Origin of the sequence: Agrobacterium sp. 719_389, assembly GCF_900188475.1 — a bacterium.
Lineage (GTDB): Bacteria > Pseudomonadota > Alphaproteobacteria > Rhizobiales > Rhizobiaceae > Agrobacterium > Agrobacterium radiobacter.
This window is the reverse complement of the sequence record NZ_FYEM01000008.1, coordinates 1-113,508: the sequence shown is the minus strand read 5'-3', so window position 1 is coordinate 113,508 and position 113,508 is coordinate 1. Positions and strand designations below refer to the sequence as shown.

The 113,508-nt window shown below is 60.5% G+C and carries 108 protein-coding genes and 1 tRNA gene; 56 read left to right on the top strand and 53 right to left on the bottom strand.

The window, feature by feature from the left end:
• The first annotated feature begins 140 nt into the window (after positions 1-140).
• A complete protein-coding gene (locus tag CFB10_RS15765; protein WP_020011631.1) occupies positions 141-965 on the top strand; it encodes a class I SAM-dependent methyltransferase in 825 nt (274 codons plus the stop codon).
• Between the two features lie 166 nt (positions 966-1,131).
• Positions 1,132-2,034, top strand: a complete 903-nt coding sequence (gene rpoH / locus CFB10_RS15760; protein ID WP_003491840.1) for an RNA polymerase sigma factor RpoH — start codon at positions 1,132-1,134, stop codon at positions 2,032-2,034.
• Between the two features lie 453 nt (positions 2,035-2,487).
• Here the strand turns inward: rpoH and CFB10_RS15755 are convergent, their stop codons facing one another.
• Together CFB10_RS15755 and CFB10_RS15750 are read right to left on the bottom strand one after the other, a co-directional pair.
• Entirely contained in the window at positions 2,488-4,773 is a 2,286-nt protein-coding gene (locus CFB10_RS15755; protein WP_026363918.1) for a hypothetical protein, read from the bottom strand.
• A gap of 70 nt (positions 4,774-4,843) precedes the next feature.
• On the bottom strand, positions 4,844-6,142 hold the full coding sequence (locus CFB10_RS15750; RefSeq protein ID WP_020011634.1) for an adenylosuccinate synthase: 1,299 nt from the start codon (positions 6,140-6,142) through the stop codon (positions 4,844-4,846).
• A gap of 241 nt (positions 6,143-6,383) precedes the next feature.
• Here CFB10_RS15750 and CFB10_RS15745 point away from each other — a divergent pair, with 241 nt between their 5' ends.
• A complete protein-coding gene (locus CFB10_RS15745; RefSeq protein ID WP_026363919.1) occupies positions 6,384-7,271 on the top strand; it encodes a DMT family transporter in 888 nt (295 codons plus the stop codon).
• A gap of 92 nt (positions 7,272-7,363) precedes the next feature.
• On the opposite strand, the gene CFB10_RS15740 is transcribed toward CFB10_RS15745, so the two are convergent.
• Positions 7,364-7,897: a transglutaminase-like cysteine peptidase gene (locus CFB10_RS15740; protein ID WP_020011636.1), complete on the bottom strand. Its 534-nt coding sequence runs from the start codon at positions 7,895-7,897 to the stop codon at positions 7,364-7,366.
• A gap of 666 nt (positions 7,898-8,563) precedes the next feature.
• On the opposite strand from CFB10_RS15740, the gene CFB10_RS15730 reads away from it, so the two are divergent.
• The gene (locus CFB10_RS15730; RefSeq protein ID WP_020011637.1) at positions 8,564-9,148 is read left to right on the top strand and encodes a transglycosylase SLT domain-containing protein; all 585 of its coding nucleotides are present in this window, start codon (positions 8,564-8,566) and stop codon (positions 9,146-9,148) included.
• 127 nt (positions 9,149-9,275) lie between these two features.
• Here the strand turns inward: CFB10_RS15730 and CFB10_RS15725 are convergent, their stop codons facing one another.
• The 5 genes from CFB10_RS15725 to CFB10_RS15705 all read right to left on the bottom strand — a co-directional run bounded on the left by CFB10_RS15725 (position 9,276) and on the right by CFB10_RS15705 (position 13,517).
• The gene (locus CFB10_RS15725) at positions 9,276-9,890 is read right to left on the bottom strand and encodes an alpha/beta hydrolase (protein ID WP_020011638.1); all 615 of its coding nucleotides are present in this window, start codon (positions 9,888-9,890) and stop codon (positions 9,276-9,278) included.
• 243 nt (positions 9,891-10,133) lie between these two features.
• Positions 10,134-11,078, bottom strand: a complete 945-nt coding sequence (locus CFB10_RS15720; protein ID WP_020011639.1) for a VOC family protein — start codon at positions 11,076-11,078, stop codon at positions 10,134-10,136.
• Between the two features lie 163 nt (positions 11,079-11,241).
• Complete coding sequence (locus tag CFB10_RS15715; RefSeq protein WP_020011640.1) at positions 11,242-12,318, bottom strand: DUF2218 domain-containing protein; 1,077 nt, start codon at positions 12,316-12,318, stop codon at positions 11,242-11,244.
• 71 nt (positions 12,319-12,389) lie between these two features.
• A complete protein-coding gene (gene ung / locus CFB10_RS15710; RefSeq protein WP_026363920.1) occupies positions 12,390-13,103 on the bottom strand; it encodes a uracil-DNA glycosylase in 714 nt (237 codons plus the stop codon).
• Positions 13,104-13,121: 18 nt separating this feature from the next.
• Positions 13,122-13,517 (bottom strand): VOC family protein, encoded by a 396-nt coding sequence (locus tag CFB10_RS15705; protein WP_004429967.1) that lies wholly within the window; start codon positions 13,515-13,517, stop codon positions 13,122-13,124.
• Between the two features lie 252 nt (positions 13,518-13,769).
• On the opposite strand from CFB10_RS15705, the gene CFB10_RS15700 reads away from it, so the two are divergent.
• A complete protein-coding gene (locus tag CFB10_RS15700) occupies positions 13,770-14,126 on the top strand; it encodes a YbaN family protein (protein ID WP_026363921.1) in 357 nt (118 codons plus the stop codon).
• A gap of 16 nt (positions 14,127-14,142) precedes the next feature.
• On the opposite strand, the gene CFB10_RS15695 is transcribed toward CFB10_RS15700, so the two are convergent.
• Genes CFB10_RS15695 through CFB10_RS15685 form a run of 3 tightly spaced genes read right to left on the bottom strand, consistent with a single transcriptional unit; the run spans position 14,143 to position 16,900 of the window.
• Positions 14,143-14,925, bottom strand: a complete 783-nt coding sequence (locus tag CFB10_RS15695) for a heme ABC transporter ATP-binding protein (RefSeq protein ID WP_020011644.1) — start codon at positions 14,923-14,925, stop codon at positions 14,143-14,145.
• Entirely contained in the window at positions 14,922-16,010 is a 1,089-nt protein-coding gene (locus CFB10_RS15690; protein WP_020011645.1) for an iron ABC transporter permease, read from the bottom strand. Before CFB10_RS15690 ends, CFB10_RS15695 begins: the two co-directional genes overlap by 4 nt.
• Positions 16,007-16,900 carry a hemin ABC transporter substrate-binding protein gene (locus CFB10_RS15685; protein WP_026363922.1) on the bottom strand — a complete coding sequence of 298 codons (894 nt, stop codon included), beginning with the start codon at positions 16,898-16,900 and terminating at the stop codon, positions 16,007-16,009. Before CFB10_RS15685 ends, CFB10_RS15690 begins: the two co-directional genes overlap by 4 nt.
• 186 nt (positions 16,901-17,086) lie before the next feature.
• Here CFB10_RS15685 and CFB10_RS15680 point away from each other — a divergent pair, with 186 nt between their 5' ends.
• From CFB10_RS15680 to CFB10_RS15635, 9 genes are all read left to right on the top strand, one after another.
• Positions 17,087-17,434 carry an antibiotic biosynthesis monooxygenase gene (locus tag CFB10_RS15680; RefSeq protein ID WP_004429958.1) on the top strand — a complete coding sequence of 116 codons (348 nt, stop codon included), beginning with the start codon at positions 17,087-17,089 and terminating at the stop codon, positions 17,432-17,434.
• A 9-nt stretch (positions 17,435-17,443) separates the two neighbouring features.
• The gene (hutX, locus tag CFB10_RS15675; protein WP_020011647.1) at positions 17,444-17,968 is read left to right on the top strand and encodes a heme utilization cystosolic carrier protein HutX; all 525 of its coding nucleotides are present in this window, start codon (positions 17,444-17,446) and stop codon (positions 17,966-17,968) included.
• 184 nt (positions 17,969-18,152) lie between these two features.
• On the top strand, positions 18,153-18,542 hold the full coding sequence (locus CFB10_RS15670; RefSeq protein WP_244559874.1) for a hypothetical protein: 390 nt from the start codon (positions 18,153-18,155) through the stop codon (positions 18,540-18,542).
• 151 nt (positions 18,543-18,693) lie between these two features.
• Positions 18,694-19,233 carry a DUF2975 domain-containing protein gene (locus tag CFB10_RS15665; RefSeq protein WP_020011649.1) on the top strand — a complete coding sequence of 180 codons (540 nt, stop codon included), beginning with the start codon at positions 18,694-18,696 and terminating at the stop codon, positions 19,231-19,233.
• 9 nt (positions 19,234-19,242) lie between these two features.
• Positions 19,243-19,485, top strand: a complete 243-nt coding sequence (locus CFB10_RS15660) for a helix-turn-helix transcriptional regulator (RefSeq protein ID WP_020011650.1) — start codon at positions 19,243-19,245, stop codon at positions 19,483-19,485.
• A gap of 93 nt (positions 19,486-19,578) precedes the next feature.
• Positions 19,579-20,355 carry a YbaY family lipoprotein gene (locus tag CFB10_RS15655; RefSeq protein WP_020011651.1) on the top strand — a complete coding sequence of 259 codons (777 nt, stop codon included), beginning with the start codon at positions 19,579-19,581 and terminating at the stop codon, positions 20,353-20,355.
• A 206-nt stretch (positions 20,356-20,561) separates the two neighbouring features.
• Positions 20,562-21,446, top strand: coding sequence for a formyltetrahydrofolate deformylase (gene purU, locus CFB10_RS15645; RefSeq protein ID WP_020011653.1), 885 nt, complete (start codon positions 20,562-20,564; stop codon positions 21,444-21,446).
• A 45-nt stretch (positions 21,447-21,491) separates the two neighbouring features.
• Positions 21,492-21,788 carry a type II toxin-antitoxin system RelE/ParE family toxin gene (locus tag CFB10_RS15640; protein WP_020011654.1) on the top strand — a complete coding sequence of 99 codons (297 nt, stop codon included), beginning with the start codon at positions 21,492-21,494 and terminating at the stop codon, positions 21,786-21,788.
• Between the two features lie 4 nt (positions 21,789-21,792).
• The gene (locus CFB10_RS15635) at positions 21,793-22,098 is read left to right on the top strand and encodes an addiction module antidote protein (protein ID WP_026363923.1); all 306 of its coding nucleotides are present in this window, start codon (positions 21,793-21,795) and stop codon (positions 22,096-22,098) included.
• 13 nt (positions 22,099-22,111) lie between these two features.
• Here CFB10_RS15635 and CFB10_RS15630 read toward each other — a convergent pair whose 3' ends face one another.
• Positions 22,112-23,506: a sensor histidine kinase gene (locus tag CFB10_RS15630; protein ID WP_020011656.1), complete on the bottom strand. Its 1,395-nt coding sequence runs from the start codon at positions 23,504-23,506 to the stop codon at positions 22,112-22,114.
• Positions 23,503-24,183, bottom strand: a complete 681-nt coding sequence (locus CFB10_RS15625; RefSeq protein WP_010972345.1) for a response regulator transcription factor — start codon at positions 24,181-24,183, stop codon at positions 23,503-23,505. The genes CFB10_RS15630 and CFB10_RS15625 overlap by 4 nt, the downstream gene beginning before the upstream one ends.
• A gap of 51 nt (positions 24,184-24,234) precedes the next feature.
• On the opposite strand from CFB10_RS15625, the gene CFB10_RS15620 reads away from it, so the two are divergent.
• From CFB10_RS15620 to dps, 10 genes are all read left to right on the top strand, one after another.
• Positions 24,235-25,332 carry an extracellular solute-binding protein gene (locus CFB10_RS15620; protein ID WP_020011658.1) on the top strand — a complete coding sequence of 366 codons (1,098 nt, stop codon included), beginning with the start codon at positions 24,235-24,237 and terminating at the stop codon, positions 25,330-25,332.
• Positions 25,333-25,793: 461 nt separating this feature from the next.
• Positions 25,794-26,702, top strand: coding sequence for a tripartite tricarboxylate transporter substrate binding protein (locus CFB10_RS15610; protein ID WP_153463847.1), 909 nt, complete (start codon positions 25,794-25,796; stop codon positions 26,700-26,702).
• Positions 26,699-27,193 carry a tripartite tricarboxylate transporter TctB family protein gene (locus CFB10_RS15605; RefSeq protein ID WP_020011660.1) on the top strand — a complete coding sequence of 165 codons (495 nt, stop codon included), beginning with the start codon at positions 26,699-26,701 and terminating at the stop codon, positions 27,191-27,193. Before CFB10_RS15610 ends, CFB10_RS15605 begins: the two co-directional genes overlap by 4 nt.
• Before the next feature lie 107 nt (positions 27,194-27,300).
• Positions 27,301-28,818, top strand: coding sequence for a tripartite tricarboxylate transporter permease (locus CFB10_RS15600; protein WP_020011661.1), 1,518 nt, complete (start codon positions 27,301-27,303; stop codon positions 28,816-28,818).
• 129 nt (positions 28,819-28,947) lie between these two features.
• Positions 28,948-29,208 (top strand): hypothetical protein, encoded by a 261-nt coding sequence (locus tag CFB10_RS15595; protein ID WP_026363924.1) that lies wholly within the window; start codon positions 28,948-28,950, stop codon positions 29,206-29,208.
• Between the two features lie 317 nt (positions 29,209-29,525).
• A complete protein-coding gene (locus CFB10_RS15590; RefSeq protein ID WP_020011663.1) occupies positions 29,526-30,464 on the top strand; it encodes a siderophore ABC transporter substrate-binding protein in 939 nt (312 codons plus the stop codon).
• A 188-nt stretch (positions 30,465-30,652) separates the two neighbouring features.
• Entirely contained in the window at positions 30,653-31,618 is a 966-nt protein-coding gene (locus tag CFB10_RS15585) for an ABC transporter permease (RefSeq protein ID WP_020011664.1), read from the top strand.
• A complete protein-coding gene (locus CFB10_RS15580) occupies positions 31,611-32,579 on the top strand; it encodes an iron chelate uptake ABC transporter family permease subunit (protein WP_020011665.1) in 969 nt (322 codons plus the stop codon). Before CFB10_RS15585 ends, CFB10_RS15580 begins: the two co-directional genes overlap by 8 nt.
• On the top strand, positions 32,576-33,334 hold the full coding sequence (locus tag CFB10_RS15575) for an ABC transporter ATP-binding protein (protein WP_020011666.1): 759 nt from the start codon (positions 32,576-32,578) through the stop codon (positions 33,332-33,334). The genes CFB10_RS15580 and CFB10_RS15575 overlap by 4 nt, the downstream gene beginning before the upstream one ends.
• A 122-nt stretch (positions 33,335-33,456) precedes the next feature.
• Complete coding sequence (gene dps, locus CFB10_RS15570; protein WP_020011667.1) at positions 33,457-33,945, top strand: DNA starvation/stationary phase protection protein Dps; 489 nt, start codon at positions 33,457-33,459, stop codon at positions 33,943-33,945.
• A gap of 70 nt (positions 33,946-34,015) precedes the next feature.
• Here the strand turns inward: dps and CFB10_RS15565 are convergent, their stop codons facing one another.
• On the bottom strand, positions 34,016-34,237 hold the full coding sequence (locus CFB10_RS15565; RefSeq protein WP_004429892.1) for a hypothetical protein: 222 nt from the start codon (positions 34,235-34,237) through the stop codon (positions 34,016-34,018).
• A 368-nt stretch (positions 34,238-34,605) separates the two neighbouring features.
• Between CFB10_RS15565 and CFB10_RS15560 the strand changes: the two genes are divergently transcribed.
• Positions 34,606-34,680: transfer RNA gene (locus tag CFB10_RS15560), tRNA-Gly, on the top strand.
• A 143-nt stretch (positions 34,681-34,823) separates the two neighbouring features.
• Here CFB10_RS15560 and CFB10_RS15555 read toward each other — a convergent pair.
• Positions 34,824-35,657, bottom strand: coding sequence for an aldo/keto reductase (locus tag CFB10_RS15555; RefSeq protein ID WP_020011670.1), 834 nt, complete (start codon positions 35,655-35,657; stop codon positions 34,824-34,826).
• 62 nt (positions 35,658-35,719) lie between these two features.
• Positions 35,720-36,901 carry an MFS transporter gene (locus CFB10_RS15550; protein ID WP_026363925.1) on the bottom strand — a complete coding sequence of 394 codons (1,182 nt, stop codon included), beginning with the start codon at positions 36,899-36,901 and terminating at the stop codon, positions 35,720-35,722.
• A gap of 190 nt (positions 36,902-37,091) precedes the next feature.
• On the opposite strand from CFB10_RS15550, the gene CFB10_RS15545 reads away from it, so the two are divergent.
• Positions 37,092-37,991: a LysR family transcriptional regulator gene (locus CFB10_RS15545; protein ID WP_020011672.1), complete on the top strand. Its 900-nt coding sequence runs from the start codon at positions 37,092-37,094 to the stop codon at positions 37,989-37,991.
• A 25-nt stretch (positions 37,992-38,016) separates the two neighbouring features.
• Here CFB10_RS15545 and CFB10_RS15540 read toward each other — a convergent pair whose 3' ends face one another.
• Entirely contained in the window at positions 38,017-38,916 is a 900-nt protein-coding gene (locus CFB10_RS15540) for a LysR family transcriptional regulator (protein WP_020011673.1), read from the bottom strand.
• Positions 38,917-39,063: 147 nt separating this feature from the next.
• On the opposite strand from CFB10_RS15540, the gene CFB10_RS15535 reads away from it, so the two are divergent.
• From CFB10_RS15535 to CFB10_RS15520, 4 genes are all read left to right on the top strand, one after another.
• A complete protein-coding gene (locus CFB10_RS15535; protein ID WP_020011674.1) occupies positions 39,064-39,873 on the top strand; it encodes an alpha/beta hydrolase fold domain-containing protein in 810 nt (269 codons plus the stop codon).
• A gap of 55 nt (positions 39,874-39,928) precedes the next feature.
• Entirely contained in the window at positions 39,929-41,119 is a 1,191-nt protein-coding gene (locus CFB10_RS15530) for an efflux RND transporter periplasmic adaptor subunit (RefSeq protein ID WP_020011675.1), read from the top strand.
• A gap of 134 nt (positions 41,120-41,253) precedes the next feature.
• Positions 41,254-44,448 carry an efflux RND transporter permease subunit gene (locus CFB10_RS15525; RefSeq protein WP_020011676.1) on the top strand — a complete coding sequence of 1,065 codons (3,195 nt, stop codon included), beginning with the start codon at positions 41,254-41,256 and terminating at the stop codon, positions 44,446-44,448.
• A 290-nt stretch (positions 44,449-44,738) separates the two neighbouring features.
• Positions 44,739-44,942: a hypothetical protein gene (locus tag CFB10_RS15520; RefSeq protein WP_020011677.1), complete on the top strand. Its 204-nt coding sequence runs from the start codon at positions 44,739-44,741 to the stop codon at positions 44,940-44,942.
• Positions 44,943-44,992: 50 nt separating this feature from the next.
• Here the strand turns inward: CFB10_RS15520 and CFB10_RS15515 are convergent, their stop codons facing one another.
• Together CFB10_RS15515 and CFB10_RS15510 are read right to left on the bottom strand one after the other, a co-directional pair.
• A complete protein-coding gene (locus tag CFB10_RS15515; RefSeq protein ID WP_020011678.1) occupies positions 44,993-45,838 on the bottom strand; it encodes an endonuclease/exonuclease/phosphatase family protein in 846 nt (281 codons plus the stop codon).
• A 49-nt stretch (positions 45,839-45,887) separates the two neighbouring features.
• Positions 45,888-47,348 carry a phosphatidylserine/phosphatidylglycerophosphate/cardiolipin synthase family protein gene (locus CFB10_RS15510; protein ID WP_020011679.1) on the bottom strand — a complete coding sequence of 487 codons (1,461 nt, stop codon included), beginning with the start codon at positions 47,346-47,348 and terminating at the stop codon, positions 45,888-45,890.
• 224 nt (positions 47,349-47,572) lie between these two features.
• Between CFB10_RS15510 and pdxY the strand changes: the two genes are divergently transcribed.
• Both pdxY and CFB10_RS15500 read left to right on the top strand, forming a co-directional pair.
• Entirely contained in the window at positions 47,573-48,448 is an 876-nt protein-coding gene (gene pdxY / locus CFB10_RS15505; RefSeq protein ID WP_020011680.1) for a pyridoxal kinase PdxY, read from the top strand.
• 175 nt (positions 48,449-48,623) lie between these two features.
• Positions 48,624-49,265 (top strand): carbonic anhydrase, encoded by a 642-nt coding sequence (locus CFB10_RS15500; RefSeq protein ID WP_020011681.1) that lies wholly within the window; start codon positions 48,624-48,626, stop codon positions 49,263-49,265.
• A 188-nt stretch (positions 49,266-49,453) separates the two neighbouring features.
• Here CFB10_RS15500 and CFB10_RS15495 read toward each other — a convergent pair whose 3' ends face one another.
• The 3 genes from CFB10_RS15495 to CFB10_RS24055 all read right to left on the bottom strand — a co-directional run bounded on the left by CFB10_RS15495 (position 49,454) and on the right by CFB10_RS24055 (position 51,866).
• Positions 49,454-50,269, bottom strand: coding sequence for a lytic transglycosylase domain-containing protein (locus CFB10_RS15495; protein WP_003504041.1), 816 nt, complete (start codon positions 50,267-50,269; stop codon positions 49,454-49,456).
• A gap of 221 nt (positions 50,270-50,490) precedes the next feature.
• Positions 50,491-51,525: an aspartate-semialdehyde dehydrogenase gene (locus tag CFB10_RS15490; protein ID WP_020011683.1), complete on the bottom strand. Its 1,035-nt coding sequence runs from the start codon at positions 51,523-51,525 to the stop codon at positions 50,491-50,493.
• A 110-nt stretch (positions 51,526-51,635) separates the two neighbouring features.
• Positions 51,636-51,866, bottom strand: coding sequence for a hypothetical protein (locus tag CFB10_RS24055; protein WP_020011684.1), 231 nt, complete (start codon positions 51,864-51,866; stop codon positions 51,636-51,638).
• Positions 51,867-52,033: 167 nt separating this feature from the next.
• Between CFB10_RS24055 and CFB10_RS15480 the strand changes: the two genes are divergently transcribed.
• From CFB10_RS15480 to CFB10_RS15470, 3 genes are all read left to right on the top strand, one after another.
• The gene (locus tag CFB10_RS15480) at positions 52,034-53,917 is read left to right on the top strand and encodes an MFS transporter (protein ID WP_020011685.1); all 1,884 of its coding nucleotides are present in this window, start codon (positions 52,034-52,036) and stop codon (positions 53,915-53,917) included.
• A 197-nt stretch (positions 53,918-54,114) separates the two neighbouring features.
• Positions 54,115-55,686 (top strand): Re/Si-specific NAD(P)(+) transhydrogenase subunit alpha, encoded by a 1,572-nt coding sequence (locus CFB10_RS15475; protein WP_020011686.1) that lies wholly within the window; start codon positions 54,115-54,117, stop codon positions 55,684-55,686.
• Between the two features lie 19 nt (positions 55,687-55,705).
• Positions 55,706-57,151, top strand: coding sequence for an NAD(P)(+) transhydrogenase (Re/Si-specific) subunit beta (locus tag CFB10_RS15470; RefSeq protein ID WP_020011687.1), 1,446 nt, complete (start codon positions 55,706-55,708; stop codon positions 57,149-57,151).
• A 148-nt stretch (positions 57,152-57,299) separates the two neighbouring features.
• On the opposite strand, the gene rutF is transcribed toward CFB10_RS15470, so the two are convergent.
• The 7 genes from rutF to CFB10_RS15435 form a co-directional block, all read right to left on the bottom strand.
• Positions 57,300-57,824 (bottom strand): NADH-dependent FMN reductase RutF, encoded by a 525-nt coding sequence (gene rutF / locus CFB10_RS15465; RefSeq protein ID WP_026363926.1) that lies wholly within the window; start codon positions 57,822-57,824, stop codon positions 57,300-57,302.
• Positions 57,825-57,850: 26 nt separating this feature from the next.
• On the bottom strand, positions 57,851-58,441 hold the full coding sequence (locus CFB10_RS15460; RefSeq protein ID WP_020011689.1) for a malonic semialdehyde reductase: 591 nt from the start codon (positions 58,439-58,441) through the stop codon (positions 57,851-57,853).
• Between the two features lie 17 nt (positions 58,442-58,458).
• Positions 58,459-59,250 (bottom strand): pyrimidine utilization protein D, encoded by a 792-nt coding sequence (rutD, locus tag CFB10_RS15455; RefSeq protein WP_020011690.1) that lies wholly within the window; start codon positions 59,248-59,250, stop codon positions 58,459-58,461.
• Positions 59,251-59,264: 14 nt separating this feature from the next.
• The gene (gene rutC / locus CFB10_RS15450; protein ID WP_003492069.1) at positions 59,265-59,651 is read right to left on the bottom strand and encodes a pyrimidine utilization protein C; all 387 of its coding nucleotides are present in this window, start codon (positions 59,649-59,651) and stop codon (positions 59,265-59,267) included.
• A 27-nt stretch (positions 59,652-59,678) separates the two neighbouring features.
• A complete protein-coding gene (gene rutB / locus CFB10_RS15445; protein WP_003514094.1) occupies positions 59,679-60,419 on the bottom strand; it encodes a pyrimidine utilization protein B in 741 nt (246 codons plus the stop codon).
• Positions 60,416-61,507 (bottom strand): pyrimidine utilization protein A, encoded by a 1,092-nt coding sequence (gene rutA, locus CFB10_RS15440; protein ID WP_020011691.1) that lies wholly within the window; start codon positions 61,505-61,507, stop codon positions 60,416-60,418. Before rutA ends, rutB begins: the two co-directional genes overlap by 4 nt.
• 405 nt (positions 61,508-61,912) lie before the next feature.
• Positions 61,913-62,524, bottom strand: a complete 612-nt coding sequence (locus tag CFB10_RS15435; RefSeq protein ID WP_020011692.1) for a biliverdin-producing heme oxygenase — start codon at positions 62,522-62,524, stop codon at positions 61,913-61,915.
• A gap of 306 nt (positions 62,525-62,830) precedes the next feature.
• On the opposite strand from CFB10_RS15435, the gene CFB10_RS15430 reads away from it, so the two are divergent.
• From CFB10_RS15430 to CFB10_RS15390, 9 genes are all read left to right on the top strand, one after another.
• Positions 62,831-63,715: a dihydrodipicolinate synthase family protein gene (locus CFB10_RS15430; RefSeq protein ID WP_020011693.1), complete on the top strand. Its 885-nt coding sequence runs from the start codon at positions 62,831-62,833 to the stop codon at positions 63,713-63,715.
• A 21-nt stretch (positions 63,716-63,736) separates the two neighbouring features.
• The gene (locus CFB10_RS15425; RefSeq protein ID WP_020011694.1) at positions 63,737-64,393 is read left to right on the top strand and encodes a GntR family transcriptional regulator; all 657 of its coding nucleotides are present in this window, start codon (positions 63,737-63,739) and stop codon (positions 64,391-64,393) included.
• Between the two features lie 103 nt (positions 64,394-64,496).
• Positions 64,497-65,828: an ABC transporter substrate-binding protein gene (locus CFB10_RS15420; RefSeq protein WP_020011695.1), complete on the top strand. Its 1,332-nt coding sequence runs from the start codon at positions 64,497-64,499 to the stop codon at positions 65,826-65,828.
• Positions 65,828-66,766, top strand: a complete 939-nt coding sequence (locus CFB10_RS15415) for a carbohydrate ABC transporter permease (protein WP_020011696.1) — start codon at positions 65,828-65,830, stop codon at positions 66,764-66,766. The genes CFB10_RS15420 and CFB10_RS15415 overlap by 1 nt, the downstream gene beginning before the upstream one ends.
• 14 nt (positions 66,767-66,780) lie before the next feature.
• Positions 66,781-67,602: a carbohydrate ABC transporter permease gene (locus CFB10_RS15410; protein WP_026363927.1), complete on the top strand. Its 822-nt coding sequence runs from the start codon at positions 66,781-66,783 to the stop codon at positions 67,600-67,602.
• 29 nt (positions 67,603-67,631) lie between these two features.
• Complete coding sequence (locus CFB10_RS15405) at positions 67,632-68,690, top strand: ABC transporter ATP-binding protein (RefSeq protein ID WP_020011697.1); 1,059 nt, start codon at positions 67,632-67,634, stop codon at positions 68,688-68,690.
• 21 nt (positions 68,691-68,711) lie between these two features.
• Complete coding sequence (locus CFB10_RS15400; protein ID WP_020011698.1) at positions 68,712-69,674, top strand: sugar kinase; 963 nt, start codon at positions 68,712-68,714, stop codon at positions 69,672-69,674.
• 143 nt (positions 69,675-69,817) lie between these two features.
• Positions 69,818-70,876: a P1 family peptidase gene (locus CFB10_RS15395; protein WP_020011699.1), complete on the top strand. Its 1,059-nt coding sequence runs from the start codon at positions 69,818-69,820 to the stop codon at positions 70,874-70,876.
• Between the two features lie 20 nt (positions 70,877-70,896).
• Positions 70,897-71,763, top strand: a complete 867-nt coding sequence (locus CFB10_RS15390) for a D-amino-acid transaminase (protein ID WP_020011700.1) — start codon at positions 70,897-70,899, stop codon at positions 71,761-71,763.
• A gap of 65 nt (positions 71,764-71,828) precedes the next feature.
• On the opposite strand, the gene CFB10_RS15385 is transcribed toward CFB10_RS15390, so the two are convergent.
• From CFB10_RS15385 to CFB10_RS15355, 7 genes are all read right to left on the bottom strand, one after another.
• On the bottom strand, positions 71,829-72,725 hold the full coding sequence (locus tag CFB10_RS15385) for a LysR substrate-binding domain-containing protein (RefSeq protein ID WP_003503993.1): 897 nt from the start codon (positions 72,723-72,725) through the stop codon (positions 71,829-71,831).
• A 196-nt stretch (positions 72,726-72,921) separates the two neighbouring features.
• Complete coding sequence (locus tag CFB10_RS15380; protein ID WP_020011701.1) at positions 72,922-74,442, bottom strand: serine hydrolase; 1,521 nt, start codon at positions 74,440-74,442, stop codon at positions 72,922-72,924.
• A gap of 224 nt (positions 74,443-74,666) precedes the next feature.
• Positions 74,667-75,407, bottom strand: a complete 741-nt coding sequence (locus CFB10_RS15375; RefSeq protein ID WP_020011702.1) for an ABC transporter ATP-binding protein — start codon at positions 75,405-75,407, stop codon at positions 74,667-74,669.
• Positions 75,404-76,234 (bottom strand): ABC transporter ATP-binding protein, encoded by an 831-nt coding sequence (locus tag CFB10_RS15370; protein ID WP_020011703.1) that lies wholly within the window; start codon positions 76,232-76,234, stop codon positions 75,404-75,406. The genes CFB10_RS15375 and CFB10_RS15370 overlap by 4 nt, the downstream gene beginning before the upstream one ends.
• 3 nt (positions 76,235-76,237) lie before the next feature.
• Positions 76,238-77,140 (bottom strand): nickel transporter permease, encoded by a 903-nt coding sequence (gene nikC / locus CFB10_RS15365; RefSeq protein WP_020011704.1) that lies wholly within the window; start codon positions 77,138-77,140, stop codon positions 76,238-76,240.
• The gene (locus CFB10_RS15360) at positions 77,137-78,150 is read right to left on the bottom strand and encodes an ABC transporter permease (RefSeq protein ID WP_020011705.1); all 1,014 of its coding nucleotides are present in this window, start codon (positions 78,148-78,150) and stop codon (positions 77,137-77,139) included. Before CFB10_RS15360 ends, nikC begins: the two co-directional genes overlap by 4 nt.
• 2 nt (positions 78,151-78,152) lie before the next feature.
• The gene (locus tag CFB10_RS15355; RefSeq protein WP_020011706.1) at positions 78,153-79,748 is read right to left on the bottom strand and encodes an ABC transporter substrate-binding protein; all 1,596 of its coding nucleotides are present in this window, start codon (positions 79,746-79,748) and stop codon (positions 78,153-78,155) included.
• A gap of 234 nt (positions 79,749-79,982) precedes the next feature.
• Between CFB10_RS15355 and CFB10_RS15350 the strand changes: the two genes are divergently transcribed.
• Complete coding sequence (locus CFB10_RS15350) at positions 79,983-81,023, top strand: dipeptidase (protein ID WP_026363928.1); 1,041 nt, start codon at positions 79,983-79,985, stop codon at positions 81,021-81,023.
• 58 nt (positions 81,024-81,081) lie between these two features.
• On the opposite strand, the gene CFB10_RS15345 is transcribed toward CFB10_RS15350, so the two are convergent.
• On the bottom strand, positions 81,082-81,375 hold the full coding sequence (locus tag CFB10_RS15345) for a hypothetical protein (protein WP_020011708.1): 294 nt from the start codon (positions 81,373-81,375) through the stop codon (positions 81,082-81,084).
• A 274-nt stretch (positions 81,376-81,649) separates the two neighbouring features.
• On the opposite strand from CFB10_RS15345, the gene mprF reads away from it, so the two are divergent.
• The 3 genes from mprF (at position 81,650) to CFB10_RS15330 (ending at position 87,243) form a co-directional block, all read left to right on the top strand.
• A complete protein-coding gene (gene mprF, locus CFB10_RS15340) occupies positions 81,650-84,250 on the top strand; it encodes a bifunctional lysylphosphatidylglycerol flippase/synthetase MprF (protein WP_020011709.1) in 2,601 nt (866 codons plus the stop codon).
• A complete protein-coding gene (locus tag CFB10_RS15335) occupies positions 84,247-85,617 on the top strand; it encodes a virulence factor (RefSeq protein WP_020011710.1) in 1,371 nt (456 codons plus the stop codon). Before mprF ends, CFB10_RS15335 begins: the two co-directional genes overlap by 4 nt.
• Positions 85,618-85,914: 297 nt before the next feature.
• A complete protein-coding gene (locus CFB10_RS15330) occupies positions 85,915-87,243 on the top strand; it encodes a telomere resolvase (RefSeq protein WP_020011711.1) in 1,329 nt (442 codons plus the stop codon).
• A gap of 106 nt (positions 87,244-87,349) precedes the next feature.
• On the opposite strand, the gene CFB10_RS15325 is transcribed toward CFB10_RS15330, so the two are convergent.
• The 7 genes from CFB10_RS15325 to graD all read right to left on the bottom strand — a co-directional run bounded on the left by CFB10_RS15325 (position 87,350) and on the right by graD (position 94,029).
• Positions 87,350-88,636: an aromatic acid/H+ symport family MFS transporter gene (locus CFB10_RS15325; protein ID WP_020011712.1), complete on the bottom strand. Its 1,287-nt coding sequence runs from the start codon at positions 88,634-88,636 to the stop codon at positions 87,350-87,352.
• Positions 88,637-88,854: 218 nt separating this feature from the next.
• Complete coding sequence (locus tag CFB10_RS15320; protein WP_020011713.1) at positions 88,855-89,193, bottom strand: YciI family protein; 339 nt, start codon at positions 89,191-89,193, stop codon at positions 88,855-88,857.
• The gene (graB, locus tag CFB10_RS15315; RefSeq protein ID WP_020011714.1) at positions 89,190-90,077 is read right to left on the bottom strand and encodes a hydroxyquinol 1,2-dioxygenase; all 888 of its coding nucleotides are present in this window, start codon (positions 90,075-90,077) and stop codon (positions 89,190-89,192) included. Before graB ends, CFB10_RS15320 begins: the two co-directional genes overlap by 4 nt.
• A gap of 15 nt (positions 90,078-90,092) precedes the next feature.
• Entirely contained in the window at positions 90,093-91,148 is a 1,056-nt protein-coding gene (graC, locus tag CFB10_RS15310; RefSeq protein WP_020011715.1) for a maleylacetate reductase, read from the bottom strand.
• A gap of 3 nt (positions 91,149-91,151) precedes the next feature.
• Positions 91,152-92,135, bottom strand: a complete 984-nt coding sequence (gene tsdA / locus CFB10_RS15305) for a gamma-resorcylate decarboxylase (RefSeq protein WP_020011716.1) — start codon at positions 92,133-92,135, stop codon at positions 91,152-91,154.
• Positions 92,136-92,180: 45 nt separating this feature from the next.
• On the bottom strand, positions 92,181-93,410 hold the full coding sequence (graA, locus tag CFB10_RS15300) for an FADH(2)-dependent resorcinol hydroxylase oxygenase component (protein ID WP_020011717.1): 1,230 nt from the start codon (positions 93,408-93,410) through the stop codon (positions 92,181-92,183).
• A gap of 79 nt (positions 93,411-93,489) precedes the next feature.
• Positions 93,490-94,029 (bottom strand): FADH(2)-dependent resorcinol hydroxylase reductase component, encoded by a 540-nt coding sequence (graD, locus tag CFB10_RS15295; RefSeq protein WP_026363929.1) that lies wholly within the window; start codon positions 94,027-94,029, stop codon positions 93,490-93,492.
• A 205-nt stretch (positions 94,030-94,234) separates the two neighbouring features.
• On the opposite strand from graD, the gene CFB10_RS15290 reads away from it, so the two are divergent.
• Together CFB10_RS15290 and CFB10_RS15285 are read left to right on the top strand one after the other, a co-directional pair.
• Entirely contained in the window at positions 94,235-94,666 is a 432-nt protein-coding gene (locus CFB10_RS15290; RefSeq protein WP_003503954.1) for a MarR family winged helix-turn-helix transcriptional regulator, read from the top strand.
• 130 nt (positions 94,667-94,796) lie between these two features.
• Positions 94,797-95,186, top strand: a complete 390-nt coding sequence (locus CFB10_RS15285) for a hypothetical protein (protein ID WP_026363930.1) — start codon at positions 94,797-94,799, stop codon at positions 95,184-95,186.
• A 124-nt stretch (positions 95,187-95,310) separates the two neighbouring features.
• Here the strand turns inward: CFB10_RS15285 and CFB10_RS15280 are convergent, their stop codons facing one another.
• From CFB10_RS15280 to CFB10_RS15265, 4 genes are all read right to left on the bottom strand, one after another.
• Positions 95,311-95,940, bottom strand: coding sequence for an outer membrane protein (locus CFB10_RS15280; RefSeq protein WP_020011722.1), 630 nt, complete (start codon positions 95,938-95,940; stop codon positions 95,311-95,313).
• Positions 95,941-96,229: 289 nt separating this feature from the next.
• On the bottom strand, positions 96,230-97,627 hold the full coding sequence (locus CFB10_RS15275) for a HAMP domain-containing sensor histidine kinase (protein ID WP_020011723.1): 1,398 nt from the start codon (positions 97,625-97,627) through the stop codon (positions 96,230-96,232).
• A 35-nt stretch (positions 97,628-97,662) separates the two neighbouring features.
• Complete coding sequence (locus tag CFB10_RS15270; protein ID WP_026363931.1) at positions 97,663-98,337, bottom strand: response regulator transcription factor; 675 nt, start codon at positions 98,335-98,337, stop codon at positions 97,663-97,665.
• Between the two features lie 157 nt (positions 98,338-98,494).
• On the bottom strand, positions 98,495-99,127 hold the full coding sequence (locus CFB10_RS15265) for a TetR/AcrR family transcriptional regulator (protein WP_020011725.1): 633 nt from the start codon (positions 99,125-99,127) through the stop codon (positions 98,495-98,497).
• Positions 99,128-99,267: 140 nt separating this feature from the next.
• On the opposite strand from CFB10_RS15265, the gene CFB10_RS15260 reads away from it, so the two are divergent.
• On the top strand, positions 99,268-101,304 hold the full coding sequence (locus tag CFB10_RS15260; protein WP_020011726.1) for an NADH:flavin oxidoreductase: 2,037 nt from the start codon (positions 99,268-99,270) through the stop codon (positions 101,302-101,304).
• A 78-nt stretch (positions 101,305-101,382) separates the two neighbouring features.
• Here the strand turns inward: CFB10_RS15260 and CFB10_RS15255 are convergent, their stop codons facing one another.
• From CFB10_RS15255 to CFB10_RS15240, 4 genes are all read right to left on the bottom strand, one after another.
• The gene (locus CFB10_RS15255) at positions 101,383-102,444 is read right to left on the bottom strand and encodes an ABC transporter ATP-binding protein (RefSeq protein ID WP_020011727.1); all 1,062 of its coding nucleotides are present in this window, start codon (positions 102,442-102,444) and stop codon (positions 101,383-101,385) included.
• Complete coding sequence (locus CFB10_RS15250) at positions 102,441-104,672, bottom strand: iron ABC transporter permease (protein ID WP_020011728.1); 2,232 nt, start codon at positions 104,670-104,672, stop codon at positions 102,441-102,443. The genes CFB10_RS15255 and CFB10_RS15250 overlap by 4 nt, the downstream gene beginning before the upstream one ends.
• An 85-nt stretch (positions 104,673-104,757) precedes the next feature.
• Positions 104,758-105,783 carry an ABC transporter substrate-binding protein gene (locus CFB10_RS15245; RefSeq protein WP_020011729.1) on the bottom strand — a complete coding sequence of 342 codons (1,026 nt, stop codon included), beginning with the start codon at positions 105,781-105,783 and terminating at the stop codon, positions 104,758-104,760.
• Between the two features lie 112 nt (positions 105,784-105,895).
• The gene (locus tag CFB10_RS15240) at positions 105,896-106,888 is read right to left on the bottom strand and encodes an ABC transporter substrate-binding protein (RefSeq protein WP_020011730.1); all 993 of its coding nucleotides are present in this window, start codon (positions 106,886-106,888) and stop codon (positions 105,896-105,898) included.
• 240 nt (positions 106,889-107,128) lie between these two features.
• Between CFB10_RS15240 and CFB10_RS15235 the strand changes: the two genes are divergently transcribed.
• The gene (locus CFB10_RS15235; protein WP_020011731.1) at positions 107,129-107,869 is read left to right on the top strand and encodes a response regulator transcription factor; all 741 of its coding nucleotides are present in this window, start codon (positions 107,129-107,131) and stop codon (positions 107,867-107,869) included.
• Complete coding sequence (locus CFB10_RS15230; RefSeq protein WP_020011732.1) at positions 107,866-109,971, top strand: PAS domain-containing sensor histidine kinase; 2,106 nt, start codon at positions 107,866-107,868, stop codon at positions 109,969-109,971. Before CFB10_RS15235 ends, CFB10_RS15230 begins: the two co-directional genes overlap by 4 nt.
• Here the strand turns inward: CFB10_RS15230 and CFB10_RS15225 are convergent.
• Positions 109,968-111,302 (bottom strand): aspartate aminotransferase family protein, encoded by a 1,335-nt coding sequence (locus CFB10_RS15225; RefSeq protein WP_020011733.1) that lies wholly within the window; start codon positions 111,300-111,302, stop codon positions 109,968-109,970. The two genes, CFB10_RS15230 and CFB10_RS15225, sit on opposite strands and share 4 nt — an antisense overlap.
• Positions 111,303-111,403: 101 nt before the next feature.
• On the opposite strand from CFB10_RS15225, the gene CFB10_RS15220 reads away from it, so the two are divergent.
• The 3 genes from CFB10_RS15220 to CFB10_RS15205 all read left to right on the top strand — a co-directional run.
• On the top strand, positions 111,404-112,252 hold the full coding sequence (locus tag CFB10_RS15220; protein WP_034501328.1) for a LysR family transcriptional regulator: 849 nt from the start codon (positions 111,404-111,406) through the stop codon (positions 112,250-112,252).
• Between the two features lie 284 nt (positions 112,253-112,536).
• Positions 112,537-112,740: a cold-shock protein gene (locus CFB10_RS15215; RefSeq protein WP_020011735.1), complete on the top strand. Its 204-nt coding sequence runs from the start codon at positions 112,537-112,539 to the stop codon at positions 112,738-112,740.
• A 537-nt stretch (positions 112,741-113,277) separates the two neighbouring features.
• Positions 113,278-113,508 (top strand): transposase (locus CFB10_RS15205; RefSeq protein WP_141097705.1); only part of this gene is annotated, 231 nt, incomplete at its 3' end.

Sequence of the window (113,508 nt, the reverse complement as noted above, 5' to 3'; positions counted from 1 at the left end):
CGGCCCCGCAAAACTTGAAACCGCCGCCGTGAAAACCGTGGCCGCACAAGAGCTTGGCGACCACTGACGCCGCAGGAAACGCCGAACGTTCAATTCGCCTCCCTCGAACGGAACCGGCATGATGACGGGATCTCTCGTGAATGAATACCGAAGACCGCCGGTTTATATTTCAGGAATTGCGCAGCGTCGAAGGCTATATCGACCCGCCCGATGCGCTTGTCTTCAAGGCGCTGCTGCAGGCCCAGACGAAAAACGAACTCCATGGCGGCATGGCGGAAATCGGCGTTTATTATGGCCGCTCCTATTTCCTGCTGCGCAAGTTCGCTCAGCCGCAGGAAAAGGTGCTGGGCGTTGACCTGTTCGATCTCGACCCGCCCGAAGACGGCAGCCTCGACCAATATGAGCGCCTGATGGAAAACGGTCGCCGGCTGGGTTTTGCGATGGATGAGGAACTGATCATCAGGGGCGACAGCACCCGGCTCGCCCCCGCCGACATCACCGCGAAGATCGGCCCGGCCCGGTTCTTCAGCATCGATGGCGGCCACCATCTGCACCATGTGCTGGCGGATGCGAAACTGGCGATGGAGGTGACCGCGCCGCACGGCGTCATCGTATTTGACGATACCTTCAACCCCGCCTGGCCGGAGGTGACGGTGGGCGTCGCCGATTTCCTGCGCACCCATGGCCATAGCCTCGTCTGCTTCAGCATGACCAAATACAAGACCTATGTCTGCAGGCGGGAATTTCACGCGACCTATGCCGGCGCGATTGCCGCCGATCCCGATCTGCAGGCGCTTGCCCATGTCGAGACGCAATTCCTCGGCTCGAAGGTGGTTCGCCTTCATAATCCCATGCGCCGGCGGGTCATGTATGAGCTGATGGTGCGCTCCGGCCTTGGCGGTTTTTCGGAACGAATCTACCGTTCGAAAGTTAAACGGGTCAAAGAGGGTGTCGCCTCAACATAACGCATGTGTGAACGCAGCGTTCGCTTGAAACGCAGCGGGCGCGTACATATCTGTCACATGGGTTCGTGCGGGGTCGGTAACGACCCGCAGCTTACGGTGCGCCTCCGGCGGGTTAATCGCCGACCAAAGAGGGTGCCGTTCCAGACCATAGATAAGGGGGTGCTTTATGGCCCGCAATAGTTTGCCTACGATTACAGCCGGCGAAGCCGGTCTCAATAGATATCTCGACGAAATCCGTAAATTTCCGATGCTGGAGCCGCAGGAAGAATACATGCTTGGCAAGCGCTACGCCGAGCATGGTGACCGCGACGCCGCCCATAAGCTCGTCACCAGCCATCTGCGTCTCGTCGCCAAGATCGCCATGGGTTACCGCGGTTACGGCCTGCCGATCGGCGAAGTCGTGTCCGAAGGCAATGTCGGCCTGATGCAGGCGGTCAAGAAGTTCGATCCTGAACGCGGTTTCCGTCTTGCCACCTATGCCATGTGGTGGATCAAGGCCTCGATCCAGGAATATATCCTGCGCTCATGGTCGCTGGTGAAGATGGGCACGACGGCCAACCAAAAGCGTCTGTTCTTCAACCTGCGCCGTCTGAAGGGCCGCATCCAGGCGATCGACGACGGCGATCTGAAGCCGGAGCACGTCAAGGAAATCGCCACCAAGCTGCAGGTTTCCGAGGAAGAAGTCATCTCGATGAACCGCCGCCTGCATGGCGACGCGTCGCTGAATGCGCCGATCAAGGCGTCCGAGGGCGAATCCGGCCAATGGCAGGACTGGCTGGTGGATGACCATGAAAGCCAGGAAGCCGTGCTGATCGAGCAGGACGAACTGGAAACCCGCCGACGCATGCTGGCCAAGGCCATGGGCGTGCTGAACGACCGCGAACGCCGCATCTTCGAGGCCCGTCGCCTTGCCGAAGATCCGGTGACGCTGGAAGAACTCTCCTCCGAGTTCGACATCAGCCGCGAACGCGTGCGCCAGATCGAGGTTCGCGCCTTTGAGAAGGTGCAGGAAGCGGTGCAGAAGGAAGCGCTGGAAGCCGCGCGTGCGTTGCGCGTGGTTGACGCGTAAGACAGCGCGCTCTTGACGCCAATGCGCTGATCATGAATCATCCTCGGCCTTCGGCCGGGGATTTTTTGTTTGTAAAAGGCGGACGATGGGAAATGGTCTGCCTCTGAGACCCGCGATTGTGCTGGAGGAAAAGCGGTAGGGAAAGTATCCGCGCTCGGAGTATGCCGCTTACCCCTCCCCTTTGCCCTGCCGGGCATCTCCCCCACAAGGAGGGAGCTTGGCAAGACGCGCCTGCGTTGCGCTATCTCGACTGTCAAGGAAGGCGAAACCTTGCCGTGAGTCGATCTCCCCACCTGTGGGGGAGATGCCCGGCAGGGCAGAGGGGGGTAGCCGCACCCACCAACATCCCCAAAACCCATCACCCGACAAAGCAAAGACACCGCCGCAGCCATTCCATAAGCACGTCGCCCGTTGCCTTATAACAAAAGGGCGGCCTAAGCCGCCCTTAAATCATCACTGTCCGGTCGCCGGCGCTGCCGCCGCCCATTCGCTGAGCGCCTTGTCGAAGGCGGCGACGCCGTCATTGCCCTTTTGCAGGGTCAGCAGCGCACGCCGGCCATTACGATACGACACCGGAATGTCGATCCAGTTGCGGCTCTTCAGCAGCTCCAGATTGGTCTTCATCGCATCCGGGAAGTCGTTGAGCGCGATCATGTGGAAATCGTCGGTGATCTTGGCCGGAACCGCGATCAGCGCGTTGCCGCGATCCTGCTCGGTGCTCTTCATCGCAATGCGCTGGACGCTGTCGATAGCCCCGCCTTCAAAGCCGGGCGAAACCGAGAAGACGATCTCGATCAGATGGCTCGCCGGCAGCGACGGATCGGTATTGCGCTTGAAGGTGATGAGCGCGCTGAGGCCACGGCCGGGAACGGTGATCTGGCCCTGCACGGTCGGCGAAGGTTTGCCTTCGCCGTCACTTTCCTGCTGCAGCGACCAGGAAACGCTGCCCTGAATGGCGGTCGGCACCGTCTGGCCCAGCACTTCCTCGTAAAGGAACATGCGGTCGCCGGTCGCGGCAGTGGCAGGCTGCTGTGCCGGCGGCGTGCCGGCCGGCGCACCGGCATTATTGGCCGGAGCCTCGCCCGCAGGAGGCGGCGCGACATTCTGTTCATAGACCGACTGGCCTTCGGCCGTCACCGGCTGGCCGTTCGCACCGGCGGCAGGTCCCTCGTCACGCTCGGTGCCATCGGCCATAAGCCGCTGGGTGAACTTGGTGCCGGTGACAGAGCCGTCATCGCCATGGGTCGGCGTCTGATGGTTGGTCGGGGTTGTCGGCTGCTGCCCGGCGGCGGGCGACTGCTGGGTCGCCGGCGGTGTCGAGGTCTGCGCCTCGCCCGTGCCGTTCGAAGACGTCTGGCTGGCGCCGCCGTTCTGTGCGGAGCTGACCAGCCCGCCGACCATATCGTTCAGCGCATCGCGGTTCATCCACACGGCATAACCGCCGCCGGCAAGCAGCGCCACGCCGACAAGGGCCAGCACCAGCGAGGCATAATTGCGACGCGGCTTCTTCTTGACCATATAGGCTGGCGTCGCGGCGGCAGCGCCCACGCCATTCGTTTCGTCCGAGGCCTGACGGGTGGACGGCGACGCGCCGTCATAACCGATCAGCTCGTCCAGATCGTCCCAGGGTGTGCGTTCCTTATTGTCCTTTGCCGCGGCCTGATCACCGAAGGGATCGTTATCCGCGCGCGGCAGCGCCGGCGCGTCCTTGGCGGGAATGGCGATATCCGCATCCTGGAAATAGGACGAGAAATCCTCGACCACGGCTGCCTTTTTCGGGGCCTGCTCTTCCGTCTGGCGATGTTCGTCGAAATCGTGCCGGCCGCCAAAGGCGGGCGCGTGCTCCACGGCGGCAGGGCCCAAATGGTCGTCCGCCTCGCGACGCTCATCTTCTTCGTAAGGGGCCGGCTCGAAGCTTACTTCCGGTTCCTGATAATGCTGCGCGGCGTAACCGGCAACGAGCGGGCGTTCGTCGGTCTCGTTGCGAACCTCTTCATATTCCTCGGCGGCCGGACGCAGATCGTCATCCCGCGCTTCATCAAGCTTGCGCCAGTCGTCCTCATCCACCGGCTGCGCCCAATGGGAAGGAACGGAATCATCGGCGGGGCCGAGCGCCGTTTCAGGCTCGGGCTGTTGAGCCGGCTCTTCATCCGCCCGCGTGAAATAGGTGCCAACGGCCTCGTCGGAAACATGTGCCGGTGCCGGAGCGGCATGAACCGTTTCCGGCGCATCATAAAGCTCTTCCGGCTCGTGTTCGCCGTGGCGCTGCTCCTCGGCGGCAACGGCGTCAGCGTGCCGGGGCTCTTCCTCTTCGGCCGGTTCTTCGTAAACCGTCTCCGGTCGTGCAGGCTCGGCGGGTGCGGGCTCTTCATGGACCGGCTCGTGCCGTTCCTCTTCCCGCTCGGCCTGCTCCGCAGGTTCAGCGGCGCGGGCCTCGTCTGCGTCGGCAGCATCCTGCTGGTAATAGGATGCCGCCGTCTCTTCGGCTGCCGGGGAGACAGCGTCATCATCCTCAAGCGCGGGAAGCGCCTCGGCATATTCGCTGTCCACCTCGGCGATGGCGGCGTCCAGCTTGGCGATCTGCCGGCGCAACAATTCTTCCGGCGGACGTGGCTTCATATTCTCGAGTTGGCGCACAACCGCACTGCGCGCCTTGTCGTAAACCTTCGCCCGGTTTTCGGGAGTATTGTTCGCCAAGCCATCCACGGCCTTGCGAATGACTGCTACAAAATCCGCCATAAGCACTTTCTCGTCGTGACCGGCGACGTACCGGCCCGATATGGTTTATGAATCTAGATCGCCGAGGACATTAATCCTCAAACGGATCAGTCACAAGTATGGTGTCGTCACGCTCCGGACTTGTCGACAGAAGCGCGACAGGCGCCCCGATCAATTCCTCGACCTGACGGACATATTTGATTGCCTGAGCAGGCAAATCCGCCCATTTTCGGGCACCGACGGTAGATTCCTTCCAGCCTTCCAGCGTGACGTAAATCGGCTCGACGCGCGCCTGCGCGCCCTGGCTGGCCGGAAGATGGTCGATTTCCTGCCCGTCAAGCTTGTAGCCGACGCAGATTTTCAGCTCGTCGAGACCGTCGAGAACGTCAAGCTTGGTGAGCGCGATGCCGGTAATACCATTGGTGGCGACCGACTGGCGCACCAGCGCGGCATCGAACCAGCCGCAGCGGCGCTTGCGGCCGGTGACGGTGCCGAATTCATGACCCTTTTCGCCCAGGAACTGGCCGATCTCGTCATTCAGTTCGGTCGGGAACGGGCCTTCGCCAACACGGGTGGTGTAGGCCTTGGTGATGCCGAGAATATAACCCAGCGAACCCGGACCCATGCCTGAACCGGCGGCTGCCTGGCCGGCAACGGTGTTGGACGAGGTTACATAAGGATAGGTGCCGTGATCGATATCGAGCAGCGAGCCCTGCGCACCTTCAAACAGGATGCGCGCACCGGCGCGGCGCTTCTTGTCGAGCAGCAGCCAGACGGTTTCGCTGAACGGCAGGATGCGATCGGCAATCGAGCCCAGCTCCTCCATGATGGTTTCATGCGACACTTCAGCGGCACCGAAGCCGCGACGCAGCGCATTGTGATGCGTCAGGATGCGGTCGACCTTGGCCGAAAGCGCTTCCATGTCGGCGAGGTCCATGACGCGAATGGCGCGGCGACCGACCTTGTCTTCGTAAGCCGGGCCGATGCCGCGACGGGTGGTGCCGATCTTGGTGCCGCTGTTGGAGGCGGCGTCTTCGCGCATGCCGTCCAGCTCGCGGTGCAGCGAAAGAATGAGGGTGGCATTGTCGGCGATGCGCAGGTTTTCCGGCGTGACCTTCACGCCCTGCGCTTCCAGACGGCCGATTTCGGCGATCAGCGCATGCGGATCGACCACGACGCCATTGCCGATGACGGCGAGCTTTCCGGGACGCACGACGCCGGACGGCAGAAGCGAAAGCTTGTAGCTGACACCGTCGATGACAAGTGTATGGCCGGCATTATGGCCGCCCTGATACCGCACGACGACATCTGCCCGCTCGGACAGCCAGTCGACAATCTTGCCTTTGCCTTCGTCGCCCCATTGCGAGCCGACCACCACAACATTCGTCATTTCTTGCTTTCCTGCTCATGGCGCTTGCGCGCCCGATAACCCGATGGGAAACCCAAACCCGCGAATGTATACTGTGTTGTTTTACGGAAAGCGACCCTGTTTCTTATGGAGAATTTTGCTTTTTCCGTGACAAGGCGCGGATTTCCCGCATTATCTCGCCCCGTGGGGGCCAAGCGCGGGCGCAAGACCGCCATTCACCCCTTAGCCGTTTTCCCGCCCCGTGAAGAAGCGAAACATCAGCGTGCCCTCCAAAGCCTATATCGCCCTCATCATCGCCACGCTCTGCTGGGGCGGCAACACCGTTGCCGGCAAGCTGGCCGTCGGCCACATCAGCCCCATGGCCTTCACCTTCCTGCGCTGGGTCTTCGCCGTCGCCATCATCTTCGCCATTTCCGTGCCGCAGCTCATCAAGGACTGGCCGGTGGTGAAAAAACGCCTGCCCTATTTCCTCGTGCTCGGCAGCGTCGGTTATACCGCCTTCAACGTGTTTCTCTACACGGCCCTGCAGCACACCTCGGCCATCAACGCCGCCGTCATCCAGGCCGGCATTCCCATGGTCATCTTCGTCTTGAACTTCATCCTGTTCCGCACCCGCGTACTCTTCGGCCAGATCGCCGGCTTCTGCCTTACCGTATCAGGCGTGGCGCTTCTCGCCTCCCATGGCGATCCGATGTCGCTGCTGCAGCTGGAAATGAATGTCGGCGACGCCATCATGCTGCTCGCCGTGCTGGTCTATGCCATCTACACCGTCATCCTGCGCTGGAAACCGTCGGTCGACTGGCGCACGCTGATGGCCATTCCCGCCTTTTTTGCGCTCCTCACCTCCCTGCCGCTGATCTTCTGGGAAATCTCCCGCGACAGCGTCATCTGGCCGGATCAAAAGGGCTGGGTGCTGGTGGTCTATGCCGCCATTTTTGCGTCGCTCATCGCGCAGATTCTCTACATCAAGGGCGTGGAGCAGATCGGCGCCAACCGCGCCGGCCTGTTCATCAACCTCGTGCCCGTCTTCGGCACGCTGCTGTCCGTCTTCGTGCTCAGCGAAACCCTGCACACCTATCAGATCATGGCGCTCATCATGGCGCTGGCGGGCATTGCCGTGGCGGAACGAAAAAAATCGCCGGCTTCCTGAACCCATAAGGATCAGGAAAACCGGCGTAGTCTGGCAGGCATGAAAGAATGGAGCATCGGATCGAAAACTGTTTCCGATGCTCAAACGAAAGGTCAGAGCGCGGTTTCGCGCTCCACCGGAGAAAGGACGGCGTTGCCAAGGATGATATCGCCCTTGTCGGTGGTAACGATCAGCACTTTTTCGAGCGATCCGTCATTGTTCAGCGAAAAGGCAAGGCGCAGGGCGCTGGAAGACCAGCCGGCGCCGGCCAGAGCCGCGCGCTTGATCGCGGCGCAATCACCACAATCGCCAAGGCTCAACGACGGCGTTGCCGGAACATCGGCTGCAAAACCGGAAAAATAATCATCGAGAGCGCCCATGGTGGCGTTCACATCGCGGTTGACGCGCAGCAGTTCCTCGCGACGCTCGCCGGTCAGCGGCGCGGCTATGGTGGAAACGCATTGGCCGGCGGCAAGAACGCAGCCATTGAAACCACCCGGCGCGGAAATACCGATCTGGGTGACGGCGCTTTTCTCGACGGCGGCAAAACCACGGGCAAAACCGGCAGCACCAGCCGCATCGGCATGGGTGGACATGGAAGCAACGGCAATTCCGCAGATAGCGGCAGCAATAATCTTCTTCAGCATTTCATACCCCGTTTTGCGATCCGCCGGCTTGTGCCGGTCTCGATTTCTGTTTTGTGGAAGCGTCTCTTTCAAAGGCCGCTCCCCGTCTGTGATCCCACAATGGCACAGCACTGTTTTCAGCCGCTTTAAGCCGATTGCTACAATTTTATCGGTTTTCATTTTTGTACAGAGAACGCTTTTTTTCGAATATGCGCCGGTATCGTCGCCGCGAATTCCGGGGCAACGTCGGGAAGCAAGAAAGGGGCCGCATCGCTGCGGGGGTATCAAAGGGTATTGCAGGGTTTTGCAGACGATGCGGCCCCGGCTTCAAACATATGACCCGCCCGCCAAACCGGTTCCTGTTTGGAGGATGGGCATATGCCGGCCGCCTCAACCGTGACATCGGGAAATTCCCCGGTTTCGGCCGCCTGCCCCACCCATCCTGCGCCGCGCGCACGCCTGATGACCGGGATGGGCCAAGTATAGCCGGGCCGGCGGGACCGGGGACGCGCGGGGATAAACGCATCTTGAAAAAAGGCGCTCCGGAGGCGGTTTCGCCCCATCCCGGACACAGGAATTTTCAGCGGGTTAACGGCCGCCCGATCGGCGGCATTTGAATTAACCTTGTCTTAAAACCCGACGTTAATGGTTAGCAATTTAAGAATAGCGGAACGAAAGGGTTCCGTTATGCGTGGCGTATCTGCCGTTGTTTTCCTGATGCTCGTTCTCGCCGGTTGCGCCACCGCACCGTCGCAGGTGACCAATGCCTGTGCGATTTTCGAGCAGCGGAACGGCATCTTCAACAATTGGCGGCGCGACGCGAAAGCGGCCGAGCGGGAGTTCGGCGTGCCCGTGCCTGTCATGATGGCGACGATCTACACCGAATCCGCCTTCCGCCCCTATGCACGGCCGCCCCGCACCAAGCTTCTCGGCTTCATTCCGTGGAAACGCCAGTCGACGGCTTATGGTTACGCGCAGGCGCTTGACGGCACATGGAGTGTTTACCAGCGTGAAACCGGCCGCTGGTCGGCAAGCCGCACCGATTTCACCGACGCCATCCACTTCGTCGGCTGGTATCACGCAAAGAGCCGGCGCGAAAACGGCATTTCGCTGAACGACCCCTATAATCTCTACCTCGCTTATTATTCCGGCCATGGCGGTTATGCGAAGGGCAGCTGGCGCAACAATTCCGCGGTCCAGAAGGCCGCCCGCCGCTCCGCCAACATGGCGCTGCGTTACGAGGCGCAGTTGCAGCAATGCGGATATCGCTGAGGCTGGGGCGGGAATAGCCTGGTCTGCGGTTGATAGTGCCCAAACCTCTCCGCCGTCATCCTCGGGTCAAGCCCGCATGCGCCTGAGTTCCCCGCCTGAGAGAGAAAGCCGATAGTAGCGCCGCACTTTACGCCCCATAAGCCGCCAGAAAACCCCTGACCGCATCGATCTCGCCCGAGCGGATTTCATGCCCGCCCGGATGCCACACGGTTTCCACCGCACCACCCTGCGCCTTGAGGCTCTGTTCCAGCGCCTTCGTCAGCGGTACGGGGCAGATCGGATCGCGTTCACCGGCGGTGATCAGCACCCGGCGCGTGGCTTTGGCGGGAGAAATCTTCGGCTCGAACGGGATGAGCGGATGCATCAGCACCGCAGCGTCGAAAAGCTCGGGCTGTTCGATCAGCACATTGGCAAGAATATTCGCGCCATTGGAAAAACCGAGACCGATGACCGGCCCGGCCTGATAATGCTCCCGGTTCGCCTTGACGAAATCGGCGAGCTTTTCGGTTGCGCGCTGAAGGTCGGCCATGTCGTAGACGCCCTCGCCCGTGCGCCGGAAAAACCGCGCCGCACCGTGTTCGGAAACATCGCCGACCGGCGAGAGAATGGTGGCCTCAGGCAACAGGCGCGAGCCGAAATCGAAGAACTGGTTTTCATCACCGCCGGTGCCATGCAGTAAAACGAAAAGCGGTGCGCCCGCAACGCCGGCGCGGGATTTGTGGAAATAGCTGTCCTTGGTCATGGGAGAATCCTTTCTGAAAGGAGGAGGTTCAACGGCTTCCGCAAGGTCTCTTCGGCCAAGCAGAGCAGCCATGTGGAGCGAACGGACACGGCTTGTTTCTTCTCCCCGAGGGGGAGAAGTCCGCGGTAGCGGGATGAGGGGGCAAGGGTACGGTCTATCGTGAGCGTTGCCCCCTCATCCGACCCTTCGGGCCACCTTCTCCCCAAACGGGGAGAAGAAATACGTGGCAACACTATCGAGAGGTTAAACCGCCTTCTCATCACCCAGCGGTTCCAGATGCTCTTCCAGCACGGAGCGCAGGTGCGCATGCTGGGTGGGCAGCTTCAGCGCTTCGCCGAGATGGGCGGTGTCCTCGTCGCGGTCGAAACCGGGCTCGTTGGTGGCCACTTCGAACAGCACGCCGCCCGGGGTGCGGAAATAGATCGCCCAGAAATAATCGCGGTCAATGACAGGCGTCACCTGATAGCCGGTATCCATCAGCGCCTTGCGCACCTCCAGCTGCTTTTCGCGGTTTTCGACCGCAAAGGCGATGTGGTGCACGGACCCCGCACCCAGCCGCGCGCCAGAAATATTCGGCATGGTTTCGATGTCGATAAAGTCGGCACCGTTACCGCCGGGAATACCGAGGCGCAGAACGCCGTCCTGGCGATCCACTTCCTGATAACCCATGAATTTCAAAAGCTCGGCCGTCGCACCTTCATCGCGAAGTCGCAAGGAGGCGCCCTGAAAACCATGGATCGCCTGATCCGCGCCGACGCCGTTGCCGATCCACTGCGCACGATTGTCGTCCCTGACCTCGACCAGCGCAAAACCGTCTCCATCGGGCCCTGCGAAATGCAGGCGCTTGTTGCCAAAGGCTTCATCCGCCTTCAGGCCATCCACGCCGGCCTTGGAAAGACGGTCCTGCCAGTGGCCGAGCGACCCTTCCGGAACGGAAAACAGCGTCGTGCCGACCTCGCCGGTGCCGGGACGGCCGCGGGCGATATGCGGGAACGGGAAATAGGTCATGACGGAGCCGGGCGTGCCGACTTCATCACCATAATAGAGGTGATAAACGTCAGGCGCGTCGAAATTGACCGTCTTTTTCACCCGGCGCAGGCCGAGCGTATCGGTGAAAAAACTGTTGTTCTGGCGCGCGCTCGCCGCCATCGACGTGACGTGGTGCAGGCCCTTGATCTGGTTGAGCATGATAAACCCCTTCTTGCCTGGCGGGCCTCATGGTTGGGCCTGCCCTGTTCATGGCGTAAAGATGGGGCAACAGCCCTCTCAGGCATAGAGTGGACAACGGGAACGGATTGTTCCCGAATGGTGAACGATAGAACCGACTGTTCAACGAGCCCGATAGGGCAACTCAATGATCGTCGGCAACGCCCAGGCTCCAGTAGCCGACGGCGCGCAGCGACGCTTTCGGGAAAGAAATCTCGTCGGTGAGGAAGGATTTTGCCGCCCTCGCCTCGGATTTTTCGCAGGCGACAAAGACGTGCAGGCCGTCATGATCCGCGCTCCAGGCATGGTCGCGCAGCGCTTTTTCAATGAGGCCGGCGGTGCCAGAGGGCTTGCCGCGGCGATAAAGCCATGTCCACTCGACATTTGCCGCGCAGACGATTTCCTGCCGCTCGGCTTCGTCATCGATTTCGGCATAGACGCTCAGCTTTTTCCCGGCCGGCATTTCGGCCGCCATGCGCAGCATCACCGGCAGCGCCGTCTCGTCACCCGCAAAGACATAACGCTCAGCGTCCGGGCAAACACCGCTCGGGCCGATGATGCCAAGAACATTACCGGGTTTCGCCGTTGCGCCGAAGGTTGCGCCCGGCATGTGGTCGCCCTCATGCATGACGAAGTCGATATCGACTTCACCGCGCGCAATATCGCCGGAACGGATGGTGTAGACGCGCCGTGTCAGAAGATCATCGCCCGCCGGCCAGACAATCGCCCCGGTGGGCGCAAGATAGGGCCAGACCGGCGCACGGGCCTGATCCGGCACCAGAAGCAGGCGCACATGCATGCCCCCGGTCAGCAGCCTTTCGATGCCGCTTTCGACCGATACCACCAGCCGGCGCATATGCGGTGTCAGATTATAGGCGCGGGCGACCTTGCCGACGAAAAGATTGGGCAGTTCACGCTGCTCTGCGCCATGGCCGCTCCAGCGGAAATCCAGCCCCGTTTCACCGGTGAATTCGACGATATGCTCGGCCACCATCGCCTTTACAGACATCAATATATGTTCGGAAATGCAGCTGACCCTAGCGGCAAAACGGCCGCCTTCGGCGCTGAAGCTGCCATGGCCATATTCGGTCTTGAACCGCACCGTCGCACCTTCGCGTTCCATCTCCATATGCTCGGAAAAATGATCCTCGAAAGCATCAACGATCGACAGCGGATCGGACAGCGAGACGGAGGTTTCGGCAGACAGGAGAGACACGGGCATAATCCTTCACTTTGTAGTCCGGTTATCTTTAATCCCGACAACCGCAAAGCGTAAAGACATTTTATGAGTGTCTAGAGAAGGTTTTTGTCGCCGCCCGCCGTTTCCGGCAATTGCCAGTCGATCGGCTGGCGGCCATGGGAGACGAGAAAGGCGTTTGCCTTGGAAAAATGGCCATTGCCGAAAAAGCCGTTATGGGCCGAAAGCGGGGACGGGTGCGGCGAGCGCAGCACGAGGTGCTTGCGCTGGTCCACGAAGGCGGCCTTCTTCTGGGCATAGGAGCCCCAGAGCAGAAAGACGACATGGTCGCATTCATCGTTGACGGCGCGGATGACGGCGTCGGTGAATTTTTCCCAGCCCTGCCCCTGATGCGAGGCGGCGCGGGACTCTTCCACCGTCAGCACGCTGTTGAGCAGAAGCACGCCCTGTTTCGCCCAGCTTTCCAGAAAGCCGTGACCGACCGGGCGGATACCGAGATCGGCCTGCAATTCCTTGTAGATATTGACGAGCGAAGGCGGAATGCGCACGCCGGGCTGGACGGAAAAGCACAGCCCATGCGCCTGGCCAAGCCCGTGATAGGGATCCTGACCTAAAATGACGACCTTCACCTCATCGAGAGGCGTGAGATCGAGAGCGCGGAAATATTCCGCGCCCTTCGGGAAGATGCGCTTGCCGGCGGTCTTTTCGGCAAGCAGGAACTCTTTCAGCCTGAGCATGTAGGGGCTGGCGAATTCGCCGGAGAGAACGCGCTTCCAGCTGTCTTCGAGTTTGACGCCTGCCTCTGCCATGCCCGCCTCCATCAGAGCTTATTTGAACCGGTTGCCGCGCTGCAGCACTTCGATCTTGTAACCATCGGGATCGCAGATGAAAAAGTATTTTGCGAAAGGCTGGCCCTTATAATCGGCCTCGATGATCTTGCCGGGAGAAAGGCCCACCTCGATGAAGCGCTGGTGTTCAGCGTCCACATCGGCAACGCTGACGGCAAGGTGGCCGTAGCCGTCGCCCAGCGCATAGGGCACTTCGCGGCCACGGTTGACGGTCAGTTCCAGCTCGAAATCGCCCTCGGCATTGCTGAGATAGATCAGCGTGAAATTCTCGAACTCGGCGCGTTCCGCAATTTCAAGGCCGAAAGCCTGTTTGTAAAATTCCACCGAACGCTTTTCGTCCAGCACCCGGACCATCGAGTGGATCAGCTTGGCCATGGTGTTTTCCTTCTTCTTCCTGTTGACGGCCCGGTTATGCTCCGGGCATCGCGGCCCAAGGGGATAAAGACTGAGCGCCGCGCTTTCAACCCTAAAGGCGCTCTGCGACAGGACGTAGCGGCCAGATCACGGCAAATGTGATGGCAAAAACCCCTGGTTTTTCAGGTGCGGCCGGGACCTGCGGCAACGGGGCCGCATGGTTTTGGGCCCGCCGCTCTATCCTGAGTGATGAACTCATGATACCGGCTAGGCATGCGCCTCTTATACCTCTGTCTTGGCTGGCTGATGGTCGCGACCGGCATTGTCGGCGCGTTTCTTCCCGTTTTGCCCACCACGCCGTTCCTGCTTCTGGCGCTCTGGTGTTTTTCGCGTTCTTCGCCAAAACTCGAGGCGTGGCTGCTGGCCCACCCCAGATTCGGCCCTTCCCTGCGCCGGTGGCGCGAACGCGGCGCAATCGCCCGCAACGCCAAGATCGCGGCGCTTTCGGCCATGTCCGTCAGCTATGCCGCTTTCTGGTTCCTGAGCGAGCCGCCGCCGCTGCGGGCAGCCATCGTCGCCGCCGTCATGCTTGGCTCTGCGCTCTTCATCGCCACCCGCCCGGAAAGCTGAGGCGAAGGACAGGTCCTTAACGGTGCCGCGACTGCGGCAGCACGTAAGGAATATGCCGCGCCGGCAGCCGGCCGACGACGCCGCCAATGCCATAGACCCTGGCGATGGTCTCGTCGCTGATCGTTTCCAGCGAAGGACCGCTCGCCGTCACCCGGCCGCCATGCATGACGATAAGTTGATCGGCAAATTCCGCCGCAAGATTGAGATCGTGCAGGATGGCGAGCACCAACCCGCCGCCGCTTGCAAAGTCGCGCGCCGTTTCCAGCACGGCGATCTGGTGCCCGATATCGAGGCTGGCCGTCGGCTCGTCGAGAAAGAGCGCCCGCGCCTCACCATTTTCCAGCGGAAAAGGCACCTGCGCCAGCGCCCGGGCAAACTGCACCCGCTGCTGCTCGCCGCCTGAGAGCATGTTGTAGGAGCGCTGCTCAAAACCGCGCAGCCCGGCCTTGGCAAGCGCCCGGCGTGCCTGTTCTTCCGGCGTAGGAGACCCCTGCGCCACCGCTCCCATGCGCACGATTTCGAGCGCCGTGAAAGGAAACGCCAGCTGGGTGCTCTGCGGCAGCACGGCCCTGATACGGGCAAGCTGGACCGGCGTGAAGGCCGGCAGGTCGACCTCGTTATAGGTTACCGAACCGCTCTCGGCGCGCATCTCGCCCGAGAGAACCTTCATCAGCGTGGATTTGCCGGCGCCGTTGGGGCCGATGATGACATTGACCTTGCCGGGCTTCAGATCAACGCTGACCGTATCGAGCAGCCGGCGGCCGGAGCGGATGAGGGTGAGGTTTTCGGCCCGGATCATGACATGTTCCGCATGGAAAAGCCGCCGCGTCCCAAGAGCAGGAACAGGAAGACCGGCGCACCGATAAGCGCCGTGACGACGCCGATCGGCAGCTCCGCAGGCGCAGCCACCGTGCGGGCGAAACTGTCGGCCAGCAGCAAAAGCGCGGCCCCGCCAAGTGCCGACGCCGGCAGCAGGAAACGATGCGACGGGCCAATGGCGAGGCGAAGCAGATGCGGCACGACGATGCCGACGAAACCGATGGAACCGGCGGCCGCCACGCTTGCCCCGCAGGCGGCGGCAACGGCCAGAATGACGATCCGTTTCAGCCGCTGCACCGGAATGCCCATGTGAAAGGCGGCCGCATCCCCGAGGATCAGCGCATCGAGCCCGCGGGCAACGAAGGGAATGATGGCGAGAACGACGATGATGAAAGGCAGGGTCGCGAGCACCTTGGCGGGCGTGGCCCCGCCGAGCGAGCCGAGCGACCAGAAGGTGATGTCGCGCAGCGCCCGGTCATCCGCCACGAAAATCATCAGCCCGGTCAGCGCGCCGCTGATTGCCGCGACCGCAATGCCCGCCAGAATGAGCGTGGTGGTGGAGGTCGCGCCGTCCTTGGTGGCGATCAGGTAAAGCACCCAGGTGTTCAGCAGTCCGCCGAAGAATGCCATGATCGGCAGGAAATTCGGGCCGAAAAACACGGCCACCGTAGCAAGCGCGCCTTCCCCAAGAGATATGGCCGCAACCGCAAACAGCGCCGCACCCGAGGTGACTCCGACAATGCCGGGATCGGCCAGCGGATTGCGGAACAGGCCCTGCATCATCGCCCCTGAAACGGCAAGTCCCGCACCGATCAACATGCCGAGCGCGGTGCGCGGCAGGCGCACGGCCTCGAGAATGATCCTGTCGCGCGCATCAAGCTGATCCGCGCCGCCGGTAAGATAGGCGAAGAGTTCTGAAATGCCGACGCCCGTGGGTCCGCTGACCAGCGACACGCCGCAGGCAAACAGCAGGATGCCGACGAGGACGGCAAGGGTGACAACCCCCTGACGGGATCTGTCGCCGGCAACGCCGCCCTCGGTCGAACTCAAGACGGCAAGGCTCACGGCTTCACCACGTCAGGATAGAGCTTGTTTGCCAGCTCACGACCGGCGGCCGGCGTGCGCGGGCCGAAACCGATGAGATAAAGCCCATCCATGCTGATGAGAGCCTTGCTTGCGGCGGCAGGCGTGGACTGGAAGGCGGGAAGCGCGAAAGTCTCGTCCGCCTTGGCGGCGTGGTCGCCGCGCGCCATGGTCAGGACCACGTCGGGTGCTGCGGCAATGACCGCCTCGTCCGTCAGCGGCTTGTAACCCGTAATCTCCTGCGCCGCATTTATGCCGCCCGCCATTTCGATGATCGCCGCCGCTTCGGTATCCTTGCCCGCCGCCATGATGCGGCCGCCGGCGGCGGAAAGCACGAAGAGAACGCGCTTTCTGCCCTTTTCCGGGATGGCGGAGACATCCTTGGCGAGTGCATCGAGCCCGGCTCTGGTTTCTGCCGCCAGCGCCTTCGCCTTGTCCGAGAGACCCACGGCCGCGCCGACATCCTCGATCTTTTTGGGGATTGCGTCGCCGCTCGGCGGCGTGTCGACGGTGACGAAAGGCACAGCACTTGCCTTCAGGATGGCGATGACATCGGCCGGGCCGGAACCGTCTTCCGAAAGAATGAGATCCGGCTTCTGCGACAGGATGCCTTCCGACGACAGCGCCCGCATGTAACCGATGTCAGGCTTGGCGAGCGCATCGGCCGGATAGCTGCTGGTGCTGTCGCGGGCCACGATACGGTCTCCTGCACCCAACGCATAAAGGATTTCCGTCACCGTACCGCCCACCGCGACGATGCGTTTCGCCTCCGGATTACCCTTGTCCGAAGCCATGGCAGCCGGCGCGGCAAAAGTGATTGCGGCGGGCACGAGGGCGGCGAGAACGAAGGAACGAAGGCGGGAATTCAACATGGCGTTATCCTGAAACACGACCCGGCGCCGGTTTGCCCGCGCCACTAATCTTGAGTTATTTACACATGTTTATACACCGCGCAATCGATAAGTGGAGTAAATTTGTTCGCTTTGTCGTGAACCCCTTCCCAACCCCATCCGGGCCGGATATCCTGACTGAAACAGGAAACTTAAAGGGAGACTTTCATGTTTATCGCAATGAACCGCTTTCGTGTCGTGCCGGGTTATGAAGACACCTTCGAATCCATCTGGCGCGAGCGCAAATCGCATCTCAGCGAATTGCCGGGCTATATCGAATTTCACATGCTGAAAGGCCCGAAGGCGGACGACCATACGCTTTATGCCTCGCACACCGTCTGGGCCACCAAGGACGACTTCCTTGCCTGGACGAAATCCGAACAGTTCCGCGCCGCCCACGCCAAGGCCGGCGAAAACCGCGGCAAGGTGGAATATCTTTCCGGCCCGCATTTCGAAGGCTTCGACGTCATCATCCATGAAGACAAGAATGGCGAGCGCCGTTCGATTGCCGCCTGAGGCCGTCCGATGAGCATTGCAGCCCAGAAGACCGATGACGACAGGCGGGCCCGCGCCGCATCAGCCCTTGCCGAAAAGCCCGATGGCATCGTGGAGGCCATTGCCGCCAAGGCCGAAGTGACGCCTGCTGAAATTCTGGCGATTCTGCCTGAGGGTGCGGCCGTTTCCGCTGCCGCCGACCAATTCGACGCCATCTGGAACGAGATGCGCGGCTGGGGAGAAGTCCTGATGATCGTGCAGACCGGCGATATCGTGCTGGAAGTGCCCGGCCACCTGCCGGAAGGCACGGAAAGCCATGGCTGGTTCAACATCCATGGGGACAGCCCCATAGGCGGTCACATCAAGAAGGACAATTGCGCCGGGATCACCTTCGTCGATCGCGGTTTTCACGGTCGCCGCTCCTGTTCCGTCTGGTTCATGAACGCCGCCGGCGGCGCCATGTTCAAGATTTTCGTCCGCCGTGACGAGAACAAGGAACTGCTGGCCGGACAGCTTGCGAAGTTCGAAGCGCTGCGGGACGGTTTCCGCGGTTGAAAAGGCGCAGGGCTGCCACGGCAAAGTGGCAGCCTCTTCCGAGGTCGATTATCCACCGACGGAATGAAACTGCCTTAAAATAAATAATTGTCGTTTTACGATAAAAAATGTTGAAAAATCGATGTTCCTGATTGAGATTGGCCGCCGTCGGCCGATCCAGCCGTCATTTGAAAAAGGAACCTCGATGATGAAGAAATTATTCACCGCCGCCGTGGTGAGCGTGGTGCTGCAGGCCTGCCTTGTCTCACTCCCGGCGCAGGCAGCGGGCGGTCAGGACCCGGCCTCCGCGGAACGCACGCTCAGAATCGTTCTTGAGGAAGCACGCAGCGGCAGCCTCAACCTCTCGCGCTTCGAAGATGACATCGTCGCCGATGTCCGGGCCAATGCGGGCGCGGTTTCGGGTGAAATCAGACGCCGTGGCAAGGTGACGGCCATGCAATATCTCGGAAGACAGGCGACCGAGGCGGGTGATCTTCACAGATTCAAAGTCACCTTCGAAAAGGGCCAGATGCTCTGGTCGCTCATTCTCAACACGCGCGGCCAGATCGCCAATATCGACATGGAAGCCCCCTGACCCCCTTTTTCGTGTGCCGGTGGGATGCAAAGCGCGCCCGCCGGCAGGCATGAACGGCGTCATCAGCCCAGCAAGATGGCCTGCGGTCTCGATTGACGTTATAAATTTATCGTCTTACAGGAATTGAAGGACAAAACCACCGGATCACCTGATGACCGACCCATCCATCAGCCGCCGCATCGCCCGGGTCAGCCGTATCCTGATATGGCTTTCCTTCGTTTTTGCAGGCACCCTCATCGCCGCTTATGTCGCCATATGGGCCGATACGGAAACCCTGCGGACGGTGATTGAAGGGCAGATCCTGCCGCCTGCCACGCCTTACATGCTCACCGACGCCGTGCTTGTCACCGGTTTTATCGTCGGGCTTCTGCCGCTCCTGGCCGTGCTTGGCGGGCTCTGGTTTGCCGTCCTTCTTTTCCGGCTTTTCGAAAGGGGCGAGGTCTTTACGCAGACGTCAGGCAAAAGGCTGATCCAGGTCGGTGTCGCGCTTGCCGCATTGCTGCCGGCGCAGATCGTCATGACCGGCTCTGCTTCCTTTCTGCTGACGATGGGCAATCCCGTTCCGAGCATCTCCTTTTCTTTTGAGAGCACGCAGATGCTTGTGGGCTTTGCCGGCGGGTTGATGATTGTCGTTGGCTGGGTGCTGGGGGAAGCGACGCGCATCGCCGATGAAAACCGCGAATTCATCTAGGAAACGACCGTGCCGATCATCGTCAATCTGGATGTCATGCTTGCAAAACGGAAGATGCGATCAAAGGAGCTCGCGGCCCGTATCGGCATTACCGAACAGAATCTTTCAATCCTGAAATCCGGCAGGGCGAAAGGCGTGCGCTTCGAAACCCTCGAAAAGATCTGCGAGGCGCTGGACTGCCAGCCCGGAGACCTTCTCGAATACAGGCATGGCCCCTCTGTCGTCACCGATGAGGTGACGGACGAAACCTGAAAGCGACGGGCAGTCCCGTTGGTTCATCGCCCGTTCAGTGCCGTTTTTTATCATCCGGTTGAATTCGAACGGAACCAGCACGGAGCAAGCACCATGACCGACCGCCAACCTCTTCTTTCGCGCCGCAGTTTCGCCGGGCTTGTCGCGCTCGCGCCGCTGTTTGCGGCAAGTGGTGCGGTCGCCGCGCCGGCAAGCCTGCGTGGCAGCGTCTCCTATCGCGAGCGCATCGCCCTGCCGCCGGGCGCGACCGTCACCGTGCGCCTGATCGATGTTTCGCTGGCGGATGCGCCGTCGCAGACGATTGCCGAAACCACCATCCGCCCGCGTGGCCAGGTGCCGGTGCCTTTCGTGCTGCGTTATGACGACCGCGACATCAGGGGCCGCCGTTCCTATGCGCTGAGCGCCGAAATCCGCGACCGCGACCGGCTGCTCTTCACCACCACCCGCCGTTACTCCGTCCTGACCGGCGGTCGCGACGATACCGATCTCGTGCTGGAGCGTGTCGGCGCGGGTCCGGGCAGGCCGGAGCCGGAAGCCGGTCTCGACGGACGCTGGCTGGTGCAGGAGATCCGCGGCGAACGGGTTCGCGGCCGCCGCCAGGCGACGCTGGAAATTACCCGCGAGGGCCGCGTTTCCGGCAATGCCGGCTGCAACGGCATCGGCGGCGAGGTGAAGATCAGCCGCAACCGCGTCGATTTCGGCCGGATGATCTCCACCCAGATGGCCTGCGCGCCTGACATCATGCGCCAGGAGCGGCAGTTCATCGAAGCGCTGGAAGGCGCGCGCTCCTTCCGGCTGGAACCGCGTCGCGGCACGCTGGAACTGATCGACGGCCGCGGCCGCCCGGCCATGCGTCTGCGCCGCGCCTGACCGGCGCAGCCCTCCCCCTCAGAATGCCGGCGCCGCCGTGCTGGCCATGGAACATTCCATGTCGCTTCCGGCACGGCGCGCGCCCGTTTCCCGCCCTATGACTTTGGCTACGTCGCCTTGGCGCTTTGCTCCGCCGCCAAGCTGCGCTATGGAACGCGCCGAACTGTGCCGGCCGATGCCGGCGTGAAGTCTTTGAGGGAAAACGAATGACATCCTATGTTCTGACCGTAGCCTGCAAATCGACCCGTGGCATCGTCGCCGCGATTTCCGGTTATCTGGCGGAAAAGGGCTGCAACATCGTCGACAGTTCGCAGTTCGACGACCTCGAGACCGGCAAGTTCTTCATGCGCGTTTCCTTCATTTCGGAAGAGGGCGCCTCCCTTGAGGCCATCACCGAAGGCTTTCAGCCAGTGGCGAAAAAATTCGGCATGGAGGCGGAGATCTACCCGGACGGCCAGCGCATGAAGGCAATGCTGATGGTGTCGCGTTTCGGCCATTGCCTCAATGACCTCCTCTATCGCTGGAAGATCGGCGCGCTGCCGATCGATATCGTCGGCGTCGTCTCCAACCATTTCGATTACCAGAAAGTGGTGGTCAACCACGACATTCCCTTCCACCACATCAAGGTGACGAAGGAGAACAAGCCGAAGGCCGAAGCGCAGCTGATGGACCTGATCGAAACGAGCGGCACGGAACTCGTCGTGCTGGCGCGTTACATGCAGGTTCTGTCCGATGACCTGTGCCGCAAGATGTCGGGCAAGATCATCAACATCCATCACTCCTTCCTGCCAAGCTTCAAGGGCGCGAACCCCTACAAGCAGGCCTATGAGCGCGGCGTGAAGCTTATCGGCGCAACGGCGCATTATGTCACCGCCGATCTCGACGAAGGCCCGATCATCGAGCAGGACACGGTGCGCGTCACCCACGCGCAATCGGCCGACGACTACGTCTCGCTTGGCCGCGACGTGGAAAGCCAGGTGCTGGCCCGCGCCATCCACGCCCATATCCATCACCGCACCTTCATCAACGGCAACCGCACCGTGGTCTTCCCGCCAAGCCCCGGCAGCTACGCTTCGGAGCGGATGGGGTGAAACCTTCGTCATTGACGAAATGACAACCACAGTTTACATTGCGCCATGCTCACGATCCGGGAAACAAGCGAGTTTGCCGACTGGCTGGCGGGTCTGCGCGATGTGCAGGCGCGCGCCCGCATCGCACGCCGCATTTACCGGCTGGCGGACGGCAATCCCGGAGACGTGAAACCGGTTGGCGAAGGCGTCAGCGAACTCAGGATCGACCTTGGACCCGGATATCGGGTCTATTTTGTCCGGCACGGCGATGTCGTCATCATATTGCTGTGTGGCGGCGACAAGGCATCGCAACCCCGCGACATCGCCAGAGCCAAGAAACTGGCCAGAGCGCTCAAGGAGTGAGACCATGCCACTTGTGACACGCGATTACGATGCCGCCCGCTACCTTGATAGTGACGAAGCGCTTGCCGCTTACATCGCCGACGCCACAGAGAGCGGCGATGCACAGGAGCTCGCCCATGCGCTGGGCGTCGTGGCGCGGGCCAAGGGTATGACTGACCTTTCGAGACAAACCGGCCTTCCCCGCCAGACCTTGTACAAGGCGCTGAGCGGCGAGGGAAATCCGGAACTGGCGACGATTGCCAAGGTCGCCGACGCGCTGGGCTACAGGCTCTCGCTGGTGGCGAAATCGCCTGCGGACACGGCCGCCTGATAAACCCGGCGGGCTACGGCGCCTTTTCCACGCCACCGAACACTACCCGCGCCCTCAGCCCACGCCCCTCCGCGCCATCCTCCAGCGTCAGCCGCCCGCCGAACAGCCCGGCGATCTCTTCGATGATGGCAAGGCCGAGGCCGGCGCCGGGGGCGGCGCTGGCTTCGCCGCGGGCGAAGCGCTGGCGCACCATGGCGCGTTTTTCCGGGGGTATGCCGGGGCCGTTATCTTCCACTTCCAGCCACACGGCGCCCGCTTGCCTGCCGACGCGCACGGTGACTTCCGCACCGCGCCCGGCATAATTGATGGCATTGGAAACGAGATTGCCTATCAGTTCGCCGATGAGGAGCGGCTCGGCGAGAATTGTCGCTTCGCCCTCGCCTTCGAAACCGAGATCGATGCCGGCGTCGGCCGCGCGCGGCACGAAATCGGCGGTTACGTTCTGCGCGACGGCCACCAGGTCTATCGCGGAAAAATCATGTTTTTCGCTCGAACCGGCGGCATCGATATTGGCCATGCGCAGCAACTGGGCGAGGATATGTTCGGCATGGGCCACCGAAGCGCCGCCCTTCAGCGCCGCCGCCTGCGCCTCTTCAAGGCTTGCGGCGCGGGCGGAAAGCGCAAGCTGGGTGCTGATGATGGCGAGCGGCGTGCGCAGCTGGTGGCTGGCATTGCCGGTGAAATGCCGGAGCGCATCGAGCGCCGACTGCAGCCGTACCATGAAGGAATTGACCGTTTCCACCAGGTTTTCCACCTCAACCGGCACGGATTGGCGGATGGGGTGCAGGTCGTTCGGGCTGCGCTCGGCAATGGCTTCGCTGAGCCGGTAAAGCGGCCGAAGCGAAATCGTCACCGCGATCCAGACGATGATCGCCGCCCCCACGATCATCAGGAGCAGGCGTATCGCGGACCGCAGGATGATCGCCTGCGCCAGCTGGCTGCGGGCAATGGTGGTTTCGGCAACCGTGACGGAAAAGGGCACGGAATTGATGCCGGTGGAAGCGAAACGCCTGATAGCAGCGATGCGGATAGGTTCATCGCGGAAAACGGCATCGCGATAGGCGGGCGTATCACCCGCCGGGTTCGCAACCGTCGGCAGGTTCTGGTAACCCGTGAGGAATTGCCCGTTCGGCCCGTCGACGCGGTAAAATACCCGGTCCTGCGCGGCCGATGTCAGCATTTCCAGCGCAACATAGGGAATGTCCACTTCCAGCGAGCCGTCCTCTGCCACCACCACCCGTTCGGCAATGGCAAGTGCCGAACCTGAGAGCACCCGGTCAGAGACGACATTGGCGGTATTGACCGCCTCGCGCCATGTGTCGGTGAGCGCAACGCAGCCGATGATGGCGGTGGAGATGAGAAGCCAGCCTAGAAGTCGCCGCCTGAGCGAATAGGCGGCCTGTCTCATTCAGCCATCTCCGGCAGCTTTTCCAGATAATAGCCGATGCCGCGCGCGGTCTTGACCGTCAGCCCGTGGGGAGCGAGCCGTTTGCGCAGACGGCTGACATATTGCTCGATGGCATTGGCGGAAATATCGTCGTCGAAGCCGGTCAGCGACTGCACGATCGCTTCCTTGGCGACAACCTTGCCCGCCCGCATGAACAGCACTTCGAGCAGCGCCACCTCGCGGGCAGGAATATCGAGCGGACGTCCATCTGCGGAAAAGGTGCGCGACGTGAGGTCGAACAGCACCTTGCCGAAACTGAGGGCGGAGGAGCGCAGGCCGGCATTACGGCGCAACAGCACCCGCACCCGTGCCTCGAATTCGGTAATATCAAAGGGCTTGATCATGTAGTCGTCAGCGCCGAGATCGAGCCCCTTGACCTTTTCTTCCGGCGTGCCGCGCGCCGTCAGGATCAGCACCGCCGCCTTGTCCTGGCGCGAACGCATGGAGCGCAGCACCTCGATGCCATCCATTTCCGGCAGGTTGAGATCGAGAATGACGAGGTCGAAACTTTCCGCCGCAATCGCCGCATCGGCGGAAGCGCCATCGGAAACCACGTCCACCGCATAACCGCTGCCGCGCAGAAGTGCGGAAAGCCCTTCCGACAGCACCTGATTGTCCTCGACCAGCAAAATACGCAAATCTTCCCTCCCGCAATCCGCCGAATTTAACCAAGCCCTTGCCGCTTGTGAATGGCAAGCGCGTGCGGCATGATCTTTTCCATGCGTATCTGCCTTTTTCTCTGCCTCTGTCTTTGCATGGCCTCGCCCGCGCTTGCGCAGGTCGCCATTTTTCCCGCCCCATCAGGCAAGGCGGATGCGGAAACGCTGGTGGTCTATTCCTCGCTGGATGAGCCGCTGGCGACGCCGATGATCGAGGGTTTCCAGAAGGCCAATCCCGATATCGCCGTCCACTACGAGGATATGCTGACCGGCGAAATCTACGACCGCATCGTGAAAGAAACCGATGCGGGGAAAAAGACCGCCGATTTCGCCTTCTCTTCCGCCATGGATCTGCAGGTGAAGCTGAGCAATGACGGTTACGCCCAGCGCTCGGACCTTGCCATGAGCGCCCGCTGGCCCGCCTGGGCCAATTGGCGCAACACCGCCTACGCGCTGACTTTCGAGCCTGCGGTTTTCGTCTATCACAAGCCGAGCTTCACCACCGAAAAACCGCCCGCCACCCGCGCGGAATTCGTCGATTATCTGGAGCGCCACGCCAAAGAGGTGCATGGCCGTATCGCCACCTACGACATCGAGCGCTCGGGCGTCGGCTTCCTGTTCATGTCGCGCGACCAGGAGCAGTTCGGCGATATATGGAGCGTCATCAAGGCCATGGGTGCGGCGGGCGTGAAGGTCTATTCCACCTCTTCGGCCATTCTGGAGCGGGTCTCCGACGGCCGATTCGTGCTGGGCTACAATATTTTAGGCTCCTACGCCGCAGACTGGGCCTCGCGCCACCCCGATGTCGGCATCGTGCTGCCGAAAGACTATACCGTGGTCATGTCGCGCATCGGGCTGGTGCCGGAAGCCGCCGCCAACCCGGCGCTCGGCCGCCGTTATCTCGAATTCTTCATGTCCAAGGAGGGCCAGACGATCATGGCCCGGCAATTGCAAATCCCCGCCGTCAGCCCGGAAGTCGCAGGCGAAAACACCGCCAACACCATGCAGGCCATCCACGGCGCGCAATTGCGCCCGGTTCCCGTCAGCCCCGGCCTGATGGTCTATCTGGACCAGGTGAAACGCAGCCGCCTGATCGAGCGCTGGAACGAGGCGTTGCGGTCGCAGTAGGTTCCCCCTCATTCCTGTGCTCGTCACAGGAATCTAGCCAGCCCAAATCCTTGGGCTGAAAGGACTCTTCTCGCCGCGTAGACACGCACCGGCTGGATTCCTGTGACAAGCACAGGAATGAGGGTGTGGACCAAGCTTCAAAGGCGCAAAACAAGGCCATCCCACACGCCACAGTAGACGCCCGACACAAATTAATAGAGAGTAAATGCGCAAGGACTTGCGTAGCGTCAGTTAGATGACAGCTTTTTGTGATGCTCTGCAATCCTTCTTCATTCCGTGGAGGCGGAAGAAGATGCGGGAGGAAATCCAGGACGATTGCCAAGCACCACGCTGACTATTCAGCGCCGGCACAGACGCGTCCTGAAAGCCCCCCGCATAAACGAAAAACGACGCCCAAAAAGGGCATCCTGAGGAGGGTTTTCTACGTGAAACATTTTCTTATCGGCACATTTCTGGCGGGCATGATCGCTCTTCCGGCCGCTGCAGCGGATTACACCATCATTGCCCCGGCCAATCCCGGCGGCGGCTGGGATCAGACCGCGCGCTCCCTGCAGAGCGTGCTGCAGGAAGAAGGCATTTCCAAGAGCGTTCAGGTGCAGAACGTACCGGGCGCCGGCGGCACCATCGGTCTTGCGCAGTTCGCCAGCCAGCAGAAGGGCAACCCGAACGCCCTCATCGTCGGCGGTTACGTCATGGTCGGCGCCATCCTCACCAACAATGCGCCCGTCACCCTCAAGGAAGTGACGCCGATCGCCCGCCTGACCGGTGAATATGAAGCCATCGTCGTTCCGGCATCCTCGCCGCTGAAGACCATCGGCGACCTCGTCGATCAGCTCAAGAAGGACCCGGGCAGCGTTTCCTGGGGCGGCGGCTCCGCCGGCGGCACCGACCATATCGCCGTTGGCCTGATCGCCAAGGCGGCCGGCGTCGACCCGACCAAGATCAACTACATCGCCTATTCCGGCGGCGGCGAAGCGCTTGCCTCGATCCTCGGCTCGCAGGTCACAGCCGGTATTTCGAGCTACGGCGAATTCGAAAGCCAGGTGAAGGCCGGCACGCTGCGCCTGCTCGCGGTTTCCAGCGAAGAGAAGCTGGAAGGCGTTGATGCGCCGACGCTGAAGGAAAGCGGCCTTGATGTCGTCGTCCAGAACTGGCGCATGGTCGCCGCTCCTCCCGGCCTGACGCCGGAACAGGAAAAGGCCGTCAATGCCGACATCGAAAAGCTGGTGAAGTCCGCCAAGTGGCAGGAAACCCTGAAGACCAAGAGCTGGATGGACACCTATCTCGCCGGTGACGAATTCAAGGCGCAGCTCGCCAAGGATACCGACGCCACCGCCGCCATCCTCAAAGACATCGGACTGGTAAAATGAGCCAGGGTTCCAACCCTTCGCAGCATCAAAAGCGCCGCCCTGACTGGGCGGCGCTGGCGATCGCCATCTTCCTCGTCATCATCGCCTGCGTGATCTTCTGGGACAGCGCGCGTCTCGCCAGCGTCACCGGTTATTCGCCGGTCGGCCCAGCGACGGTGCCTTATGCTATCGGCTTCTGTCTTGTCGGCCTGGCGCTCTGGACGGCCATCGAGGCCTGGCGCGGTGATTTTCCCGAACGCGACAAACAGGAAATCGCCCCGGTTATCTGGGTCGTCGCCGGCCTTGCCGCACAGATGCTGCTGCTGAACATTGCCGGTTTCTCCATCGCCACCGGCCTGCTCTTCGCCTTCACGGCGCGCGCCTTCGGCAAACGCAAGCTCTGGTATTCGATCCCCATCGGCATCGCCCTGAGCTTCTTCATCTGGTTCATCTTCGCGCGGCTGCTGCAGCTTTCGCTGCCCGCCGGGCCTCTGGAACGGCTGTTGTTCTAACAGCCATTCCGACCAAAATTCGAGATCACAGGAAACCGCAGGCGCGCGATGACGCATACGCCAGCCGTTCCGCCCGCCCATCGGGTCCACTTGGGGGACATCTGTCCATGAGTACCTTTGAATTCCTGCTGCACGGTCTTGAGGTTGCCGCCCAACCCATGAACCTGCTCTATGCGCTGATCGGCGTCACACTCGGCACCGCCGTCGGCGTTCTGCCCGGCATCGGGCCGGCGCTGACCGTGGCGCTGCTTCTGCCCGTTACCTACCGGCTCGATCCCGCCGGTTCGCTCATCATGTTCGCCGGCATCTATTATGGCGGCATGTATGGCGGGTCGACCACCTCGATCCTGCTCAATACGCCGGGCGAAAGCGCCTCGATCGTCACCGCGCTTGAGGGCAACAAGATGGCCCGCAAGGGCAGAGGCGGCCCGGCCCTTGCCACCGCCGCCATCGGCTCCTTCGTCGCCGGCCTCATCGCCACCATCGCGCTGGCCTTTGTCGCACCCTTTATCGTCAAGCTGGCGCTGGTTTTCGGCCCGCGCGAATATTTCGCGCTGATGGTGCTCGCCTTCGTCACCGTTTCCTCCGCCTTCGGGGATTCGGCATTGCGCGGCCTCACCTCGCTGTTCATCGGCTTTGCGCTCGCCATCGTCGGCATCGACCAGCTGACCGGCCAGACGCGCATGAGCTTCGGCATTCCCGACCTGCTCGACGGTGTGGAAGTGACGACGCTTGCGGTCGCCATGTTCGCCATCGGCGAAACGCTGTTCATTGTCGCGCAGGGCCAGACTGGCGACGACAAGGTCGAGGCCGTCAAGGGTTCGGTCTGGATGAGTGCTCAGGACTGGGCGCGTTCCTGGAAAGCCTGGCTGCGCGGCACCCTGATCGGCTTCCCGATCGGCGCCATGCCGGCGGGCGGCGCTGAAATCGGCACTTTCCTGTCCTACGCCACTGAAAAGAAGCTGACCAAATATCCCGAAGAATTCGGCCATGGCGCTATTGAAGGCGTTGCCGGACCTGAGGCCGCCAACAATGCTTCCGCCGCTGGTACGCTGGTGCCGCTCCTGACGCTCGGCCTGCCGACGACGGCGACCGCCGCCATCATGCTCGCCGGTTTCCAGCAGTTCGGCCTGCAGCCCGGCCCGCTGCTGTTCGCCACCAATCCGCAGCTCGTCTGGGGTCTGATCGCCAGCCTGTTCATCGCAAACCTGATGCTGCTGGTTCTGAACCTGCCGCTCGTCGGTCTGTGGGTGAAGCTTCTGACCATTCCGAAGCCCTGGCTTTATGCGGGTATTCTGCTGTTCGCGACGCTCGGCACCATCGGCGCCAACCCGTCGGTATTCGAACTCGGCATGCTGCTCGCCTTCGGCATCCTCGGCTACGTCATGCGCATCTTCGGTTATCCGATTGCGCCAGCCGTGGTCGGCCTGATCCTCGGCCCGCTCGCTGAACAGCAGCTTCGCCGCGCACTGGCCATCGGCCAGGGTGATCCGACCGTACTGCTCACCTCACTGATCGCCGTCGGCCTCTTCGCCGTCGCGGCAGCCGCCTTCATCATCCCGCTTATCATGCGCATCCGCGGCCGTGGCGAGGTGCTAACGCAGCTTGCCGCCAACGAGGACTGAGAAACCAAGAGCCTCCCAAGGCAACTGGCCCCGTATCTTCGGATGCGGGGCTTTTTTTATTCACGCCAACGGGATGTGTGGCATAGACGCGGCCATGATATGATTCCGCTGCAAACGCAGGAGAAAAACATGCGCAAGATCGCGATCATGATGGTTCTGGCGCTCGCCGGCTGCACGACAGCCACGCCCGATGTCGAACCCATTCCCGGCAGCATCACCTATGGCGGGCAGCCCCGCACCAAATTGACCAAATCACCCATCGGCAGCACGCTCAGCAACGAATTCGTGATGGGCGACGGCCGGCTTGCGATTGAGACCTATCGCGTGCAACCCGACCGGTCGCTGAAACTGGAAAGACGCGAAATCGTCGGCGACTGGCCGCCGAATTGAGACGTGCGGACACAGACCGGGTTAGCGACGCGTTCGAAAATGGTGCTTCCGTCATCCTCGGCCTTGTGCCGAGGATCTGCGACCTATCGCTTTGTTCAACGTGATTAGATCCTCGGCACAAGGCCAAGGATGACGTTCGGAGAAATTGCAAGCCATGCTATTCCTCCCAGACATTTCCCGCTCACGGCAATTCAGAACCGTTCTAAAACATATTTTTGATTTCCGCATACCTTGCCAATAAAGCTGATAGCGAACATCAAGTTAACCCGGCGGGAGCACTTCCGCCGGGTTAGAACCATATTGCAAGGGACATATAAGTGGCCATCAACTTCACCTTCCCCGTTCGCCTGCTGGCGGCAGCAGCCTTCAGCCTTGGCGCGATGACCGCCGGCGCTGAGGAAATGACGATCAAGCACGCGCAGGGCGAGACCGTGCTGAAGGCGGCGCCGAAGAAGGTTCTGGTTCTCGATATTCCCTCGCTCGACAATCTCGATGCACTGGGCGTCGAGCCAACAGGTGTGGTCAGCTCCAACCTGCCGACCTATCTGCAGAAATATGCCGATGGCAAATATCTGAAGGCCGGCACGCTATTCGAACCCGATTACGAAGCGATCAATGCGGCGGAAGCCGATCTCGTCATCGTCGGCGGCCGTTCGCGGGCGAAATATCCTGACGTTGCGAAGATCACGCCGGCCATCGACATGTCGATCGATTCCAAGGAATTCATCGGGAGCTTTAAAGGCAACATCACCAAGCTCGGCGATATCTTCGGCAAGCAGGAAGAAGCAAAGAAGCTCGACGCCGTCATCGATGAGAAGGTCGCAAAGCTGAAGGAGATCGCTCCCAACTCCGGCACGGCGATGATCCTCGTCACCAATGCCGGCAAGGTCGGCGTTTATGGCCCCAGCTCGCGCACCGGCTGGCTGCACACCGAAATCGGCTTCAAGCCCGTTGCCGCAGATATTGACGACCGTTTCGACCGCGGCGACGTCGTCTCCTTCGAATATCTGGCCGAGGTCAACCCCGAATGGCTGTTCGTGATCGATCGCGACGCCGGCATCGGTCGCGCCACCGATCCGGGCAAGGCAGCCGCGCAGGTGCTGGACAATGAGCTGGTGCACCAGACCAATGCCTGGAAGAAAAAGCAGATCGTCTATCTCGACCCTCAGGCGGCCTATATCGTCAGCAGCGGTTATACGGCGCTCACCACCCTGCTCGATCAGGTCTACAAGGCTGTTTCCGAGAAGAAGTCGTAGCAACCGCGCGCCATCTGCTCCACACTCGACGTCATCCTCGGGCTTGTCCCGAGGATCTACCAAGGTATCGTAAAATCAATAGGTTGCAGATCCTCGGGACAAGCCCAAGGATGACGGAGAGAGGTTTGTAGCCTCACCGTAACCTGCGGGTCGCCGGGAGCTTTCACCATTTTCGAAAAATCGCCGAAGTGAAGTCCCTGTCTCTCATTCTTGCCTTTCTTCTGGCCCTGGTGCTCGCCATCACCAGCCTGTTCGTCGGCGTCAGCAATGTCTCGCTCGCCACGCTCTTTTCGCCTGATACCAGCGCGGATGCACTGCGCGTGCTGCTCGTCAGCCGCATCCCCCGCACGCTGGCGCTGATACTGGCCGGAAGCTCGATGGCGATTGCCGGTCTCATCATGCAGATGCTGGTGCGCAACCGTTTCGTGGAACCTTCGACGGCGGGCACCACCGAATCTGCCGGCCTCGGGCTGCTGGTCGTCACCCTGCTTGCACCGGAAACACCCATATTCGGCAAGATGCTGGTAGCCGCCGCTTTCGCGCTCGCCGGAACCGCACTTTTCCTGCGTATCCTGAGACAGTTGCCGCTGCGCGACGTGCTGCTGGTGCCGCTGATCGGCATCATGCTGGGCGGCGTCATTTCCGCCGTCACCACCTTCTTCGCCTATCGTTTCGATCTCTTGCAATCGCTCGGCGCATGGATGACGGGGGATTTTTCCGGCGTGCTGCGCGGCCGTTACGAACTGCTATGGATCGGTTTCGTTTTCGCCATCGCCGCCTATCTCGCCGCCGACCGTTTCACGGTGGCCGGCATGGGGCGCGACTTCACCACCAATCTCGGCCTCAATTATCGCCGGGTGATGGCGCTCGGCCTCACCATCGTCTCGCTGGTCAGCGCCGTCGTCGTCGTGACCGTCGGCATGATCCCCTTTCTCGGACTGATCGTGCCGAATGTGGTCAGCCTGATGATCGGCGACAATATGCGCCGCTCCGTGCCTTGGGTGGCGACGCTTGGCGCGGTCTTCGTTCTTGCCTGCGACATCATCGGAAGAACGGTGCGCGCACCTTATGAGGTGCCGATCGGAACCGTGGTCGGTGTCATTGGCAGCGCGCTGTTCCTCTATCTCCTGCTGCGGAAACGCCGCCATGCGTGAGAGAAACCCCGAAAGGCGCGCAAAAACCGTTCTGCTCGTGCTTGCGGCATTCGCACTCCTCTCCATGGCCGCCTTCATGACGCTCGGCGCCAAGGGCAGCTGGAGCTTCGTGCTGCCGTTTCGCGGCATCAAGCTTCTGTCGCTGTTGCTGGTGGCCTATGCCATCGCCGTTTCCACCGTGCTGTTCCAGACGGTCACCAACAATCGCATCCTCACCCCTTCGGTCATGGGTTTCGATTCGCTTTATGTGCTGATGCAGACGGGGCTGATTTTCATATTCGGCTCGGCAACCGTGGTCATGATCGATCCGCAACTGAAGTTTCTGGTCGAAACCGGGCTGCTCGTCGCCTTTTCCGCCCTGCTCTATCGCTGGCTGTTCGTCGGCGCGGAACGCAGCCTGCATCTTCTGGTGCTGGTCGGCATCGTCTTTGGCGTGTTTTTCCGCAGCCTCTCGGGCTTCATGCAGCGCGTGCTCGATCCCAATGAATATACGGTGCTGCAGGATGTGCTGTTCGCCAGCTTCAATTCCATCGATCCGACGCTTCTCATGGTTTCCGCCGTCATCATCGGCGCGGTGACCATCATCGGATTGCGCCTGATGCACACGCTCGACGTCCTCTCGCTCGGCCGCGCAACGGCCATCAGCCTCGGGGTCGAATACAAGCGCACGGTGACGATCATCCTCGTGCTGGTCTCCGTGCTCGTCGCCGTCTCCACAGCGCTGGTCGGCCCGGTCATGTTTTTCGGGCTGCTGGTTGCCGCCCTTGCCCATTATCTCACCGGCAATGGCAAACACGCCTACGTGCTGCCCGCCGCGATCCTCATCGCCATCATCTGCCTCGTCGGCGGTCAGGTGGTGCTGGAGCGGATCTTCGCCTTCGATACGGCGCTCTCCATCATCATCGAATTTCTGGGCGGCATCGTCTTTATCGGTCTTATTCTGAAACGAGGTGCGCGATGATCATCGCCAGTCAGATCAGCAAATCCTATGGCGACACGGTCGTGGTCGACGGCGTCTCCGTCTCCATTCCGGCATGCGGCGTCACCTCCATCATCGGGCCGAACGGGGCGGGAAAATCGACGCTGCTCTCCATCGTGGCGCGGCTGATGTCTATGGATGCGGGAACCGTAACGGTCGATGGGCTCGATGTTACGAAAACCGCTTCCGACACGCTGGCGAAACGGCTTTCTATCCTGCGGCAGGACAACCACATCTCCTCGCGCCTGACGGTGCGCGATCTAGTCAGTTTCGGGCGCTATCCCTATTCCAAGGGCCGCCCCACCATCGAGGACAAGGCCCATATCGACCGGGCGCTCGAATATCTCAATCTCGAATCCCTTGCCGGCCGATTTCTGGATGAGCTTTCCGGCGGCCAGCGCCAGCGCGCCTTCGTGGCCATGGTGCTGTGTCAGGACACGGATTATGTGCTGCTCGACGAACCGCTCAACAATCTCGACATGAAACACGCCTCCAGCATGATGAAGATCATGCGCAAGGCCGCCGACGAGCTGAAGAAGACCGTGGTTCTGGTGTTGCACGACATCAACTTCGCCTCCTGGTATTCCGACACCATCATCGCCATGCGCGAAGGCCGCATCTGCCATCAGGGACCTGCGGAAGAGATCATCCGCCCCGAGATTCTCAAGGACATCTATGACATGCCGATCCGCGTCAATGAGATAGACGGCCGGCGCATCTGCCTGTTTTACGAATGACATGATGATTGTGCAGGATTTTTACTGTCCCAGTGCTTAGCATGGAACAGGGCAACAGGCCCGGACGTTAAACGACGGACTTTTCCAAAGCGGCATTCCGTCCGCAACTTCAGGAGACATCGATGAAGACGCACAAGACGAAGAACGACCTGCCTTCCAACGCCAAGTCGACCGTGATCGGCATTCTGAATGAATCGCTCGCTTCCGTCATCGACCTTGCGCTCGTCACCAAGCAGGCGCACTGGAACCTCAAGGGCCCGCAATTCATCGCCGTCCATGAACTTCTCGACACGTTCCGCACCCAGCTCGACAATCACGGCGACACGATTGCCGAGCGCGTCGTCCAGCTTGGCGGCACGGCGCTCGGCAGCCTGCAATCCGTCTCCTCGACGACCAAGCTCAAGGCTTATCCGACCGATATCTACAAAATCCATGACCATCTGGACGCCCTGATCGAGCGTTATGGCGATGTGGCCAACATGATCCGCAAGGCGATCGACGATTCCGACGAGGCCGGTGATCCGACGACGGCCGACATCTTCACCGCCGCCTCGCGCGATCTCGACAAGTCGCTTTGGTTCCTGGAAGCGCATGTGCAGGAAAAGAGCTGAGCGGAAAAATCCGCCGCCCCAACAGCAAAGCGCCCGGACGATCCGGGCGCTTTTTTCTCGTATTCAAGCGTCAGTGGCGCCGCAGAACGGCAAGCCCGATGTCCCGCAGCATCTCGTGATCGAGAATGCCCCGCTGGGCGCTGCGGATCAGAACCGCTGCGCACTCATTGGCAACGTGGCTACTGCGATCTTGAAAGCACTCGAAACATACGCCATCGAAAATATTCTGCAGATCGGTGATCTGCTCCGGCGACAATTGTGCGCCAACCCGTTCAAAAGCTGCATACGACAAGGCTCATCCTCCTGAAGATATGCCAAGTATCGTTTCTTTTTTTTCGTGGACATCAAATTTGTACACCCGAACGAATCACTTGTCGAATCAGATTTTAACCAAATGTAAATAGGTTATTTTCTGGCCTCCTCTCCTGCGATATCTTGCGGAAAGAAGATAAAACCCAATCGAAACAACGTCTTCTTCCTGGCGCACTCCTGTTCCGATTCCCGGCCGCCCTTACATTGCGGAAAAACGCGCAGCCGCATGGATTTCCACCGAAACCGCAAAAGAAACTGTTGCATTCCAAAAACGATTGAGCGATATAGCACCCGTCGCCGCTTCGGTGGCCCACGGTTCAGCGTACTACCCCGGACCGGTGGATTTGAGCGGGTGTAGCTCAGGGGTAGAGCACAACCTTGCCAAGGTTGGGGTCGAGGGTTCAAATCCCTTCGCCCGCTCCAGTTTTCCAAAAAAAGACGGATAAATCGTCACCAGGTCCGATGTGAGATGCATCGTTTCTATGGGCTGTGATGCGCATCGCCATGCGCGAAGATTTCTCACACAAAGAAAACCGGGAAGAGCGTTCCCTCCCCGGCCCTCATCGTCAGGCAGCTTCGTCCCAGACAGGCGCAAGCCCGTCCGGGGAAACAATGCGGCCATCCGGTCCGGCGAGCGCATGGATCGCCGCCATTTCATCGGCAGAAAGCTCAAAATCGAAGATGGCGAGATTTTCATCAACGCGCGCTTCGCTGACCGTTTTCGACAGGGCAACGACACCCGGCTGCTGCACGAGCCAGCGCAGCACCACCTGCGCCACCGACTTGCGACGGCCTGCGGCGATCTCCTTCAGCACCGGGTCGGCAAAGACCTTGCCATCGGCCATGCCGTAATAGCCCGTCACCGACATGCCGGCGGCCTTGGCGGCAGCGATAACCACATCCTGATCCATATAGGGGTGGTATTCGATCTGGTTGGTCACGATCGGAGCCTTGGAAAGCTTCACCGCCTCGGCCATCAGCGCCGTATTGAAGTTGGAGACGCCGATATGGCGCACCTTGCCGGCTTGCCTCACCTCGTTCAGCGCTCCGATCTGTTCGGCGAGCGAGACCGCTTCGTTCGGCCAATGCAGCAGCAACAGGTCGACATAATCGGTCTTCAGCTTTTTCAGGCTTTCATCGACGGAGGCGAGGAAGGCCTCGTGCGTGTAGTTCTCGACCCAGACCTTGGTGGTGAGGAAAATATCGCCCCTCGCCACGCCGGAACCGGCGATGGCTTCGCCGACTTCGGCCTCGTTGCCGTAGATCTGGGCGGTATCGATATGGCGGAAACCGGCCTTCAACGCATGCGGAACGATGCGCAGGACATCGGGGCCGGGAATGCGGAAGGTGCCGAAGCCGAGCGCCGGGATCGAAGCGCCATTTGCGGTGACATCAAACATATATTTTCTCCTTTGAGGTTGCCCGGCCAGCTTGGGGCATGGCCGGGAATTTTGTGAAAAGCTCAGGCGGTTTTCAGCGTCAGCGCGGCACGACGGTCCAGCGCGCTGCTCCAGAGCGTGAGCAGCAGGGCCACCGCAACGAGGATGGCGCCGACCCAGGGCGTTGCCGCAAGACCCATCGGCGATTCCACCACCAGGCCGCCAAGCCATGCGCCAATGGCGATACCGAGGTTGAAGGCGGCGATGTTGAGCGCAGAGGCGACATCGACCGCGCCGGGACGGTGTTCCTTGGCAAGCTGCACGACATAAAGCTGCAGGCCGGGAACATTGGCGAAGGACAGGAAGCCGAGCGCCGCAAGCGTGATGAGCGTCAGCACCGGTGAGAAGGCCGTGAAGGAAAAGACGAGCAGCACGATGGCCTGCGCGAGAAAGAGTCCGATCAGCGCCTTGGCCGGGTTATGGTTGGCGATCCTGCCGCCGCCAATATTGCCGGCTGCAATGGCGACGCCATAGAGCACGAGGATCAGGCTGACGCTCTTTTCCGAAAAGCCGGTCACATCCTGCAGGATCGGCGCAAGGAAGGTAAAGGCGACGAAAGTGCCGCCGTAACCGAGCGCGGTCATGGCGAAAACGATGAGCAGGCGGCCGGAACCGAGAACGCGGACCTGATCGAAGAGGCTCGCCGGAGGCGCTTTCTTGAGCGTGTTCGGCAGAAGCGTGGCAATGCCCAGGAAAGCAATGACGCCAAGGGCGGCGACGGCCCAGAAAGTGGCGCGCCAGCCGAAGACCTGCCCGATATAGGTGCCGAGCGGAACGCCGGTGACGATGGCGACCGTCAGCCCCATGAACATCATGGCGATGGCCGAGGCGCGGCGGTTTTCCGGAACGAGGTCGGCGGCGATGGTGGAGCCGACCGAGAAGAAAACGCCATGGGCGAAAGCGGCGATGACGCGGGCGACGAGCAGCATCTCATAGTTCGGCGACAAAGCCGCGGCGCTGTTGCCGATGATGAACAGGGCCATGAGGCCGAGCAGCAGCGGCTTTCTTTCGATCCTGCCGGTCAGCGCCGTCAGGATCGGCGCGCCGAAGGTGACACCAAGCGCGTAGACGCTGACGATGAGACCGGCCAGCGGCAGGGTGATATGAAGATCGTTGGCGACCGTCGGCAACAGGCCGACGATGACAAATTCCGTTGTTCCGATCGCATAGGCCGCGATCGTCAGGGCAAATATGGCCAATGGCATGATAACTACCTCTCCGCCCGGAGCGGGATCGCGGGCGTTCTGGACAGCGGCGCTGTCGGTTTGGAGCATTTTGACAGCGGTGCTGTCCGGTTGGATCACTCTATGGGGGCAATATGGGCGAAGGGGACTTGCATGATAATCGGCAAGATCGGATAAACGCCTTTGAATTGATTTCACAGATGGTGAGGCGATGGACAACAGGGCCGGAGAAATGGAAGTCTTCGTGGCGGCGGCGGAACTGGGCAGCTTTTCCGCGGCCGGGCGCAGGCTGAAGCTTTCCCCCTCAGCGGTGAGCAAGCTTGTCACACGCATCGAAGACCGCCTCGGCACCCGGCTGCTGGCCCGCTCCACCCGGCTTGTCACGCTCACACCGGAGGGTGAAGTCTATCTGGCCCGGGCAAGGCGCATTCTCGCCGACATCACTGAAACGGAGCAGATCGTGGCCAGCGGCGGCAAGGTGGTGCCGCGCGGCCTGCTGCGCGTCAACGCCACCCTGGGCTTCGGCGAACGTTACCTCCTGCCGCTTGCACCGGAATTTCTGTCGCTTTATCCGGAAATAGAACTGGATATCTCACTCACCGACGGCGTCATCAGCCTGATCGAGGAACGCACCGATATTGCGATCCGATCCGGCGCCATGGGCGATTCCTCCCTGAAGGCGCGGAAGCTCAAGGAAGTCCGCCGCGTCATCGTCGCTTCTCCTGCCTATATCGAAAAACACGGAATGCCGGAAAAACCGCAGGATCTGACGCATCACAATTGCCTGAGCTTCAATTTCAGCCGCAGCCTCAACGAATGGCCCTTCCGCGATCCCGGATCGACGGAAGTGTATCGCCTCCCCATCACCGGCAATGCATCGGTCAATAGCGGCATGGCGATGCGCAGGCTTTGCCTGGCGGGGCTGGGGCTCGGACGTGTTGGTGAATTCCACGTCGAGCCCGATATCAGGGCCGGCCTGCTCGTTCCCGTGCTGGAGGAGTATAGCGCCGAGGACATGGAGGTGATCCACGCGGTTTACGCCGGCCACGAGCACCTGGCCGCCCGCGTGCGCGCCTTCATCGATTTTCTCGCCGCAAGGGTCGGGCGCTGATTGGATTGGGAGGTGATCCCCCGCCTCACACCAGACCGTGCACCAGCTTTGCCAGCCAGTCGACGAAAACGCGGACCTTGTTGGTCACATGCCGGGTTTGTGGATAGACCACGTAGATCGGCATTGCCTCGCGCCGCCATTCGGAAAGCACCGGCACCAGTTCACCCCGCGAAAGCGCATCTTTCACCATGAAGACAGGAAGCTGCACGATGCCCATGCCGGCCAATGCCGCGTTGAGATAGGTACGGCTGTCATTGACCGAGACGACATAGTTCGGGGTCAGTTCAACGCTGCGCACACCATTGTCGAAAGAAGCCGGCATGATCTGGCCGGTGGTGGCATTGAGGTAGCCCACCGAATAATGATCCTTCTCGAGATCCTCCGGTTCTTGCGGCATGCCGAAGTTTTCGATGTAGGATGGCGAGGCGAATGTCTCGAACCGGAGTTCGCCCACTTTTCGGGCAATCAGCGACTGATCGCGCAGCACGCCGACCCGGAGTGCGCAGTCGACATTCTCCGCTATATAATCGACCAGACGGTCGCCGACGCCGAGATCGAGACGGATATGCGGATAACGCTGGTAAAATTCGCAAAGATGTGGGATAACCACCAGGTCCGCGAAGACACCGGCCATTTCCACCCGCAACCGGCCGGATGGCTGCACCTGTGCGCTGGACATGCTGCCGTCAAGTTCTTCGATTTCCGATAAAATCTGTGAGGCCCGCTCATAATAGAGAGCGCCATCCGTTGTCAGCATCACCCGGCGCGTGGTGCGGTTGAGAAGTGTGGTGTGCAAATGCGCCTCAAGCGCCTGCACCATGTTGGTGACCGTGGTTTTCGGCATGTTCAGCGCGGTGGCAGCGCGGCTGAAATTGCCGGTTTCCACAACCCGCGTAAAAACCCGCATGGCGGAGAGCTGATCCATTCACTGCCTCGGAGATATGATTATCCGTGATTTCGGAATAGTGTTTTCAAATTTGCATGCTTGATCGTTTCGATCCGAACAATAATATAGATTTCAGATTTTGCAATACGATCCGCCTATTGGTGGCGGCGCAAAGGATCTGGAGTCATGAACGCGCATTGGGAAAACATCGGCAGCAGCGAGGCGTCCGCGCCGAAGCTCTCCGTGCGCCGTTATGAAGGTTCCTGCCTCTGCAGCCATCCGCCTGTCGTGCTTTATCTGCGCGGCGGATCCTTTCTGGAACCCGGTCTCGAGCCGGGCGGCAATTGCCCCGAGCTTCCGGTGGCCCGCGCGCTTGCGGAAAGCGGCGCAGTGGTCGTGGAAGCCGATTACAGCAAGCCGTCCGGCAACGAGTTTCCGATGGTGATCGACTGTGCCTATGAAGCGCTCGATCATCTGAGCCGGGATCGCAAGCACTATGGCGGCGCGAAATCGCTGCTGTTCGTGGCCGGCGAAGAAGCAGGCGGCAATGTGGCGGCGGGGCTTGCCTTGAAGGCCCGTGACCGCATGCCGGGCAAGCTCGCAGGCCAGATTCTTCTGTCGCCCATGATCGACCCGATGATGACGACGGAATCCTTCCGCGATGCGGACAGGATCGGCATGCGCCAGCGTTGGGCCGATGGCTGGAGCCATTACCTTGCCAAGGCGTGCGGGTTCTTCCACCCCTATGCCGCACCGTGTCAGTGCACGCGGCTGAACCGGGTGGCGCCGGCGCTGATCTTTACCGCCGAGGACGACCCTCTGCGCGACGAAACGGTCAATTACGCAGACCGCCTCATCGCCTCAGGCGTCAGCGTCCGGCAGCATGTTTTCCCCGCCGGCGTCGGCTGGACGGGGCTCTATCAAGGAGAGGGCGGCGGATGGGTCTCATCCGTCTGTTCGGAATTCAAGACCTTCGTTGACCAGTTGAAACACTGAATACCGCATTTATTGAGAAACTGACCGGCTCCTGATCCGAGCCAAGGAGAAACCCATGACGCTGAACACCAAGCGCCGGGCCCTGACGGGCGCCGGTATCGGGCTCGCTATGTCCGTTGCAGCTGCAGCACTCATTTTCGACCTCCCCACCAGCCGTAATGCCACGGCCGCTTCCACCCCGGCTGAAACACCGGCAATCCCGGTTACCGTCGCCAAGGTGGAAAGCCGTGACGTGATGCGCTGGGAAGAATTTTCCGGCCGTCTCGAAGCCGTTGACCGGGTGCAGATCCGCTCCCGCGTCGCCGGCCAGATCAAGGCCGTGCATTTCCGCGAAGGCGCGCTGGTGAAGGAAGGCGATCCCCTCTTCACCATCGACCCGGCACCCTATCAGGCCGCCGTTGCAGGCGCTGAAGGACAGGTCGCTTCGGCCGAAGCCAAGGTCAGCCTTGCCAAGACCGAACTCGACCGTGGCCGCAGGCTTTCCGACAATCGCACCATCTCCCAGAGCGATCTCGACCAGCGCCAGAGCTCGTTTGCGGATGCCGAAGCCCAGCTTCGCGCCGCCCGCGCAGCACTGACCACGGCCCAGCTTGATCTCGGTTATACCGAAATCATCGCACCGGTTTCCGGCAGGGTCGGCCGCATCGAAATCACCGCCGGCAACCTCGTCGCCGCCGGTTCCACCTCGCCTGCGCTGACGACACTGGTATCGGTCAACCCGATCTATGCCAGCTTCAACGCCAGCGAAGGAACGGTTGCGAAGGCGCTTGCCGAACTGCCGAAAACCGATGGCGCCCTGCCCGCTCTCGAACAGATCCCTGTCGAAATCGGCACGCTTTCGGATGAGGGCACGCCGATCAAGGGCACCCTGCACCTGATCGACAACCAGGTGGATTCGGCAAGCGGCACCATCGGTGTCCGTGCCATCTTCGACAATCCGGACGGCAGGCTCATTCCGGGCCAGTTCGTGCGGGTGCGCATGGGCGAACCGAAGCCGGAAAACCGCATCGTCATCAGCGACCGCGCCATCGGCACGGATCAGGACAAGCGCTTCGTCTTCGTGGTCGATGCCGAAAACAAGGTGAGCTACCGCCAGATCAAGCCGGGCGCACCGGCCGATGGCCAGCGCATCATCGATAGCGGCCTTGCCGCCGGTGATACGATTGTTGTCAACGGCCTGCAGCGCATTCGTCCCGGTGCGACCATCGCACCACAGGCGGAAGACAAGGTTGCTGCTTCGCAGTAACCCTCCTCTTTGATCAGTAAGCGTCCCGCGCTTTCGCGAGACGCCCCTTCAGACAGAACCGGCCTCCACCGGCGGCAGAAAAGCCGCCGGAACGGCCTTTGCATTCCAAAAATATACCCGGAGAGGGACTGGATATGAATATTTCCAGATTTTTTGTCGATAGGCCGGTCTTCGCCGGCGTTCTATCGATCCTGATCGTGGTGGCGGGCCTTCTCGGCATGCGCGCCCTGCCGATTTCCGAATATCCGGAAGTCGTTCCGCCATCCGTCGTCGTCCGCGCCACCTATCCCGGCGCGAACCCGGCTGTTATCGCCGAGACCGTCGCCACGCCGCTTGAAGAACAGATCAACGGCGTCGAGGACATGCTCTACATGGGCAGCCAGGCGACGTCCGACGGCGTGCTCACACTGACCGTCACCTTCAAGCTCGGCACCGACCCCGACAAGGCCCAGCAGCTGGTGCAGAACCGCGTGTCGCAGGCCGAACCGCGCCTGCCGGCGGAAGTCCGCGCGCTCGGTATCACGACAGTCAAGAGCTCCCCCGACTTCATCATGGTCGTCAATCTGGTGTCGAAAACCGATGCCTATGACATCACCTACCTGCGCAACTACGCAACGCTGAACGTCAAGGACCGGCTCGCCCGCATCGAAGGCGTGGGCCAGGTTCAGGTCTTCGGCGCAGGTGACTATTCCATGCGCGTCTGGCTCGATCCACAGAAGGTCGCCGAACACGATCTTGCCGCCAGTGACGTCTCCGACGCCATTCGCCAGCAGAACGTACAGGCGGCAGCCGGCGTCATCGGCGCTTCGCCGAGCCCGAACGGCGTCGACCTGCAGCTCAACGTCAATGCCCAGGGCCGTCTGACGACGCCGGAGGAATTCGGCAACATCATCGTCAAGAGCGGCGCGAACGGCGAAATCACCCGCCTGCGCGATGTCGCCCGCATCGAACTCGGTGCTGCCGATTACACGCTGCGCTCGCTGCTCGACGGCGAACCCGCCGTGGCTGTGGCAGTTCTCCAGGCTCCCGGCTCCAACGCTATCGAAATCGCCGATAATGTCCGCGCCACCATGGACAATCTGCAGCTCGCGATGCCTGATGGCGTAAAATACGAGATCGTCTACGACACGACGAAATTCGTGCGCTCCTCCATCGAGAAGGTCGTCGATACACTCCTCGAGGCCGTTGGCCTCGTGGTGCTTGTGGTCATCCTCTTCCTGCAGACATGGCGCGCATCGATCATTCCGCTGATCGCCGTTCCGGTCTCGATCATCGGCACCTTCGCCGTCATGTATGCTTTTGGGTTTTCCATCAACGCGCTAACGCTGTTCGGGCTCGTGCTCGCCATCGGCATCGTGGTGGATGACGCGATCGTGGTCGTCGAAAACGTCGAACGAAACATCGAAAACGGGCTGTCGCCGCGTGACGCCACCTATAAGGCGATGCGCGAAGTGTCCGGACCGATCATTGCGATTGCGCTGGTGCTGGTCGCGGTTTTCGTGCCGCTTGCCTTCATCTCCGGCCTCTCCGGCCAGTTCTACCGGCAGTTCGCACTGACCATCGCCATCTCCACCGTCATTTCGGCGATCAATTCGCTGACGCTGTCACCCGCTCTTGCGGCGCTGCTGCTCAAGGAACATGGTGCACCGAAAGACTGGCTGACCCGCTTCATGGACCGGATTTTCGGCTGGTTCTTCCGCGGCTTCAACCGCGCCTTCGGCGCCGCCTCCAATGGCTACGGCAAGACCGTGGGCGGGCTGGTGACGCGCAAGAGCCTGGTGATGCTGGTCTATATGGCGCTGGTTGCGGCAACCTACGGCATGTTCACGACAGTTCCGAGCGGCTTCGTGCCGGCGCAGGACAAGCAATATCTCATCGGCTTCGCCCAGCTTCCGGATGGAGCAACGCTCGACCGCACCGAAAGCGTCATCAAGCGGATGAGCGACATCGCGCTCGAAACACCCGGCGTCAGCCACGCCATCGCCTTCCCCGGCCTGTCGATCAACGGCTTCACCATCGGCTCCAATTCCGGCATCGTCTTTGCGGTTCTCGATGACTTCGAAAAGCGCAAGACACCGGAACTGTCCGGCGGCGCCATCGCCATGCAGCTGAACCAGAAATATGCGGGCATTCAGGATGCCTTCATCGCGATGTTCCCGCCGCCGCCGGTCAACGGTCTCGGCCAGACGGGCGGCTTCAAGCTGCAGATCGAGGACCGCGCCGGTTACGGCTACCGGACGCTTGATGAAGCGACCAAGGCGGTCATCGCCAAGGCATACCAGACACCGGAACTGGCGGGCATCTTCTCCAGCTTCCAGATCAACGTGCCGCAGCTCTTCGCCGATCTCGACCGCGCCAAGGCCGAGCAGCTGGGCGTTTCGGTGACCGACGTCTTCCAGACGCTGCAGATTTATCTCGGTTCGCTTTATGTCAACGACTTCAACGCCTTCGGGCGGACATACAGCGTGCGTGTGCAGGCAGACGCGCAGTTCCGCGCCCATGCGGAAGATATTGGCCGCCTGAAGGTTCGTTCGGCAACGGGTCAGATGATCCCGCTTTCGACGCTGCTGAAGGTGGACGCGACGACAGGACCGGAACGCACCAACCGTTATAACGGCTTCCTTGCGGCCGATATCAACGGCGGTCCGGCGCCGGGCTTCTCCTCGGGACAGGCGCAGGCGGCGATCGAGAAGATCCTTGCCGAAACCCTTCCCGCGGGCGTCGATTACGAATGGACTGACCTGACCTACCAGCAGATCCTGGCCGGCAATTCCAGCATCGTTGTCTTCCCCTTGGCGCTGCTGCTCGTCTATCTCGTGCTTGCCGCGCAATATGAAAGCCTCACCTTGCCGATCGCGATCATCCTGATCGTACCGCTCGGTGTGCTCGCGGCCCTCACCGGCGTCTGGCTGACAGGAGGGGATAACAACATCTTTACGCAGATCGGCCTTGTCGTCCTTGTCGGTCTCTCGGCGAAGAACGCGATCCTGATCGTGGAGTTCGCCCGGGAGCTGGAATTCGAGGGACGAACGCCGCTTCAGGCGGCAATCGAGGCAAGCCGGCTTCGTCTGCGCCCGATCCTGATGACCTCGCTCGCCTTCATCATGGGCGTGGTGCCGCTGGTTGTCTCTACCGGTGCAGGTGCGGAAATGCGCGCGGCCATGGGTGTCGCCGTCTTCTCCGGCATGATCGGCGTGACGTTCTTCGGCATCTTCATGACACCGGTCTTCTACGTGCTGGTGCGCAAGCTGTCGGGCAACCGCCCGCTCATCCAGCACAAGCAGGAAGAACCGGCCAATTCGGACTACAAGCTCGAAAAGGCCGGCTGAGACCATACTCCCATCCACCGCACCTTCGACGCAAGCCCGCCGCGCATCCCCCGGATGCGCGGCGTTTTTCATGGACGGAAATGTCTATGCCGCCTTACTAAAATAGAATCAGTTTCAAATGCTTAAGCGGAAAACACGCCTATATTGCCCCACATTGAACCTGTCAAAAATCAATATATCGGCTTCAATCGGACAGACCATCAAGAAACGACGCTATTCTATGCTTGGAATTTTGTGGTAATTTCCAAGAACAGGGTGATTCGGACTAAATGATTTAGTTCAGGGGCGACATGATGGAGCAGGACTACGAGAACTGGGCAACGACCGTTGCCTATTCGATAGTGATGCATGAGGGTCTTGATCTCGCGCTTTCCGCGCAAAATCTCGACAGAGGCAAGACCAGAAACAATCGCGAGCGGTTGATGGAAGCCATTCGCACATCCTTGCTGGAAGCGCGCTCGCGCAGCCACTTGACGGCGGTGCAGCGGATTTAACGCCGGCCTGGCTCCGGACTTTGCCTGCGGCATAGCTTGCCGTGGCAAGATCAGATCGGAAGAAGATCGGTCCGGACCGCAGCCTTCAGCGGCAGATGGTCCGAGGCGATACGCGCCAGCGCGCTGTCATGCGCCTCCACCTGCTCGATCAGCCCTTTTCGATTGGCGATGATCCTGTCGAGCGCCAGCACCGGCAGGTTGGACGGAAAACTCGGCACCGCCGGCGGCAGGGCGCCGAAAGCATCCCGGAACGTATTGAGCGACGAACCATTGCCGAGACGCCATTCATTCAGGTCTCCCATGAGAATGGTCGCGCATTCGTTGCGCGCTTCCAGAAGGCCGATCAGCGCTTTCGCCTGCTGGGCGCGCGAATGCCTGAGAAGCCCGAAATGGGCGGCGATGACCCGCAGCGTGCTGCCGCTCTTCAGATCCAGTTCAACGACAAGCGCACCGCGCGGCTCCAGCCCCGGCAATTTCAGCGTATGCACATCCCTGACGGCGCCTTCCTTGAAAAGGACGACATTGCCGTGCCAGCCATGCGCCTTCACACCGGCCTGCACCGGCACTGGGATGAGGCCGCTTTCCCGCTCCAGCCGGGCGAGATCAAGCAGGCCGGTGCGCTCGCCGAAACGGCTATCCGCCTCCTGAAGCGCGATGATGTCAGCGCCGATTTCCTGAATGACGCGGCTGGTGCGATCGGGATCGAACTTGCGGTCACGACCGACGCATTTATGCACATTGTAGGAGGCGATGACCGGAAAGGAATGGTCTTTCGTCGCCGGCGCCGCATTCTGCCGCTGACGACGGTCGCGCAGCGACTGCATGACGAAGGCGGACAGGCTGGTGTTTTTCGTCAAAGCCGTTTTTTCATCCTCCAGCAAACCGTTCTTTTTCACGCGTTTATGCCTCCGGTCTCGCGCAGCGCCCCGTCGGACGCACCGCATTCTAAAGATAAGGCGAAGCGAGCCACAGGACACGCTCCACAAAACGGACAACGAATGGCCGCGCATTCAGTTCGCTGAGCCGCACGGGCAAGGCGGTTGCACGTGCATCCCGGATGCGCTCCCCGATCGTTGCTGCGAATTCCTCATCCATAACTTCGAGATCGATCTCAAAGTTCAACCGCAAAGAACGCGGATCGAGATTGGAAGAACCGATGTAGCTCCAGCGCCCGTCGATCACCAGAAGCTTGGAGTGATTGAAAGCCCCCGTCGCCCGCCAGATGCGGCAATAATTCTTCAGCATCTGGTCGAATTGCGCCGTCATCGCCCTGTCCACAAGCACCAGATTGTTGCTTTTCGGCACGATGATATCCACCACGACCCCCCGCCTCGCAGCGGTAATGAGCGCCGAAATAAGCTCCCGATCAGGGAGAAAATAGGGCGACATGATGAGAATGGAGGAACGGGCGACGGAAAATGCCCCCATCAGCATCTTGTGACTGGTCTCGATGCTCCTGTCCGGCCCCGAGGAGCAGACGCGGGCGACGATCTGCGAGCCCGGCACGCCATCGGGAATGGCGATATCCCAGACCGGCGCATCCAGAAGCTCCTTTGTCGTGAAGCGCCAGTCCTCCGCCGCAATGGAGAAAAAGTCCGATACCACCGGCCCGGTGATCTTGAAATGCGTGTCGTGCGACTGACTTTCCCCACCGAACTCAAGGGTAAACCCCTCGCGGATATTCATGCCGCCGCTAAATGCAATGCGCCCGTCCACCACGAGGATCTTGCGGTGGGTGCGCAGATTGGCATAGGGCAGCCGCAGCCCCATGATGACATTGCCGTTGAAGACATCGCAGACGATACCCTTTTCCCTGAGCGTCGGCAGGATGCTCGGCACGGAATAACGGGCGCCCACCGCATCCACCAGCACACGCACCTCCACGCCGCGAATCTTCGCCCTTTCGAGCGCGGCGACAAAACGGGCGCCGATCCGGTCATTGTCGAAAATATATGTTTCGAGAATGATCGACCGCTTCGCCTCCCCGATCGCCTCCAGCATGGCGGCATAGGCCGCATCTCCGGTCAAAAGCGGCTCGATACCGTTGCCGGTCGTCAGCGCATGGCGCGTTACCCGGTCGCCCAGCGTCTTCATCGCCTCGAAACGCCGTCCGAAGCGCGCGGCGATCGTGTCGCCGCCGGCATCCAGACGCGCCACGCGATCCATGATCTCGTCCTGCATGAAGGACCGCTTCTGCGTGATGTTGGACCGGCGAATGCGGTTGATGCCGGCAATCGCATAGATGACCGCGCCGACGATGGGAGAGAGAACGATGACGCCGACCCAACCGAGCGCGGAGCGCACCTCCTCCTTCGTCATCGTGGCATGCACGGCCGCCACGGTTCCCATCAAAATCGAGAGAACGGCAAGGATATGCGGCCAATAGGCAATGACGAGATCGAGCATGTTGCAACTATAGAGTACTTCGGCAATCCCGCAATGACAGGCAGGTAACGCTGGCAGAGACAAAGAACCCGACCGCGCCATGCTTTTGCGGGACAGACCCTTGCGGGATTAACGGTGGAAACCGGCCTTGCGATATGTCATGAGAGCGCATCTTGATCTTTGGCAGTGGCAGGGCGAGGTGCACTTGCGGGCTTTCTGCCTCGTTTGAAAGCAAGAAGGCCGTGATGCAGGAAAATACACAGGGCGCTGTCATCGTCATTTCCAGCCACGTCATGCGTGGCTCCGTCGGCAACCGCGCGGCGGTCTTTGCGCTGGAGACGCTGGGTTATCCGGTATGGGCGGTGCCCACCATCGTCATGCCCTGGCATCCCGGCCACGGCCCTTCCACCCGCATGCGCTTTCAGGACGACGATTTCGACAAGGCCATGACCGACCTCGAAAACGCCAAATGGATCGGCGAGGTCAAGGCTGTCCTGACCGGTTATTTCGGCAGCGCGGCGCAGGTGCGCTCCGTCGCAAGGCTGATCCGCAATCTCAAGGAAAAGAACCCGTCGCTGATTTATGCCTGTGACCCGGTCATGGGCGATCTTGGCGGGCTTTACATTCCCCTTGAGACCGCCGAAGCCATCCGTGATCACCTCATTCCGCTTGCCACCGTCGCCACGCCAAACCGTTATGAACTGGCCTGGATGAGCGGCGCCGAGCTTGAGACCAACAATGCCATCATGGATGCCGCGCTCGCACTCGGCCCGCCGAAAATGCTGGTCACCTCAGCCGTGCCGATGATGACGGGCGGCACCGGCAACCTCTATCTCAGCGGCCGCCACGCACTGCTTGCCGAACATCGCGCCATCGAAAATGCGCCGAACGGTCTCGGCGACCTGATGTCGGCGCTGTTCCTCGCCCGCCTGCTGGAGGGCCTGGATGATGAAAAGGCGCTGCAGCTGGCAACCGCCAGCGTCTTCGAAATTCTGGCGCGCACCAAAAAACGCGACATGAACGAACTGACGCTGGAGACGGACTCTTCAAGTCTCTCCACACCCATGGCCATGGTGCAGATGCGTCATCTCTTGCATCCTTCGCGCAGCAAGCGCAAATAGCGGCTAGAGCATTTCCAGGAAAGTAATCCCCGGGCTCCCGGCTGGAAATGCGGCAAACAAGGAGCTGGAGCGGTTTCGCGGTTCGAAGAAAAGCGAAAATGCTCAAAAAGGATTGGTCTTCAACGCACCGAGTTCTTCTCTTGATCTTGGTCCAAGCACAACGGTACTGCGATAGATGAAAGATTTTCCGGAAAACCTTCTCAACGGCTACAAGAACTTCATGAGCGGCCGCTATGTCGATGAACGCGAAAGATATCGCGTTCTGGCCGAGACCGGACAGAAACCGCAGACCCTGTTCATTGCCTGTTGTGACTCCCGTTCGGCGCCGGAAACCATTTTCGACTGCGGACCGGGAGAGCTTTTCGTCGTCCGCAACGTCGCCAACATGGTGCCGCCCTTCGAGCCGGACGGGCAATACCACGCCACCTCGGCGGCCATCGAATATGCCGTACAGGTTCTGAAGGTGAAGGACATCGTGGTCATGGGCCATGGCCGCTGCGGCGGCATTCAGGCAGCGCTCGACCCCAATCTTGAGCCGCTGTCGCCGGGCGACTTCATCGGCAAATGGATGAACATGGTCAAATCAGCGGCCGAGCAGATCCAGAGCAACGACGTCATGACCGCCTCCGAACGTCAGACCGCGCTGGAGCGCGTTTCCATCCGCAACTCCATCGCCAATCTGCGCGGCTTCCCCTTCGTCAAGGCGCAGGAAACCGCCGGCAAGGTCAAGCTGCACGGCGCATGGTTCGATATTTCGACCGGCGAATTGTGGGTGATGGACGGCAAAACGGGCGACTTTCGCCGCCCGGACCTGTGATTGAAACGGGTGGTTCTACGGGCGCCGTTTGGCCTGCTCAGGTAACTCCCGTCATCTTCGGGCTTGTCTCGAGGATCTAACCACCCAACAGAAAATCGAAGCGTCGCAGATCCTCGGGACAAGCCCGAGGATGACGTCGAGAATGCGGATAAGGCCTTGCGATCACAAAGCCTGCCAAACCAACGACCTTATTGGCCGTCGATCGCCTTGCCGATGAACGCAATGGCCTGCTGGTAGACGCTTGCAGCGTTCCAGCCCTGAATGGCGGCATAGTTCGCCTGACCCTGCTGATAGCCCGCACCACGCTGCCAGCCATGGCCGACGAGGAAGTTCGCGGTGGAAGCCAGCGCATCGGCGCGCGAGCCGACGAGATCGATACGGCCGTCGCGGTCGAAATCCACGCCATAGCGCACGACGTTCAGCGGCAGGAACTGCGTCTGGCCGATTTCACCATGGGCAGCGCCCTTGGCGTTGACGTTCAGCGAGCCGCTGCCAACGAGCTTCAGCGCCGCATAAAGCTGCTCGGTGAAATAATCCGAACGACGGCAGTCGAAGGAAAGCGTCGCAACGGCGGAAAGCGTATGCTGGTTGCCCATGAAGCCGCCAAAACCGGTTTCCATGCCCCAGATGGCGAGCAGCGGACCAGCCGGCACGCCATAAGCGCGTTCGATGGACGCAAACAGAGCTGCATTGTTCTTCTTCATGGTCTTGCCGCGTGAAATGATCGTCTGACCACCGCGCTTCTGCATGAACTGTTCGAAGGACAGCTTGAAGCTGTGCTGACCGCGATCGGCGCGGATCGTCGCCTGGTTGTAGGAGACGCCGGAGAAGGCACGGTCAAGCACCGAGGCGCTGACGCCGCGGCCCGCTGCTTCCTGCTTGAAGGCGCCGACCCAGGCATCAAAGCCCGCCGAGGTGTTGCTGCATTGCGCAGCCATAACCGGCGTCGCTGCCAGAACCGAAACCATGGCCACACCAGCCAGAATTACCTTCATTGCCCGCATCAAAATCTGCCTTCGATATCCTTTGGGGAATTTTTCCCGAGAACCAAACCGTCAATACTGTATGATTCAGGTGCCAAAACTGTCTTTTGGCGGCCTAAATTGCCTTTCGACAGCAAGGCCTGCAAATAAACTGGCCGTGATCTCGCCAATTATAAAACCCGCCTGCCCCACACAGAACAGACGGGTTATACTTAACGAACCTTAAAAAATCGTATCGTAGATCAGGCAGCCGCCTTGCGGGGCTTGATGAGACCACGATTGACCAGGAGTTCGGCGATCTGGATGGCATTGAGGGCAGCGCCCTTGCGCAGATTGTCCGAAACAACCCAGATGTTGAGGCCGTTTTCAACCGTCGCATCTTCGCGGATACGCGAGATGTAGGTTGCGTCTTCACCGGCGGATTCGACCGGCGTGATGTAGCCGCCGTTTTCGCGCTTGTCGATGACGAGGCAACCCGGCGCTTCGCGCAGGATATCACGCGCCTGATCGGCGGTGATCTCGTTCTCAAACTCGATGTTGACCGATTCCGAATGGCCGATGAAGACAGGAACGCGCACAGCCGTGCAGGTTACCTTGATCTTCGGATCGAGCATCTTCTTGGTTTCGGCCAGAACCTTCCACTCTTCCTTGGTGTAGCCGTCTTCCATGAAGACGTCGATGTGCGGAATGACGTTGAAGGCGATGCGCTTGGTGAACTTCTTGGTTTCGACCGGGTCGGCGACGAAGACGGCGCGGGTCTGCTGGAACAGCTCGTCCATGCCTTCCTTGCCAGCGCCGGAAACCGACTGGTAGGTGGAGACGACGACGCGCTTGATCTTGGCGAAGTCATGCAGCGGCTTCAGCGCGACGACGAGCTGCGCCGTGGAGCAATTCGGGTTGGCAATGATGTTCTTCTTGGTGAAGCCCGCGACCGCATCGGCGTTGACTTCCGGAACGATCAACGGAACGTCCTGATCGTAGCGCCATGCGGACGAGTTATCGATGACGACGCAGCCCTGCTGGCCGATCTTCGGCGACCACTTCTTGGACACATCGCCGCCGGCCGACATCAGGCAAATATCGGTGTCGGAAAAATCGTAGTTTTCGAGGTTCGAGACCTTCAGCGTGCGGTCGCCATAGGATACTTCCGTGCCCTGCGAACGGGCGGAAGCAAGCGGCACGACTTCATCGGCGGGAAAACCGCGTTCGGCCAGGATATTGAGCATTTCGCGACCGACGTTGCCGGTGGCGCCTGCAATTGCAACTTTGAAACCCATGATCAAGCTCTCTTTCTGTCTCTCCTCTTTTTGGTGAGGTGGGAACCCGCATTAGATCGCGGCTTCCACGATCCCCGGCCAAACCGGGGAGAGAGCGGTGGCCAGAGACGTCAGACGGTTTTAATCGTCGTTTTGGCCGTAATTCGGATAGAATAAGAAAGGCGCGGATCATCGCCGGCGGATCGTGCCGGTCCTTCCATGACGAACATGTCTGCAACATGCATGCGCAAGGTGATGCTCCTTCTTCGCGAGAAGCTATTAGAAGGTTTCTTGTTTGTGTCAAGAAAAAAGGCGCGTTTCAGACCATCCGGTGCGGGCAGGCCAAAACCGCGCTGCGACATTTTTGCACATTATACATTAGACTAAAGTCATAATCCGAAAGCATCGCTCTTATTGGGGTTAATTTTCTGTCACTCTGACATCACGCGCATTGCAGCCGCAAGGTTTGCCCGGAGGAGAGAGATGGGCTCCGCAATGCGCCGATTGGGACATCTGTGGAGGACAGACAATGGCAAATGTTGCAGCCGTAAGCGGCGCAGCCCGTCCGATGACGGGTGAAGAGAAGAAGGTGATTTTCGCCTCTTCTCTCGGAACAGTCTTCGAATGGTACGATTTTTATCTATACGGTTCGCTCGCGATCTATATCGGCGCGAACTTCTTCAGCCAATATCCGGAAACAACGCGCAACATCTTCGCGCTTCTGGCATTTGCCGCGGGCTTCCTCGTGCGCCCCTTCGGCGCGCTGGTGTTCGGCCGTCTGGGCGACATTGTCGGCCGTAAATATACCTTCCTGATCACAATTCTCATCATGGGCGTTTCGACCTTCCTCGTCGGCGTCCTGCCCGGCGCATCCCAGATCGGCATCGCCGCTCCGATCATCCTAATCGTCCTGCGCATGCTTCAGGGTCTGGCGCTCGGCGGCGAATATGGCGGTGCCGCAACCTATGTGGCGGAACACGCCCCCAATGGCCGCAGGGGTTATTACACCTCTTGGATCCAGACGACGGCGACGCTCGGCCTGTTCCTGTCGCTGGTCGTCATCCTCGGCGTGCAGTTCGCACTCGGCAAGGAAGCCTTCGCCGCCTGGGGCTGGCGTATTCCCTTCCTCGTTTCCGTTCTGCTGCTCGGCGTATCCGTCTGGATCCGTCTGAAAATGAATGAATCCCCCGCCTTCAAGAAGATGAAGGAAGAGGGCAAGACCTCCAAGGCGCCGCTCAGCGAAGCCTTCGGCCAGTGGAAAAACGCCAAGATCGCCCTGCTTGCCCTCGTCGGCGCCGTCATCGGTCAGGCCGTCGTCTGGTACACCGGACAGTTCTACGCGCTGTTCTTCCTGCAGAGCATTCTGAAGGTGGATGGCCAGTCAGCCAACATCATGGTCGCGGCAGCGCTCATCCTCGGCACCAGCTTCTTCGTGATCTTCGGCTGGCTTTCCGACAAGATCGGCCGCAAGCCGATCATCATGGCTGGTCTCGTTCTCGCCATGCTGACCTATTTCCCGCTGTTCAAGGCGCTCACCTGGGCGGGTAACCCGGCACTTGCGCAAGCGCAGGCCAGCGTTCGCGCCACCGTGACCGCGGCTCCGGGCGACTGCAAGTTCCAGTTCAACCCGACAGGTACGGCGAAATTCACCACATCCTGTGATATCGCCACCTCGTTCCTGACGCGCAACTCCGTTCCCTATGACGTCGTCGCGGGAACAGCCGGCCAGCCGGCGAGCGTCAAGATCGGCGACGCCACCATCGCCAGCTACGACGCCATCGCAGCCGGTGCCGATGCCGCCGCCAAGGACAAGGCATTCCAGAAGCAGGTCAACATCGCGTTGCACGACGGCGGCTACCCGCTGGTGCGCGGCGCGGCACAGGTGCCGGATGCGAAACTGGACGCCTTCATTGCCGCCAACCCGGAACTCAACCTCAATGCCGACGCGGTTCGCGCCGCCGACAAGAAGATGGTTGCGACCGACAAGCTGGTGGCGGACAAGCTGCTGACACCGGCGGAAACCGCCGGAGCAGCCGAGATGGCCGTCTACACAATTGCCGGCGGTGGCACCTTCGCCATGGTCGCCGATCCGGCCGCCGTGAACTGGATCGTCATCATCGCGGTTCTGACCGTCCTCGTGATCTACGTGACGATGGTCTACGGCCCGATCGCGGCGCTCTTGGTCGAACTGTTCCCGACCCGCATCCGCTACTCCGGCATGTCGCTGCCCTATCACATCGGCAACGGCTGGTTCGGCGGCCTCCTGCCCGCCACCGCCTTTGCGATGAGCGCGGCGAAGGGCGACATCTATTACGGCCTCTGGTATCCGATCATTTTCGCAGGCATCACGCTGGTCGTCGGCCTGCTGTTCCTGCCGGAAACCAAGGATCGCGACATCCACACTATGGAGTGAGCAACGGTCCTGACGGACATTTTCGGAACCCGGCGCGCAGGCGCCGGGTTCTTTTATTGCGCCGCGAGCCGCAATATCGAACGAACTGTCGCAGGGGGCTGTCATTCCGTCGCAGGCAAGACAAAATCAATATGGAGACAAAGCCCCCCTGAATAGGTTATGACCCCCCTGTATTTTCAGGCAGAGGGAGAGCCATTTTGAAGATCGGGACGCCTAAGGAATTATATGAGGGCGAAGCGCGCGTCGGTATGACGCCCGACAGCGCCCAGGCATTGCAGAAACTCGGATATGATTGCATCGTCGAGACAGGTGCGGGCAAGGCGGCGGGATTTTCCGACGACGCCTATCGCGCAGCGGGTGTCACGGTCGTCGACAGCGCCGATGCGCTTTACGCCGGCGCTGATATCATCGCCAAGGTTCGTCCGCCGGAAACGTCGGAGATTGATCGCCTGTCTTCGGACAAGACGCTGATCTCGTTCTTCTACCCCGCACAGAACAAGGACCTTCTGGAGCAGGCGAAGGAAAAGGGCGCAAACGTCATCGCCATGGACATGGTGCCGCGTATTTCCCGCGCCCAGAAGATGGATGCCCTGTCCTCCATGGCCAACATCGCCGGCTACCGCGCCGTCATCGAGGCGGGCAATAATTTCGGCCGCTTCTTCACCGGTCAGGTCACCGCCGCCGGCAAGGTGCCGCCCGCCAAGGTTCTGGTCATCGGCGCAGGTGTTGCCGGTCTTGCCGCCATCGGCACGGCCACCTCGCTCGGCGCCATCACCTACGCCTTCGACGTTCGCCCCGAAGTGGCCGAGCAGATCGAATCCATGGGCGCTGAATTCGTCTATCTCGATTTCGCCGAACAGCAGGATGGCGCCGCCACCGGCGGTTATGCCGCCCCCTCCTCGCCGGAATTCCGCGAGAAGCAGCTCGAAAAATTCCGCGAGCTTGCGCCGCAGATCGATATCGTCATCACCACGGCGCTGATCCCGGGCCGCGACGCCCCGAAACTGTGGCTGGCGGACATGGTGGCGATGATGAAGCCGGGTTCTGTTATCATCGACCTCGCGGCAGAACGCGGCGGCAATTGCGACCTGACGGTTCCCGACCAGCGCGTCGTCTCCGACAATGGCGTCATCGTCATCGGCTATACGGATTTTCCGAGCCGCATGGCGACGCAGGCCTCGACGCTCTATTCCACCAACATCCGCCACATGATGACCGACCTGACGCCCGCAAAGGACGGCAAGCCGGTTCACAACATGGAAGACGACGTCATCCGTGGCGCGACCGTCACCTATCAGGGCGAGATCACTTTCCCGCCGCCGCCACCGAAGATCCCGGCCATTGCCGCGCAGAAACCCAAGGAAAGAGCAAAAGAGCTTACGCCTGAGGAAAAGCACGCCAAGGAACGGGCCGAGTTCAAGGCGCAAACGAAAAGTCAGGTCGGCCTGCTCGTCATCGGCACGGCGGTTCTGCTTCTCGTCGGCCTTTATGCCCCCGCAAGCTTCATGAGCCATTTCATCGTCTTCGTGCTCGCCTGCTTTATCGGCTTCTCTGTCATCTGGAATGTCAGCCACTCGCTGCACACGCCGCTGATGGCGGTGACGAACGCGATTTCCGGCATCGTCATTATCGGCGCGCTGCTGCAGATCGGCTCCGGCAACTGGCTGGTGGTGATCCTCGCCTCGCTTTCCGTCCTGATCGCGACGATCAACATCGTCGGCGGTTTCCTCGTGACACGGCGCATGCTCGCCATGTTCCAGAAGTCCTGAGCCGTGTAGGGGACACATAATGACCATTGGTATCGTTTCCGCGGCCTATGTTGCCGCAGCCGTTCTTTTCATCCTTTCTCTCGGCGGACTTTCCGGACAGGAAAGCGCCAAACGCGCCGTCTGGTACGGCATCGTGGGCATGGGTCTCGCCATTGTCGCCACCGTCTTCGGCCCTGAGATCAGCAAGGGCGTCGGGCAGTGGCTCGTCGTGCTTCTGATGCTGGCGGGCGGTTCCGTTCTCGGCTACTTCGTTGCAAGCCGCGTGCAGATGACCGAGATGCCGCAGCTTGTTGCAGCCCTCCATTCTTTCGTCGGTCTTGCCGCCGTCTTCATCGGCTTCAACGCCCATATCGAGGAAGCGCATGTCGCCTCGCTCGATGAGACGGCGCGTTCGCTGCTGACAGGCTTTTCCGCCATCCTCGCCCACAAGACGCCGGTGGAACTGGCGATCATGAAGGTCGAGGTCTTCCTTGGCGTCTTCATCGGCGCGGTCACCTTCACCGGTTCCGTCGTCGCCTTCGGCAAGCTTGCCGGCAAGGTGGACGGCAAGGCGAAGAAGCTGCCGGGCGGGCACCTGCTGAATGCCGGCGCTGCGATCCTGTCGCTCGTGCTGCTCATCATGTATTGCAACGGCGCCGGCGCCTGGACGCTGGTGCTGATGACGCTTGCCGCCTTCTTCATCGGCTATCACCTGATCATGGGCATCGGCGGCGCCGACATGCCGGTGGTCGTCTCGATGCTGAACAGCTATTCCGGCTGGGCGGCAGCGGCAATCGGCTTCACACTCGGCAACGATCTGCTGATCGTCACCGGCGCGCTGGTCGGCTCCTCGGGTGCGATCCTGTCCTACATCATGTGCAAGGCCATGAACCGCTCCTTCGTCTCGGTCATCCTCGGCGGCTTCGGCGGCACCACGGGTCCGGCGATGGAAATCGATGGCGAACAGGTGGCCATCGATGCCGAAGGCGTTGCGTCGGCGCTGAACGATGCCGACAGCGTCATTATCGTTCCCGGCTACGGCATGGCGGTGGCGCAGGCGCAAAGTGCAGTCTCCGAACTGACCCGCAAGCTGCGCGCCGACGGCAAGGCAGTGCGTTTCGCCATCCACCCGGTGGCAGGCCGCCTTCCCGGCCACATGAACGTGCTGCTAGCCGAAGCAAAGGTGCCTTACGACATCGTGCTGGAAATGGACGAGATCAACGACGATTTCCCCAATACCGACGTCGTCATCGTCATCGGCTCCAACGACATCGTCAACCCTGCGGCCCAGGACGATCCCAACTCGCCCATCGCCGGCATGCCGGTTCTGGAAGTGTGGAAGTCCAAGCTCGTCATCGTCTCCAAGCGCGGCCAGGGCACGGGTTACTCCGGCATCGAGAACCCGCTGTTCTACAAGGACAATACGCGCATGTTCTACGGTGACGCCAAGAAGTCGATCAACGACCTTCTGCCGCTGATCAAATAAGAGAAAGGGCGTTTCCGGTCTCCGGGAGCGCCCTTCTTACTGACGTGAAAAGAAAGCTCCGCCGTCATCCTCGGGCTTGTCCCGAGGATGACGGCGCGCCAATAGCTGATCGTGAGTTAAGGGTATCAACCGGCCCCAGAGACCGCTCTCAAAGCACCCGGTAACGCCGGTTGAAATAGAGCAGCGCTTCTTCACCCTCATTGATCTTCATATCGACGACATCGCAGATCAGAATATCGTGCGTGCCGCCATCATGGGCCTCGCGGATGCGGCAATCGAAGGAAACCAGCGCATCTTCCAGAACCGGCGCGCCGGTTTCAAGCACACCCCAGCTGCCGGCAGCAAAGCGTTCATCGGCGGGTGTCTTGCCACCGAAAAGCGTGCTCAGCACCTCGTGATGCGCGGCAAGCGTGTTAACGCAGATGACGCCGTTGCTCTTCACCACCTTATAGGCGGAGGCATTGCGGTTGAGGCAGACGAGAAGCGTGGGCGGATTGTCGGAAACGCTGCAAACGGCCGTCGCTGCAAAACCCGCACGCCCAGCCACACCGTCCGTGGTGACGATGTTGACCGCCGCGCCGAGCCGCGCCATGGCGTTTCTGTATTCGAGGCTGCGCTGCTCTGCAGTCTTCGTCTCCATTTCCGCTTCCTTTTCAAGAGACATCATCCGCATCTAACCCATCCTTCCTTAACAGGCCATCAAGCCAGGACACAGGCGTCTTCAAAGCCGAGACGCGGCAGGCGGCCGAACAGTTTCGACGGATCGCCATATCCGAGATTGATCAGGAAGTTGGACTTCCATGTCGTGCCTGCGAAAAACGCCGCATCCACCTTGGCCTTGTCAAAACCGGACATCGCCCCGGTATCCAACCCCAAGGCGCGGGCCGCGAGAATGAGATAACCCGCCTGCAGGGTGCCATTGCGGAACGCCGTCTCCTCGGCGACAGCAGGGCTGGAGGTGAACCATGAGCGCGCATCCGCATGGGGAAACAGCTCCGGCAGCTTCTCGTAAAATTTGCTGTCGATGGCAGCGATGACCGTAACGGGGGCGGCCATGGTCTTTTCAAGATTGCCCGAAGAAAGCGCGGGCTTCAGTTTTTCCTTGGCTTCCGGGCTGCGCACGAACACGAAACGCGCCGGCGAGCAATTGGCCGATGTCGGCCCCATCTTCGTCAGGTCATAGAGCGCATGCAGCATCTCATCACTGACCGGCTTGTCCGTCCAGCCATTATGGGTGCGTGCCTCGGTGAAGAGGGTTGCGAGTGCCTTGTCGTCCAGTGCTGTCGTCATCGTCCTAAAAAATCCCCTCAGAATGTTTGTGTTGCCGGCAGCAGAAACTGCAAAAGCCGCGCGTTGAAAAGGTCAGGTTCGGTGATATTGACCGCATGTGCCCCGAAATCGAGAAGGCAAAGCTCACTTTGCGGCAAACCCTCCGCAAGACGCAGCGAGCGGGTATAAGGCACCAGAAGATCGTCCTTGGTTGCCACCACCAGCACCGGGCTGTCGATCTCGCCAAGGCGGGCGTCGACATCAAAGGCCCTGAGCGCCGCGATGCGCCGAAGCACATTCGCCTTGCCCTGAAAATGCGCAACGCCATGCGCATCGTCGCGCGCCAGCCGTTCCTGATGATCCGACATCCAGGCCGCCGGATACAGGAATAGCGGCTGGGCTTTCACGAAAGCCTCGACGCCGGATTTCTCCAGAAGCTCGATCCGCACGTCAAAACAACGTCCGGAATGCGGATCGGCCTTGCTCCAGGCATTGATGAGAACGAGCCTGTCGATAAGGCCGGGCCTGCGCAGCGCGATATCGAGGCCGATCAGACCGCCAAGCGCATGGCCCATGAAATGAACCTTTTCGAGCTTCAGCGCCGAGACAATCTCCAGCACATCATCCGCCATCGCCGATATGCCGCCCTCTGCCGGCACCTCGCCGCCGGTCCTGCCGGTTCCGCGATGGTCGTAGGTGACGATCCGGAAATGATCGGCAAGGGCTTCGATCTGTGGCGCCCAATAGGCGCCCGATCCGCCCAGCCCCGATGACAGCAGGATTGTGGGCGCCTCGGGATCTGCCCGGCCATGAACCTCGAAATGCATCATCGTGCCGCTTCGCCCTATTTGCCGATATGGGCGACAGTGGCGATTTCCACCAGTGCATCGGGCTTTACGAGGCCGCACTGAATGCAATAACGCGCCGGCTTGTCGCCGGGGAAATATTCGGCATAGACCGTATTGACGGCCTGGTAATTCGCCCAGTCGGTGATGAAGATGTGGTTCATCGTCACGTCCTCCATCGTGCCGCCAGCGGTTTCGATGACGGACTTGATGGTTTCCAGAACATGGCGCGTCTGCGCGCTGGCATCGCCCACATGCACGACATTATTGTCCTTGTCGAAGGGCAGCGTGCCAGAAACATAGACCACGCCATCGGCAAGGGTTCCCGGCGAAAAGGGAGCGATGGGTTTGCTGGTACCGGCGGGCACGACGATTTTCTTCGGCATTTCATTCTCCTCTTTGTGTTTTGGGGATCAATCCCTGACGGGTGCGGCCTGCGAGATGACGCCGCAGAAATCATTGACGGTGGCGACCCAGCCGAAAAACTTCTCGACATTGTAGACCGTCGCCTGCTGGATATAGTCCGGACCGAGATGATGCGTGGCATCTTCCAGCATCACCCCGAAATATTCGAGATGGAAAGCATCGCGCAACGAGCTTTCGACGCAGACATTGGTGGCGATGCCGACGAAGACCAGATTGCGGATGCCGCGGGCGCGCAGAACGCTGTCCATATTGGTGTTGAAGAAACCGCTGTAGCGGGTTTTCGGCACCAGAATGTCGCCGGGCTGCGGCTGCAGCTCGTCGACAATGGCATAATCCCACGTTCCCTTGGCCAGCAACTGGCCCTGAAGTTCCGGCCTTTTGCGCATTGTCTTCAGCGCATTGGACTTGTGCCAGTTGGGCGAACCCGGCCCGCCCGCCTCGACATAATCCTTGTCCCAGCCATTCTGGAAATAGATGACCTGGACACCCGCCGCCCGCGCCGCATCCAGCGTCTTCTTGATGTTGGCGATGGTGCCCTTGGCCCCGGAAATGTCGAACCCGGCAAGGTCGACATAACCGCCCTCGGTCGAATAGGCGTTCTGCATGTCGACCACGACAACGGCGGTCTCGCTGGGTTTCAGGGTAATCGGCTCCGGCCGGGCAGGAAGCGTCACGCTTTCCGAACGGCTTTCCGGCCCCTTGTAACCCGCCACGACGGCTTCACTCATTCCGCAGCCTCCAGTTCGGCCTGAACATGCGCCCGGCTCTTCATCAGCGGCTGCACATATTTGCCGAATTTTTCGACGCCTTCGAGGAAGTCGTCAAAGGTCAGCATCACGCCGCCCGTTCCCGGCACTTCGCTCATCTCGTCCAGCATGGCCGCCACTTCCTCATAGGAGCCAATCAGCGTTCCCATGTTGATATTGACCGCCGAGACGGGATTGGACATGTGCCGGACATTGGTATCGGAGCCGGATTTGGTGTCGACAGAACTTTGCAGGCCGAGCCACTTGATCGCCTCCTCATCCGCACCGGCCTTGTAGTGCTCCCACTTCGCCCAGGCATCCTCGGATTTTTCCTCGGCAAGGATCATGGTCAGCACCACGGATTTAACGTCGCGGCCGGTCTTTTCGGTTGCCGCCAGAAGTCGCTCATTGGTGGGCGCAAAAGCCTTGGGCGTATTGACGCCGACACCGAAGCAGAAGCTGTAATCGGCGAACTTGGCCGAAAACGCCATGCCGGAATTGGAGGAACCGGCGCAGATGAGCTTCACATCACCCTGCGGCACCGGCTTCATCCGGCAATCATCCATCTGGAAGAACTTGCCCTTGTGGTCCGATTGCCCGTCCGTCAGCAGTTCCTTTAGCACCGTGGTGTATTCGCCGAGATATTCATAACGGTCGCCGAAATAATCGTCGCCCGGCCAAAGCCCCATCTGGCTGTATTCAGGACGCTGCCAGCCGGTAATAAGGTTGATGCCGAAACGCCCGCCGGAAATGGAGTCGATCGTCGTCGCCATGCGCGCGACGATGGCCGGCGGCATGACCAGCGTGGCGGCGGTGCCGAACAGCTTGATCTTGGAGGTGACGGCGGCGAGGCCCGCCATCAGCGTGAAGGATTCCAGATTATAGTCCCAGAACTCGGTCTTGCCGCCGAAGCCGCGCAGCTTGATCATCGACAGCGCAAAGTCGAAACCATATTGCTCCGCCTTCAGCGTGATCGCCTTGTTCAGGTCGAAGCTCGGTTTGTATTGCGGCGCGTTTTCGGAAAGAAGCCACCCATTGTTCCCGATCGGGATAAAAACACCAACTTCCATTTTGCTGTTCCCTTTTTAGCGTCAGGTGTCTCCTGACTTGACAAAAGAGTAGCAGGTTCTGTGCCAGACCAAATAAAATAATTTTATCAAATGGATAAAATTTCGGGAGCGCTTCGAGCCTTGACCAAAAGATAAAAAATTTATCATTTGGTCAAAATATTTGCCTGTTTATTCGGCATAAATGGAATGCGAGAGGGGTAAGAGGGGAGGCTTTCGCAATGGGCCTGAAGTGCGGCAAGGGGCGCTTCACACTCTTCGTCATCCTCGGGCTTGTCCCGAGGATCTATCCACGTTCAGTAAAATCAAACGGTTGCAAATCCTCGGGACAAGCCCGAGGATGACGGCATTGGGCTTTAGAAATTTCGATCAATCGTGGATAGCTCTTAAAAGAGCTATGTCAAAAACTCAACCCAGCCGCTGCTGCGCATAGGCATGAACCGCCCGAAAGGCAGCTTCGGCGCCGGCGACAACCCGCTCTTCCTCTTCGACCGTCAGCGAAACTTCATCGAGCGCGGCAGTGAAAGTGCGCCAGTGCAGGCCGCGCCCTTCCGGAGCACCGGCCAGATGGCGCGCGCCGAATTCTTCGCCAAGACCGAGCTTCGCCGCATCTTTCAGGAGGAAAGCCGCGCCTAGATTGGATCCTTCGACCACGTAAAGCCAGCCCATGGCCTCCGGCAGATCGAATGGCGTTTCGCCGGTAAAGCGCGGCGCTGTGGTTTCGGGAATAGCGTGACCGAGATCGGCAAGGTCCTGCTCGATCATGGAGAGACGACGGCGACCCTTGAGATCGGGTAGCAGGCTATCGAGCGTTGCGTTGGAGAAGAAAGCATCGAGGTCGCGATGGAAAAGATATTGCGTTTCCACGAATTTGCCGAAGTTCTCCCGGCTCTCGAACGGCTTGGCCGCCATGATGAAGGCATCGAGTTCGCCATGCGCACCACGCGTTGCCGCTCTCAGGCGCTTTACGCGGCTCTGCTCGATCTCTTCCACAGGCGCTGACGGCTCCACAATGCTCATGATATTTCCCTTTATCCCACAATCAGATCGCCTGATAAAAATCTTTACTCAAACAGTCAAATTTATTTTTGCATTTATTCACCCACCTTGCCAAGAGGATAGGCCGAGAGCGTGGCGGAAAAGCCGCGTCGGCACGGACCAGTATAACCATCCTGTCACTTTCCCTTCGCAAAACCGCTCTCCAGCCAGAGTTCACAACAAACTCCCTTCATTTTCACCCGGCGAATAATCGTGTTGCAATTAGCTCTTTACAACTAACATGTCAGTATGCCATCAATCTGCAGCCATCTTGGAGGAGCATCTTAATTGACCCAGAAATTCGGCCTTTCGGCAGCCCTGACGACCCCTTTCAAAACTGACGGAACCGTCGATATCCAAGCCATGATCGCCCATGCCCGCCGTTGCCTTGCAAATGGCTGCGACAGCGTCACACTCTTTGGCACCACCGGCGAGGGATGCTCCGTCGGCAGCCGCGAACGGCAGGTCATTCTCTCCCGCTTCATCGAGGCAGGCATTGCACCCTCCCGTCTCGTCACGGGCGTTCTCGTGGATTCCATCGAGGACGCGGCCGAACAATCCGCCGAGGCGTTGAGCGCAGGCGCCCGCAACATTCTTCTCGCCCCGCCCTCCTATTTCAAGAACGTCAGCGATGACGGCCTGTTTGCCTGGTTCTCGGCGGTTTTCGAAAAGATCGGCAAGGGCGCACGCGACATTCTCGTCTACAACATCCCTTCCGTGACCATGGTGACACTGTCGGTGGAACTGGTGGGTCGTCTCAAGAAGGCCTTCCCGGGCATCGTCACCGGTGTGAAGGATTCCTCCGGCAATTGGGCACATACCGAGCGTTTGCTGAAAGAGCACGGCGACCTCGCCATCCTGATTGGCGATGAGCGCGATCTCGCCAAGGGCGTTCGCCTCGGCGGTCAGGGCGCGATATCAGGCGTCGCCAATTTCCTGACGCAGGAAGTGCGCGCCATGGCCGTTGACGGCAAGGACGACCCACGCATCGTCGATCTTGTTGTGGAACTTCTGAAATTCCCGGTTACACCAGCCGTCAAGGTGCTGGTATCACACACGACAGGGGAAAATATCTGGTCTGACGTGCGCGCGCCGCTCGTTGCCATTTCACCGGAGGACCGGCGGCAGATCGAAGGTGCATTTGATGCGCTGTTTCGCAAACAGGCCGCCTGAACAGACCTTGAAGGGTTGAGCATGGACGATACCGGCGAACAGACATTGCGGGAACGGGCGTATGAAAGCTTTACGCATCACCTTCTCTCGCGCGACGTTCGCCCGGGGCAATTCATCTCGCAACGCCGCCTCGTGGAATTGACGGGTCTGCCGCTAGGGGCGATCCGGGAAGCAATTCCACGGCTGGAGGCGGAAGGTCTGATCAAGACCGTGCCGCAGCGCGGGTTGCAGGTCGCCCATATCGACATCAACCTCATCCGCGAAGCGTTCCAGTTCCGTATCTTTCTCGAGAAGGAGGCCGTGGCGCTCTTTACCCGTTCGGCCTCCGACGAGACCATCGCGAAGCTCCTTAAACAGCATCGCGATATCGCCGAAGCGGCTGAAAAGGGCGGTGAATCGCCGGAGCTTGACCAGCACGCACAGCAGGTGGACTGGGGCATGCACGACGCCTTCATCGATAGTCTCGGCAATTCGATCATCTCGAATGCTTACCGGGTCAATTCCATCAAGATGCGCCTCATCAATCAGGAGCGCTTCCGCATTGCCGGCCATGTGAAATCGGTGATGAAGGAACATCTCGCCATTCTCGAAGCCATCGAGAAACGGTCTGTCGAAGACGCCGTGGAGCGGCTGACCGCCCATATCCGCAACGCAAGGGACAGGGCGCTGGCGGTATAGGGCAATTCCGGCAGGAACACAGAGGGTCCTGCGCCGGAATTGCATGAAAATAAGCAACAAGCCGGGGTGAGGAGAATTTCCGGCTAACTGGAGGAGAACAGACATGACGCATTCATTGCTCAACCCCACGCGCCGCGCCTTTCTGGCAGGCACGGCAGCGATCGGCGGCAGCGCGATGCTTGGCATTCGCCCGGCATCGGCGGCGGTGAACTGGAAGAAACACGCCGGCACCACCCTTGAGGTCAATCTCGTCAAAAGCCCGCGCAGCGAAACGCTCATCAAATATCTCGGCGAATTCGAGGAACTGACCGGCATCAAGGTCAATGCCGAAGCAACGCCTGAGCAGCAGCAGCGCCAGAAGGTCGTAATCGAGCTTTCCTCCGGCAAGCCGAGCTTCGATGTGGTGCATCTGAGCTACCACGTTCAGAAGCGCCAGTTCGAAAAAGGCAAGTGGCTTGCCGATATCAGCGGCTTCCTGAAGGACCCGTCGCTCACCGATCCGTCGCTGGTCGAGAAGGATTTCGCCGAGGCCGGCATGCTGTTTGCCAAGGATAGCGACGGCGTGCTGCGCTCGCTGCCCTTCTCGGTGGATTACTGGATCGTCTACTGGAACAAGGAACTCTTTGAAGCCAAGGGCCTGAAATACCCTGAGACCTTCGAGGAACTGGTGACCGCGGCGGAAAAGATCACCGATCCTTCCACTAACACCTATGGTTTCGTCGCCCGCGGCCTGAAGAACGCCAATACCCCGGTCTGGACCTCGCTGATGCTGGGTTACGGCGCAAAGCCGATCGGTGCGGATGGAAAGATCGATACCGAATCCAAGGAAGCGGTGGAAGCGGCAGCGCTCTATCAACGCCTGATGACCAAAGCCGCCCCTCCCGGCGTCTCCGGCTTCAACTGGGCGGAAGCGCAGTCTGCCTTCCTGCAGGGCAAGATCGGCATGTGGTTTGACGGCGTCGGTTTTGCACCGCCGATCGAGAACCCGGAAAAGTCCCGCGTGGTCGGCAAGGTCGGTTACGGCGTCATGCCGAAGGGCCCGGCAACCCAGGCCGCCGGCACCTTCGGCGATGGTCTCGGCGTTCTCGAAGCCAGCAGCAAGAAGGAAGCCGCCTATCTCTTCTGCCAATGGGCGATCTCGCATGAAATGGGCGCGCGCCTGTTGCAGGCCGGTGCGGGCGTTCCGTTCCGCCAGTCCATCCTTGAAGACCAGAAGGTGCGCGAAGGCGTGAAGATGCCGGCCGCCTGGCTGGATGCGGTCGTCGGTTCCGGCAAGGTCTCGCAGCTTGCCCTGCCCGTCATCATTCCGGTCACGGAATTCCGCGACATCTATGGCGTCGGCCTCACCAACATGATCGGCGGCGCAGACCCGGCAGCCGAACTCAAGAAGGCGACGGAACAGTTCGCACCCGTTCTGGCGCGTAGCGAGGGATAATGGCCTCCGTGAGCATCGAAAACACCAAAACAGGCGTCAGTCGCAAGGAAGGGAGCAGGCCGGCAAGGCTTGCCCCCAACTACTGGCCCTTCGTCATACCGGCACTTGTCGTCATCTCGGCGGTGATCGTTTTTCCATGGGTCTTTACACTATGGATGAGCGCGCATCGCTGGACGCTCGGACAGGAGCAGAGCTTTATCGGTTTCGAGAACTACATCCGGCTCGCAAGTGACGGACGCTTCTGGGAATCGCTTTGGCACACGCTCATCTATACCGTGCTGTCGGTCGTCGCCCCGCTGTTCCTCGGAACATTGGCGGCGCTGGTTTTCGATGCGCAGTTTCCGCTGCGCGGTTTTCTGCGCGGCGTCTTCGTGATGCCGATGATGGCGACCCCGGTCGCCATCGCCCTCGTCTGGACCATGATGTTCCACCCGCAGCTTGGCGTCCTGAACTATCTGCTCTCCTTCATCGGCATCGGCCCGCTGGAATGGATTTACAACCAGTCCACCGTCATCCCCTCGCTGGTGCTGGTGGAAACCTGGCAATGGACGCCGCTGGTCATGCTGATCGTGCTCGGTGGTCTCGCTGCCGTGCCGCGCGAACCTTATGAGAGCGCCGAAATCGACGGCGCCAACGCCTGGCAGAAGTTCCGCTACCTCACCATGCCGATGATTGCGCCATTTCTGATGATCGCCGTCATCATCCGCTCCATCGATGCCGTCAAGAGCTTCGACATCATCTATGCGATGACTCAAGGCGGGCCCGGCACGGCGTCTGAAACCATCAACATCTATCTCTACAACACGGCATTCGCCTATTACGACATCGGTTACGGCTCGGCCATGGCCGTCGTCTTCTTCATCATCATCGTGGCGCTCTCCTTCGTGCTTCTGATGGTGCGCCAGCGCTCGCAATGGAACGAGATGGAGGATCGCTGATGTCTGCAAAAATCCTGAAACGCAAGACGCTTGATCGCATCGGCCTGTTCTTCGTGGCGCTGGTGATGATCTCGCCGGTCATCCTGTTCTTCATGTGGATGATCTCGCTGTCGCTGAAATATGAAATCGACAACGGCGCCTACCCGCCAATACTCATTCCCGAACGTTTCGCCTGGTCGAATTATGTGAAGGTGTTCGAGGAGAATAATTTCTTCCTCTATTTCTGGAATTCGGTCCTCGTCACCGGTGCGGCCACCATTCTGGCGCTTGTCATCGGCGTGCCCGCCGGCTACGGCATCGCAAGGCTGAAGGCGGAAAAATCCGCCGTCGTCATCATGATCGCCCGCATGACGCCTGGCCTTTCCTTCCTCATTCCGCTGTTCCTGCTGTTCCAATGGCTGAACCTGCTCGGCACACTCTGGCCGCAGATCATCATCCATCTTGTCGTGACGGTGCCTATCGTCGTCTGGATCATGATCGGTTATTTCGAAACCACACCGAAGGAGCTGGAAGAAGCCGCAAGCATCGACGGCGCATCCTCCTGGCAGGTGTTCAGGCTGGTGGCGCTGCCGATTGCCAAGCCCGGCATCGTCGTTTCCTTCATCCTCGCGGTCATCTTCTCATGGAACAACTTCGTGTTCGGCATCGTGCTGGCCAGCCGTGAAACGCGCACCCTGCCGGTCGCGGTCTACAACATGCTCTCCTTTGAACAGGTGAGCTGGGGACCGCTTGCCGCAGCCGCGTTGATTGTGACGCTGCCGGTGCTGCTGCTCACCATGTTCGCACAGAAACAGATCGTGGCGGGCCTGACCGCCGGCGCCGTCAAGGGCGGCTGAACCAACAATTTAAATACGGGAACCTGCACATGGCACCGGTCAATATTCTAAACGTCCAGAAGCGCTTCGGCGCGGTCAACATCATCCACGGCATCGATATCGACATCAAGGACGGCGAATTCGTCGTGCTCGTCGGCCCTTCCGGCTGCGGCAAATCCACCCTGCTGCGCATGATTGCGGGGCTGGAAGAGCTGAGCGACGGCGAAATCCACATCGGCGCGCGCGAGGTCAGCAACCTGCCCGCCCGTGACCGCGATATAGCCATGGTGTTCCAGAACTACGCCCTTTATCCGCACATGACGGTGAAGGATAATATGGGCTTCGCGCTGAAGCTGAAGAAGGTGAGCGCCGAGGAAACCAAGGCCAAGGTCGACAGGGCCGCCGCCATTCTGGGGCTGGAGAAGCTGCTTGATCGCTACCCGCGCCAGCTTTCCGGCGGCCAGCGCCAGCGTGTCGCCATGGGCCGTGCGCTGGTGCGCGATCCGCAGGTCTTCCTGTTCGACGAACCGCTCTCCAACCTTGACGCCAAGCTGCGCGTGCAGATGCGCGGCGAGATCAAGGCCATGCACCAGCGCATCGGCACCACCACCATCTACGTCACCCACGACCAGGTGGAAGCCATGACCATGGCCGACAAGATTGTGGTCTTGCATGACGGCGTTATCGAACAGATCGGCGCGCCGCTCGAGCTTTACGACCGCCCGGCCAACCTTTTCGTCGCCGGTTTCATCGGTTCGCCCGCCATGAACTTCATTCGTGGCCGCGTTGAAGAAGGCGTGTTCCGCACGGTGAAGGGCCTCAGCCTTCCCCTGCCCGCCAACGCCGATATCGCCGCACTGGGCGGCCGCGACCTCGTCTACGGCGTGCGCCCGGAACATATCCGCGCGGCAAGCGGCGGCATCGAAGGCCGGGTTGAACTGGTCGAAGGCACCGGCTCGGAAATCTACGCCAAGCTGAACTGCAAGGGCGACGAGATCGCCTGCCTGTTCCGCGAACGGCTGGACGTGCGGTTCGGCGATACGATCCATATCGCCATCGACCCGGAAATGGTGCATCTCTTCGATAAGGCAAACGGCAAGCGCATCTGAGAACTGAGAAGGGTGACGGGCATGGACAGCGAACACGAGAGCCGCAGGCATGTGCTGTGCGTGGGCGCCGCCGTGCTCGACACCCTTTTTCGTGTGCACGAGATGCCGAAGGGCGAAGGCAAGGTCCTGCCCTATGAGATGCTGCAGATTGCCGAAGGCATGGCGTCGAGCGCAGCCTATGCCGTGCACCGCATGGGCGGCCGCGCCAGCCTTTGGGGTGCTGTGGGTGACGACGAGACCGGCACCCGCATCCTGCGCGACCTCGCCGAAAGCGGCATCGACACCACAGGCATGACGGTCGCCGCCGGCGCACGCTCCGCACTCTCGACAATCATCATCGATGATCGCGGCGAGCGGCTGATAGTGCCTTTCTACGATCACAGGCTGCACGAAAAGAAGCGCTCCTGCACGCCGGCGGACCTCGCCGCTTTCGACGCCGTTCTGGTGGATGTGCGCTGGCCGGAACTGGCGCTCGATGTTTTGACGGTGGCACGCGCCCTCGGCAAACCCGCCATTCTGGATGGTGATGTCGCGCCCGTCGAAACCCTTGAGAAGCTTGCACCTGCCGCAACCCACATTGTATTTTCCGAACCCGCCGCCACCCGGCTGACGGGGCTTGAGGTCGTGGAAGCCATGCTGCCGGTGCTGCACGCCCGCTATCCGCAAACCTTTATCGCGGTCACCGCCGGACCGGCTGGCTGCTACTGGACGGAAGCCGGCGATCCGACCGTGCATTTTCAGGAAACGATGCAGGTCAAGGCGGTTGATACGCTGGCGGCAGGTGACATTTTCCACGGCACCTTTGCGCTTGCGATCGCCGAAGGCATGGAAAGCCGCGCGGCCATCCGGCTCTCCTCCGTTGCCGCCGCACTCAAATGCACCGTCTTCGGCGGCCGCATCGGCGCACCCGCACGTAAAGAGGCGGAGGTCACGATGCGGGAATGGCTGGGAAATGAAGTCGGAGCAGTCCAACGCGCCTCCTGAGCGCATCCATTGCCCGCATAAAACTATTCCATTTTTGCGATGCCGTTTCCCGGCGAACTAGGCTAACGTCAAGTCAGAGCAAAGCTTTTCGTAAGCCGCGCTTGTTCCACCTTGAGCCTGCATTCCGCAAAAGTGATCGCCCGATGCATCAGACGACCCGCCCGAGACTGCGCGATATCGGCTTGCCGCCCGGCCATTTCGAGACCGGCCCGCTCAATGCCATCACCGATGTCAAAGGCGTGACCATCGGCCATTCGACCCTGCTTGAAGGCGAGACGATCCGCACCGGCGCAACCGCGATCCTGCCGCATGACGGCAATATTTTTCAGGACAAGGTGCCCGCCGCCTTCGCCGTCTATAACGGCTTCGGCAAATTTGCGGGCTCGACCCAGATCGAGGAACTCGGCGAACTCGAAACGCCTGTCATCCTCACCAATACGCTTGCAACCGGCCGGGCAATCGAGGCGATCAACCTCCATACGCTTTCGCAGCCGGGTAATGAAAAAGTGGTGTCCATCAACGCGGTCGTCGGAGAGACCAACGATTCTCGCCTCAACGACATCCGCGCCGGACGTCCGACCGTCGAGGAAATTTCGGCCGCGCTGAGAAACGCTGCCACGGGCCCGGTGGCCGAGGGTGGCGTTGGAGCCGGAACGGGCACGGTGGCCTTCGGCATGAAAGGCGGCATCGGAACTGCATCCCGCATCGCCAGCATCGCGGGGGAGACCTATACGCTCGGCGTTCTCGTGCAGTCCAATTACGGCGGCCATCTGCTGGTCTGCGGCAAGCCCTATGTCAGCCCTGATCACAAAGACAAGGACGGCTCCATCGTCATCGTGGTTGCAACCGATGCGCCGCTGTCGTCACGCAATCTGAAGCGCCTGGCCGCCAGAAGCTTTGGTGGGCTGGCCCGCACCGGCGCTGCACTCAGCAACGGCTCCGGCGATTATGCCCTGGCATTTTCCACCGACGAGCACCTTCGCCGCACGCCCGCACGCCGCAAGGCCGTCACAGACTATCCCGAGCTTTCCAACGATGCGATCTCGCCGCTCTTCGAAGCCGCAATAGAGGCGACCGAGGAGGCGATCCTCAACTCGCTCTGCACGGCCACAACGACATCAGGTTTCAATGCCGGCACCGGCAAGGCCGCAACGGTCGAGGCCATTTCCATCGACGCCCTTAAAACCCTTCTTTCAGCCTGACTTTTCCAGACGGAGTTTTCATGACTAGCCAATCCGGTCGCATCGTTTACCTCAACGGCGAATTCCTGCCCGAGGCGGACGCCCGCCTTTCCATCTTCGACCGCGGTTTCCTGTTCGGCGACGGCATTTATGAAGTCACCTCCGTTCTCGAAGGCAAGCTGATCGACAGCGACCTGCATATGACCAGGCTGGAGCGCAGCGCCCGCGAAATCGACGTGGCCCTGCCGGTCACGACGAAGGAAATCGTTGAGGCCGAACGCCGCCTGATCGCCGACAACAACCTCGTCGAAGGCATGATCTACCTGCAGCTGACGCGTGGTGCGGAAGACCGCAACTTCCTGTTCTCCGCTGATATCAAGCCGACGCTTGTCATGTTCACGCAGGCCAAGAAGCTAATCGGCACCCCGGTCGAAGAGGCAGGCATCGCCGTCAAATCCGTTCCCGACCAGCGCTGGGAACGCCGCGACATCAAGACCGTCTGCTTGCTGCCGCAGGTCATGGCAAAACGCATCGCCAAGGCAGAAGGCTGTGACGAGGCCTGGATGATCGAGGATGGTTTCGTGACCGAAGGCGCTTCCTCGACCGCTTACATCGTCACCGCCGATAAAAAGATCATCACCCGCGGCAACAGCAACAAGACCCTGCCCGGCTGCACCCGCCTTGCCGCCCTGCAGCTGGCCAAGGAAGCCGGCTTCACGCTGGAAGAGCGGCCTTTCACGCTGGAAGAGGCGATGAACGCCGATGAAGCCTGCCTGACCAGCGCCTCCAACTTCGTGGTTTCCGTAACGAAGATCGACGGCAAGCCGGTGGGTGATGGCAAGCCCGGCCCGATGGTGAGCCGCCTGCGCGCCCTCTACCTCGAAAACGCCCGCCGCACGGCGATCTGATCGAAAGCGTTTTGTTTGTCGCATTTCCGGAAGGAAAACCGGGGTCCACTTTTCCTGGAAATGCTCTAACCCTCGAGAACCGCCCAGATGCGCTCGACCACGGGCCGGCGGTTCTCCTTCGAACGATAGAGCCTGATATCGACGGCGATATCGAAGGTGGGATCGGCGGCGCGAACCAGCGTGCCGCTATCCAGCTCGTGCCGCATCAGGCTTTCCGGCACCCAGGCGACACCCCAGCCCGCCATCGCCATGGCTTTCAGCCCCACCGACATGCTGCCCTCATGCACCCGCTCGAACTGCGGCAGGCGCGCGCTCAGGAGATCGCGCAGCAAAGGCCCGAAGAAAGAGGCCTTTTCATAATCCAGATAGGCAAAGGGTTTTCGCGCATTTTCCACCAGCGCATGCAACGGCGAACCATCTTTCGCCGGCGCGGAAACGGGAATGATGTTTTCCGCACCCAGCACGCGGAACTCGAAGGTCTGCGCATCAAGCAGCATCGGCACTTCGGGATGGGCATAGGTCAGAAGGAAATCGCTTTGCCCATCCACCAGCGAATTAAGGTTTTCCTCCATGCTGCCGGAATCGGGGCGCAATACTGAAAATAGCGGCCCGGCCGTCTCATTCACCCGTTTCAGCCAGTCGGGAAAGAAGGTGAAGGACAGGGTATGAAGGGCCGTCAGCCGAACGGTCCTGGCATCCGCACCCTCCTCCTGAAGAAGCGTGCGCCGGGCATGGTAAAGCTGTTTCAGCGTCTCCTGCGCCACCGGCACGAACTTCACGCCTGCCTCGGTCAGCCGCGACGGATAAGAAGCGCGGTCAACCAGCGTCGCCCCAACCCAGGCTTCAAGCTGCTTGATACGCCGGCTGAAGGCGGATTGCGTGACATGCCGCTCTTCCGCCGCCTTCGAAAAATTGAGCGTTCCGGCCAGCGCCAGGAAATCCTCGAGCCATTTGACTTCCAAGGGCCTGTTCTCCCACAAAGATGTCGTCCCGGCCTTCAACCGGAACATGGGGTCTTTATTAGGAGCAATAAGGGCTGATTGAAACCCTTTTAGGAAGGCCGAAAATGCGGATAAACGGCCACGAAACTCTCTTCCGTCATCCTCCGGCCTGACCCGAGGATGACGTCAAGTTTGCGGGACGCGATGGGGATCGGTTTCAGACCGTTAGCGGGCCTCTGGAATATTCGATCATCCGCGCGCGGCTGGAAACCAGCTCGATCCGGTTATCGCCCAGACGATTGAGACAGACACGCTTCGTCCATGGCCCGTCAATCAGCGTGAAAAGGAAACGGCCATTGCCGAGCGCCTTCAGAGGCATGCTGCGACGCGTCGGGCCGATGCCCATGGTCAGCGAGGAACCGCTGATCGTGAATTCGGCTCCCTCATCCGAGCGCCACGACCCCGAGAGATCATCGGCCACGACTTGGTCGCCCACCGGCAGGAAACGGCGGGCGGCGTGGCCTGCCTCACCGACGATCGCATCGCCTTCAAGCTTGAGACGCATTGGCGAAGATGCGGAGCGCGACGACACCCAGCCTTCGGCATCTTCATAAAGCGTGTCGTCGCCATCGATGAAAGTCGATGTGCTGCCTTTGATCTCCAGCCACCACGGTCCGCTTTCGGTAACATAGAGGCCTTCCGGCAGGCTGGCGGCGGGTTTGGGCAGCGGCAGGCCGGTCAAAGCCGCCATGCTTTCCAGCGCGATCTTGAAGCCGTTGGTATCCTCGCGATTGGACACCACAACGAAGCCTGTACCGTTTTCCGGATCGAGCAGGAAGTAAGTCTTATATCCCGGATGCGAACCGCCGTGACCGACGAAGCGCCGTTCGCCGAGGTGGGACCAGCGCAGGCCGAGGCCATATTCGCTCATCCGTCCATCGGCGAGTGGCCGCTCAGTGGAAAGTCCGTCCAGAACACCCGCAAAGCTGCCCTCGCCGCGCATCAGGCCCTGCAGCCAGCGGGTCAGTGCTTCCGCGCTACCGGCAAGGCTGCCGGAAGCGGAAATATGCAGGCCGGCCGCCGAAAGCTGCCAATTGCTTTCCGCCTTCCAGTAGCCGGGTACCAATTCATCGACCGGATCGTTCCAGACATCCGGCGCCTTCAGGAAAACGCCGAACGGGCGGGCAATTTGCGCCTGCACGAAATCGTCGAAACGGAAACCGTGGCGCTCCAGCGCCGCTTCCACCAGACGATAGCCGGTATTCGAATAGGAAACCTCGCTGCCGGCATCGAAGTTCAGCCGGGTCAGCCGCGCCAGATAGTCGAGAAGCGGACCGGCCTTCGTTTCGGTGTAGACGGAAAGGCCAAGCAGAGAGAGGCATTCGCGCGTATCCGGCAGGCCGCCGCTCATATCCAGCGCCTGCCCGACAGTGACGTCGCGGAGCGGCGATTGCAGCTCGGGCAGATGCTTGCCGAGCGGATCGTCAAGCCCGATCATGTCGGAATGGGCAAGCACCATGGCGCAGAAGGCATGTTTGGTGACGGAGGCATAACGCACTACGCTTTTCGGCGTGAATGGCGCAAAGGTCGAGAGGCTCTCGACACCGCCGGCATGGGCGAAGCGGATGCCCCCGAGATCAAAACCAATAACCGCCCCGCCCGGCTCGTTGCCCGCCCATTGCGAGACAAAGCTCTCGGCAAGCGTTGAAGCGGCGTTCCAGTCGAGTTGCTGTGACATTGTTCGGTCTCGTGTCTTTGTTTCGACGCCGATAACCTCGACGTCACCACTTGTTTCTTCTCCCCGCCGGGGAGAAGGTGGCCCGAAGGGTCGGATGAGGGGGCGACGTTGCCGGATTCGGAGAGCTTGCCCCTCATCCCGCTGCCGCGACCTTCTCCCCGGCGGGGAGAAGAAGAGAGCCGCGCCCGCTCAATCTGTGCGCAACGCAGGCTAGGGGCTGCCCCTCAGGCCGGCTCTTCCAGCCGGATGCTCAGGCTGCGCAGCTCTTCCGTATGCGGATGTTTGATACGGCCCTCGCGCAGATCGCCCGCGCTCAGCTGCTCGACCATTTCACCGTTCAGCATCACGCCCACCTGCGGGCAGAGATGCGCGATGACCGCCAGATTGTGGCTGACGAGGATATAGGTGAGGTTGCGCGCCGCACGCAGGTCCTGCAACAGGTTCAGGATTTCCGCCTGCACCGAAACGTCGAGCGCCGAAGTCGGCTCATCGAGCAGCAGAACCTGCGGATCGGCAATCAGGGCACGCGCAATCGCCACACGCTGGCGCTGGCCGCCGGAAAGCTGGTGCGGGTAACGGAAACGCACCGCCTGCGGCAGAGCCACATCCGTTAGCGCCTGCTGGATGCGTTTTTCGATATTGTCCATGCCGTGCACCAGCGGCAATTCGCTGAGAATGCGGTCGATGGTCTGGCGCGGATGCAACGACCCGTAAGGGTCTTGAAACACCATCTGCACCTGCCGGAAGAATTCCGGCGTGCGCTTCAGCGGCGCATCCTTGCCGGCAAAGGCGATGCGGCCTTCCCAGCTCTCATTAAGGCCGGCCATGGCGCGCAGGATAGTGGACTTGCCCGAGCCGCTTTCGCCGACGATGCCGAAGCTGCCGCCCTTTTCTACCGAAAAGGACACGCCCTTCACCACTTCACGGTCGCCGAACTTGATACGGAGATTATCGACGTCGATCATTGGCTGGACCACGCTGCATCACGGTTAAGGACGGGAAGACGCTCGCGCGGATGCGTCAGCGAGGGAATGCAGTTCAAGAGACCCTTGGTGTAAGGATGCTGGGCTTTCAGGAGTTCGGAAGCCTTCAGTTCCTCCATCACCCGGCCGGAATACATGACAGCCACGCGGTCGCAGAAATGCGAGACGAGCGGCAGATCATGGCTGATGAGGATGAGGCCCATGCCGCGTTCCGATACCAGCTCCTCGATCAGCCGCAGGATTTCCGCCTGCACCGTGGCGTCGAGAGCGCTGGTCGGTTCGTCGGCAATCAGCAGCTCGGGATCGGGCGCCAGCATCATGGCGATCATGACACGCTGGCCCATGCCGCCGGAAACCTCATGCGCGTAGGACGAGGCGACCTGGCGCGGATTGCGGATCTTCACCTGATCGAGCAGCGCGATGGCCGCTTCCATGGCCGCACGCTTGCTGCCGCCCTTGTGGGCGCGCCAGGCTTCCGCGATCTGCGCGCCCATGGTCTTGACCGGGTTCAGCGAATATTTCGGATCTTGAAGGATGAAACCCGCCCGTTTACCCCGGATCTGGCGCATCTGCTTTTCGCTGGCGGAAAGCACGTCGATACCGTCAAAGGAGAGCTTGTCGGCCCTGATATCGGCATTGGAGGGCAGGAGCTTCATCAGCGCGCGCGCCGTGAGGCTCTTGCCCGAACCGGATTCACCGACGATGCCGAGCTTTTCGGTTCCAAGCTTCATGGAAACACCGCGCACCGCCTCGAAACGGCTAGTGCGAGTCTGGAAAGCGATCTTCAGATTTTCGATTTCGACCAGCATGGCTCAATGTCCCTTCGGGTCGAGCACGTCGCGCAGGCCATCACCAAGGAAGTTGAAGGCGAGCGAAACGAGGAAGATGGCAATGCCCGGAATGGTGGCGACCCACCATTGTTCGAAGATGAAGCGCTTTGCAGTCGCAATCATCGCGCCCCACTCCGGCGAAGGCGGCTGTGCGCCCATGCCGAGGAAGCCGAGGCTGGCGGCGGTGATGATGATCGAGCTCATGTCGAGCGTGATGCGCACGATAAGGCTCGGCACGCAGAGCGGCGCGATGTGACGGGCGATGATGCGCCAGGCGGAAGCGCCTGTCAGCCGGTAGGCCGCGACGAAGTCGCTGCCGCGCACCGTCATGGTTTCGGCGCGCGCCAGACGCGCATAGGGCGGCCAGGCGGTAAGCGCGATGGCGAGAATGGCGCTTTCGACGCCGGGCTTCAGCGCCGCGACAAAGGCCAGCGCCAGAATGAGGCGCGGGAAAGCCAGGAACACGTCCGTCACCCGCATCAGCACCGTATCGACGATGCCGCCGAAATAACCGGCGATGCAGCCGATGGCGAGACCGATCGGCGCAACCAGAACAACGACGGCGATGACCATGCCGAGCGTGACGCGGCCGCCATAGAGAATGCGCGAGAGAATGTCGCGACCCAATTCATCGGTGCCGAACCAGTGTTCCGCGCTCGGAAATGCCAGACGGTTGCCGAGGTTCTGCGTTGCCGGATCATAGGGCGCGAGCCACGGCGCCAGCAGCGACAGCGCGATGAAGAGGACGATGATGGTCAGACCGACCACCGCCAGCGGGTTGGACTTGAGGTTCAGCCAGATGCGGTACCGGTTTCCCCAGGCAGCCTGGCTGCGGGAATGCGGCGTCTCATCCAGAGCCCAGTTTCTGAAATTAGCTAACATCATCGAACGCGAGGATCCATAACTCTGTAAAGCACGTCTGCGAGCAGGTTGAGGGCGACATAGATGAAGCCGATCAACAGGGTTGCTCCGACGACCGGGTTCATGTCCGCGTTCATGAGCGAGACAGTGAGATATTGGCCAAGGCCCGGCCAGCTGAACACGGTTTCCGTCACCACCGCACCTTCGAGAAGGCCGGCATAGGTGAGGGCGAGAACCGTGATGAGCTGCACGGCGACCGTGGGAAAGGCATGGCCCCAGATCACGGTCATGGCGGACAAGCCCTTGGCGCGGGCGGTGATGACATATTCACCCTTCAGCGCATCGATCATGAAGGCGCGCGTCATGCGGGTGATATAGGCCATGCTGAAATAGGCGAGAATGCAGACGGGCTGCACCATATGGGCGATGGCGTCGTAAAAGGCGTCCCAGTCACCCGCAAGCAGCGTGTCGACCGTCATCAGGCCGGTGACCGGCGAGATCATGCCGTCATAGATGATATCCTGTCGGCCCGGTCCGGGTGCAACGCCAAGCGTGGCGTAAAAGACGAGCAGCGAAATCAGCGCCAGCATGAAGACCGGCACGGAATGACCTGCAAGGCAGACGACGCGGATGACCTGGTCGGTCACCTTGCCCTGCTTCACGGCGGCCCAGACGCCGAGCGGAATGCCGATCAGCGCAGCAAGGATGAGGGCTGCGGTGGCAAGTTCGAAAGTGGCGGGGAAGACGCGCTTGATGTCGATCCAGACCGGATTGCGGGTCAGGATGGAATTGCCGAAATCGCCGTGCAGAACCTGCGAGACATAATGGAAGAACTGCACGACCAGCGGCTGGTCGAGGCCCATTTCCGCACGCACGCGCACGATGACGTCTTCAGGCGCATTGTCGCCGACCGCCGCGATGACGGGATCGACGGGCATGACGCGCCCGATCATGAAGGTGATGACCATCAAACCGAACAGCGTCAGGAAGACGCTGCTCAGTATCGACGATATGCTTTTGACGCGCTTGTTCAATGTCACGCTTTCTTCGCATCGTGGTAGGAATTGCCCTCGGAGAGAACGCCGAGTTCGAAACCGGAAACGCCCTTACGGAAGGCAGCCGTTTTCGTCGTCTGGAACATGAAGACGAACGGGCTGTTCTGCATGTGCTCGCGCTGCAGGGCTTCATAAAGCTCCACGCGCTTTGCCGGATCCTTCTCGTCGCGGGCGGCTTCCGCCTTGGCGGCGAACTCGTCGTTCTTGAAGCGCGAACGCCACAGGAACGGCTTGGACTTGGCGTCGTCGCCATTGTCCTTGTTGATGTTGAAGACATCGGCGTTGGAATGCGGATCGAAATAATCCGTACCCCATGCGGAAAGCGCCATCTGATGCTCGCGGGCGCGCATCTTGGTCAGAACCTGACGGTTCTCGGCCGACTGCAGGCGAACCTTGATGCCGATATCGGCAAGGTTTGCCTGGATCGCCTGCGCCAGATCCGGGTAGGGCTGGGCGGAGTAATGATCCATGGTGATCTCGAAACCGTCGGCAAGGCCGGCCTCCGCCATCAGCGCCTTGGCCTTTTCGACATCGCGCTGGAACGGCGTGTCATCGACGGCGCCGGGGAAGCCTTCCGGCTCGAAGCTCTGGTGAACCTTGTGGGACAGCGGCACGATGTTTTCCTGCATGCCCTTGTAGTCCAGCGCCCACTTGATGGCCTGCCAGACCTGCGGCTTGGCAAGGTTCTCATTGCCCTGATTGAGCGAGATCAGTACCAGCGAGGCGATGCTCTTGCGATCCAGTTCGATGTTCGCGTCGTTCTGGGCGCTGCGCAGCTGTTCCGAGGTGAGGTCGCGGGCAATGTCGATATCGCCCTTCTGCAGCATCAGAAGCTGGGAAGACGGATCGGTGACGTGGCGCAGGATGATGCGCTTGATGTTGCCCTTGTAAGGGCCGTTGGGATTGACGGTCAGCGCGACGCTTTCGCTCGGCTTCCAGGCCTGCAGGACAAAGTCGCCGGAACCGGCGCTGTTCTTCTGCAGCCAGCCATTGCCGAGGTCTTCGCCCGAAGCATTGGCGAGAACCGCCTTCTTTTCGACGATCGCGCCGATATTGGCGGAGAGGCAATACAGCAGGAAGGAGATGGCGGTCGGCTTCGCGGTCGTCAGCTTCACCGTCTTGTCGTCAGCGGCAACGATGGTCGTCTCGGCATTCTCAGGCGTGAAGCCGAACTGGCTGATGATGAAGGCCGGGCTCTTGTTCATCTTGATGGCGCGCTGCAGCGAGAAGGCAACGTCTTCCGCCGTGACTTTCGCGCCGCTGGAGAAGGTGGCTTCGTCACCGATCACGAAGGTGAAGACCTTGCTGTCAGCGTCAGCTTCCCAGGATTTCGCGATGACGGGATCGACCTTGGTGGAATCTTCGCGGTTTGCACGCACCAGCTTCTGGTACATGTTGGAGATGATTTCACCGCCGACGGCTTCGAAACCTTCATGCGGATCAAGGCTCGTCATATTGTCCAGCTGCTGGGCGACCACCAGAATATCCTTGGGCGTCGCGGCAAAGGCCGGAATGCGCGCATAGGACAGGAACGGAACGGCAGCGCCGGCAATCAGCAGGTTGCGTCTTGAAATCATCGAAAATCCCCTTTCGGACCTTATTTTTCGGAAACGGTGTGGGTTTGCCCCAATCCAGTCATTTTTTTTATGTTTTCCCGCGATTACCACGAGCAAACGAGGCCCGACCAATTCCAAATTTGGCAGAGCCTATGCACGGATTGCATTTGCTCCCGCCTTGACCTTTCCTCTACCAATTCCCAAAAGTCTGAATAGGTGCGCCCGCGCCCTCCCCCTATCCAAAGGTGAATGACCATGACCGATCAAAAAACCGTACCCGTCTTCGACGGCCACAACGACGTGCTTCTGCGGTTATGGCGATCGGGCAACGCCTCTCCCGAAACGCTTCTCATCGAAGGGGATACTGTCGGCCACATCGATCTTCCGCGCGCGAAAAAAGGCGGCCTCGCCGGCGGTCTCTGCGCCGCCTATGTGCCTTCACCCAGCATGGACAAGGACGCTAACGGCGACTATCCGACCCCCGCCGAGGCGGATGCGCTAAAGGCGACGCTCGCCATGGCCGCTCTTTTGTTCCGCGCCGAGAAACAGTCTGCAGGCGCGCTCAAGGTCTGCCGCACGGCCGCCGATATCCGCGACGCCATGGCGAAAGGCGCTTTCGCCTCCGTCTTCCATATCGAGGGCGCGGAAGCGATCGCTGCTGATCTGGATGCGCTCTACGTTCTCCACGAAGCGGGCCTTCGCACGCTTGGACCGGTCTGGAGCCGCCCGAATATCTTCGCTTACGGCGTGCCCTTCCGTTTCCCCTCGACGCCGGATATCGGCCCCGGCCTGACGGAGGCCGGCAAGCGGCTGATAAAGACCTGCAACGAACTGAAGATCATGGTCGACCTGTCGCATATGAACGAGCAGGGCTTCTGGGATATAGCGAAGATATCAGATGCACCGCTGGTGGCATCCCATTCCAACGCTTATGCGCTCTGCAATCACAGCCGTAACCTGACGGATCGTCAGCTGGACGCCATCCGTGACACGGGTGGTCTCGCCGGCATCAATTTCGGCGTTCTGTTCCTGCGGCAGGACGGCGTGAAGAACCCGAATACCGACCTGAACGAACTGGTGCGCCACGTGGACTATATCGTCAACCGCATCGGCATCGATCACGTCGCACTCGGTTCGGATTTCGACGGCACCACCATTCCCGCCGCCATGAAGGACGCGGCCGACCTGCAATTGCTGGTCCAGGCCCTGCGCAATGGTGGTTATGACGACGAGGCGCTTGCCAAGATCTGCCACGGCAACTGGATCCGCGTGCTCGAAAAAACCTGGGGCGCATAAGACTTAGCGTCAAATCCGTCTCCGGCGCAGAACGCCGGAGACGTGAAGCGGCAGGCCCTTAAGCCTTTGCCGCTTTTTTCTTGCCGCTCGCCCGGAAGGCCAGAAGCCCGGCGACGACACCAATCATCGCCCATTTCATCGGCAGCACATCCGCCGTCTCGCTGCGGATCGGCAAAACGGTCACGGTGCCCGGACGGGATTCGTAACCCATCTGCCCCTTTGCCTTGGCCTCCGCGATCTGCTGCGGCGAAACGACCCATTCGGCACCGCGCATCTTATCCACCGCCATGTATCCGCCCCCGGCCACGAGGGCGACGACGAGCGAAACGACTATTCTTGCGGGCATGTTCATTGGCATCTCCTTCAATCGAAAGGAGCGTGTAGTCGCATCAAACGGCACCACCAAGCAACCGCAACGGTCAATTTGCCGCCTTTCGGAACAATCCGGCAAATCATGCATTCCATAGTTGCATTTCCGCTCTAGACTTGGCGAAATTCGTGCATGATGCGACACAAACTTCACATCGACACTTCATGCTTTTCTGCTAATCACATTTCCGCAACAGAAACGAATTAGCGACACAATCCTATGGTTCGCCAACAGGAACGGGCGCTGGGCAAAGTAAATGGCAGACAAGAGCGAAATTACACAGACCGATGTTACTGAATCCGCGGTTGAAAGCTTTTTTGCCAGAAACCGTCCTTATCTGACCGCGATTGCCATCACGCTGGTCTTCGTGATGATGACCTTCGCCATTTATCACCTGACCTCCGAAGTCCGTTATGACGACGTCATCGATGCGCTGACGCAGACTTCGGCTTCGGCGGTGCTGCTCGCCATCGTTTTCACCGCGCTCAGCTTTCTGGCGCTGATATTCTATGACGCCAATGCGATCGAATATATCGGCCGCAAACTGCCCTTTCCGCCCATGGCGGCAACAGCCTTCGCGGCCTATGCCATAGGCAATACTGCCGGTTTCGGTCCCTTGAGCGGTGGCGCCATCCGCTTTCGCGCCTATTCGCGGCTGGGTCTGTCGCCCGGCGAAATCGCCCGCGTCATCGCCTTCGTCACACTGTCCTTCGGGCTTGGCCTGCTTTCGGTCAGCGCCATCTCCACCTTCATCGTTGCACCGCGCATCGCCGCCATCATCGGCGTTGATGCCGTCATCCTCAGAGGTGCGGCGCTCGCCGTCATCGCGGTTCTCGCGGTGGCGGCCTATATCGGGCGTAACGGGCACGCGATCCGGCTCGGCAAATGGCGCCTGCGCCTGCCCGACAGCCGAACCTCTTCCCGCCAGTTCCTCGTCTCCGCCTTCGATATAGCCGCCTCCGCCTCCGTGCTTTATGTCCTCCTGCCCGACACGCATCTCGGCTGGCCGACATTTTTTGCAATCTACGCCACCGCGGTCGGCCTCGGCGTCCTCAGCCATGTACCAGCCGGTCTTGGCGTCTTCGAAACCGTGATGGTCGCGGGGCTTGGCAACGCCATCAGCGTCGACCAGCTGCTCGGAAGCCTCGTTCTCTACCGCGTGATCTATCACGTCCTGCCGCTTGTGGTGGCCATTCTGGTCATGCTCGTCTCGGAGATGAAGCAGTTCGCGGCAAAGCCTGTTGTCTCCGATATCAGCCAGCTTGCCGTCAGGCTCGCGCCGCCGCTGTTATCGACCTTCGCGATGATCCTCGGCACCATGCTGATCTTCTCGAGCGTGACGCCGACACCCGACAGCAATCTGGATTTCCTGTCCAATTTCGTGCCGCTGCCGATTGTTGAGGCGGCGCATTTTCTCACCAGCATTCTCGGTCTCGTGCTAGTCGTCGCCTCGCGCGGCCTCGGGCAGCGGCTGGATGGCGCCTGGTGGATTGCGCTGGTCGCCGCCTCGCTGGCGCTGGTTCTCTCCCTCCTCAAGGCCATTGCAGTCTTCGAAGCCGCCATTCTCGGCGTCTTCATCGCGGCCCTTTCCGTCAATATGCGCAGCTTCAACCGCCATGCCTCGCTGGTGAAACAGGCGCTGGGCCCAAGCTGGCTCGCCGCCATGGCCGTCATTATTGCCGGCGCAGCGACAATCCTGCTCTTCGTCTACCGCGACACGGATTACAGCCAGACATTATGGTGGCAGTTCGAATTCTCAGAGGAAGCGCCGCGCGGATTGCGCGCCCTTTTAGGCCTCGTGCTTGCGTCCTCCACCATCGCCATTTTCAGCCTGATGCGGCCGGTGGCCTTCCGGCCGGACGCTATCAAGGCCGACGACGTCACGAGTGCAACCGGCATCGTCATGACACAGGATGCGGCCGACGCCAATCTTGTGCGCATGGGCGACAAGCACGTGATGTTTTCCGAAAGCGGCAACGCCTTCATCATGTACGGTATTCAGGGCCGCTCCTGGATCGCCTTTGCCGATCCGGTGGGCGACGAGGATGATTTCCCGGATCTGGTCTGGCAATTTGTGGAAGCCGCCCGCGCTGCCGGTGCACGCGCCGCCTTCTATCAGATTTCACCGTTCCTCCTCTCCCATTGCGCCGATGCGGGCCTGCGCGCCTTCAAGCTGGGCGAACTGGCATTGGTCGACCTCACCGCATTCGAACTGAAGGGCGGCAAGCTCGCCAATCTTCGCCAGTCGCTGAGCCGCGGTGCGCGCGACGGACTGACCTTCGAGGTGGTCGAGCAAGCGCAGGTGGCGGATATTATGGAGGAGCTGAAACAGGTCTCCGACGGCTGGCTCGCCCACCACAATACCCGCGAAAAACGCTTCTCGCTCGGCGCTTTCGAGCCGGATTACATCCTGTCGCAACCCGTCGCCGTGCTGCGCAAGGACGGCAAGATCACCGCCTTCGCCAATCTGATGGTGACCGACACGAAAAAGGAAGCCACCGTCGATCTCATGCGCTTTTCGCCGGATGCGCCGCGCGGCTCGATGGATTTTCTCTTCGTCAGCATCATGCAATATCTGCGCGAGGCCGGCTATGAGAGCTTCAACCTCGGCATGGCGCCGATGTCCGGCATGTCGAAGCGCGATGCGGCGCCCGTCTGGGACCGCATCGGCAGCACGCTGTTCGAACACGGCGAACGTTTCTACAACTTCAAGGGACTTCGCGCCTTCAAGGCAAAGTTCCACCCGAAATGGGAACCGCGTTACCTCGCCGTGCAGAATGGCGCAGACGCCGCTCTGGCGCTGATGGACGCGACGGTTCTGATTAGCGGCGGCGTCAGAGGAGTAATCGGAAAATGAGAAAATCCAGCGTGTTGAAAGCAGTCCTTGCCGCCTCCGCCCTGTTTGCCTCCACCGCAGTTTTTGCTGAGGACAAGCCCGCTTACGAGACCGGCATGATCCCCGCCGAGCACATCATGGTGCCGGATGGCGAAATTCTCGCCAGCGTCTTCCTGATTTCCGACGCGGACGGATGGACGAGCACCGACGAGACCCGCGCCAAGGCGCTGGTGGAAAAGGGCGCCGCCGTGGTCGGCATCGACTTCAAGGAATATCTGAAGGCGCTCGAGGCCGATGAAGACGAATGCATCTATATGATCTCGGACATCGAGTCGCTGTCGCAGCAGATCCAGCGCACCGCCGGCACCAACAGCTATCGCCAGCCCATTCTCACCGGCATCGGCAAGGGCGGAACGCTGGCGCTGGCGATGATTGCGCAGAGCCCGGTCTCGACCATTAGGGAAGCCATAGCCGTCGACCCCAAGGCCGGCCTGCCGCTGGAAAAGATCCTCTGCACCCCCGCCACCAAGGACAAAGCCGATGGCGAAACGGTCTATGGCCTGACCGATGGCCCGCTGCCCGCCCCCGTGAGCGTGCTGTTCACGCCGGCTGCGGACCAGAAGGGCCGCGACCACGTCAACGCGCTCGTCAAGCTGCATCCCGATATCGACGTGACGGATGTGGATGACAAGGCGGACGAGGTTCTGACCCAGACCCTGTCCGATCAGGTCGATGCCGCAGGCGACACCGACAGCCCGCTCGGCCTGCCGATCAAGGTTCTGGAAACCAGCCCGGTGATGGACACCATGGCGGTGATCTATTCCGGCGACGGCGGCTGGCGCGATCTCGACGAAGAAGTGGGCGGCGCATTGCAGAAGCAGGGTATTCCCGTGATCGGCGTCGATGCGCTGCGCTATTTCTGGAAAGAAAAACAGCCGCAGGAAGTGGCGGGCGACCTTGCACGCATCATCGACACCTATCGCAAGGAATGGAAGGTTCGCAACGTCGTGCTGATCGGCTATTCCTTCGGCGCCGACATCATTCCCGCCACCTATAACCTCCTGCCGGAACGGGCGAAATCACATGTCGTGCAGCTCACGCTCATGGGCCTGTCCACGGAAGTGGATTTCGAAATTTCCGTTCAGGGCTGGCTCGGCGTTGCCGGAGAGGGCAAGGGCGGCAAGACCGTGGATGATATCGCCAAGATCGATCCGAAACTGGTGCAGTGCATCTATGGCACGGAGGAAGAGGATGAAGACCCCTGCCCCGGCCTGAAGGCGAAGGGCGTGGAAACGCTCGGCATCGAAGGCGGCCATCATTTCGACGAGGATTACGAGGCGCTTGCCAACAAGATCGTGGCAGCGCTGAAGACCCGACTGCCGAAGTAAGCCGGCCAATCGCGGCAGGCTTGGCAGACATTCCGAAGCCGGGTGAATAATGCCGCTGGATTTTACCGGCGTGAACCATGGAAGCCGGCAGCATTTTCCAGCTTCCTGGGCGAGCGACGCCGCTCGAAAACCGTTTCCCATATTTTCCTAAATCACCGCCATGCTTGCGGAATCGGTCAAACTATTATTCAAAAGAAATCGGCCTGCGGCGAATGTTCATCATATTCCCGCAACCATGCTGTTGTTGATCGCCAAAGATGGATTTTATATTTCCCGACCGGTTCAGGGAGCCGCCGCATGCCCGCCTTAAAACGAAAAACAAAAACACCGGTCCTCGTTGAGCGCATCGATCAATTCGTTGGTGAGGTCAGGGAGGCGATGAAAAGCGACGACGCCTCGCGAAACAGAAAAATCCGCGATCTGTGGGACGCCGAGGTCCGCTACCATTTCGACAATGGCCGCACCGAAAAGACGCTCGAACTCTACATCATGAAATATCGCTATGCCCTTAAGGCCGAGTTCGGCGTAAAGAGCACGCCGCTTGCCATCTGCAACATGAAGAAGCTGCGCGAGCGGCTGAAAACCTATATCGAGCGCGCCGACTATCCGAAAACCGGTGTGGCGACATCGATTGTCGAAAAAATCGAACGGGCGGAATTCAATACCGCCGGCCGCAAGCCGACCGTTCTCCTGCGCATCGCCGATTTCATTTCGGCGATGAACGGCATGGGTACGAAAGACGAGATGCAGACCCTGTGGAATGCTGAAATCAGCACCATGAAGGGCAGAGCCCAGACCACGATCATCTCCTACATCACCAAATATCGTAACGCCATCCGCGAGGCTTTTGGTGATGATCACCCGATGCTGAAGATCGCCACCGGCGATGCCGCGATGTATGACGATGCACGCCGGGTGAAGATGGAGAAGATCGCCAGAAAGCACGGCGCACTGATCACCTTCGAGAATTATCGACAGGTTCTGAAGATCTGCGCCGATAAACTCCTGTCCGCCGATCCTCTGATGATCGGCATCGGCCTGATCGGCATGACAGGACGCCGCCCCTATGAAGTCTTCACCCAGGCGGAATTTTCACCTGCCCCCTATGGCAAGGGCGTTTCCAAATGGAGCCTCCTGTTCAACGGCCAGGCCAAGACGAAACAGGGTGAGGGAACGAAATTCGGGGTGACCTATGAAATCCCGGTGCTTGCCCGCTCGGAAACCATTCTGGCGGCCTATAAGCGCCTGCGCGAAAGCGGGCAGGGAAAATTGTGGCACGGCATGCCGATCGATGATTTTTCATCGGAAACCCGCCTGCTGCTCAGGGACACGGTTTTTAACCTGTTCGAGGATCTCTGGCCGAAGGAAGAACTTCCCAAGCCCTATGGCCTCCGGCACCTCTATGCCGAGGTGGCCTTTCACAATTTCGCGCCGCCGCATGTGACCAAGAACAGCTACTTCGCCGCCATTCTCGGACACAACAATAACGACCTCGAAACCTCGCTTTCCTATATGACCTACACCCTGCCGGAAGATCGCGACGATGCGCTGGCACGGGCCAAACGCACAAACGAACGGACGTTGCAGCAGATGGCGACAATCGCACCGGTTTCCCGCAAGGCATGATGAATTAGAGTTTTCTCGCACTGCCCATCCGTAAAACCGCTCCGCAGCTTTGCCGGAAATGCTCCGGCCGCGGATTTCAGTCCTCCGCGGCCAGCCGTTTCATTCATCAAACCCGCGCGTCACCGGAGGTGCGGTAAAGCAGGGTCAATAACGTCAGCATCAGTCCCACGAGTGCGACCGACCCGAAAATGTAGAAATTCCATTCGGGCGCCAGACCACGCTGCAGCACGAGGCCGCCGATCATCGGGCCGGCAATGCCGCCGAGCCGCCCGACCGCCAGCGAAAACCCGAGACCCGTGCCGCGAATATGGACGGGATAAAGCCGCCCGACCAGAACATTGGCGAGAATCTGGGTTCCGATGGTGCCCGCTCCCGCAAGAGCGACGAAGGCATAGAGAAGCGGACCCTTGTTCGCCGTCAGGGCAAAGATCGAGGCGGCGCCGATGGCAAACAGGATCGCCACGACCACCTTGACGTTGCCCTTATCAGCAAATCGCCCGCCGATGAGGATGCCGATCGCGGCCCCGACATTGAGCATGACGGAAAAACTGAGCGCCGAACTGATGTCATAACCCATCCTGTTCATGATGGTGGGCAACCAGTTGACCATGCCGAAGGTGAGAAGCAGCGAGCAGAAGTGGATGCCCCAGGCATTCAGCGTCGAGAGCAGCCGGCCTTCCGAGAACAGCGCGCCGACGCCGCCCTTTTGAATTTTCGCATGCGGCACGATGCGTTGCAGACCGTAGCTGTCGCAAATGCCGTCAGCCTCCGCCTGCCGCCCCTTGCTTGCCAGCCATTCGGGCGATTCCGGCAGAAACCGCATGAAGATCGGCAGAAGAATAAGCGGCAGGCCGCCGATCAGCATCAAAGGCCGCCAGCCATAGGTCTCCAGAAGAAGGATGCCCATGACGCCGGAAATGATGCCGCCGATAAGATAACCGAGGAACGACAGGGAATTGGCCTGCGCCCTGCGATGCGGCGGCGAAAATTCCAGCACCAGCGCGGTGACCGTCGGCAAAAGCGCGCCAAGCCCGAGACCGGCGAAGAAGCGCGTGATTTCGAAGGCGAGAAAATTCGGCGTCATGGCCGAGGCGATCATCATCGCCGAAAAGCCGGCGAGGCTGAGAAGAACCACTTTGCGGCGGCCGATGCGGTCGGCCATGGTGCCGGCAAATAGCGCGCCGAGCAGCATGCCCACCAGCGTCAGCGCGGCGGCGCGCCCGACCATGGCGGGATTGAGCGCCCATGCGCTTTCTTTCAAGAGTGCCGGTGCGACGGCGCCGTAAACGACCAGATCGTAACCGTCAAACATGATCATCAGGCCGCATGTCGCGATAACGCCGGCCGGGTTCTTCGTCCGCGCTGACGCGGCGCTCAGATAATTCGTGGACATGTTCCTCCCTTTCACGCATGAACGCGCCATCCGGTATGGATAAGCGTCTCCCGTTCCTGCGATATCCTCCGTGAGTGCCCGGCGCGCTCCACACTGATATGTGCCCTGCTCCTGTCAAGCACATATCGCCAGCATCACCCGCCTTCGATTAAATGTTGCATTTGCAAAAATTGCAAATGAAATATTAACAAATGCCAGGCGCATCGCGCCGACGAAATTCAGCCGGGCCCCAGCCCGGAAATCGTCGACAGCGTCGGCGTCCAGCTCAAAATATGAATGCGGTTATAAACACCGTGAATGACGAATGGATCGGCATCGCTGAAGGCGATGACGTCTTCGATCGAGCGCGCCTGCGCGATAATGAGAGCGGCGGATGGGCCGTCGGCAACCGCACTCATCGGACCGGACACAAGAATCTTGAACCCTTCCGCCATCGCCTCGCCATTGCGCAGATGGGCCTTGTGAGCCTCTATCTGCGCCGCCCGTTGCACGGCCGCAGCGGGATCGCTTTCGGCGAAACGCACGTAAAGCCGGGTTCGGTCGCTCCCGCCTCTCATCGGGCGAGCACGAAATCGTGGTTCACCGACCAGAACCAGTCGCCGATGAAACCCAGGTCCCGCGCCTTCTGCGCATCTTCCACCCGCTGGAAATCGGCGAGCAGACTTTCCTTCACCCCGAAGACCGCATCCGAACGGATATAGGGATCGTCGGGATCGAAGATATGGGTGACGAGTGTGGTGAAGCCTTCCGCCGAAACGATATAGTGCAGATGCGCCGGCCGGTAGGGATGCCGCCCCATGGCGCGCAGCAACTGCCCAACCGGACCGTCATCGGGGATCGGATAATATTTCGGCTTGGCGGCCCGGAACCAATAGCGCCCGTCCTCGCCAGTGATGAAGACGCCGCGCAGGTTGAAATCGGGCTGGATGCCCTTCTGCTGCACGTCATAAAAACCTTCGTCATTGGCCTGCCAGACATCGATACGCGCGCCGGCGACCGGCGCTCCCTCGGTATCGAGGATGCGGCCGGTGACCACCATATCCTCGCCCTTGCCATCGAGGCAGATATTCGCACCCATCGGCATTTCCGGCGCATCCGCGACATGGAAGGGGCCGAGAACGGTCGATTCCGACGCGCCGCTCGGCTTGCGATGATTGATGGCGTCGACCAGCATGGAGACGCCGAGAATATCGGAAAACAGGATCCATTCCTGCCGCCATTCATTGCAGATCTGGCCGACCTCGGTGAGGAAATGAATGGCCTTCATCCACTCCTCCTCGGTCGGTTCGATTTCCTTCACCGCCTCGTGCAGCTTGCGCGTCACCACGGCCATGATTTCCTTCAGACGCGGATCGTCACAGTCGCGCATCCGCGCGATCACGGTTTCAGCCGAGCGCTCCTCAACGAAGTAGCCGTCATCACTGGTCATTTTCATATCCATCGTCTCCTCCTCCCATTACTCCGGCCGCACGCCCTCGAAGGCGCGTTGCAAAAGATCGCGGATCGCGGTTTTCTCGATTGGCCGCGGACACCAGTAAGGATTGGCCGTCGCAAGCTCTGCCATGGGATCGAGATCGTCCGACCGGACCCCGAGAGCCGCAAGGCTTGCCGGCGCGCCAAGCCGGGCGGCGAAATCATAAAGCCCGGCCCCTGCCCTGCCGCCGACAAGAGCGGCGAGCGGTGCGAGCAGATCCGGCACCGCCTGTTCCACATAGGCGATGGTGTGCGGCAGAAGCACCGCATGGGTTTCCGCATGCGGCAGGTCGAGACTGCCGCCCAGCGTGTGACAAAGCTTGTGATGCAGCGACATGCCGACGGCGCCAAGCACCGAGCCGCACAGCCATGCACCATAAAGCGCGGTTTCGCGCGCCTCTATATCCCGCGGCTCGGCCTTCACGCCGGGAAGGGCTCCGATCATCGCCCGCAGCCCCTCGACCGCCATCAGGCTGGCGATGGGATTGCGGTCCCGCGCGTAGAGCGCCTCCGCCGCATGGGCCATGGCGTTGATCCCGCTCGTCATGCTGATGGCGACAGGCAACCCAAGCGTCAGTTCCGCATCGTAAATCACCACTTCCGGCAGGATTTCCGGCCCGCGCATGGTGGTCTTCACCCCGTTTTCCGTCTGGCCGAGAATGGGCGTCACCTCGGAACCGGCATAGGTGGTCGGAATGACGATCTGCGCCGCATCGGTGCGCAGCGCAATGGCCTTGCCGAGGCCGGTGGTGGAACCGCCGCCGAGCGCCACGACGCAATCCGCACCGGCGGTGCGATAAGCTTCGACCGCGTTTTTCGTCACCTCGACCGGCGTATGCATGGCCGCATCGGAGAAGACACCGGCAGCAAGCCGGCCGAGCCGGGCAGCAAGCGCCTCCGCGTCACCCTTCTGCTGCGGCGTGGAAAGCACCAGCGCCCGCGACAGGCCAAGGCAGCGGATTTCCTCCACCAAGCCCGCCGAGCTACCCGCGCCGAAAACGATACGGGCGGGAGCGGCCGTATAGACGAACGGCTGCATGGTTCAGTGCCCGTCGAGCTTGAACAGACGGCGCGCATTGGTGCGGCCGATCTTCACCCGATCGGCTTCGGCGATGGTTGTCGCATTAAACCAATCGGAGGCGTGATCGATATTCTCGAAGGGCCAGTCGGTGGAAAACAGGATGCGATCCGCACCGATTTCCAGAATGGCGTCGATCAATGTCTGGGTGCGGAAATTACCAGAGGTGGTGATGTGGAAATTCTGGTTGAAATAATCCACGAAACGACGCTTGGCCGGATAACGCGGCGGCAGCTTCACCCAGGCATTACGATGGTCGATGCGCCACATCATGTAAGGCAGGCCTTCGCCCATATGGCCGAGAATGATGTTGAGACGCGGATGCTGGTCGAACAGGCCTGATGCCATCAGACGCAACGCATGGACAGCCGTTTCCTGCGCGAAAGCCCAGGTGGGGCCAAGCAGCCAGGGATGGCCGTCATAGATGCGCGAATCCTGCGGCAGCGGATTGCGCGGATGCAGGTAGAAAGGCACGTCGAGCTTTTCGACTTCACCCCAGAACGGGCGATATTGCGGCAGATCGTAATAAAGCGGCGTCTGGCCATCGCCCTCCTGGCTGAAGCCGTTGACGAGCGCACCGACGAAACCGAGATCGTTGACACAGCGCTGCAATTCCTCGGTCGCCGCATCCGGGTCCTGCAAAGGCAAGGCTGCGAAGGCAAGGAAGCGATCCGGCCGCTTGGCGCATTCTTCGGCGAGAACGTCATTCGCCCGCCGCGCGATTTCGATTGCCTTGCTGGTGTCGGGAATAGCCTGCACCGCCGGCGCATTGAGCGACAGGATCATGGTTTCGATGCCGTGCGCATCCATCAGCTTCAGGCGCGTATCCTGAATGTCGAGCAGGCGGTGCTGCAGTTCCTTCCAGTAATCGCCGGGCACGAACCCGGCCGAATCCTGGAGTGTTTCCGGGATTGCGAAATGCTCCTCGAGAGCGACCTTGCCTTGCATGTAGTTTCCTCCAAATTCGCTGTGTGTTCGTCGCCCGAGAGGCGATCAATATTGACCCTTGGGTTCCAGCCCGAGCATGCTCTGGCCGATCATGGTGCCCACGGCATCCCAGTTCATGCTGATGTGGCGACCGACCGCATTCGCATCCCGCCACGCCCGCTGCACGGGGTTGGAAAGATCGAGCCCGACGCCGCCGGTGGAATCGTTGAGCGCCTGCACGGCGCGAAGTGACAGAGACACCGCAAAGGACTGGCCGCGACGGCTCAGAAGCCGGTCATCCACCGTAAACTCCGCCCGGCCTTCGATCCTTGCCTGCGAGAGCGCCTGTGCCCGGGAAACATCGCGCAGCAGAATTTCGCACGCCGCATCAACGCTCGCGGCAGCTTCCGCGACGCGCAGCTGAATGGTCGGGAATTCGGCCATGCGATTATTGCCACCCGCCACCGCGCCGCGTGTGACCCGGCCGCCGACGTGATCGACATAGGCGGCAAGCGCACCCTTGGCCGCGCCGACGCCAGCCGCCGCGAGACAGGAGGGAATGCCGGTCAGAAGCGGCATGTTGAACAGGCCTTCCTCCGCATAATAGTGCCCGCCAGGTGTCTTGCCACTGGTGGCGTCGGGAAAGGTCAGAACCCGGTGTTCGGGAATAAAGACATCATCGAGAACGAGCGTCTTGGAACCCGTGCCGGCCAGGCCCACCACGTGCCAGGTGTCTTCAACCACATATTGCCCGGCTGGAACGAGCAGGAAGGCCGGAACCGGCTTTCCTTCACCCCGCGGCGGCAGGATGGCGGCGCAGAGGGACCATTGCGCGTTTTCGCAGCCCGAGGCGAAGGCCCATTTGCCACTCAGGCGATAACCGCCATCGGCGAGCTCCGCCATCTTCACCGGCGCATAGGAACCGCACAAAAGCGCATCGGGGTTTCCACCCCAGACATCGGCCTGCGCCTCTTCCGGAAACATCGCCAGCAGCCATTGATGGGCCGACAGCAGGCCGGCAACCCAACCGGTCGACGCACAGGCGGCCGAAAGCTCGATATTGGCCTCGACCAGTTCGGCGAAATCTCCACCCTTGCCGCCGAAGGCGCGGGGCTTGACGATATCGAAATATCCAATGCCGCGCAGCGCCTCGATATGGCTTGCGGGAACACGCCGAGCCTCCTCCGTCTGTCTGGCGCTCATCCGGAAAAGATCGGCTATGCCGGCAACGCGGCTTGCGAGGCGGACACGCGGGTTCGTTTGCGCCGGCAGCGGCGCATGGCTCATATCGTTCATGATTGTCTCCTTCCGGGCGTTACTGGCCGGACGTTGCTGGCCGGCGGTTATTCCACCGGAATTGTCTGGGCGGTAATGATCAGGCGGGCAGGCTCGCGGGGCTTGCGGCGCAATATTGGGCGTTTTCGTAAAGCAGCGGCCGCGTCGTCTCGCTGACATCGGCCGAAACCACCTGGCCGATAAAGACGGTATGGGTTCCATAGGGCATGGCAGCAACCCGGCGGCAGGCGATGGCGGCGTGGGCCGTGGGCAGATAGAGAACACCATTGCCATGGCGCTGCCATTGACCGTCGCGGAAACGCTCTTCCGGCGGCACCTTGCCGCTAAAGGCATCCGAGAGGACCATCTGGTCCTGCGTCAGCACGTTGACGATGAAATCCGGCCGGCACAGCAGCAATTCATGCAGCAGGGTGCGATTGTTCAGGCAAACCAGCAGAGACGGCGGCTCCATCGAGACGGAGGTGACAGCCGTCACCGTCATGCCGTGATCGCGCTGATCACCCGAAGCACAGGCCGTGATGACAGTCACAGTCGCCGGAAAACGGCGCATCGTCGAACGGAAATTCTGGCCGACGCCTTCGGGTGCAAGGCCGCTCAGGCCAAACAATGCTGATGTCATGAGATCCTCCCAAATCCTGCATTTCTATTTATTTGCGTTTGCAACATTTGTCAATGCAAATGTTTTTCGTCATTTATTGAACCAGCGAGGACCTCGCATTCTCCGTCTTGTGGGGCGAAGCTATTGAAACGGATGGATTGTGCCGGTACAGCCGATAGGCGCACATCAGCATCTGCGCAGATGGTTCTCAAACGGGGATTTGCTCGTGTCTTATCAATTCACCGACTCGGTACCCTACCTGCTCAACTGGGTGGGCGTTCGGCTTGGCGAGCGCTTTTCCGTGAGGCTGGCCTCCTATGACATCACCCTGCCGATGTACCGCGTGCTGGCGACGCTGCGGCAGCAGGAGAGCAAGACGCTGACCGAGCTTTCGGACATGGTGTCTGTGGAAATTTCCACATTGTCCCGGCTCGTGGGGCTGATGGTCCGGCGCAACCTCGTCAGCCGGGAACGGCCTCTCGACAATGCACGCATCGTGCGCATCACCCTCACCCCGAAGGGCGAGGAACTGGCCGATGAACTCATGCCCATCGCCGCCATGTTCGAAAAAACCGCCATTGAAGGCCTCGATCCCACCGAGGCGAAACTTTTCAAAAGCATCCTGCGCCATATTGGCCGCAACATCGCCGGCCTCTGACACAGATAGCCAGCGAACTAGCTGAAACCGATCGGCAGTCACGGCCCGCCCAGCGATCTCGCCGTGCAATGTACTTGCAACAAGCTGTTCCTATCCCTGCGGTATGTCCCCGCAGCTGAAAGGAATTTCCATGTCCAGCAGAGCCTCACTCGCAGTCCCGACAGCAATCATCCTTATCGCCGGCGCGTCCATGCTGCTCACGGCCTGCGCCTCAACCGTCATGAAAAGCTATATCGGCGCGCCCATTACCAGCGTGATGCTGGACTATGGGCCGCCGGACAATATTTACAGCCTGGGTCCCGGCCAGCAGGCCTTTCAATGGCGGAAGAAAAAGACACAGGTTGTTTCCGGGTCATCGAGTGGCGAGGTGCGGACAACGCGGCTCGGTGAGCGATATGAAGTGTCGGAAACGCCAGGTTATGTCGAACGCATCGATTGCTATTACACGTTCTATACGCGCAGTTCCGGCAACGAGTGGTATGTAACAAGTTTCCGGCAGCCGTCGCTTGAGTGCGAATGATCATGTCAGGATTTCATCCGGCGCCGCATGTTTTGCGGTAAATGTTATTGTACCGCCGCCTTCACGCTGAAAGCGGCGGTTTTCTTTTGAAAATTCTCCCTGGGCCTGTCATGGGGCGGGCCGATCAGAAACGATAGTTCAGGCCGGCCTTGATGACATGATCGCTGACATCGGTCTTCGACCTGCCGCTTGAAGTCGTCGTGGCCACATTTCCCGTGCTCACATAATTATATTCGAACTTTGCCGACAGGCCGCCGCTGAAGCTCTGTTCAACGCCTGCCCCGACCAGATAACCCTGTTTCCAGCCATCGGGACCCGTCACGCCATTGCCGTCCTTGAACTTCGTCGTGGTCAGGCCGGCAGTGCCGTAGATGAGCGTCTGGTCGAGCGCCACGCCGGCCTTCATCTTGGCCGCGCCGCGGAAACGCTCCCGCAACCGGCCGTTCGGCACACGCGCCTCATTTCCGAGATAGGAACCTTCGAGTTCCGCGCCAACCACACCCGAGCCGAACTGGAAGTTATAACCGGCCTGAACACCGCCCGTCAGACCGCGGCCACTGGCCAATGGATTGAATTTCGGTGACGCGACTCCACCATGCGCACCGACATAGGCACCGCCCCAGGAGAAGGCCGGCTGACTGCCATAATCGAAGGACTGCTGCGTATTATAATTCGTAGGATCGGCGGAATAGGCATTGCCTGCAACCGCGACAGCGACGGCCGCGGCGACAAGCGATTTCTTGATGATCGACATGAATGACTCCAGACGAAACCGATGCGCCGTCTTCCGGCGCAGCCAAGTTTCAGTTCGCGTTGAAGAACCAGAAATCCGGCTCCCGTTTGTCTGCTGCGCCGGCCGACATGACGTGCGGATGCGGTCAGCAGATAAGGGGATTTTCCCCGCGAGAATTACGCTTGCATTGCATGGAGCGCATTTTATTCAAAATAATTTATTTATTTAAACAAGTTAGAAGAATTTCCTTAACCAAATCGTAAGTAATTTCGTCATCAGAGCTCGTTCGAGCACTCGGGAATCTCGTCAGCTAAACGGTACCAGCCGCAATGCCTTTTTGGGCGATCGAGCGAATTTCGATCCGGACACAAAAGCCGGGATCGAGATCGAGGAACACGACACGGCCGCAGTGAAGCTCCGCCGCCTTCTGGACCAGATTTAACCCGAGGCCGGCGCCTGGCGAATTTGTGTTGATGCGGTGAAACGGCTCGAATACCTGCTCGCGTTCGGAAACCGGGATGCCCGGCCCTTCATCACGGACCTCAATGGCGCCTGCCGGGTCGACCCGGATCGTGATTGCGCCTCTACCGCCCGCATGATCGATTGCATTGCGCAGGAGGTTGACAACCGCCATCTCGATAATCGACGTCTGCACCGTAAAGATCGCCGCATCCGCGCTTGGCTCGAAATCGAATTCATATCCGGCATCCATTGCAATCGGCGCGAGGTCGGTTGCGATGCGTTCGACAAGTTTATTGAGATCCCGCGGCTCCGCCGGCAGTTCCACCACACCCACAGCCTGCATCTCCAGCAACTGATGCGCAACGCGGGTGAGGCGATCGATATCGGCCCTGATCTGATGGCTCAGCGCGTCATCGGGCAAGAGGTCGGCTCTGGTGCGTACGATTGCAATCGGCGTCCTGAGCTCATGCGCCGCATCGGCGAGAAAGCGGTTACGGCGATTATAACCGTCATCAAGCCTCGACAGCGCGACGTTGAAAGCATCCACCAGTGGGATGATTTCAAGCGGAACTTTCGAACGGTCGATACGCTCGGACCGGTTCTCGAAGTCAATGGACTGCGCCTGCTTCACGGTTTCCATCAGCCCGCTCAGGGAGCGCCCGACCGCCCGCGGAGTCACGAGCAATGTCGCGATACCCGTCAGGATCAGCATGGGCACGACGGCGATGAGGATGATGAAGCCCAGCGCCGGCAGCACGGTAAGCCAACGGATGGCGCCCTCGGCATCCTTTTCCAGGTCCAGCTGAACATTGATCCAGATACTCAGACCGTCGTTGGGAATTCCTTCCTCCGTCCCGGCAATGAACTGAAGCCGCCCGGCGGCTGTATCGCGGTTTTCCACGGTTGCGCGGAGCGTTCCGGCCGCTTCCAGGCGTGCGCGGTCAAAACTCAGGGGAAACACCGCCGACAGGGCGGGCGGCGGGACAGCGCCATATTGCAATACGATGTCATCGGCGTCGCGCACCACAAACCAGAGATTTGGATAACGCCGTTTCAGCTCCGCCAGCTCCGGCGTCGCCGACAATTGCGGCCTGCCCTCTCCATCCTTTGTCACGCTCTCCGCGACGATGCGGGCGGCCTCTTCATTCGCACCTTCCAGCCGCGGATCGATGATCCATATCCAGCCGATGAGAAGGATGACGAAAAGGACGAGCAGGAATGCCTGCAGTGCAAAAAGGCGCTTCATCAGCCCCCATCGCAGGGATCGATCGGGCGCTCTCTTCATGTCTTCGACCGTATGAGGTAACCGATATTGCGCACGGCTCTTATTTCCACCGTGGCTTCCGCCTGCGCCAGCTTCTTCCTGATACGGGAAATGTGCGCATCGAGAGCGTTGGACTCGATCTCGTCATCAAGCGTATAGACCGCCTCGATCAGGTTCGACCGCGTGACGATGCGGTTAGGACGTCGCATCAGCGCTTCAAGCACCAGATATTCCCGACGCCGCAACTCGATGATGGAGCCGGCAATGCTGACTTCATTGCTGCGGGGATCAATGCTCAGATTTCCGAAATGCGCATATTTGTCGGAAAGAGAAGGGCCGCGTCTGTGGAGAGCCCTGAGACGGGCGAGCAGCTCCTCGATCGCAAAGGGCTTGGCAAGATAATCATCCGCCCCGGCATCGAGCCCATCGACACGATGATCGACACTGCCGAGCGCCGTCAGAACAAGGATGGGCACGGTATGTCTGCTCCGGCGAAGCGAAGCCACCAGGTTCAGCCCCTCGCCATCAGGAAGGCGGCGATCCAGAACCAGAACATCGTAAGACCCGTCCCGCGCAAGGGCGTCAGCGTCGCTGATGGTGCTGACATGATCAGCAAGCACATCGCGCCGGCGCAGGGCTTCGAGAAGTGCGCGCGCCATTTCGGGTTCATCCTCAAGAAGCAAGATTCGCAATGACGTTCCCCAGATGAATCCTTGCCATCCCCCATCACTGTTCGGTGAATGTTGCAGCTACATTGCAGGAGGACGGACAGACAATTCGTCTTGTATCACCTTGCCTGTCACGATCCGACGGCATTGCGCGTGTTTTCGCGACATCATCGCGTCAGGTTCAGGAAGCCGGCCTGTACCCATGCCTTGCATAAAACCGGTCAAGCTCACGCTGCTGAGGCGCCTCGCCGGTATAGATCGCGATATAGTCCGGAATTCTCTGCATCCGCACCCCCACATCTTCCTCGGACTGCATGGAGATATAGCCGATCTGCACCAGATAGGTCGTCCGGGCACGCACATCCGCCGTGTTTTCATTGTGACCGAACCGCACGAACATGCGTGAAAGCGCCGCCATTCTCATCTCGTCAGCCTTGCGAACCTCCGCAAGAATCTCGTCGGACTGAAGGGCCCAGCTTCGAACCGCAAATTCAAATCTGCTGTCGAAAAGCGAGGAATCCAGCCAGCAATCGAAAACATTCAGCATGGCTTCGGCCAACGTCTCGGCATAGGCTTCCGACTGCCTGACGATGTTCCCGGTATTTTTTTCCCGCCAGCGGGCGACGAGTGCGGCCAGCAGTTCCTCCCGGTCCTTGAAAAACCAGTAGAAGCTCGTGCGCGACAGATTGAGCTTTTTCGCCAATGGCAGGATTTTGACGGAATCCACGCCCGATTCCAGCAAAGCCTGATAGGCGGCCTCAAGCCACCCCTCCTGCGATCCACGCCAACCGGTTTCGTTCAATGTCGCTTCCATGACGAGTTCGTAGCAAATTGGTCTCTGCGCGACAAGCGGATGTACACCTATGTCGAAAAGAAAGACAATTGTGCTTTGTAAATTGACATAAGTGTACATTTCCGCTTAGCCTTGGGACAGAAACCCTTTTGGAGCAGGCTATGTCGAGTGATCCCCTTCTTCAGCCCTACCAGCTAAAACACCTCACGCTGCGCAACCGCATCATCGTCACGTCGCACGAACCCGCTTATCCCGAGGATGGCATGCCGAAGGGGCGTTACCGCGCCTACACGGTGGAGCGGGCGAAGGGCGGCGTTGCGCTCACAATGACGGCCGGTTCCGCCGCCGTCTCCAGGGACAGCCCACCCGTCTTCAACAACCTGCTCGCCTACAAGGATGAAATCGTCCCGTGGATCCGGGAAATGACCGACGCCGTGCATGAACAGGGCGCGGCGATCATGATCCAGCTCACGCATCTCGGCCGCCGCACCCGCTGGGACAAAGGCGACTGGCTGCCGATCCTTGCCCCGTCCCATCATCGCGAAGCGGCGCATCGGGCTTTTCCGAAGAAGATCGAGGACTGGGATATCGAGCGTATCATCAAGGACTTCGCCGACGCCGCGGAACGCATGAAGGCGGGTGGGATGGACGGTGTGGAGCTGGAGGCCTATGGCCATCTGATCGACCAGTTCGTCTCGCCGCTGACCAACGAACTGGACGGCCCCTATGGCGGCCCGCTTGAAAACCGCATGCGCTTCTGTCTCGACGTTTTCAGGGCGATGCGCGAACGCGTGGGCGACGATTTCATCCTCGGCGTCCGTTATACCGCCGACGAATGTCTCGAGGGCGGCACCGGAAAGGCTGAGGGCATCGAAATCGCCAGACGATTGAAGGACAGCGGCCTTATCGATTATCTCAATGTCATCAGGGGCCATATCGACACCGACCCGGGCCTGACCGACGTCATCCCCATTCAGGGCATGGCCAACGCGCCGCATCTCGATTTCGCCGGTGAAATCCGCGCCGCGACCAGTTTCCCGACATTCCACGCCGCCAAGATCCCCGATGTCGCCACCGCGCGCCACGCCATCGCTGCTGGTAAGGTGGACATGGTGGGCATGACCCGCGCCCACATGACCGATCCGCATATCGTGCGCAAGATCATGGAAAAACGCGAGGACGATATTCGCCCCTGTGTTGGCGCCAATTATTGTCTCGACCGCATCTATCAGGGCGGTCTCGCTTTCTGCATCCACAATGCGGCAACCGGCCGTGAGGAAACCATGCCGCACGAAATACCCAAAGCGGCTGAGCGCCGGAAGGTGGTGATTGTCGGCGCAGGACCGGCCGGGCTCGAGGCCGCGCGCGTCTGCGCCGAGCGCGGCCATGACGTCGTCGTTTTCGAGGCCTCCAACAATCCCGGCGGCCAGATCCGGCTGACGGCGCAAAGCGAACGCCGTCGTGAGATGATCAGCATCATCGACTGGCGCATGAGCCAGTGCGAAAGACTGGGCGTCACCTTTCACTTCAACAGCTGGGCCGAGGCGGACACGGTTCTCTCGGAAAATCCTGACGTTGTCATCATCGCCACCGGCGGATTGCCGCACACCGATGTGCTTTCCAAGGGCAACGATCTTGTCGTCTCGGCATGGGATATCATTTCCGGGGACGTCAAACCGGGAACGAATGTGCTGGTGTTCGATGACGCCGGCGATCACGCGGGCCTGCAGGCCGCCGAATTTCTGGCAAAGGCAGGCGCAAGGGTTGAGATCATGACGCCTGACCGCGCCTTCGCCCCGGAAGTCATGGCCATGAACCTCGTTCCCTATATGCGCTCCCTGCAAAAGCTCGATGTCACCTTCACCGTTACCTACCGGCTGGAAGCGGCGGAAAGAAACGGCAACCAGCTTATCGCCCATGTTGGCAGCGACTATGGCGGCGTGATGAAATCGAGAACTGTCGACCAGATCGTCGTCAACCACGGCACGATCCCGCTCGACGACCTTTATTTTGACCTCAAGCCCGGCTCGAAGAACCTTGGCGAAATCTCCTACGACGCCCTGCTTTCGGGAGCATCCCAAACGGTTGAGCGCAACCCTGATGGCGCCTACCGGCTCTTCCGGATCGGCGATGCGGTCGCCGCGCGCAATACCCATGCGGCGATCTACGATGCGCTTCGTCTGGCAAAGGACATTTGAGGCGGGCGTTCCCGACAAACGGAGGCAGACCAAAGCTGCCTCCGTCGCAATGTAATCCTGAATAGGAGACCGGCGGCGTCAGGCCTGAATCAAGGCGATACCCCGGTTCCTGAACCCCAGCGTCACGTCGCTCGCTGCCGGCAAGCTGGTCTCCACGGCATGGTCGACAATGAAAAGCGTACCGATATCGGTTTCCACCTCATATTCGACGTGACCGCCGAGATAGGCGCTGTGCAGCACTCGGCCGGCAAGCCCCTGCCCGCCCGGCTGTCCGATGGAAATCGAGCCGGGGCGAACCGCGAGTTTGGCCGGGCCCGGCCGGGCATTGCGGGCCGAGACCCGATGATCGATCCCGCCGACGCGGATCAGCGCATCGGCGCCCTCAACGCCGATGACCTCGCAACCGACGACATTGGCCTCGCCCATGAAATCGGCGATGAAGGCGGAAGCCGGGGCTTCGTAAAGATCGCGTGGCGCACCCGACTGGGCGATCTCGCCATCCTTCATCACGATGATCCGGTCGGAAACAGCCAGCGCCTCATCCTGATCATGCGTCACATAGACGGCAGTAAAGCCAAGCCGCTGCTGCAATTCGCGGATTTCGGTGCGGACCCGGCGGCGAAGGCGGGCATCGAGGTTGGAAAGCGGCTCGTCCAGCAGCAGCACCTGCGGCTCAAGCACCAGAGCGCGAGCGACCGCGACACGCTGCTGCTGCCCGCCGGAAAGCTCGGCGGGCAGGCGATGCCCCATGCCGGCAAGGCCGACAAGCTTCAAACCCTCTTCCGCCTTTTCCCGTGCCTCCCCCTTGCGCAGCCCGGAGGATTGCAGGCCGTAGGCGACATTATCGAGCGCCGTCATGTGCGGAAAAAGCGCATAGGACTGGAAGACCATCGAGACATCGCGCTCATTGGCGGGCAGCATGGTCACATCCTTGTCGCCGATCAGGATACGCCCGTTGGTCGGATGTTCGAGGCCCGCCAGCATGCGCAGCGTCGTCGTCTTGCCGCAACCGGAGGGACCGAGCAGCGTCACCAGCGTGCCGGGCTCGATGGTGAGCGACAGGTCGGGAATGGCGGTGAAAGCGCCGAAGGTCTTGCGGACATTCTGAAAAGTAACGGAGCCGGGCTTTACGGAAATCATGCGGTTTTCTCCTGGGCAAGAGGAACGGAGGAAGCGGAGGGCAGACCGGCGACGCGGTTTTCGCGCCGCAGGCGACGCTCGCCGACAATGAGTTGGAAGCCGGTAATGACGGTGATCATCACTACGATCAGCATGGAGGAATAGGCGATCGCCACCCCATATTCGCCGTTCTCGACGAGGCCGACGATATAGGAGGTCGCCATGTTGTATTCGGCGCTGACGAGGAAGATGACGGCGCTGATCGAGGTGATGGCGCGCACGAAGGAATAGACCAGCGCGGCCGTGATTGCGGGCCTGAGCAGCGGCAGAATGACCTTGCGGATGGTGCGGAAACTATTGGCCCGCAGCGTCAACGAAGCCTCGTCGAGGCTCTTGTCGAGCTGGCTCATCGCCGCGATGCCGCCGCGCACGCCGACCGGCATGTTGCGGAACACGAAGCAGGCGATCAGGATCAGCGCCGAGCCCGTCATTTCCACCGGCGGCAGGTTGAAGGCCATGATATAGCTGACGCCGATGACCGTGCCAGGAATGGCGAAGCTCATCATCAGCGCGAATTCGAAGAGGTTCCGCCCGGCAAATTTCTGCCGCACGATGATATAGGCGGTCAAAAGACCGACGGCAGCCGTCAGCGGCGCGGAGACCAGCGCGATTTTCATGGTCGTCCAGAACGAGTTCCAGGCAACGCCGGTCCAGGCGATCGAGCCATTGGAGAAGCTGATGGAAAAGGCGCGGATGTAGTGGTCGAAGGTCAGGGAATTGTCGAGACCCCAGGTCTTCACGAAACCGCCCACAAGGATCATGCCATAAACAACGATGGTGAAGACCATCCACGGCACGACGACAGCGTGGACGCCGATGGACAGGCCACGCGGAAGCGCGATATGCGCGCCGCTGTCGCCCTTCCCCGTCACCGTGGCGAAATTCTTGCCCGCCAGCCATAAACGCTGGGCAAGGAAGGCCGAAAGCGTGAAGCACAGCAGGATGATCGCCAGAACCGCGGCGCGGGACGGATCGTTCTGCGAGCCGACGACGGCAAAGAAGATTTCCGTCGACAGCACACCATGCGTGCCGCCGAGTACCAGCGGATTGCCAAAATCCGCCATGCTCTCGATGAAGCCGATCAGGAAGGCATTGGCGAGACCGGGCTTCATCAACGGCAGAGACACCCGCCAGAAGGTGCGCCAGCGGTCGGCGCGCAGCGTCTGCGAGGCTTCTTCCATTGACGGGCTGACGCCTTCGACCACGCCGATCAGCACCAAAAACGAGATGGGCGTGAAGGAAAGGACCTGCGCAATCCAGATGCCGGTCATGCCGTAAAGCCAGCGACCCGGTTCGATACCGAAGAGATAGGAAAGCCATTCGGTGACGACGCCGGCGCGGCCGAAAAGCAGCGTCAAAGCAAGGCCGATGACAAAAGGCGGCGTGATGATCGGCAGAACCGTCAGAAGCCGCAGGCCCTTCTTGAACGGAAAGCGCGTGCGGGTGGCGATCAATGCAAAGCCAAGACCGAGCACGGTCGAGCCGAAGGCGGTCATCAGGGCCAGGAACAGCGTGCGCCAGGCAACACCGCAACGCTCTTCACCCATCACGCAGCCGAGGCTCCAGATGCCGGGATCCTTGATATTGCGGATGAAGCCTTCGGCGTTGAAGGAGCCGTCGAAATCCTGAACGGACGCGACCAGCATGCTGCCTATCGGATAAAAGACAAAAACCGTGACAAGGAAGACGAGAACGGAAATGGCGCCGACAACGAAGGCGTCGCCCTTCATGACGCCGCGTTCGGCAAGCCCGAAGGCAAAAAGAAGCACGAAGACGAACGACATGACGACGGCCCCAGCTCCCATGGAGGGCTGGCCATCGGCAAGCATGCCGAAGAGGTTTTCGCTCACTGACCAGCTCCAGCCGGTAAAGCCGATGGCCAGCCCCTGCAGGGCGAGGAAAACGAGACCGACGGCTCCGATAATCGCAAGCAACCGCCCACGCCGCATCGGATCATGAATGGGCCGGACAAGGCATGCGGCAAGGAAGAAGACAACGACGCCGGCAAGCCACGGTTTTCCATAGGACAATATCTGCAGCACACCGGGCGCATTGCTGGCCGACGAGAAAAATCCGGATAGCCAGCGGAAGCTGAAAAAGCCGCCTTCTATGCGATACCAGGGAAGAAAAATGAGGGCAAAAGCCCCGAGCGCCAGGACCATGTCCAGCCTGCGATTGCCACGTGTCATGGCCGACCTCGCTTATTTCATGCCGATGAAAGAGTGGCGGACACCCCGGCTTTGAAAGCCGGGATGCCTATCGCCGGAGTTAAGATCAGTTCGCGACCGCACCGACCTCACGGTCCCAGCGTTCCAGCAGCGCCTTGCGCTTGGCCGGATCGCCATAGGTCTTGAAGTCGTAGTCGATGAGCTTGATGTCTTCGAACTTCGGCGCTTCCTTCGGCACTTCCGCCGTCTTGTTGGAGGGAAGCTGGAAGGACTTGGCGTCCTTCATGCGTGACTGCACGTCCGGCTTCAGCGCCCAGTCGTACCAGGTCTTCGCATTGTCGAGGTTGCGGGCGCCCTTGATGATCGACATGGAGCCGATCTCGTAACCCGTGCCTTCGCACGGTGCGATTGATTTGACCGGGAAGCCTTCCGCCGTCTGCGCCACCGCATCATGCATGAAGACGATGCCGAGCGCCGTTTCGCCACGCGCCGCCGCCTTGACCGGTGCCGAACCGGACTTGGTATATTGCGAGATATTGGCGTTGAGCTTCTTCAGATAGTCGATCGCCTGATCCTCGCCCATGATCTGCACGAGCGACGCCAGCGCCGTATAGGCGGTGCCGGACGAATTCGGATTGGCGATCTGGATTTCGCCCTTCAGCTCCGGCGCCAGCAGATCGGCCCAGCACTTCGGCTCCTTATAGCCCTTGGACTTGAAGATTTCCGTGTTGTAGCCCCAGCCCAGCGCGCCTGCATAAACGCCGACAGTCCTGTAACCGGTGCTTTCCGCCTGTTTGACGGCCCAGTCCTGCAGTTGATCCAGCATCGGCGACTTGTATTCGAGCGTCAGGTTCTCGGATGCCGCCTGCATGTGCGGATCGCCGGTGCCGGCCCACCAGATATCGGTCTTGGGGTTACGGGCTTCCGCGCGCACCTTGGCGTAGGTCTCGCCCGAAGACAGGCGCACCATATTGACCTTGATGTCGTGTGACTTTTCGAAATCGCCCTTCATCTGTTCGCAGATGACGACATCGGCCGAGCAGATCAGGTTAAGTTCGCCCGCCGCCTGAGCGGAAACGGCGCTAAGCGCCGTACCGGCAAAAAGCAGGGTGGAAAGTATTGTCAGTCGCATGGTTATCCTCCTGTAGCTTGCGTCTGAATTCTTGGGCCACGCGCAGACATGGCTCTGCCGGTCGCGACACCTTGTGGAGCGCGTGCTGTCTTTTGGGATGTTGGTTTTTGCCCTACTGGGTCGGGTGGATTTCGCTGTCGAAGCGGCTCAATAACCGACTTCGCTCTTCAGGCTGGCCAAAGGTGGCGAAGTCGTAATCCACCATCTTGATCATCGATATGTCAGGTGCGGTCAGCGGCAATGTCGCCCGGGCGTTGGAAGGCACCTGGTTCTGGCCGGCCGCGGCCCCGGTCGCCTGCCCTTGCGGGCTCAGCGCAAATTCCACGAAGCTTTGCGCAAGGGCAGGATTGCGATTGCCCTTGACGATGCTGACTGCCCCGATTTCATACCCGGTACCCTCGCACGGCGCGACGATGACAAGGGGGAAACCCTCGATCTTCTGGGTCACGGCATCGTGCATGAAGGAAATCCCGATCATGATCTCGCCCCGCGCCGCCGCCTTGACCGGCGCTGCACCAACCTTGGTATAGCTCACGACATTGTGGTTGAGCTTCGCCATGAAACCAAAAGCTTCCTCCTCGCCAAACAGCTGGACGAGAGTGGCCAGCATGGTGAAGGCCGTACCGGAATAGTTTGGATTGCCGGTCAGGATATGGCCGCGATAGACATCCTTCGCCAAGTCCTTCCAGCAGGTCGGCGCCGGCAGATTGTTCTTCGCAAGCAGTTCCGAATTATAGGCAAAACCCAGCGCGCCGGCATAGACTCCGGCAGACCGCGATCCCGACATCACGGAGAAATTCTGCGCCCAGGGCAACAAATCCTGCTGATGGACAGGCCGGTATTCATCCAGCAACCCTTCCGAACCCGCCTGCAAGTGGGTGTCGCCGGTACCACCCCACCAGACATCAACCGTAGGATGGGATCGTTCGGCACGGATCTGATCGAGGATTTCGCCGGTGCTCTTCCGCACCATTGATATTTCGAGACCGGCCTTGGCTTCGAAAGCCCGCTTCATGGTCAAACACCAGGCCTCGTCGACGCCGCACAGGACGCTCAACTTCGGCTCGGCCATGCCATGCCCTGCGCCGCACAGCCAAAGGACCATGCTCGCCGCAAGTGCGGTCAATCGTTTCACTTAAAGCCTCCCTGCCTGGAACCTCCCCGTTCCAGTCTCCACCAACAGCATGTCACATCCAGCCCGCACCGCAATCGAAGAATGGTTACCAATCTTTCACCGCACCGCCGAACAAGATTACAGTTATTACAATTATGACAGGGGAGATAACCAGCGAACCTTTGAAGATCGCCGCCGCCGCGCCTATGATGATGGCGGGAGGAATATGCAGTGCTTAATCAGAAGGTTCGCATTCTGATCGTCGAGGACGATCCGGATATGTCCGAGCTCATCTCGGACCTCATCGAGGCGGAGGGCTGGCTGCCCACCTGCGCGCGCTCCGCCGAGGAGGCGGACGAGATATTGGCGAAGGACAGGATGGAGCTCGTCCTCGTCGACCACAATCTGCCCGGCACATCCGGGCGCACCTTTGCCCAGCGGCTGCGCAGCCAGATCGACATCGGTATCGTCATGGTCACCGCCGCTGGCAGTGCTGCCGACCGGGTACTCGGTCTGGAAACGGCCGCCGATGATTATGTGGTCAAACCCTTCGAACCGATCGAACTCACGGCGCGGATCAAGGCCGTCCTGCGACGAACAATCCCGTCGCTGAAACAGGACAAGGACAGCGAGCGTGAGCACGGCCGCACAGCGCTGCGTCTCGGCGACTGGGCGATCGATCTCGATGCCCGTCGCGCCGTCTGCCTTGCTGACCGCAGCCGCACCCTCACCAGCGCCGAATTCGCGCTTCTGGAAATTCTCGCCGAAACACCCAACCAGCCCGTCAGCCGCTCCCAGATTCTCGACAGGCTAGGTTCGGAGAGCGACCGTTATATCGACAGAAATGTCGACGTGCTGGTGCTGCGGCTCAGGCGCAAGATCGAGCGTAACCCGGATCTTCCGCGTCACATCAAGACGCGGCGCGGCAAGGGTTATGTCCTGCATACCGACGAGGGCGAGCTTTCCCCGTGATCAGCCGCTCTTTCCTTTCCTCGATCGCCTTTCGCCTGCCCTTTGCGATCGTCTTTACCTGCATCCTCGTCTTCAGTCTTTCCGCCATCGCCATTTACGGCCTGCAGCGCGCCCGCGATGAAATGGCGGCCTATGGATTGCAGGCCTTTTCCAGCCTCGCCAAGGCGTCGCTGGTCTCGCGGCAGGTCTCCGATCTCGTCTCCAGCGCACCGTTCCTGATGAATGCCGCCTCGCCCTATCGCGTTTCCAGCGAAAGCCGCTCCGTGGTCCAGCAGGTCGACCTGCTGTTGCAGATGACGGGTCCAGACAGCGGCGAACGGGCCGCACGCGGCTTTGCGAGCGAGCGTATCGTTGAACTGCTTCAGCTTATCCGGGCGCAGACACTGGACCTCGCAAAGGACGCCGATGCCGCGCAGGGGCACAAGGCAGAGGCGGCGGCAGCGCTCGGTGAAATCGCCACCGGTCAGGGCATCCTCGATCCGGAACTGCGCCGGCGAATGAACGGCATCGTGCAGGCCGCATCCGCATCCGACAGTCTCTTCCAGCTTGGCGAACTGCGCCGCCGCTACGTGGCGGAAACAACGGCGCGCCAGCAGGGTTACCCCGGCGAGCGGCTGCCCGAGTCCGAGTTACAGCCCTATGAGCGGGTATTCGAGGCCCAGAGCCGTTACCTTCTGGAGATGTTCGCGATCCGCGCGTCGGTCTCCCGGCTTCACACCGTATCGCGCGATCTTTCCCATGTGACCGAAACCCAGGGCGACGCGGTTGCGCGAAGCCTGAATGAAGACCTCATTTCGACATCCGATGCTCTTAACCGGCTGCTGATCATTGTCGCCGTGGCCTCGCTGCTGGTTCTCATCGTGGCAATCTTCTCGATCCGCTCGGTAATGCGTGTCTCGCGCGGGATCGTGACGCTCTCCAACGGCATGAATGCCCTCGCCAAGGGGGAAAAGGACGTTGGGCCGCCCTCTTATACGGGTCCCGAAACGGAGTTGATCCGGCTGCTCGACGCATTCCGCGCCTTCCACGACAGCGTCGATCGCGTCTCACGCCTCAGGCGCACGGCGGAAGCGGCGGCCCGCACCATTCGCTCGACCTTCCGCAACATGAATGAGGGAATAGCGCTGTTCGATCCGGCCGGCCGGCCCATCACCATGAACCGCCGCATCATCGAACTCGTCGGACGCTCCGGCTCGTCGCGAAAACTGCCGCTTCGCCGGTTTGTCGAACCCATCCCCGAAATCGACCCGGCCCTACTGCCCTTCGATACGGAGCCGGGGGAATTGCTCGACCGCGCCGTCGTGCGCCATCGCACTGACGATCAGCGGGTAATCGAAGTCTCGATGTCACGCCAGCCGGATGGCGGCATCGTGCTGCTCGCCCGCGATGTGACCGCTCTCGATCGCCAGGAAGCGGAAGCCGTAAAGGCCCAGCGGCTTGATGGCATCATGCGCATGACCCACCAGCTCAGCCATGAGGTGGGCAACATGATCGGCATCATCACCGGCAGTCTCGGCCTTCTGGAACGGGAAGCCGGCTTCAACGACCGCCAGAAGCGGCACATCGCCCGTATCCGCAAGGCGGCAGACCGCGGCCGGTCTCTGTCCAGCAGCATGCTCACCATCGGCAGCCAGCAGCCGATCCACCCAAGCGTCATCAATGTCGCAAGCCTGCTGCGCGGCATGGCCGATATTCTGGAAATCGCCGTCGGTCCCAAATGCCGGATCGCGCTTGATATCGATGACGATCTTCCCTCGATACCGCTGGACCCTGCCCTCTTCGAGCAATCCATTCTCAATCTATGCCTCAATGCCGCAGCCGCCATGCCCGATGGCGGCCTGATTTCGATCGAGGCCGCCTCCGGAAAAGATACGCTGGTGATCGCCGTCACCGACGAGGGTATCGGCATGACGCCGGAGGCCGTGGACAAGGCATTCGAGCCCTATTTCACCACGCGGGGCGACCATGGCGGTGCGGGCCTTGGCCTCGCCATGGTCTACGGTTTCGTTCGCCAGAGCGGCGGCGAAGCGCATATCAGTTCAAGGCCGGGCGAAGGCGCAAGGGTGGAGCTGACATTCCCGGCAAATGCCGACCATACCTAGCGGGCAAGCTGTGCGGATTTGATCGAATCCGCCAGTATCTCCAGCCCAAGGTCGATCTCCGAATCCGATACCGTCAGCGCCGGCGCAATGCGGAAAACGCCGCCCATGCCGGGCAGCTTGACGATATTCATGCTGAGGCCACGCAACATCGCCTCCTGCATGATGCGAGCACCAAGTTCGAAACCCGGGGCTTTCGTGTGGCGGTCTGCGACGACTTCAAGCCCGAGCAAAAGCCCGCGCCCGCGCACATCTCCAACGCATTCGAACCGTTGCTGCAACGAGACCAGCCCCTCTTTCAAACGGTTTCCGCGGGCAATCGCCTGTTCCACCAGACCATCTCGCGCCACCACATCAAGAACCGTGACGCCGACAGCCGCCGGCAGAGGATCGGAAACATGGGTCGTATAGAACAGAAAGCCCCTCTCGAAAGCCTTCTGCTCGACCTCCGCACGCGTCATTACCGCCGCAAGCGGCAGGCCGGCGCCGAGCGTCTTCGACAACGTCATGATATCAGGCGTCACGCCATCGCGCTGAAAGGCGAACATGTGTCCGGTCCGGCCGACGCCGGTCTGGGCTTCGTCGAGAATGAGCAACATGCCCCGCTCCTCGCACTTTTTCTTCAGGGCAGCGAGATAACCGAGGGGCAATTCGAGCATACCGCCGCTCGACAGGATAGGTTCGGCAATGAAGGCGGCGAGATTGCCCGTCGACTGGCGATCGATCAATTCGAAGGCGTCGTCAAGCTCCGCCTGCCAGTCATTCGATCCATCGGGGTTCTTGAAGCGCGGACGATAGGCGTTCGGCGCGGGAATAACGAGTGAGCCGGCCGTGGCCGGGCCATAACCCCGGCGGCCGGCGCTATAGGTGGCGGAGGCCGCAGCGCCGGTCATGCCGTGCCAGCTCTGTGCGAAGGCGACGATCTCATGCCCGCCGGTCACGAGCTTCGCCATGCGGATCGCCGCTTCGTTGGATTCAGCGCCCGTTGTCAGCAATTGCACGCGCTCGAGACCCGGCGCAAGCGCCGCCAGCCGCGCCGCAAGCTCAACGACCGGGCGGGACAACATGCCGGAAAAGAGATGCGCAACCGATGCCATCTGCCGGTTGACGGTGGCGACGATATCCGCATGGGTATGTCCGAGCAAAGCGCTCATCTGGCCGGAGGTGAAATCGAGAATGGCGCCCCCATCCGCATCGTAAACGAAACTTCCCTCAGCCCGCTCAACGATGATCTCCTCAAAGGCGGGTCCGTAACGGGTCAGGTGTTTGTTGGCAGCCTCCCAGAAAGCCGGTTCGTCATTGAGCGAGGCGAAGTTTTCAGCGAGATTGTCCATGGCTCGTTCCCCAAAATTATCCTGCCGAACCATAACAACCCATTGCCACCCCAGTCCAATTGATAGTATTTTATTCCGATATCGATAATTTTGATATCGCCATGCTTGATCTTACACTCCTGAAGAACTTTACCATTGTCGCGCGAGCTGGCTCCATCAGCGTCGCCGCCACACAGATCGGGCGCACCCAATCCGCGCTCAGCACGCAGATGCAGCGGCTGGAGGAACTGGTCGGCCACACGCTGCTGCAGCGAACGGGTTCAGGAGTCCGGATAACCGCGGCGGGCGAGAAGCTGCTCGCCCATGCCAGCGCCCTGCTTGCCCGGCATGACGAAATCCTTGCCGATATGGGCGAGGCGACCCTGCAGGGAACCGTCAGCCTGGGCTGCCCTGAAGATTACTCCATCGCCTTCCTGCCGGAACTGCTGAAAGGTTTCTTCAGCACCTATCCGAAAGTCGATCTGCGCATGGTCTGCGCCCCCACGACGGAATTGCGTCCCCTCCTGCAGCGCCGCCAGATTGACATGGCGCTGGTTTCGCAATCCGATCCCGAACACCCCGACGTGCTCCGCAGGGAAAGTTTCGTCTGGGTAGCGGACAGGCCGGAACCGGACCTCATCACCAAGGATGTGCTGCCGCTGGCGCTCTCAGCACCCGTGACGCTGGATCATCGCGCGGCATGCGACGCCATGGAAACCGCCAACCGCCGCTACCGCGTCGCCTTTGCCAGCAACAGCCTTGCCGGCCTCATCGCGATCGCGCGTTCCGGCCTTGCCATCAGCGTTCTGACGAGGACCGCCGTTCCAGCGGACCTTCATATTGTCAAAAGCGGACTGCCAGCCCTGCCGACGATCGGCATCGCGATAGAGTTTGCCGATCCGCAGACGTCATCGGCAGCTAGGGCGCTCGGCGAGCACATCCGCGCCGTTCTTCCGGGTCTCAGCGTTTAACGGCGGTCGATCCGACCTGCAGTCGTTTGGTCCTGAATCTGAAATGAGAACGTCTTATGGGCAAATCCAATTTCTTCGCGATTTTTCAGCGTAAGAAGATCGGAACGACAGACATGTGACCGTTTATGAAGAAAACAGCTTATCGCGACGCTCTTTGCCACAAACGGCAACACGATAAACGACGCCTTTTTCCAGCTTTGTATTGCCAAGGTGGAACCGCTGGCTTGATGCGGATCACCGCAACCGCTATGCGATGATGTCACACATCAAAAAACGAGGACATCATGGCAACTGGTACCGTAAAATTCTTCGCTCAGGATAAAGGCTTCGGCTTCATCACTCCCGACAGTGGTGGCCCTGACGTCTTCGTCCATATCTCAGCCGTCGGATTTGGCGGCGCCCTGCAGGATGGCCAGAAGGTCAGCTACGACGTGGGACAGGACCGCAAGACCGGCAAGTCCAAGGCAGAAAACGTAACTGTCCTCTGACAGGCACGCTGTCGTCGAATGTGAATGCCCCGTTCGAAGTGGCCAATGTCACTTCGAACGGGACATCTGCTTTTCGGTCCTGTCGAACGGAAAGACAGGAGCGGCAGGCAAAGAACTGAAATGTACAAGCCGCACGAGGACGTGGGTCTCGGGCATGAGTATCCGGAGAACCGGGAGATATCTTCCGAACCGGGTCGTATTATCGTCGAATCCCGCTATATAGGGCGGTCTCCGGAGCAACTGCATCAAGTCGGCGACAGGGGTTCAGACACGTTATTTCTGCGATAACGAGAACCAGATAGACTTGGCCTTCGATGCCGCGCACAAGACAATTGATGCTGCCGGGCCGGACCACCCCCTCAGCAGGGGCACTGGGCGATCACATTCGCGCTGTTCTTCCCTCCGTCCTTAACCCGTTTACCCATATGCCTGGCTTTTCCACGATCTGAGGCATTGAGAGGTTGGAGATTTGGCCGGCCATTGAATAGCCCCTAGATTTGTAGACACCTTCTTTCCTAATTTTGAGGCAAGAAGAGCATCATGAGCAAATCGAATTTCAGCGAAGAGTTTAAGCGTGACGCGGTGCGGCAGATCACGGAGCGGGGCTATCCGGTTGCTGAGGTTTCGCAGCGTCTCGGCGTCAGCCAGCATTCGCTGTATGAATGGAAGAAGAAGTTTGCTGGGTCGGACTCCAAGGGTAACGACGAGGCCGAGGAGATCAGGCGGCTGAAGAAGGAACTGGCTCGCGTCACTGAGGAACGCGATATC

Bases quoted from the DNA above. Each gene is read 5' to 3' on its own strand.
- CFB10_RS15700 (WP_026363921.1), top strand. From the start codon at position 13,770: ATGCGCCTCTTATACCTCTGTCTTGGCTGGCTGATGGTCGCGACCGGC.
- CFB10_RS15240 (WP_020011730.1), bottom strand. From the start codon at position 106,888: ATGGTCCTTTGGCTGTGCGGCGCAGGGCATGGCATGGCCGAGCCGAAG.
- CFB10_RS15480 (WP_020011685.1), top strand. From the start codon at position 52,034: ATGGCAAATGTTGCAGCCGTAAGCGGCGCAGCCCGTCCGATGACGGGT.
- rpoH (WP_003491840.1), top strand. From the start codon at position 1,132: ATGGCCCGCAATAGTTTGCCTACGATTACAGCCGGCGAAGCCGGTCTC.
- CFB10_RS15580 (WP_020011665.1), top strand. From the start codon at position 31,611: ATGCGTGAGAGAAACCCCGAAAGGCGCGCAAAAACCGTTCTGCTCGTG.
- tsdA (WP_020011716.1), bottom strand. From the start codon at position 92,135: ATGCAAGGCAAGGTCGCTCTCGAGGAGCATTTCGCAATCCCGGAAACA.
- CFB10_RS15680 (WP_004429958.1), top strand. From the start codon at position 17,087: ATGTTTATCGCAATGAACCGCTTTCGTGTCGTGCCGGGTTATGAAGAC.
- CFB10_RS15275 (WP_020011723.1), bottom strand. From the start codon at position 97,627: ATGAAGCGCCTTTTTGCACTGCAGGCATTCCTGCTCGTCCTTTTCGTC.
- rutC (WP_003492069.1), bottom strand. From the start codon at position 59,651: ATGCCGAAGAAAATCGTCGTGCCCGCCGGTACCAGCAAACCCATCGCT.
- CFB10_RS15520 (WP_020011677.1), top strand. From the start codon at position 44,739: ATGATGGAGCAGGACTACGAGAACTGGGCAACGACCGTTGCCTATTCG.
- CFB10_RS15355 (WP_020011706.1), bottom strand. From the start codon at position 79,748: ATGATTTCAAGACGCAACCTGCTGATTGCCGGCGCTGCCGTTCCGTTC.
- dps (WP_020011667.1), top strand. From the start codon at position 33,457: ATGAAGACGCACAAGACGAAGAACGACCTGCCTTCCAACGCCAAGTCG.
- CFB10_RS15635 (WP_026363923.1), top strand. From the start codon at position 21,793: ATGCCACTTGTGACACGCGATTACGATGCCGCCCGCTACCTTGATAGT.
- CFB10_RS15215 (WP_020011735.1), top strand. From the start codon at position 112,537: ATGGCAACTGGTACCGTAAAATTCTTCGCTCAGGATAAAGGCTTCGGC.
- CFB10_RS15730 (WP_020011637.1), top strand. From the start codon at position 8,564: ATGCGTGGCGTATCTGCCGTTGTTTTCCTGATGCTCGTTCTCGCCGGT.
- rutD (WP_020011690.1), bottom strand. From the start codon at position 59,250: ATGATGCATTTCGAGGTTCATGGCCGGGCAGATCCCGAGGCGCCCACA.
- CFB10_RS15420 (WP_020011695.1), top strand. From the start codon at position 64,497: ATGACGCATTCATTGCTCAACCCCACGCGCCGCGCCTTTCTGGCAGGC.
- CFB10_RS15350 (WP_026363928.1), top strand. From the start codon at position 79,983: ATGACCGATCAAAAAACCGTACCCGTCTTCGACGGCCACAACGACGTG.
- CFB10_RS15750 (WP_020011634.1), bottom strand. From the start codon at position 6,142: ATGACGAATGTTGTGGTGGTCGGCTCGCAATGGGGCGACGAAGGCAAA.
- CFB10_RS15610 (WP_153463847.1), top strand. From the start codon at position 25,794: ATGATCGCTCTTCCGGCCGCTGCAGCGGATTACACCATCATTGCCCCG.
- CFB10_RS15540 (WP_020011673.1), bottom strand. From the start codon at position 38,916: ATGGATCAGCTCTCCGCCATGCGGGTTTTTACGCGGGTTGTGGAAACC.
- graA (WP_020011717.1), bottom strand. From the start codon at position 93,410: ATGAACGATATGAGCCATGCGCCGCTGCCGGCGCAAACGAACCCGCGT.
- CFB10_RS24055 (WP_020011684.1), bottom strand. From the start codon at position 51,866: ATGTCGCAGCGCGGTTTTGGCCTGCCCGCACCGGATGGTCTGAAACGC.
- CFB10_RS15345 (WP_020011708.1), bottom strand. From the start codon at position 81,375: ATGAACATGCCCGCAAGAATAGTCGTTTCGCTCGTCGTCGCCCTCGTG.
- CFB10_RS15555 (WP_020011670.1), bottom strand. From the start codon at position 35,657: ATGTTTGATGTCACCGCAAATGGCGCTTCGATCCCGGCGCTCGGCTTC.
- CFB10_RS15470 (WP_020011687.1), top strand. From the start codon at position 55,706: ATGACCATTGGTATCGTTTCCGCGGCCTATGTTGCCGCAGCCGTTCTT.
- CFB10_RS15545 (WP_020011672.1), top strand. From the start codon at position 37,092: ATGGACAACAGGGCCGGAGAAATGGAAGTCTTCGTGGCGGCGGCGGAA.
- CFB10_RS15510 (WP_020011679.1), bottom strand. From the start codon at position 47,348: ATGCTCGATCTCGTCATTGCCTATTGGCCGCATATCCTTGCCGTTCTC.
- CFB10_RS15685 (WP_026363922.1), bottom strand. From the start codon at position 16,900: ATGTTGAATTCCCGCCTTCGTTCCTTCGTTCTCGCCGCCCTCGTGCCC.
- hutX (WP_020011647.1), top strand. From the start codon at position 17,444: ATGAGCATTGCAGCCCAGAAGACCGATGACGACAGGCGGGCCCGCGCC.
- CFB10_RS15425 (WP_020011694.1), top strand. From the start codon at position 63,737: ATGGACGATACCGGCGAACAGACATTGCGGGAACGGGCGTATGAAAGC.
- CFB10_RS15765 (WP_020011631.1), top strand. From the start codon at position 141: ATGAATACCGAAGACCGCCGGTTTATATTTCAGGAATTGCGCAGCGTC.
- graB (WP_020011714.1), bottom strand. From the start codon at position 90,077: ATGGATATGAAAATGACCAGTGATGACGGCTACTTCGTTGAGGAGCGC.
- ung (WP_026363920.1), bottom strand. From the start codon at position 13,103: ATGGCAGAGGCAGGCGTCAAACTCGAAGACAGCTGGAAGCGCGTTCTC.
- CFB10_RS15400 (WP_020011698.1), top strand. From the start codon at position 68,712: ATGGACAGCGAACACGAGAGCCGCAGGCATGTGCTGTGCGTGGGCGCC.
- CFB10_RS15720 (WP_020011639.1), bottom strand. From the start codon at position 11,078: ATGCTCAACCAGATCAAGGGCCTGCACCACGTCACGTCGATGGCGGCG.
- rutB (WP_003514094.1), bottom strand. From the start codon at position 60,419: ATGAGTGAAGCCGTCGTGGCGGGTTACAAGGGGCCGGAAAGCCGTTCG.
- CFB10_RS15500 (WP_020011681.1), top strand. From the start codon at position 48,624: ATGAAAGATTTTCCGGAAAACCTTCTCAACGGCTACAAGAACTTCATG.
- CFB10_RS15530 (WP_020011675.1), top strand. From the start codon at position 39,929: ATGACGCTGAACACCAAGCGCCGGGCCCTGACGGGCGCCGGTATCGGG.
- CFB10_RS15460 (WP_020011689.1), bottom strand. From the start codon at position 58,441: ATGACGACAGCACTGGACGACAAGGCACTCGCAACCCTCTTCACCGAG.
- CFB10_RS15220 (WP_034501328.1), top strand. From the start codon at position 111,404: ATGCTTGATCTTACACTCCTGAAGAACTTTACCATTGTCGCGCGAGCT.
- purU (WP_020011653.1), top strand. From the start codon at position 20,562: ATGACATCCTATGTTCTGACCGTAGCCTGCAAATCGACCCGTGGCATC.
- CFB10_RS15620 (WP_020011658.1), top strand. From the start codon at position 24,235: ATGGCAAGCGCGTGCGGCATGATCTTTTCCATGCGTATCTGCCTTTTT.
- CFB10_RS15405 (WP_020011697.1), top strand. From the start codon at position 67,632: ATGGCACCGGTCAATATTCTAAACGTCCAGAAGCGCTTCGGCGCGGTC.
- CFB10_RS15630 (WP_020011656.1), bottom strand. From the start codon at position 23,506: ATGAGACAGGCCGCCTATTCGCTCAGGCGGCGACTTCTAGGCTGGCTT.
- CFB10_RS15490 (WP_020011683.1), bottom strand. From the start codon at position 51,525: ATGGGTTTCAAAGTTGCAATTGCAGGCGCCACCGGCAACGTCGGTCGC.
- CFB10_RS15695 (WP_020011644.1), bottom strand. From the start codon at position 14,925: ATGATCCGGGCCGAAAACCTCACCCTCATCCGCTCCGGCCGCCGGCTG.
- CFB10_RS15265 (WP_020011725.1), bottom strand. From the start codon at position 99,127: ATGGAAGCGACATTGAACGAAACCGGTTGGCGTGGATCGCAGGAGGGG.
- CFB10_RS15255 (WP_020011727.1), bottom strand. From the start codon at position 102,444: ATGATTTCCGTAAAGCCCGGCTCCGTTACTTTTCAGAATGTCCGCAAG.
- CFB10_RS15375 (WP_020011702.1), bottom strand. From the start codon at position 75,407: ATGATCGACGTCGATAATCTCCGTATCAAGTTCGGCGACCGTGAAGTG.
- CFB10_RS15330 (WP_020011711.1), top strand. From the start codon at position 85,915: ATGCCCGCCTTAAAACGAAAAACAAAAACACCGGTCCTCGTTGAGCGC.
- CFB10_RS15370 (WP_020011703.1), bottom strand. From the start codon at position 76,234: ATGCTGGTCGAAATCGAAAATCTGAAGATCGCTTTCCAGACTCGCACT.
- rutA (WP_020011691.1), bottom strand. From the start codon at position 61,507: ATGGAAGTTGGTGTTTTTATCCCGATCGGGAACAATGGGTGGCTTCTT.
- CFB10_RS15550 (WP_026363925.1), bottom strand. From the start codon at position 36,901: ATGCCATTGGCCATATTTGCCCTGACGATCGCGGCCTATGCGATCGGA.
- CFB10_RS15225 (WP_020011733.1), bottom strand. From the start codon at position 111,302: ATGGACAATCTCGCTGAAAACTTCGCCTCGCTCAATGACGAACCGGCT.
- CFB10_RS15715 (WP_020011640.1), bottom strand. From the start codon at position 12,318: ATGCCCGTGTCTCTCCTGTCTGCCGAAACCTCCGTCTCGCTGTCCGAT.
- CFB10_RS15415 (WP_020011696.1), top strand. From the start codon at position 65,828: ATGGCCTCCGTGAGCATCGAAAACACCAAAACAGGCGTCAGTCGCAAG.
- CFB10_RS15395 (WP_020011699.1), top strand. From the start codon at position 69,818: ATGCATCAGACGACCCGCCCGAGACTGCGCGATATCGGCTTGCCGCCC.
- CFB10_RS15390 (WP_020011700.1), top strand. From the start codon at position 70,897: ATGACTAGCCAATCCGGTCGCATCGTTTACCTCAACGGCGAATTCCTG.
- rutF (WP_026363926.1), bottom strand. From the start codon at position 57,824: ATGCGGATGATGTCTCTTGAAAAGGAAGCGGAAATGGAGACGAAGACT.
- CFB10_RS15595 (WP_026363924.1), top strand. From the start codon at position 28,948: ATGCGCAAGATCGCGATCATGATGGTTCTGGCGCTCGCCGGCTGCACG.
- CFB10_RS15320 (WP_020011713.1), bottom strand. From the start codon at position 89,193: ATGAGAGGCGGGAGCGACCGAACCCGGCTTTACGTGCGTTTCGCCGAA.
- CFB10_RS15725 (WP_020011638.1), bottom strand. From the start codon at position 9,890: ATGACCAAGGACAGCTATTTCCACAAATCCCGCGCCGGCGTTGCGGGC.
- graC (WP_020011715.1), bottom strand. From the start codon at position 91,148: ATGCAGCCGTTCGTCTATACGGCCGCTCCCGCCCGTATCGTTTTCGGC.
- CFB10_RS15600 (WP_020011661.1), top strand. From the start codon at position 27,301: ATGAGTACCTTTGAATTCCTGCTGCACGGTCTTGAGGTTGCCGCCCAA.
- CFB10_RS15380 (WP_020011701.1), bottom strand. From the start codon at position 74,442: ATGTCACAGCAACTCGACTGGAACGCCGCTTCAACGCTTGCCGAGAGC.
- CFB10_RS15325 (WP_020011712.1), bottom strand. From the start codon at position 88,636: ATGTCCACGAATTATCTGAGCGCCGCGTCAGCGCGGACGAAGAACCCG.
- CFB10_RS15655 (WP_020011651.1), top strand. From the start codon at position 19,579: ATGACCGACCGCCAACCTCTTCTTTCGCGCCGCAGTTTCGCCGGGCTT.
- CFB10_RS15605 (WP_020011660.1), top strand. From the start codon at position 26,699: ATGAGCCAGGGTTCCAACCCTTCGCAGCATCAAAAGCGCCGCCCTGAC.
- CFB10_RS15495 (WP_003504041.1), bottom strand. From the start codon at position 50,269: ATGCGGGCAATGAAGGTAATTCTGGCTGGTGTGGCCATGGTTTCGGTT.
- CFB10_RS15250 (WP_020011728.1), bottom strand. From the start codon at position 104,672: ATGACACGTGGCAATCGCAGGCTGGACATGGTCCTGGCGCTCGGGGCT.
- CFB10_RS15575 (WP_020011666.1), top strand. From the start codon at position 32,576: ATGATCATCGCCAGTCAGATCAGCAAATCCTATGGCGACACGGTCGTG.
- CFB10_RS15525 (WP_020011676.1), top strand. From the start codon at position 41,254: ATGAATATTTCCAGATTTTTTGTCGATAGGCCGGTCTTCGCCGGCGTT.
- CFB10_RS15665 (WP_020011649.1), top strand. From the start codon at position 18,694: ATGACCGACCCATCCATCAGCCGCCGCATCGCCCGGGTCAGCCGTATC.
- CFB10_RS15285 (WP_026363930.1), top strand. From the start codon at position 94,797: ATGTCCAGCAGAGCCTCACTCGCAGTCCCGACAGCAATCATCCTTATC.
- nikC (WP_020011704.1), bottom strand. From the start codon at position 77,140: ATGATGTTAGCTAATTTCAGAAACTGGGCTCTGGATGAGACGCCGCAT.
- CFB10_RS15280 (WP_020011722.1), bottom strand. From the start codon at position 95,940: ATGTCGATCATCAAGAAATCGCTTGTCGCCGCGGCCGTCGCTGTCGCG.
- CFB10_RS15535 (WP_020011674.1), top strand. From the start codon at position 39,064: ATGAACGCGCATTGGGAAAACATCGGCAGCAGCGAGGCGTCCGCGCCG.
- CFB10_RS15640 (WP_020011654.1), top strand. From the start codon at position 21,492: ATGCTCACGATCCGGGAAACAAGCGAGTTTGCCGACTGGCTGGCGGGT.
- CFB10_RS15670 (WP_244559874.1), top strand. From the start codon at position 18,153: ATGATGAAGAAATTATTCACCGCCGCCGTGGTGAGCGTGGTGCTGCAG.
- graD (WP_026363929.1), bottom strand. From the start codon at position 94,029: ATGACATCAGCATTGTTTGGCCTGAGCGGCCTTGCACCCGAAGGCGTC.
- CFB10_RS15245 (WP_020011729.1), bottom strand. From the start codon at position 105,783: ATGCGACTGACAATACTTTCCACCCTGCTTTTTGCCGGTACGGCGCTT.
- mprF (WP_020011709.1), top strand. From the start codon at position 81,650: ATGGCAGACAAGAGCGAAATTACACAGACCGATGTTACTGAATCCGCG.
- CFB10_RS15260 (WP_020011726.1), top strand. From the start codon at position 99,268: ATGTCGAGTGATCCCCTTCTTCAGCCCTACCAGCTAAAACACCTCACG.
- CFB10_RS15435 (WP_020011692.1), bottom strand. From the start codon at position 62,524: ATGAGCATTGTGGAGCCGTCAGCGCCTGTGGAAGAGATCGAGCAGAGC.
- CFB10_RS15755 (WP_026363918.1), bottom strand. From the start codon at position 4,773: ATGGCGGATTTTGTAGCAGTCATTCGCAAGGCCGTGGATGGCTTGGCG.
- CFB10_RS15335 (WP_020011710.1), top strand. From the start codon at position 84,247: ATGAGAAAATCCAGCGTGTTGAAAGCAGTCCTTGCCGCCTCCGCCCTG.
- CFB10_RS15705 (WP_004429967.1), bottom strand. From the start codon at position 13,517: ATGGCCAAGCTGATCCACTCGATGGTCCGGGTGCTGGACGAAAAGCGT.
- CFB10_RS15740 (WP_020011636.1), bottom strand. From the start codon at position 7,897: ATGCTGAAGAAGATTATTGCTGCCGCTATCTGCGGAATTGCCGTTGCT.
- pdxY (WP_020011680.1), top strand. From the start codon at position 47,573: ATGCAGGAAAATACACAGGGCGCTGTCATCGTCATTTCCAGCCACGTC.